This is a genomic window from Aestuariirhabdus sp. LZHN29 (assembly GCF_049985285.1).
Lineage (GTDB): Bacteria > Pseudomonadota > Gammaproteobacteria > Pseudomonadales > Aestuariirhabdaceae > Aestuariirhabdus.
The window spans coordinates 790,241-903,044 of the sequence record NZ_JBNIEU010000002.1; the positions used below are offsets into that span (position 1 = coordinate 790,241).

General features: G+C 55.5%; 102 protein-coding genes and 1 tRNA gene (1 of these 103 only partly in view). 66 read left to right on the plus strand and 37 right to left on the minus strand.

Annotated features, from left to right (window positions below):
• Positions 1-227: 227 nt before the first annotated feature.
• The 3 genes from ACP3PW_RS10470 to ACP3PW_RS10480 all read left to right on the plus strand — a co-directional run bounded on the left by ACP3PW_RS10470 (position 228) and on the right by ACP3PW_RS10480 (position 2,252).
• Complete coding sequence (locus ACP3PW_RS10470) at positions 228-896, plus strand: tellurite resistance TerB family protein (protein ID WP_426416636.1); 669 nt, start codon at positions 228-230, stop codon at positions 894-896.
• Positions 897-1,099: 203 nt separating this feature from the next.
• Positions 1,100-1,948, plus strand: coding sequence for a glutathione-dependent disulfide-bond oxidoreductase (gene yghU / locus ACP3PW_RS10475; protein WP_426416637.1), 849 nt, complete (start codon positions 1,100-1,102; stop codon positions 1,946-1,948).
• A gap of 112 nt (positions 1,949-2,060) precedes the next feature.
• Positions 2,061-2,252, plus strand: coding sequence for a hypothetical protein (locus ACP3PW_RS10480; RefSeq protein WP_426416638.1), 192 nt, complete (start codon positions 2,061-2,063; stop codon positions 2,250-2,252).
• Positions 2,253-2,288: 36 nt separating this feature from the next.
• Here the strand turns inward: ACP3PW_RS10480 and ACP3PW_RS10485 are convergent, their stop codons facing one another.
• The 3 genes from ACP3PW_RS10485 to ACP3PW_RS10495 all read right to left on the minus strand — a co-directional run bounded on the left by ACP3PW_RS10485 (position 2,289) and on the right by ACP3PW_RS10495 (position 3,490).
• Positions 2,289-2,777, minus strand: coding sequence for a DUF1456 family protein (locus tag ACP3PW_RS10485; RefSeq protein ID WP_426416639.1), 489 nt, complete (start codon positions 2,775-2,777; stop codon positions 2,289-2,291).
• A 77-nt stretch (positions 2,778-2,854) separates the two neighbouring features.
• Entirely contained in the window at positions 2,855-3,049 is a 195-nt protein-coding gene (locus ACP3PW_RS10490) for a DUF1289 domain-containing protein (protein ID WP_426416640.1), read from the minus strand.
• Positions 3,050-3,175: 126 nt separating this feature from the next.
• Complete coding sequence (locus ACP3PW_RS10495; RefSeq protein WP_426416641.1) at positions 3,176-3,490, minus strand: hypothetical protein; 315 nt, start codon at positions 3,488-3,490, stop codon at positions 3,176-3,178.
• Between the two features lie 187 nt (positions 3,491-3,677).
• Between ACP3PW_RS10495 and ACP3PW_RS10500 the strand changes: the two genes are divergently transcribed.
• The gene (locus tag ACP3PW_RS10500) at positions 3,678-3,893 is read left to right on the plus strand and encodes a hypothetical protein (protein ID WP_426416642.1); all 216 of its coding nucleotides are present in this window, start codon (positions 3,678-3,680) and stop codon (positions 3,891-3,893) included.
• Positions 3,894-4,044: 151 nt separating this feature from the next.
• On the opposite strand, the gene ACP3PW_RS10505 is transcribed toward ACP3PW_RS10500, so the two are convergent.
• On the minus strand, positions 4,045-4,911 hold the full coding sequence (locus ACP3PW_RS10505; protein ID WP_426416643.1) for a helix-turn-helix transcriptional regulator: 867 nt from the start codon (positions 4,909-4,911) through the stop codon (positions 4,045-4,047).
• A gap of 208 nt (positions 4,912-5,119) precedes the next feature.
• Between ACP3PW_RS10505 and ACP3PW_RS10510 the strand changes: the two genes are divergently transcribed.
• The 3 genes from ACP3PW_RS10510 (at position 5,120) to ACP3PW_RS10520 (ending at position 11,157) form a co-directional block, all read left to right on the plus strand.
• Positions 5,120-6,268 carry an ABC transporter substrate-binding protein gene (locus ACP3PW_RS10510; RefSeq protein ID WP_426416644.1) on the plus strand — a complete coding sequence of 383 codons (1,149 nt, stop codon included), beginning with the start codon at positions 5,120-5,122 and terminating at the stop codon, positions 6,266-6,268.
• Positions 6,269-6,391: 123 nt separating this feature from the next.
• Entirely contained in the window at positions 6,392-10,222 is a 3,831-nt protein-coding gene (locus ACP3PW_RS10515; RefSeq protein WP_426416645.1) for a response regulator, read from the plus strand.
• On the plus strand, positions 10,201-11,157 hold the full coding sequence (locus ACP3PW_RS10520) for a diguanylate cyclase (RefSeq protein WP_426416646.1): 957 nt from the start codon (positions 10,201-10,203) through the stop codon (positions 11,155-11,157). Before ACP3PW_RS10515 ends, ACP3PW_RS10520 begins: the two co-directional genes overlap by 22 nt.
• A gap of 78 nt (positions 11,158-11,235) precedes the next feature.
• Here the strand turns inward: ACP3PW_RS10520 and ACP3PW_RS10525 are convergent, their stop codons facing one another.
• Both ACP3PW_RS10525 and ACP3PW_RS10530 read right to left on the minus strand, forming a co-directional pair.
• Positions 11,236-12,072, minus strand: a complete 837-nt coding sequence (locus tag ACP3PW_RS10525) for a class I SAM-dependent methyltransferase (protein WP_426416647.1) — start codon at positions 12,070-12,072, stop codon at positions 11,236-11,238.
• Positions 12,073-12,150: 78 nt separating this feature from the next.
• A complete protein-coding gene (locus tag ACP3PW_RS10530) occupies positions 12,151-16,641 on the minus strand; it encodes a two-component regulator propeller domain-containing protein (protein WP_426416648.1) in 4,491 nt (1,496 codons plus the stop codon).
• A gap of 324 nt (positions 16,642-16,965) precedes the next feature.
• On the opposite strand from ACP3PW_RS10530, the gene ACP3PW_RS10535 reads away from it, so the two are divergent.
• From ACP3PW_RS10535 to ACP3PW_RS10550, 4 genes are all read left to right on the plus strand, one after another.
• Positions 16,966-17,289: a hypothetical protein gene (locus ACP3PW_RS10535; RefSeq protein ID WP_426416649.1), complete on the plus strand. Its 324-nt coding sequence runs from the start codon at positions 16,966-16,968 to the stop codon at positions 17,287-17,289.
• A gap of 350 nt (positions 17,290-17,639) precedes the next feature.
• A complete protein-coding gene (locus ACP3PW_RS10540) occupies positions 17,640-18,482 on the plus strand; it encodes an HAD-IIB family hydrolase (RefSeq protein ID WP_426416650.1) in 843 nt (280 codons plus the stop codon).
• Positions 18,482-19,708 (plus strand): glycosyl transferase, encoded by a 1,227-nt coding sequence (locus tag ACP3PW_RS10545; protein WP_426416651.1) that lies wholly within the window; start codon positions 18,482-18,484, stop codon positions 19,706-19,708. Before ACP3PW_RS10540 ends, ACP3PW_RS10545 begins: the two co-directional genes overlap by 1 nt.
• Positions 19,705-21,441 carry a sugar phosphorylase gene (locus tag ACP3PW_RS10550; RefSeq protein WP_426416652.1) on the plus strand — a complete coding sequence of 579 codons (1,737 nt, stop codon included), beginning with the start codon at positions 19,705-19,707 and terminating at the stop codon, positions 21,439-21,441. Before ACP3PW_RS10545 ends, ACP3PW_RS10550 begins: the two co-directional genes overlap by 4 nt.
• A gap of 26 nt (positions 21,442-21,467) precedes the next feature.
• Here ACP3PW_RS10550 and ACP3PW_RS10555 read toward each other — a convergent pair whose 3' ends face one another.
• The 7 genes from ACP3PW_RS10555 to ACP3PW_RS10585 form a co-directional block, all read right to left on the minus strand.
• Positions 21,468-22,427, minus strand: a complete 960-nt coding sequence (locus ACP3PW_RS10555) for an AgmX/PglI C-terminal domain-containing protein (RefSeq protein WP_426416653.1) — start codon at positions 22,425-22,427, stop codon at positions 21,468-21,470.
• Complete coding sequence (locus tag ACP3PW_RS10560; protein WP_426416654.1) at positions 22,417-22,923, minus strand: ExbD/TolR family protein; 507 nt, start codon at positions 22,921-22,923, stop codon at positions 22,417-22,419. Before ACP3PW_RS10560 ends, ACP3PW_RS10555 begins: the two co-directional genes overlap by 11 nt.
• A gap of 4 nt (positions 22,924-22,927) precedes the next feature.
• Positions 22,928-23,434, minus strand: a complete 507-nt coding sequence (locus ACP3PW_RS10565) for an ExbD/TolR family protein (protein WP_426416655.1) — start codon at positions 23,432-23,434, stop codon at positions 22,928-22,930.
• Positions 23,431-24,408, minus strand: a complete 978-nt coding sequence (locus ACP3PW_RS10570; RefSeq protein WP_426416656.1) for a MotA/TolQ/ExbB proton channel family protein — start codon at positions 24,406-24,408, stop codon at positions 23,431-23,433. Before ACP3PW_RS10570 ends, ACP3PW_RS10565 begins: the two co-directional genes overlap by 4 nt.
• 429 nt (positions 24,409-24,837) lie before the next feature.
• Positions 24,838-25,452, minus strand: a complete 615-nt coding sequence (locus ACP3PW_RS10575; protein WP_426416657.1) for a tetratricopeptide repeat protein — start codon at positions 25,450-25,452, stop codon at positions 24,838-24,840.
• A complete protein-coding gene (locus ACP3PW_RS10580) occupies positions 25,433-29,758 on the minus strand; it encodes a tetratricopeptide repeat protein (RefSeq protein WP_426416658.1) in 4,326 nt (1,441 codons plus the stop codon). Before ACP3PW_RS10580 ends, ACP3PW_RS10575 begins: the two co-directional genes overlap by 20 nt.
• Positions 29,758-30,315 (minus strand): hypothetical protein, encoded by a 558-nt coding sequence (locus tag ACP3PW_RS10585; RefSeq protein ID WP_426416659.1) that lies wholly within the window; start codon positions 30,313-30,315, stop codon positions 29,758-29,760. Before ACP3PW_RS10585 ends, ACP3PW_RS10580 begins: the two co-directional genes overlap by 1 nt.
• A gap of 266 nt (positions 30,316-30,581) precedes the next feature.
• Here ACP3PW_RS10585 and ACP3PW_RS10590 point away from each other — a divergent pair, with 266 nt between their 5' ends.
• The gene (locus ACP3PW_RS10590; RefSeq protein WP_426416660.1) at positions 30,582-31,505 is read left to right on the plus strand and encodes a hypothetical protein; all 924 of its coding nucleotides are present in this window, start codon (positions 30,582-30,584) and stop codon (positions 31,503-31,505) included.
• Positions 31,506-31,578: 73 nt separating this feature from the next.
• Here ACP3PW_RS10590 and ACP3PW_RS10595 read toward each other — a convergent pair whose 3' ends face one another.
• Positions 31,579-32,088: an Lrp/AsnC family transcriptional regulator gene (locus tag ACP3PW_RS10595; RefSeq protein WP_426416661.1), complete on the minus strand. Its 510-nt coding sequence runs from the start codon at positions 32,086-32,088 to the stop codon at positions 31,579-31,581.
• A 121-nt stretch (positions 32,089-32,209) separates the two neighbouring features.
• Here ACP3PW_RS10595 and ACP3PW_RS10600 point away from each other — a divergent pair, with 121 nt between their 5' ends.
• The 9 genes from ACP3PW_RS10600 (at position 32,210) to ACP3PW_RS10640 (ending at position 42,052) form a co-directional block, all read left to right on the plus strand.
• Positions 32,210-32,833, plus strand: a complete 624-nt coding sequence (locus ACP3PW_RS10600) for a LysE family translocator (protein ID WP_426416662.1) — start codon at positions 32,210-32,212, stop codon at positions 32,831-32,833.
• A gap of 264 nt (positions 32,834-33,097) precedes the next feature.
• The gene (locus ACP3PW_RS10605; protein ID WP_426416663.1) at positions 33,098-33,535 is read left to right on the plus strand and encodes a bacteriohemerythrin; all 438 of its coding nucleotides are present in this window, start codon (positions 33,098-33,100) and stop codon (positions 33,533-33,535) included.
• A 431-nt stretch (positions 33,536-33,966) separates the two neighbouring features.
• The gene (locus tag ACP3PW_RS10610; RefSeq protein WP_426416664.1) at positions 33,967-36,153 is read left to right on the plus strand and encodes a malate synthase G; all 2,187 of its coding nucleotides are present in this window, start codon (positions 33,967-33,969) and stop codon (positions 36,151-36,153) included.
• 32 nt (positions 36,154-36,185) lie between these two features.
• Positions 36,186-36,617, plus strand: coding sequence for a GlcG/HbpS family heme-binding protein (locus ACP3PW_RS10615; RefSeq protein WP_426416665.1), 432 nt, complete (start codon positions 36,186-36,188; stop codon positions 36,615-36,617).
• 56 nt (positions 36,618-36,673) lie between these two features.
• Entirely contained in the window at positions 36,674-38,140 is a 1,467-nt protein-coding gene (locus ACP3PW_RS10620; protein WP_426416666.1) for an FAD-linked oxidase C-terminal domain-containing protein, read from the plus strand.
• Positions 38,140-39,195, plus strand: coding sequence for a glycolate oxidase subunit GlcE (gene glcE, locus ACP3PW_RS10625; RefSeq protein WP_426416667.1), 1,056 nt, complete (start codon positions 38,140-38,142; stop codon positions 39,193-39,195). Before ACP3PW_RS10620 ends, glcE begins: the two co-directional genes overlap by 1 nt.
• Positions 39,196-39,212: 17 nt before the next feature.
• Complete coding sequence (glcF, locus tag ACP3PW_RS10630) at positions 39,213-40,436, plus strand: glycolate oxidase subunit GlcF (RefSeq protein WP_426416668.1); 1,224 nt, start codon at positions 39,213-39,215, stop codon at positions 40,434-40,436.
• A complete protein-coding gene (locus ACP3PW_RS10635) occupies positions 40,433-41,245 on the plus strand; it encodes an IclR family transcriptional regulator (protein ID WP_426416669.1) in 813 nt (270 codons plus the stop codon). The genes glcF and ACP3PW_RS10635 overlap by 4 nt, the downstream gene beginning before the upstream one ends.
• Positions 41,246-41,362: 117 nt before the next feature.
• Positions 41,363-42,052: a crotonase/enoyl-CoA hydratase family protein gene (locus ACP3PW_RS10640; RefSeq protein ID WP_426416670.1), complete on the plus strand. Its 690-nt coding sequence runs from the start codon at positions 41,363-41,365 to the stop codon at positions 42,050-42,052.
• Between the two features lie 37 nt (positions 42,053-42,089).
• On the opposite strand, the gene ACP3PW_RS10645 is transcribed toward ACP3PW_RS10640, so the two are convergent.
• From ACP3PW_RS10645 to ACP3PW_RS10655, 3 genes are all read right to left on the minus strand, one after another.
• Positions 42,090-44,174 (minus strand): PAS domain S-box protein, encoded by a 2,085-nt coding sequence (locus ACP3PW_RS10645; protein WP_426416671.1) that lies wholly within the window; start codon positions 44,172-44,174, stop codon positions 42,090-42,092.
• 37 nt (positions 44,175-44,211) lie between these two features.
• Positions 44,212-44,451: a CDGSH iron-sulfur domain-containing protein gene (locus tag ACP3PW_RS10650; protein WP_426416672.1), complete on the minus strand. Its 240-nt coding sequence runs from the start codon at positions 44,449-44,451 to the stop codon at positions 44,212-44,214.
• A gap of 268 nt (positions 44,452-44,719) precedes the next feature.
• Positions 44,720-45,097: a cupin domain-containing protein gene (locus ACP3PW_RS10655; RefSeq protein WP_426416673.1), complete on the minus strand. Its 378-nt coding sequence runs from the start codon at positions 45,095-45,097 to the stop codon at positions 44,720-44,722.
• A gap of 194 nt (positions 45,098-45,291) precedes the next feature.
• Here ACP3PW_RS10655 and ACP3PW_RS10660 point away from each other — a divergent pair, with 194 nt between their 5' ends.
• Positions 45,292-45,870 carry an NADPH-dependent FMN reductase gene (locus tag ACP3PW_RS10660; protein ID WP_426416674.1) on the plus strand — a complete coding sequence of 193 codons (579 nt, stop codon included), beginning with the start codon at positions 45,292-45,294 and terminating at the stop codon, positions 45,868-45,870.
• Between the two features lie 132 nt (positions 45,871-46,002).
• Here the strand turns inward: ACP3PW_RS10660 and ACP3PW_RS10665 are convergent, their stop codons facing one another.
• Both ACP3PW_RS10665 and gcvA read right to left on the minus strand, forming a co-directional pair.
• Positions 46,003-46,821 carry a TatD family hydrolase gene (locus ACP3PW_RS10665; protein WP_426416675.1) on the minus strand — a complete coding sequence of 273 codons (819 nt, stop codon included), beginning with the start codon at positions 46,819-46,821 and terminating at the stop codon, positions 46,003-46,005.
• A 52-nt stretch (positions 46,822-46,873) separates the two neighbouring features.
• Positions 46,874-47,785, minus strand: coding sequence for a transcriptional regulator GcvA (gene gcvA / locus ACP3PW_RS10670; RefSeq protein ID WP_426416676.1), 912 nt, complete (start codon positions 47,783-47,785; stop codon positions 46,874-46,876).
• A gap of 127 nt (positions 47,786-47,912) precedes the next feature.
• On the opposite strand from gcvA, the gene ACP3PW_RS10675 reads away from it, so the two are divergent.
• Complete coding sequence (locus ACP3PW_RS10675; protein WP_426416677.1) at positions 47,913-48,134, plus strand: DUF1127 domain-containing protein; 222 nt, start codon at positions 47,913-47,915, stop codon at positions 48,132-48,134.
• Between the two features lie 10 nt (positions 48,135-48,144).
• Here the strand turns inward: ACP3PW_RS10675 and ACP3PW_RS10680 are convergent, their stop codons facing one another.
• Positions 48,145-49,011, minus strand: a complete 867-nt coding sequence (locus tag ACP3PW_RS10680) for a LysR family transcriptional regulator (RefSeq protein ID WP_426416678.1) — start codon at positions 49,009-49,011, stop codon at positions 48,145-48,147.
• Positions 49,012-49,121: 110 nt separating this feature from the next.
• Between ACP3PW_RS10680 and ACP3PW_RS10685 the strand changes: the two genes are divergently transcribed.
• The 4 genes from ACP3PW_RS10685 (at position 49,122) to ACP3PW_RS10700 (ending at position 54,125) form a co-directional block, all read left to right on the plus strand.
• Entirely contained in the window at positions 49,122-50,381 is a 1,260-nt protein-coding gene (locus ACP3PW_RS10685; RefSeq protein ID WP_426416679.1) for an MFS transporter, read from the plus strand.
• 202 nt (positions 50,382-50,583) lie between these two features.
• Entirely contained in the window at positions 50,584-51,627 is a 1,044-nt protein-coding gene (gene selD / locus ACP3PW_RS10690; protein ID WP_426416680.1) for a selenide, water dikinase SelD, read from the plus strand.
• Positions 51,624-52,715: a tRNA 2-selenouridine(34) synthase MnmH gene (gene mnmH, locus ACP3PW_RS10695; protein WP_426416681.1), complete on the plus strand. Its 1,092-nt coding sequence runs from the start codon at positions 51,624-51,626 to the stop codon at positions 52,713-52,715. Before selD ends, mnmH begins: the two co-directional genes overlap by 4 nt.
• A gap of 48 nt (positions 52,716-52,763) precedes the next feature.
• Positions 52,764-54,125: a class II 3-deoxy-7-phosphoheptulonate synthase gene (locus ACP3PW_RS10700; RefSeq protein ID WP_426416682.1), complete on the plus strand. Its 1,362-nt coding sequence runs from the start codon at positions 52,764-52,766 to the stop codon at positions 54,123-54,125.
• On the opposite strand, the gene ACP3PW_RS10705 is transcribed toward ACP3PW_RS10700, so the two are convergent.
• Positions 54,126-54,917: a hypothetical protein gene (locus ACP3PW_RS10705; RefSeq protein ID WP_426416683.1), complete on the minus strand. Its 792-nt coding sequence runs from the start codon at positions 54,915-54,917 to the stop codon at positions 54,126-54,128.
• A 106-nt stretch (positions 54,918-55,023) separates the two neighbouring features.
• On the opposite strand from ACP3PW_RS10705, the gene ACP3PW_RS10710 reads away from it, so the two are divergent.
• Entirely contained in the window at positions 55,024-56,133 is a 1,110-nt protein-coding gene (locus ACP3PW_RS10710) for a hypothetical protein (RefSeq protein WP_426416684.1), read from the plus strand.
• Positions 56,117-56,602 carry a GAF domain-containing protein gene (locus ACP3PW_RS10715; RefSeq protein ID WP_426416685.1) on the plus strand — a complete coding sequence of 162 codons (486 nt, stop codon included), beginning with the start codon at positions 56,117-56,119 and terminating at the stop codon, positions 56,600-56,602. The genes ACP3PW_RS10710 and ACP3PW_RS10715 overlap by 17 nt, the downstream gene beginning before the upstream one ends.
• An 11-nt stretch (positions 56,603-56,613) precedes the next feature.
• Here ACP3PW_RS10715 and ACP3PW_RS10720 read toward each other — a convergent pair whose 3' ends face one another.
• Positions 56,614-58,653 (minus strand): ATP-binding protein, encoded by a 2,040-nt coding sequence (locus ACP3PW_RS10720; RefSeq protein ID WP_426416686.1) that lies wholly within the window; start codon positions 58,651-58,653, stop codon positions 56,614-56,616.
• 124 nt (positions 58,654-58,777) lie between these two features.
• On the opposite strand from ACP3PW_RS10720, the gene ACP3PW_RS10725 reads away from it, so the two are divergent.
• Together ACP3PW_RS10725 and ACP3PW_RS10730 are read left to right on the plus strand one after the other, a co-directional pair.
• Entirely contained in the window at positions 58,778-59,038 is a 261-nt protein-coding gene (locus ACP3PW_RS10725) for a PilZ domain-containing protein (protein ID WP_426416687.1), read from the plus strand.
• A gap of 692 nt (positions 59,039-59,730) precedes the next feature.
• Complete coding sequence (locus tag ACP3PW_RS10730; protein ID WP_426416688.1) at positions 59,731-60,687, plus strand: AEC family transporter; 957 nt, start codon at positions 59,731-59,733, stop codon at positions 60,685-60,687.
• Positions 60,688-60,717: 30 nt separating this feature from the next.
• Here the strand turns inward: ACP3PW_RS10730 and ACP3PW_RS10735 are convergent, their stop codons facing one another.
• From ACP3PW_RS10735 to ACP3PW_RS10750, 4 genes are all read right to left on the minus strand, one after another.
• Positions 60,718-61,266, minus strand: coding sequence for a hypothetical protein (locus ACP3PW_RS10735; protein ID WP_426416689.1), 549 nt, complete (start codon positions 61,264-61,266; stop codon positions 60,718-60,720).
• A gap of 135 nt (positions 61,267-61,401) precedes the next feature.
• Positions 61,402-62,793, minus strand: coding sequence for an MATE family efflux transporter (locus tag ACP3PW_RS10740; RefSeq protein WP_426416690.1), 1,392 nt, complete (start codon positions 62,791-62,793; stop codon positions 61,402-61,404).
• A 158-nt stretch (positions 62,794-62,951) separates the two neighbouring features.
• On the minus strand, positions 62,952-63,593 hold the full coding sequence (locus tag ACP3PW_RS10745) for a hypothetical protein (RefSeq protein WP_426416691.1): 642 nt from the start codon (positions 63,591-63,593) through the stop codon (positions 62,952-62,954).
• Between the two features lie 20 nt (positions 63,594-63,613).
• Positions 63,614-64,144 carry a sigma-70 family RNA polymerase sigma factor gene (locus ACP3PW_RS10750; protein WP_426416692.1) on the minus strand — a complete coding sequence of 177 codons (531 nt, stop codon included), beginning with the start codon at positions 64,142-64,144 and terminating at the stop codon, positions 63,614-63,616.
• A 204-nt stretch (positions 64,145-64,348) separates the two neighbouring features.
• On the opposite strand from ACP3PW_RS10750, the gene ACP3PW_RS10755 reads away from it, so the two are divergent.
• The 3 genes from ACP3PW_RS10755 (at position 64,349) to ACP3PW_RS10765 (ending at position 69,477) form a co-directional block, all read left to right on the plus strand.
• Positions 64,349-65,860: a Hint domain-containing homing endonuclease gene (locus ACP3PW_RS10755; protein WP_426416693.1), complete on the plus strand. Its 1,512-nt coding sequence runs from the start codon at positions 64,349-64,351 to the stop codon at positions 65,858-65,860.
• A 105-nt stretch (positions 65,861-65,965) separates the two neighbouring features.
• Positions 65,966-66,355: an RT0821/Lpp0805 family surface protein gene (locus ACP3PW_RS10760; RefSeq protein WP_426416694.1), complete on the plus strand. Its 390-nt coding sequence runs from the start codon at positions 65,966-65,968 to the stop codon at positions 66,353-66,355.
• A 116-nt stretch (positions 66,356-66,471) separates the two neighbouring features.
• Positions 66,472-69,477, plus strand: coding sequence for a DUF748 domain-containing protein (locus ACP3PW_RS10765; protein WP_426416695.1), 3,006 nt, complete (start codon positions 66,472-66,474; stop codon positions 69,475-69,477).
• A 14-nt stretch (positions 69,478-69,491) separates the two neighbouring features.
• Here the strand turns inward: ACP3PW_RS10765 and ACP3PW_RS10770 are convergent, their stop codons facing one another.
• Positions 69,492-69,839, minus strand: coding sequence for a hypothetical protein (locus tag ACP3PW_RS10770; protein ID WP_426416696.1), 348 nt, complete (start codon positions 69,837-69,839; stop codon positions 69,492-69,494).
• A 40-nt stretch (positions 69,840-69,879) separates the two neighbouring features.
• Here ACP3PW_RS10770 and thpR point away from each other — a divergent pair, with 40 nt between their 5' ends.
• The 5 genes from thpR (at position 69,880) to ACP3PW_RS10795 (ending at position 76,119) form a co-directional block, all read left to right on the plus strand.
• Positions 69,880-70,437 carry an RNA 2',3'-cyclic phosphodiesterase gene (gene thpR / locus ACP3PW_RS10775; RefSeq protein WP_426416697.1) on the plus strand — a complete coding sequence of 186 codons (558 nt, stop codon included), beginning with the start codon at positions 69,880-69,882 and terminating at the stop codon, positions 70,435-70,437.
• Positions 70,438-70,741: 304 nt separating this feature from the next.
• The gene (locus ACP3PW_RS10780; RefSeq protein WP_426416698.1) at positions 70,742-72,475 is read left to right on the plus strand and encodes an ABC transporter ATP-binding protein; all 1,734 of its coding nucleotides are present in this window, start codon (positions 70,742-70,744) and stop codon (positions 72,473-72,475) included.
• 100 nt (positions 72,476-72,575) lie between these two features.
• A complete protein-coding gene (locus ACP3PW_RS10785) occupies positions 72,576-74,129 on the plus strand; it encodes an ABC transporter substrate-binding protein (protein ID WP_426416699.1) in 1,554 nt (517 codons plus the stop codon).
• Positions 74,130-74,209: 80 nt separating this feature from the next.
• Complete coding sequence (locus ACP3PW_RS10790; RefSeq protein WP_426416700.1) at positions 74,210-75,190, plus strand: ABC transporter permease; 981 nt, start codon at positions 74,210-74,212, stop codon at positions 75,188-75,190.
• Positions 75,187-76,119, plus strand: coding sequence for an ABC transporter permease (locus ACP3PW_RS10795; RefSeq protein WP_426416701.1), 933 nt, complete (start codon positions 75,187-75,189; stop codon positions 76,117-76,119). The genes ACP3PW_RS10790 and ACP3PW_RS10795 overlap by 4 nt, the downstream gene beginning before the upstream one ends.
• A 74-nt stretch (positions 76,120-76,193) precedes the next feature.
• On the opposite strand, the gene ACP3PW_RS10800 is transcribed toward ACP3PW_RS10795, so the two are convergent.
• Entirely contained in the window at positions 76,194-76,436 is a 243-nt protein-coding gene (locus tag ACP3PW_RS10800; RefSeq protein ID WP_426416702.1) for a hypothetical protein, read from the minus strand.
• Positions 76,437-76,592: 156 nt separating this feature from the next.
• Here ACP3PW_RS10800 and hemG point away from each other — a divergent pair, with 156 nt between their 5' ends.
• Positions 76,593-77,135 carry a menaquinone-dependent protoporphyrinogen IX dehydrogenase gene (hemG, locus tag ACP3PW_RS10805; protein ID WP_426416703.1) on the plus strand — a complete coding sequence of 181 codons (543 nt, stop codon included), beginning with the start codon at positions 76,593-76,595 and terminating at the stop codon, positions 77,133-77,135.
• A gap of 1 nt (position 77,136) precedes the next feature.
• Here hemG and ppnN read toward each other — a convergent pair whose 3' ends face one another.
• Complete coding sequence (ppnN, locus tag ACP3PW_RS10810; protein WP_426416704.1) at positions 77,137-78,519, minus strand: nucleotide 5'-monophosphate nucleosidase PpnN; 1,383 nt, start codon at positions 78,517-78,519, stop codon at positions 77,137-77,139.
• A gap of 517 nt (positions 78,520-79,036) precedes the next feature.
• Here ppnN and ACP3PW_RS10815 point away from each other — a divergent pair.
• The 4 genes from ACP3PW_RS10815 to ACP3PW_RS10830 all read left to right on the plus strand — a co-directional run bounded on the left by ACP3PW_RS10815 (position 79,037) and on the right by ACP3PW_RS10830 (position 84,476).
• Positions 79,037-79,324: a DUF4212 domain-containing protein gene (locus ACP3PW_RS10815; RefSeq protein ID WP_426416705.1), complete on the plus strand. Its 288-nt coding sequence runs from the start codon at positions 79,037-79,039 to the stop codon at positions 79,322-79,324.
• A gap of 24 nt (positions 79,325-79,348) precedes the next feature.
• Positions 79,349-81,163 (plus strand): sodium:solute symporter family protein, encoded by a 1,815-nt coding sequence (locus tag ACP3PW_RS10820; RefSeq protein WP_426416706.1) that lies wholly within the window; start codon positions 79,349-79,351, stop codon positions 81,161-81,163.
• Positions 81,164-81,270: 107 nt separating this feature from the next.
• A protein-coding gene (locus tag ACP3PW_RS10825) for an IS3 family transposase (protein ID WP_426416707.1) occupies positions 81,271-82,496 on the plus strand; the annotation gives its coding sequence in 2 pieces (ribosomal slippage) (positions 81,271-81,628 and positions 81,628-82,496; 1,227 coding nt in all).
• A gap of 144 nt (positions 82,497-82,640) precedes the next feature.
• Complete coding sequence (locus ACP3PW_RS10830; RefSeq protein ID WP_426416708.1) at positions 82,641-84,476, plus strand: putative nucleotidyltransferase substrate binding domain-containing protein; 1,836 nt, start codon at positions 82,641-82,643, stop codon at positions 84,474-84,476.
• On the opposite strand, the gene ACP3PW_RS10835 is transcribed toward ACP3PW_RS10830, so the two are convergent.
• Positions 84,439-85,161 (minus strand): tRNA/rRNA methyltransferase, encoded by a 723-nt coding sequence (locus ACP3PW_RS10835; RefSeq protein WP_426416709.1) that lies wholly within the window; start codon positions 85,159-85,161, stop codon positions 84,439-84,441. The genes ACP3PW_RS10830 and ACP3PW_RS10835 overlap by 38 nt on opposite strands.
• 71 nt (positions 85,162-85,232) lie before the next feature.
• Entirely contained in the window at positions 85,233-85,643 is a 411-nt protein-coding gene (locus ACP3PW_RS10840) for a cereblon family protein (RefSeq protein ID WP_426416710.1), read from the minus strand.
• Between the two features lie 116 nt (positions 85,644-85,759).
• On the opposite strand from ACP3PW_RS10840, the gene ACP3PW_RS10845 reads away from it, so the two are divergent.
• The 3 genes from ACP3PW_RS10845 to ACP3PW_RS10855 are packed head-to-tail and all read left to right on the plus strand — an operon-like array spanning position 85,760 to position 88,712.
• Positions 85,760-86,176: a hypothetical protein gene (locus ACP3PW_RS10845; protein WP_426416711.1), complete on the plus strand. Its 417-nt coding sequence runs from the start codon at positions 85,760-85,762 to the stop codon at positions 86,174-86,176.
• A 14-nt stretch (positions 86,177-86,190) separates the two neighbouring features.
• Complete coding sequence (locus tag ACP3PW_RS10850) at positions 86,191-86,784, plus strand: LemA family protein (RefSeq protein WP_426416712.1); 594 nt, start codon at positions 86,191-86,193, stop codon at positions 86,782-86,784.
• A gap of 26 nt (positions 86,785-86,810) precedes the next feature.
• Positions 86,811-88,712, plus strand: a complete 1,902-nt coding sequence (locus tag ACP3PW_RS10855; protein WP_426416713.1) for a M48 family metallopeptidase — start codon at positions 86,811-86,813, stop codon at positions 88,710-88,712.
• Here the strand turns inward: ACP3PW_RS10855 and ACP3PW_RS10860 are convergent.
• Positions 88,677-89,561, minus strand: a complete 885-nt coding sequence (locus ACP3PW_RS10860) for an alpha/beta fold hydrolase (RefSeq protein ID WP_426416714.1) — start codon at positions 89,559-89,561, stop codon at positions 88,677-88,679. The genes ACP3PW_RS10855 and ACP3PW_RS10860 overlap by 36 nt on opposite strands.
• A 173-nt stretch (positions 89,562-89,734) precedes the next feature.
• Between ACP3PW_RS10860 and ACP3PW_RS10865 the strand changes: the two genes are divergently transcribed.
• The 6 genes from ACP3PW_RS10865 (at position 89,735) to ACP3PW_RS10890 (ending at position 95,014) form a co-directional block, all read left to right on the plus strand.
• Positions 89,735-90,589 (plus strand): sulfurtransferase, encoded by an 855-nt coding sequence (locus ACP3PW_RS10865; protein WP_426416715.1) that lies wholly within the window; start codon positions 89,735-89,737, stop codon positions 90,587-90,589.
• Between the two features lie 227 nt (positions 90,590-90,816).
• Positions 90,817-91,440 carry a hypothetical protein gene (locus ACP3PW_RS10870; protein WP_426416716.1) on the plus strand — a complete coding sequence of 208 codons (624 nt, stop codon included), beginning with the start codon at positions 90,817-90,819 and terminating at the stop codon, positions 91,438-91,440.
• Positions 91,437-91,706: an HPr-rel-A system PqqD family peptide chaperone gene (locus tag ACP3PW_RS10875; RefSeq protein ID WP_426416717.1), complete on the plus strand. Its 270-nt coding sequence runs from the start codon at positions 91,437-91,439 to the stop codon at positions 91,704-91,706. Before ACP3PW_RS10870 ends, ACP3PW_RS10875 begins: the two co-directional genes overlap by 4 nt.
• On the plus strand, positions 91,697-92,635 hold the full coding sequence (locus tag ACP3PW_RS10880) for an HprK-related kinase A (protein ID WP_426416718.1): 939 nt from the start codon (positions 91,697-91,699) through the stop codon (positions 92,633-92,635). Before ACP3PW_RS10875 ends, ACP3PW_RS10880 begins: the two co-directional genes overlap by 10 nt.
• Entirely contained in the window at positions 92,628-93,698 is a 1,071-nt protein-coding gene (locus tag ACP3PW_RS10885) for a nucleotidyltransferase domain-containing protein (protein WP_426416719.1), read from the plus strand. Before ACP3PW_RS10880 ends, ACP3PW_RS10885 begins: the two co-directional genes overlap by 8 nt.
• A gap of 62 nt (positions 93,699-93,760) precedes the next feature.
• On the plus strand, positions 93,761-95,014 hold the full coding sequence (locus tag ACP3PW_RS10890) for a GGDEF domain-containing response regulator (protein WP_426416720.1): 1,254 nt from the start codon (positions 93,761-93,763) through the stop codon (positions 95,012-95,014).
• Here the strand turns inward: ACP3PW_RS10890 and ACP3PW_RS10895 are convergent.
• Positions 94,992-95,867, minus strand: a complete 876-nt coding sequence (locus ACP3PW_RS10895) for a DMT family transporter (protein WP_426416721.1) — start codon at positions 95,865-95,867, stop codon at positions 94,992-94,994. The two genes, ACP3PW_RS10890 and ACP3PW_RS10895, sit on opposite strands and share 23 nt — an antisense overlap.
• 122 nt (positions 95,868-95,989) lie before the next feature.
• Here ACP3PW_RS10895 and ACP3PW_RS10900 point away from each other — a divergent pair, with 122 nt between their 5' ends.
• Entirely contained in the window at positions 95,990-96,814 is an 825-nt protein-coding gene (locus tag ACP3PW_RS10900; RefSeq protein WP_426416722.1) for a substrate-binding periplasmic protein, read from the plus strand.
• A 51-nt stretch (positions 96,815-96,865) separates the two neighbouring features.
• Here the strand turns inward: ACP3PW_RS10900 and ACP3PW_RS10905 are convergent, their stop codons facing one another.
• From ACP3PW_RS10905 to ACP3PW_RS10915, 3 genes are all read right to left on the minus strand, one after another.
• A complete protein-coding gene (locus tag ACP3PW_RS10905; RefSeq protein ID WP_426416723.1) occupies positions 96,866-97,111 on the minus strand; it encodes an ACT domain-containing protein in 246 nt (81 codons plus the stop codon).
• Positions 97,098-98,753, minus strand: a complete 1,656-nt coding sequence (gene ilvG, locus ACP3PW_RS10910; RefSeq protein ID WP_426416724.1) for an acetolactate synthase 2 catalytic subunit — start codon at positions 98,751-98,753, stop codon at positions 97,098-97,100. The genes ACP3PW_RS10905 and ilvG overlap by 14 nt, the downstream gene beginning before the upstream one ends.
• Before the next feature lie 304 nt (positions 98,754-99,057).
• The gene (locus ACP3PW_RS10915) at positions 99,058-100,239 is read right to left on the minus strand and encodes a pyridoxal phosphate-dependent aminotransferase (protein WP_426416725.1); all 1,182 of its coding nucleotides are present in this window, start codon (positions 100,237-100,239) and stop codon (positions 99,058-99,060) included.
• A 149-nt stretch (positions 100,240-100,388) separates the two neighbouring features.
• Between ACP3PW_RS10915 and uvrB the strand changes: the two genes are divergently transcribed.
• From uvrB to ACP3PW_RS10935, 4 genes are all read left to right on the plus strand, one after another.
• Positions 100,389-102,398 carry an excinuclease ABC subunit UvrB gene (gene uvrB / locus ACP3PW_RS10920; protein WP_426416726.1) on the plus strand — a complete coding sequence of 670 codons (2,010 nt, stop codon included), beginning with the start codon at positions 100,389-100,391 and terminating at the stop codon, positions 102,396-102,398.
• Positions 102,399-102,521: 123 nt separating this feature from the next.
• Entirely contained in the window at positions 102,522-103,802 is a 1,281-nt protein-coding gene (tviB, locus tag ACP3PW_RS10925) for a Vi polysaccharide biosynthesis UDP-N-acetylglucosamine C-6 dehydrogenase TviB (RefSeq protein WP_426416727.1), read from the plus strand.
• A gap of 72 nt (positions 103,803-103,874) precedes the next feature.
• Complete coding sequence (locus tag ACP3PW_RS10930; protein WP_426416728.1) at positions 103,875-105,236, plus strand: UDP-glucose dehydrogenase family protein; 1,362 nt, start codon at positions 103,875-103,877, stop codon at positions 105,234-105,236.
• The gene (locus ACP3PW_RS10935; protein WP_426416729.1) at positions 105,233-106,249 is read left to right on the plus strand and encodes an NAD-dependent epimerase; all 1,017 of its coding nucleotides are present in this window, start codon (positions 105,233-105,235) and stop codon (positions 106,247-106,249) included. The genes ACP3PW_RS10930 and ACP3PW_RS10935 overlap by 4 nt, the downstream gene beginning before the upstream one ends.
• 83 nt (positions 106,250-106,332) lie before the next feature.
• Here ACP3PW_RS10935 and ACP3PW_RS10940 read toward each other — a convergent pair whose 3' ends face one another.
• Entirely contained in the window at positions 106,333-107,037 is a 705-nt protein-coding gene (locus ACP3PW_RS10940) for a DUF3581 family protein (protein WP_426416730.1), read from the minus strand.
• Positions 107,038-107,199: 162 nt separating this feature from the next.
• Here ACP3PW_RS10940 and ACP3PW_RS10945 point away from each other — a divergent pair, with 162 nt between their 5' ends.
• From ACP3PW_RS10945 to pheT, 8 genes are all read left to right on the plus strand, one after another.
• Entirely contained in the window at positions 107,200-107,829 is a 630-nt protein-coding gene (locus ACP3PW_RS10945; RefSeq protein ID WP_426416731.1) for a MarC family protein, read from the plus strand.
• Between the two features lie 83 nt (positions 107,830-107,912).
• Positions 107,913-107,989, plus strand: a tRNA-Val gene (locus ACP3PW_RS10950).
• Positions 107,990-108,080: 91 nt separating this feature from the next.
• A complete protein-coding gene (thrS, locus tag ACP3PW_RS10955) occupies positions 108,081-110,009 on the plus strand; it encodes a threonine--tRNA ligase (RefSeq protein ID WP_426416732.1) in 1,929 nt (642 codons plus the stop codon).
• Positions 110,010-110,029: 20 nt separating this feature from the next.
• A complete protein-coding gene (infC, locus tag ACP3PW_RS10960) occupies positions 110,030-110,578 on the plus strand; it encodes a translation initiation factor IF-3 (RefSeq protein WP_426416733.1) in 549 nt (182 codons plus the stop codon).
• 120 nt (positions 110,579-110,698) lie between these two features.
• Positions 110,699-110,893, plus strand: a complete 195-nt coding sequence (rpmI, locus tag ACP3PW_RS10965; protein ID WP_426416734.1) for a 50S ribosomal protein L35 — start codon at positions 110,699-110,701, stop codon at positions 110,891-110,893.
• A 47-nt stretch (positions 110,894-110,940) separates the two neighbouring features.
• A complete protein-coding gene (rplT, locus tag ACP3PW_RS10970; RefSeq protein WP_426416735.1) occupies positions 110,941-111,297 on the plus strand; it encodes a 50S ribosomal protein L20 in 357 nt (118 codons plus the stop codon).
• Between the two features lie 199 nt (positions 111,298-111,496).
• On the plus strand, positions 111,497-112,495 hold the full coding sequence (pheS, locus tag ACP3PW_RS10975) for a phenylalanine--tRNA ligase subunit alpha (protein ID WP_426416736.1): 999 nt from the start codon (positions 111,497-111,499) through the stop codon (positions 112,493-112,495).
• Between the two features lie 91 nt (positions 112,496-112,586).
• A protein-coding gene (pheT, locus tag ACP3PW_RS10980) for a phenylalanine--tRNA ligase subunit beta (RefSeq protein WP_426416737.1) crosses the window boundary here: on the plus strand, positions 112,587-112,804 show its 5' portion. The gene runs 2,155 nt beyond the window's last position; 218 of the gene's 2,373 nt are visible here — the first part of the coding sequence; it begins with the start codon at positions 112,587-112,589; its stop codon lies off the right edge, out of view.

Genomic DNA, 112,804 nt, shown 5'->3' on the forward strand with positions numbered 1-112,804 from the left:
GAGCCCTCCACCTAATCTCGTTCGGGGCATCGATTCGCCCGCTTGACGCTGTAACAAGCGGGCACGTGTGGGTGAACTTTGGATGGCCGGCGGTGGTCATAGTTTGTTGATATATCGGTAGATAGTGACCGACTTCAGCCGCTATTAGGCGGGCTCAATCCCTGCAAGGGGGCGTAGCCTCTAATTAGCCCAATGGCGTTTCGATTTTTAACAAGGGGGAGACCTGCATGACGGATATGAACAAACTTCTCGGGCAATTACTCGGCAGCGGAGCCGCCGGTGGCTTTGCCGGCGGATTGGCGGGTGGGCTCGCCAGTAGCGTGTTGACCAGTAAGTCCGGCAGGAAATTGGGAAAAAGCGCCCTCAAGCTCGGCGGTGTGGCCGCGGTGGGAGCGCTCGCCTATACGGCCTACAAACGCTACAGCGACCCTCAGCAAGGCCCATCGGCTACTCCACCTGCCAACGCCCCGGCTGAAGTTACTCCCGCTCCTGCGGGCTCTGCGTTTATGCCCGCGAGTGACAATCATGCGGCCAATGAAGCGCTGGGGTTGATTCTGGTGCGGGCGATGATCGCCGCCGCCCGCTCGGATGGACGCCTCGATGCTCAGGAGAGCCAGGCCATTTTCCAGAGAATCGAGGCGCTGGGACTAGGCGCTGAGGAGCAGAATATTCTGGTTCGGGAGATGGGGCACCCTGTAGATGTCGACGCGATCGTCAATAGCGCTACGTGCCCTGAGGTCGCAGCTGAGATCTATGTGGCGTCACTGCTGGCTATCGAAGTGGACTCTGCCGCCGAACGTGCCTATCTGTCGATGTTGGCAGCACGTTTACAGCTTCCCCCGGGGCTGGTGGCTGAGCTTGAGGCCCAGGTTGAGTCACAAAGACACCGGGTCTAGGGAGCGACTATCATAACGATCAATTTCGGGGGAGGGGGGTTACCCTCCCCGCGCTAGAACGGCGCGGGAAAGGGCGGGTTTGCCAACGCCTGGTCCCTTTTCAATTCTGGCGATGGCTCTACCGCGGGGGCTCGCCTGCAGGCTTGCGGCCAGGCTCAGGACGTGCAAACTAGGGTAGCCTACAAGGGTTAATGGAGACCTACATGAGTACAGACGTATATACCCCTCCCCAGGTGTGGATCTGGGATCAGGACAACGGTGGCAAGTTCGCCAGCATCAATCGGCCGATCGCGGGCCCGACCCACGACAAAACCCTACCCCAGGGTACACATGACCTCCAACTCTATTCTCTTGCGACGCCCAACGGGGTGAAGGTGACGGTCATGCTGGAAGAGCTGCTGGCAGCCGGGCATAGCGGGGCCGAATATGATGCCTGGCTGATCAATATCGGCGAGGGGGACCAGTTTGGTAGCGGTTTTGTTGGCATTAATCCCAACAGCAAAATTCCCGCTTTGTACGACCGTCAGGCTGACCTGTGTCTGTTTGAATCGGGCTCCATGCTCCTTTACTTGGCAGAGAAATTTACAGCATTTTTGCCCGAGGATATAAAGGGTCGCGCCCAGGTCATGAACTGGCTCTTTTGGCAGATGGGAAGCGCTCCCTATCTGGGGGGCGGTTTCGGTCACTTTTACGCCTATGCGCCGGAAAAGTTCCAATACCCCATCGATCGCTTCGCGATGGAAACCAAGCGTCAGCTGGATGTGCTTAACCGCCAGCTGGCCGACAACGAATTTGTCGCCGGCGAGCAATACAGTATCGCTGACATTGCGATATGGCCCTGGTATGGGGCACTGGTTCTGGGGAGTCTCTACAGTGCGGCGGAGTTTTTGGACGTAGAAAGCTATGAACACGTGCAGCGTTGGGCCAGGCAGATTAGCGCCAGGCCGGCGGTCGGGCGCGGTGTGCTGGTCAATCGCACCTGGGGGGACAATGGTCAGTTGCCAGAGCGCCACAGCGCCGCCGATATCGATGCGGTATTGAGCGCGTTGTAAATCATGGCCAATCGGGTTCGGCTGCAGGCAGGTAACGGCGGCTTGGGTGGTTTTTCGGGAGGCTGCATGACCCTGCTGTGCAGTGCTCCTCACTTATGAGTTCTCCTGAGATATGACCGCTCCCATCGACACCTTTGTCGCACCGCCCTGCCTCGAACAGGTGGAGATCCTGTTTCAGGATAAACACCTGCTGCTGGTAAACAAACCCAGTGGGTTGCTGAGCCTGTCCATTCTAGGTGCCCTGCCTGTGTCAGCTGAGAGCGTGCAAACAAAAGCAGGACAGGCAGCCTCTGCTATCTACTGATAGCTATGCGGGTATCTCGCGATCGGTACTCAAACCCTACCACTGAAACTGCACCGTCATCTCTGTTTTTCCACGGTATCTCAGTTGTAGACCCTTGAGGAAATTTCGAAGAACCTGATCTTTACACAGGCGGTAGTGTTTGTGGTCCTGTTTTCTAAAAAATGCACTAAGCTCATGTTTGCTGAGGGGGAAGTTATTCAATGCAAGGATGGCTAGAATGTCTTCGGTTTTGAGGTTTAATGCGATTTTCAGTTTCATGAAAATCATATTGTTGGATAGCCGCTTTTCGGGTTTGGGGCGTTCCCCCTCTCTCTGCCCCCGTTTATCGACAATAAGACCATTGAGGAAAGACGCCAGCATTTGATCCTTCAGGGGTTGGTAATCGGCGTCCTCTTCGGTTTTTAGCCAGTTACAAATCTGTGCCCGAGTGACGGGCTGGTTGGCCAGGCCAAAAATGGCAATAACGTTAGAATCACTAAGATCAAGGATGTAGCGAATGCGGCGCAATAGGTCGTTATGGGTCATCGATCTTTCCTTCGCCACCGGTGGTTTACCAGGGGTCAATGAGCTTCTATAAAGGGGAGGGCATGAATGTAGCGGCGCTAACGGCCTGTCGAACCGAGCGCAGATTTGGGGTCAAGCCGGCGCTGCGCCGCCCGCTCCAGTATGCGCCGTTTCTCACTATCAGATGCCAGGCTCCACTGGGTTATTTCGTCGATACTGCGCGAGCATCCCAGACAGATATCATTCTGGTCCAGGCAGCAGTTTCTAACGCAGGGGGAGGGAACGTTCGGCATGCCCACTATTCTACCCGATTAGCGGACAGAACACTGTAGTGTCAGCGCTTGTCCAGGGTCGCCTACCTATTCACCGTAGGGATACAGGGGCGATGCTTGACTAAACAGGGTGTTGGCCGTGGGTGGCTACTCCATGGTGACACTGCGAGCAATACACAGCTTCCGGTTAGGATCGTAGTCCGCGGTAACGCTGACGAACCGGGCCATCAGGCTGGAGGCGATTACGATCATCGCAGGGATATTATCCCGTTCGATGAGCATCTCCTGGCTGCCTCCCTGAGCACAGACCGCTGGTACACCTGCATTCATTTCAAAGCGAACGCCTTGTTCGCTGCCGGTGATATTAATAACGCTGCCCACCAGGGAGCGCTTATCACTCAATGCTTCAGCGCTAACGCAAAACGCTAATAGGGTTAACAGGGCGGTGACTTTTCTGTTCATGGGAGGCTTCTCAAATGTTGATTCAGCTGGGGCAGGGTTGAGTATAGGCCCGGGGGCCGCTCTGCGGAGAAGTAGGGTGGGGAGGGACAAAAAATGGGCCCCGTTGGGTCCTATAGGGCAAGGATAATCCCCCTTTCAGGGGTCTTTTCGTGTACAATGGTTGATCAATTTAGCAAGGAGCACATTCATGGCCGTACGACTCAGAACTGCCGCGACTCGTAAAAATCAGCCAGACGCGCAGGAAACATCCCAATCAATTGCGGATCAAACCCGTGCTTTTCTTGAGCAGGGCGGGGCAATAGAAGAGATCAAGCAGGGTGTCAGTGGCATGCAGAGCATGGTGGGCAACAGGCATATCACCCTGGGTAATAACCGCCCTTCGGAAAAACCCAAAGATAAATAGAAACGGGACTGTCGGCAACGCCGCACCCCTGATTAAACCATCTTCACCCTCAACCTCACTTGCCTTGTTAACCGGGCTTCAGCGGTAGTCGGTAGCGCCGCTAGCGGGGTGAGGTGGGTGGCCTGACCGGAATGGACTTCCTCCCTCATAGTTAGCCAAAAAGATAGGGCTTTAGCTCCGCCAGGTTGCTGATGATAATCTGCTGCGCGCGAGGATCACTGTCGATGCTCGCCGGATCCAGTTGCATCAGCTTTAACGCGTACTGAACCAAAGCGGCCCGGGTTTCCAGCGTCAGCAAATTCCGTTGCATGCCGTAGTCGCGGGCGACCACCTTGCGCTGTTCGGGAGACAGCCGCGTGTCGGGGCGTATCTTGATGGTGACTCGCCGGTTCCAGTCAGAGTCCGACTCGACGCCATGTTTCGAGGCGGAGAGGGTTTCGGGGGTGCCACGAAACCGGCTCAAAACGAAGTCCCGATAGTCGCCATGTTTTTCGCACCAAGCTCGTACGTGCCAGCGCATACCGTTATAGACCAGGGTGTGCGGGGTGATGATGCGCCCCTCCCGGTTGGGGTCAGAAACCGACACATAGTCCACTTCCAAACGTTGCTGTTTTCGCGCCGCATAGATAATGGTGCGCAATACCTCGGGTTCGATTGCCCGCGAGGGAACCGATAGCACCTCCATGTGTGCGGTATTGATGTTGAGCGTTTCAAAGGTGCTATTGAGATCGCGATTGCGGTTGAGAAGGTGCAGGTATTCGTCGGCGGTGCCACTGGTGAGCTGCGGATGGAAGTCTGCGGTGGGTTTGTAGCCCTTGAGTTGCTGGTCGTATTCGAGGTTGAGGGGGGCAATTTCCCGCGCATAGAAATTGATATCTTTAGAGGCCTGCTGGCGACCGATACCAAACGCTGTGATTAGGTGGTTGGTGGTCAGGCGTCCCTCCCATAACGCCACGATCTCGATCAATCGGTAGCGTAGCAGAAGGTCCCATCGATAGGGCCAGGAGGTCGTTGTCATGGTGTGGGGGCTCTGGTTAGGTTGCACAGAGTATTCAATGGATCTCTCCTCGTGTCCATAGTTGCCGCTGGGCATGAAGGTTAGGGGCATCTTAAGCGGCGGGGGTAGTGGTTTCTTTGCCAGATAGTGCCGATCAGCGATGGTGAAACGTCGGCAGTAACACTAGAATCAATGCAGTGAAGATGGAGATAAAAATAGGGAGTCAGGTATGACAAATAGAGTGACAGGGCTGGCTAAAGGGGTGGCGCTGCTGGGAGCAGGCCTGTTAATCGGTTGCTCGGACCCGGTTCCCCTTAAATTAGGCGTTTCGGTGGGGCTGACCGGGCCGGCGGCAGATCTTGGGCGCGAGGCGCGGGATGGGGTGATGCTGGGGGTCGAGCAGGTCAATGCGGATGGTGGTGTTCATGGCCGGCAGCTGGAGTTGCTGGTGCGAGACGATGGTAATACCCCCGAGCTGGCGCTCAAGGCGGATCGTGAGTTGATTGATGCCGGTGTGGTTGCGATTGTTGGACATGTCACCAGCGCGATGTCGGTGGCGGCCATTGAACAGATCAATGACAGCAAACTATTGATGGTGAGCCCAACGACCAGCACCAGCCAGCTTACGGGCAAAAACGATTATTTCTTGCGGGTGTATGAGGTGACCCGGGATGAGTCGATCGCCATGGCGAACTATGCGTTTGATATCCTGGGCACCCGGGATGTGGCGATCGTTTACGATTTCAGCAATCGGGCGTTTACCGAGGATTGGGGAGATCACTTCAAAGCCCAGTTTACTGAGCGAGGCGGGGAGGTCTCCTTCGAAGCACAATATACAACAAGCAATAGCCCTGAGTTTAAGGAGCTCGGGGCCGGGGTACAGGCGAAAAAGCATGATCTGGTGTTGATTCTTGCCCCGGCCCTTGACGCTGCCCGGCTATGCCAGCAGTTGCGCAAGCAGGGTTATATGGGCAACATTATGACCAGCGCCTGGTCCACTACCAGCGACCTGATAAGCCATGGTGGCAATGCAGTTGAAGGGGTGATCTCCCCCTCCGCGTTTGATCGCGGTAGCGACCACTCTCGGTTCACTGCCTTTCGTGAGGCCTTTGTATCACGCTTTGGGTATGAACCCGGGTTTGCGGGCACCATGGCCCATGAAGCGGGGGATGTGGTGATTAGAACGCTACAGACTATGGATAAATCGACGTTGGATAGCCCGTATCTTTCTGAGAAGCTGCGGGATGAAATCCTGAAACAGAGTCGATTCGAGGGCTTGCAGGGACCGATTGTTTTTGACGCATTTGGCGAAGTTGACCGGACCAATTTCCTGATTCAAGTTCGTAACGGACAGTTTGTCACTGTGGATGATCAGTAGCGCAATGGCATTCAGCGTCAGGAGTATTACAGGGAGCGCCACAGGAACGGTTCAATGGGGCAGGCACGCCGGATCGAAACTCGGTGTGTCTTTTGTTCGGCGTGGCCGTTGCTGGAGGTGGCAATGAATTTTCGGTTGGGGCATGCCGTCGCCTTTACCGCAGCGTTGGTTGCCTTTGCGTCGGTATTGTTTCTTGGTGCGGTACTCTATAACTATTTTGCAGGCCAGCTGCGTGTAGAGATCCAAAGTAGAAACGAGTTGGTGGCGCGTGCCAGTAGCGGCGAGGTGGCGGCCGCCTTGCGGCTTCCTGCTGAAGTATTGCGGCATGTTGCAGCGCAGGTCGACAGGCGTGACCCTATCATCTACACCGAGGCTCAGCTGGATCTTCAGGTGCAGCGCAATAACTTTTTCGAGGCGATCTTGCTACTCGACCGTGACGGCAATAGCATCGGCGTTGGCACCCCCCCGGCATTGTCTACCCACAAAGCTGAACTGCGAAATCTCTCCATGGCGTTTCAGGACTTTTATACCCAGGTCCTCAACCAGGAGGTTACCTACTGGTCACGAATTATCTCCTCCCCCATCACCGGCCAACCAACGCTGACTGTCAGTTACGACAGTGGAGATGACATCCTCGTTGGCTATCTTAATCTGGGTTGGTTGGAGCAGATTGCCCAGCGCCTGGAGCTGGGTGGAACCGTTGATATTCGGTTTATAGACAGCGATGGCGTTCTGTTTCGTGCCCCCGATGCCCAGCGTGCACTGCAGCGACTCAATGTGAATAATATATCGTTAATTTCCGCTGCGTTAGGGGGGAGTGAGGGTACCGGGCAGATTGATTACTTTGGTACCTCGTTGCTCGCGACCGTTGTGAGTGTACCCTCAACTCGCTGGGTGCTAATGGTTTCCCAGCGTCAGGACGAAGCGTTTGCCCCCCTTAAAGAACTGCTCAGGATTACGGTAATGGCGGCGTTGATCGCTATGTTGGGCGGTGCACTTATGGCGTTTTGGTTATCGCGTAAAGGTACAAACTCTATAGTGAAGTTGTCCGAGGAGGTGCGGCGTATTGCTCTTGGGGATTATCTCTTTAGGCCCTCCGGGGGGGGCTTTAAAGAGGCGCAGGCGTTGCGTCAGGATGTCCAGAGTATGGCGGCGAGTATCTCGTTGCGTGAAAAGGAGCTTACCGATACCCGGGATGAACTGAGGCGTATGAATGAAGAGCTTGAGGAGCGAGTCAGGGCTCGAACCGATGAGTTGTTGGCCAGCCAGGCAGCCTTAAGGCAAAGCGAGCAGCTGCAGGATCTATTGGAAAGCAGCCCCGTTGCGGTGGGCATATCACGCCGCAGCGATGGGAAAATCCTGTTTGCAAACCGACGCAGCGCCGAGATATTCGGCTATACCCCCGAAGAGATGTATGAGCGCCAGATTGCCAATAACTGGGTAGTGGAGTCCCAGCGGGATGCACTGCTGGCGGTGTTCGATGCGGGCGGCACCGTATCGGATCAAGAGGTCCGTTTTAAAACCAGCAGCGGCGAGTTTTTTTGGGGGCTGCTGACCTGGTATCACCTCAGGATGGATAATCAGGACTGTATTCTCTACTGGATCTACGATATTTCTGAAATGAAACAGGTGGAATCCCAGCTAAGCAAAGCCAGGGAAGATGCGGAGATGGCGGTACGCGCCAAGGCTGATTTCCTCGCGAATATGAGTCATGAGATCCGTACGCCCATGAATGCGGTGATCGGATTAAGCCACCTACTGGAAACGACTCGACTGGAGACGCGCCAGAAAGACTACCTGTCCAAGATGCAAAGTGCGTCGGCCCACCTGCTCAATGTCATCAACGACATACTGGATTATTCCAAGCTCGACAGTGGGCGCATGCAGATGGAGTCGATCCCTTTCAGTATTGAGGATGTGCTGGGGAAAGCCTGTGATATCGTGCGCCTGCAGGCAGAAAATAAGGGCCTGGAACTGCTCATCGCCCATGACTGGGAGATGCCGCTGGAAGCTTCGGGAGATCCGCTGCGGTTGGGCCAGATATTGATTAACCTGATGACCAACGCGGTAAAGTTCACGGATCGAGGGCAGATCGTTGTTTCTGTTGCCCTGGTGCAGAGCCAGGCGGATGTAGCCGAGTATCGCTTTACCGTGGCCGATAGTGGCATCGGTATGACGCGGGAGCAGATCGGTACCGTGTTTAGTTCCTTCTCCCAAGCCGACAGCTCGATGACGCGTCGATTTGGCGGTACGGGTCTGGGGTTGGCGATATGCACCCAGCTGGTGGAGCGGATGGGGGGCTCAATAAGCGTCACCAGTGAGCTGGGTAAGGGCAGCGAGTTCAGTTTTACGGTGCAACTCGAGCATCTCCAAGCCGATAGTGTTGACCCCGGGATAACGGACGACAGCTCCCCTTCCTTATCACAGTTAGAGCCTCCACCGCGTTTACTGTTACTCGACGATAGCCCGGTTTCCTCGGCGATTTACAGATCGATTTTGAGCCAATTCGGAGCAGAGGTTATCGCTCTGCGGGATCATACCAAGGTCAGCTCTGAAGTACGGCGTGCCCAAAGCGGAGCCAAGCCCTACGACCTGTTGCTGGTAAATTGCCAACGTATTGAAAGCGAGGGCATCGAGTGCTTACGAGACCTTTGTCGGGAGCTGGATGAAAATCAACTGGCCGTGGTTTTAATGGTCGGCAGTAAAACCCAGACGGAGGTTTTGGAGGATCGGGCGTTCGATCGTATTCGGCGGGTACTGCTCAACCCGGTCTCTCCCTCGGCGCTTTTTGTGGCGCTGAGTGAGGCGCTTGAGAGTAACGACTTTGGCGGGGCCGCGCAGGCGATGCCATTGGCAGGCTTTAGTGAGGCCCTGGAGGGGCTGGCGGGGGCCCGTGCCCTGGTGGTCGAGGATACCCATGTTAACCAGCAGGTTGTGCGTGAACTGTTGCAGATCAATGGATTGGTCGTGAAAGTGTGTGGGAATGGCCGGGAAGCCCTGGACGCGTTGCACAAGGAGCCTTTTGATATTGTGCTGATGGATATTCAGATGCCGGTGATGGATGGCTATGAGGCGACCCGGGAGATCAGAAAAAATACCGATTGGGATGACATTCCTGTGGTGGCGATGACCGCCCATACCCTGGCCGGTGACCGCGAGCGCTGTATCGAGGTGGGAATGAACGATCACATCGGTAAGCCTCTGGATCCGGATATTCTTTATCAAACCTTGAAGCGCTGGATTAAACCCACTGGATGCGTGGCCAGCACCTTGCCTTTAACGCCTACTGCCGATGCTGGACAACAACGAACCTCATTGTCATCGTCATTGCCCGACTATCTACCAGGTATTGATCTGTCCCAGGCCCTGAACCGGGTTGCGGGTAACCGTGAGTTGCTGCTGCGACTTTTGAGCGATTTTTATCTGGATTATCGTGATACGGTGCGTGACCTGATGGCAATGTTGTCACAGGGGGACAGTCAGCAGGCAGCGCGTTTGGTTCATACCATCAAGGGGGCGGCCGGCAATCTGGGTGGGGAGCGGGTGGTTCAATGTGCCCAGCGACTGTTGCAGCGCTGGGGAGATAAAGCCGCAGGTGAAGGGGATAGCAGTGAAGATGTGACGGCGTTGGTAAATGCCCTTAACGAGATGTTTCGCGGCCTCTCTGTCCTGTCGTCCACTTCAAAGGATGAGTCCGGTGGCGAGCAAGCGCCGATGGAGCTTGACGCTGAGCAAGCGCTCGTCGTTATGGAAAAACTGCAACCATTGCTGCGCCAGAGCAGCAGTCGATCGAATAAAGTCCTTAACGAATTGAGGACGGCTCTGGCAGGAAATTTTGCTGATCAGTTCGCTGTATTGCATCAGCAGGTGAGTAATTATGAGTATGAGTTGGCTGCTCAGACTCTGGCGGATATGATGCTGCAGGTACAAGCGTGGGAGTTACACAACGGATGAGTGCCGGGGCTGAAATGGAAGAGGCGCGAGCCAGTATCCTGATCGTGGATGATCAAAAACTGAACCTCGATATTCTGGTTAACTTACTGGAAGAGTGTTACGAAATATCCGTTGCCAAGAGTGGCGAAGGTGCCTTGCGGGCCGTTGAAAACGAGTTGCCCGACTTGATTCTACTCGATGTGGTGATGCCCGGTCTTGATGGCCATGAAGTATGCCGTCGTTTGCAGAGCGACCCGCGCACGCAACAGGTCCCGATTATTTTTATTACCGCCAAAAGTTCTGTTGAGTCGGAAGCCCAGGGGCTTGAACTGGGTGCCGTGGATTATATTGCCAAGCCCTTTAATCCGTCGGTGGTCAAAGCTCGTGTCGCCAACCATGTTCGCCTCAAACTTTACCAGGACCGTCTTGAAGAACTCAATGTGCGTGATCCCCTGACGGGCATCGCTAACCGGCGGCGCTTCGATAGCTACCTGGATCATGAGTGGCGCTCGGCGATACGTTCCGGAGCCCCGCTTTCATTGCTGATGATGGATCTCGATTATTTTAAACCCTATAACGATAATTACGGTCATCCAGAAGGGGACGAATGCCTGAAGCGAGTGGCCAAGGCCCTCGTTGCATCGGTGGACCGATCGATCGATTTGGTGGCGCGTTATGGCGGTGAGGAGTTTGCAGCCGTACTTCCCGGTACCAGCGAGGAAGGGGCATTGCAGGTAGCCGAGAATATGCGCCTGGCGATTCGCAACCTGGGAATTGCTCATGGCCATTCCCCCGTAGCCGATTGTGTGACGCTGAGCATCGGCGTCGGCACGACGATTGTGACCCGGCAAGGGCAGCAGATGGGGATGATGGAGCGCGTTGATGCCGCGCTCTATCGGGCCAAGGGCGAAGGAAGGGATTGTGTCGTCAGCTGCGTGTCAGAGGCGGGTGACTAGGGTTGCCCGATAAGGATTGTGTGTGCAAATAAAGAGGGCCCCATAACATCAGGGGCCCTCTTTATTTTTACGTTCTGCTCAAGCTTCAGGTTTGCGAAACTTCAATACATAGCGATCACTTTCACCGATCGCCTGATACTTTTCCTTATCGGTGTCTTTCAAAGCGTTCGTGGGCGGGAGGGTCCAGACCCCCTTTGGGTGGTCCTTGGTGTCGGCAGGGTTGGCGTTAACCTCGGAGCTGCCTTCAAACACAAACCCGGCTTTTTGGGCTAGTTGCTTGGTGTACTCAACGGTGACATAGCCGGTTTTATCCATCTGTTCGACCGTGATTCCCGGCTTTGCCCGGTGCTCAACCACCCCCAGTACACCGCCCGGTTTAAGGGCAGTATAAAACTGGTTGAACGCCTGCTGTTCAAACTGAAAACGAATCCAGTTGTGGACATTGCGGAACGTGAGCACGGCATCGACACTGCCTGCTGGCGCTATCTCATCCTGTCCTGGCGGGAAAAATGTGGTGAGTTCGACTTCGCTGTAGAGCTCGGGACTACCTTCTAGCTTTTTACTAAAGCGCTTGCGCGCGGGTTTGTAAAAGGGCAGGAAATCGTTGTCAGGAAAATACGCTGCATAGTACTTTCCGTCTTTTGCCAGATAAGGGGCCAGAATCTCGGTCCACCAACCACTGGCGGGCCAGATCTCCACCACGCGCATATCCGCTGTAATACCAAAGAAGCTAAGGACTTCATAGGGGTGTCGATACTTATCCCGGGCGGCATTTTTTTCGGTACGTTGCTCGCTTGCGATCGCCTCCTTAAGAGGATCTGCCGATGCGGCTGATGGGGTAATGGCAGCAATGGCCAGACCGAGGGCCGCTATCAGTGCTGCACGATGCGCTGGCTGTGTTCGCTTGGGTCTCATGGGCAACTCCTGAGGTTGGGTTCTATTTAATATGCTACTAGCTACTAGCTACTAGCTACTAGATGGGCAGTAGACAACCTACTTCCATTGGAAGTGCTGGTTATCGGTAATAGAGGTGTGTATCTCGATCTGCTTATTGTTGCTGGCTTCATCTGGCGCAGCGCTTAGCTGTTCAAAAAACGCATTGTCGGGGTCGGGTTTGAGACAATTGATGCCGACCCAGGCGTTACGGGTGCTGCGCTTGGCGGCGTACAGCGCCATATCTGCTATATCAACCACTTGAGCCCAGTTTATCCCTGTTGGATTTTGTTGTCCAAAGGGGTAAGCGGCGTAGCCGATGGAGCAGGTGCGTTGAATTGTTTTGCCCTCATCGTTGATCTGGAACTTCGTATTTTCTATTCGTGTTCGTATGCGCTCGGCCAGTTCCGGAGCGTGGCGGCGGTTGGTTCGGCGGGTGACCACCAGAAACTCTTCGCCCCCCCAGCGTACAATGTAGTCGCTCTCACGGAGCACGTGGTGCAGGATCTCGCTGATGCGGGTAAGTACAGCATCACCGGCTGCGTGCCCATATGTATCGTTCACCGCTTTAAAGTGGTCCAGATCGATCATATAGAACACCATGTCCGCGTTATGGGGTTCATCTGTTGATCGTTTGTTGAGTTCTGCGTAGTTTTGGTTGATCAGTTGCACGTCGTTATCGATTCGTGCAGTAAAGTAGCGGCGGTTAAACAGGCCAGTGAGGGGATCGGTTTGGGCGACATTTTCCAGGCTGCTGTAGGCGTTTTGCAGCGAGTTGTTGAGCTCCTGAAGCTCCTCGGTGCGTTGGCTTACTTTTTCCTCCAGGTCGCGGTTGATATCCAGTAGTTGCAGGTGGGTCTGTACTCGTGACTGTAGCTCATATTTTGCGACGGGTTTGGTGAGGTAGTCGTTACCGCCGACCGCAAAACCTTCCACGATATCCTTAACCTGGGCTTTTGCTGTGAGAAATAAGATGGGTAGGTCGTTCACCGGATTCAGCTTGCGTAACTCCTTGCAAACTTCGTAGCCGGATACCATCGGCATCATGATGTCGAGTAACACCAGGTCGATGGGGTGGTGCTCTTTGGCAAGACGCAGGGCTTCTTCTCCACCACTGGCTTCAATCAGTTTAAAGTTGTAATCGCTCAGGTAGTTTTTTAGTACCTGTCGATTCACCGGTTCGTCGTCGACGATCAGGATGCTGAAACGCTTGTTGGGATCAAGGGTCTCGATATTGCCGCTGGCCGACAGTATCTTACGCTGGAGAGAATCCACGGCCAGTGCAACGGGTTGGGTGCTTTGGAGCGGCTCGACACCCGTGTCCTGTTGGGGCGATATCTGCTGTTGGGCAATGGTTTGGTCGGTCGCTGGAAGCTCAAAGCTGAAGCAGCAGCCTTCGCCCTCGCGAGACTCCAACCGAATGTCTGCACCCATCTGTTGTGCCAGTTTGCGGGTGAGTGCCAGCCCCAGGCCGGTGCCGCCGTACTCTCTTGAGGTCGAGCCGTCAGCCTGACGGAAAGGTTCGAACACCAGCTCCTGTTTGTCGTCAGCAATGCCGATACCCGTGTCCCGGACCTCGATACGAACCCGTTCATGCTCACATTTAATGTCAATGGTGATCTTGCCCTGGTGAGTAAACTTGGTCGCGTTGTGGACCAGGTTATGCATAATCTGGAGCAGGTTTTTTTCGTTGCCCATTACCAGTGGCAGACTGTCAGGGAAACTCGCATCCAGAGTCACCGGTTTGCTGTTGAGCAGGGGCCGGGAGAGGGTAACGACCTCATGAATGATGGGGCCAATGTCGACCGCCTCAAGGGCTGTCGCCTGCTCTGTATCCTCGCCTTCGGCCTTTGCCTTGGCAAAAGTGAGTATGTTGTCGACCAGCTCGCTTAATCGGTGGCCGCTACTGACGATCATCTTGAGATTGCCCTGCATCGCCTCGGTCAGGTTGTCGTCGAGCATTGAGTCGGCCAGGCCGATAATACCGTTGAGGGGCGTACGCAATTCGTGAGAGGTATTGGCGAGAAACTCATCCTTTAACTTATCAAGCTCCCGCAATCGCCGGCTGATTGCGCGCTCTCTTTCCAGCTTTCTTTGCTGGTAGATCATATATCCGGCAATGGCTGAAACGCAGAGTAAACTGTAGATCAGGTAGGCCCACCAGGTGCGCCAGGGAGGGGGAAGCACGATCAGCGTGAGTGGCAACGACAGTTCAGCGGCAGCGCCATCTTTGTTGGCGGCGCGCAGCCTGAACTGATAGCTTCCATCGTTGAGGTTGGTGTAGGAGGCGAAAGGGCGCGAGGCGTCGGTGTCGATCCACTGCGAGTCGAAGCCCTCCAGCATGTACTGGTAACTGTTGTTCTTTGGGTCGACATAGTGCAGTGCGGCGAACTCGAAGGAGATCATCGATTGGCGATAGTTGAGTGTAATCTGGCGGGTACTGTTGATGCCTTGCTGCAGCAGTTTGCTGTCGTCGCCAACGCCGACACTGCGGTTAAAAAGACGGAAATCGTTGATGACCAGCTGGGGCGCAACTCTATTGGGTTCCAGCGCGGAAGGGTCAAAAATGTTAAAGCCCGTGATGCCCCCAAACACAAGCTCACCGCTGGCCAAACGGGTTGAAGCCCGGGTGTTAAACTCATTCGCCTGCAGTCCATCGGCTTCGGTGTATTGGTTGAAACGCTCGGCGCCCTGGTCGAAGCGGAACAGGCCTTTGTTGGTACTGACCCAAACGGCAGCGTTTTGGTCTATTTCTAGGGCGTAGATAACCTCATTGACCAAGCCCCGTTCGGCCCCAAACTGCATAACCTCTCCGTTGCTCGGGTCGTATCGGTTGAGGCCCTTACGAGTTCCTATCCAGAGTCGCTGTCTATCATCCATGCGCAGGCTGGCGATGCGCCCGTCGGACAGTTGCTGCTCACCGCTAGCCGCAACCCGTTTGCTGGTTCCTGTTGCAGGATCGAAAAGATTGAGGCCTTCCATAGTGGCGACCCATAGCTTTCCGTCTGCAGCCTGTTCAATGGCCGTGGCGCGGTTATCGCTGAGGCTGCTTTTGTCTCCCTCCTGATGGGAGTAACGCAGGAAGCTTCCATCAGCTTGCAGCAGGTTGAGGCCACCGCCCCAGGTGCCAACCCAGAGGCGACCCTGGTTGTCGCGGTAGAGACTGCGAACCTTATTGCTGGACAAACTGGCCGGGTTGGCAGGGTCATGAACAAAACGGGTGACGACGCCTGTTGTCAGATCCAGTCGATTTAAACCGCCGGAAGCGGTGCCCGCCCAAACGGAGGATTGCCCTGGGTCCATCCACAGAGCCCAGATGCGGTTGTTGCTCAGGCTGTTGCTGTCGGCGTTGTCCTGTTGCCACACCCGGGTGAGTGTGCGCTCGGCATCGAGGAGGTGAAGCCCGTTGTCGGTGCCGACCAGTAACTCTCCTTCCGGCAAAGCAAAAAAGGAGCGCATGGAATTTGATTTCAAAGCGAGAGAATTGGTGCTGTAGTTCTCGAAACTCTGCTGCGCGAGAACGTGCTTGTTGACGCCACCGAGCAGTGTGCCTACCCAGATCACGCCACTGCGGTCACCGTTTATGGCGGTAACGTGGTCGTTGGACAGGGCGTAGGGGTCTCCGGCGTCAGCATGGTAGAGACTGAAGCGGGATTGATCGTATTGCCAGATAGCCAGCCCCTTGTCGGTGCCGATCCAGAGGGTGCGCGAGGGAGCCTCATAGAGCGATTTTACTTCCAGTCCTTTGAGATGTTGATCGATCAGCGGTAGACGCGATAGCTCGGGCTTTTCTGGCCATAACTGTAAAACACCCTGTTTGCCAGCGGCGACCAGGATGAAATCCTCCACCGCCAGGAGCTGGTAGACCTTCATCGCCCTGTTGGCGTCGTTGCTACCCCCGAGGTGCAGCTGGCGAATCGACCCTGTTGTACTATCGGTGAGTGTAAACAGCCCTCGGTCGCCACCAAACCACAGAGTGCCCTGCTGGTCCTCGGTTATCGCTTGAATACCGGGTTGTTTAGAGTCTTCGGTATCAAGGCTAATGGCGGTAAACCGATCGTCCTCTGGCTGGTAGCGATTCAGCCCCTCGCGGGTACCTACCCAGAGGGTGCCATCACTGCCGCTGTGCAGGCTCTCAATCTGGGCGTTGCCTAAGCCGCTGGTGGTGTCATAGCGGTAAAAACGGTCGTTGACAGGATCAAAACGGTTGAGTCCCCTGCGGGTTCCCACCCAGATCTGGCCATGATCATCTTCGATCAGTGCGGTTATAAAACTGTCAGAGAGCGAAGAGGGATCGTTCTGGAGCGGTTGGTAGGGAGTAAATCTGAGGCCGTCGTAGCGGTTAAGGCCATCCTGGGTGCCCAGCCAAAGGTAGCCACGGGAGTCCTGTAAAATCGCAGAAACCGTATTTTGGGATAGGCCTTGCATCGCATCGAATGCGCGAAAACGGATGTTGTCGGTTGCCCATGCCGACAGGCCGGCAAAAAGCGCACAAAAAAACAACAGTGCCAAGCGCGCCATAATGCTGCCGTTCACTCGGTTTTCGAGCATAAATCGAAGCCTTTGTTCCCGAAGGTGTTGAAGCGTAAATTGACGGTTCCAAGGGTGGCCCGCACTATCCCCGAAGTGGCCTTCTTAGTACTACTATATCAATCTTGCGCTGTCTCACAAGCCTTAACTATAGGCATTTTCTGGTGTCAGGCAATATTGAATGATCTTTCAGCATTAGAGTGACACGGGCAGCTTTTTTCGCCATGAGGGACGTTGATCCTGATGCCGATGCCAGCATCTTTTTGGATTGCGCGCTTGGGGGAGGGGGCAAGGTCATATAGAATCTATAGGTATTAAGGATCCAGATTACCGAGAGAGGGAATTATGCACACATCCGAGAGTAACCGTTTACTAATGGAGTTGGAAAAACGTCGGCGGGATATCAATCGGGATATCATCAACCCCCGGGTAGCAGAGCTCTGCCTGGATGATCTGGCGCCCATGCTGACTATGGTAGCCAACGCACGGGCCGAATATCTGGGCGCGCTGTTCGATATGAGCACCGACGAGGGGAGCCTGCCAAGCCATACCCAGGTCGCTGAACTGCGCCAGCGTCGCGAAACCTTTGATGAACTGGTGAGTGCGGTAAATGCACTGGAAGCGGTGATTCAGCGCGGCTACCTGGACGTTAAATCCGGCCGCGGGTAACCCCTCTCTCCGATAAACTGCATAACGCTTACGATTTGCACCTATCCTGTTTGCACCTAATTGGAGCGGCTATATTTCGCTGCCCTAATTAGGTGCGTATTTGTGGGCGCTTTTGAAGGGGCGGCCATGACCCGAGGCAGGGAGGCGCGCCGAACGCTGCCGATGGCGAGCGCGAAACGGCCTTTGTATAGGGGTTTTCTGGCCAGGGTCCGCAAGTGTCTATTTAAATTATCAAGTTGGCAAACATGCTGCATTGCTCTGCCCATTGGCGTCGTTGGGGGCGCGGGCCATTATCCGGAATCCTACCCCCTTCGGCATAGACAGGTTTGAAAGGAGGGTAGCACCGTCGGATGGATATATGCGGCCAGCAAGCAACACTGATATTTACCGACCTCGATGGCTGCCTCATCGACCATGATGGCTATAGCTACGCCGCCAGCGCGCAAACCCTGGCCGAGCTGAAAACCCGCGTAGCGATCATTATCAATTCGAGCAAAACCTTTTCCGAGATCGAGCAGTGGCAGCGAGAGTTTGGGCTGGACACCCCGTTTATCTTTGAAAATGGCTCCGCGATCGCCTTTCCCCAGCAATGGAGTCCATCGCTACCCGCTAGTGCGTACCCCTACCACAACCGCTTGATTATACCGCTGGCGGGATCGAGGGAGCTGTTACTGCATCGTCTGAGCGCACTGGCCACAGACTATCGTTTCAAAGGGTTCTACAGCATGGCGCCAGAGGAGGTGGTCGCCCTCACCGGCTTGAGTGAGGCGGCCGCACAGCAGGCGCAGGACCGACTCTTTACCGAACCGCTGCACTGGCAGGATACCGAGGTAAAGCTGGCCCGTTTTGCACAGGCGCTGGATGCCAGTGGACTCTGCGTGCAACGCGGGGGCCGTTTCGTTCACGTCATGGATCGGGTGGATAAAGCGATTGCCATGAGAACCCTGCAGATCATGCTCGAACAGCGCGATAACACGAGCTATCAAACCCTGGCCCTGGGGGATAGCGATAATGATCGACGCATGTTGGAGAGTGCTGACATCTCCTGCGTTGTTCGCAAGCCCTCAGGAGAGCACCTTAAACTCAAACGCAAGCAACGGGTGCTCTATAGCGAGCAGGTCGGATCCAGCGGTTGGAACGAGTGCGTTGCGGGTCTGATGGACCGGGGTTTCATTTATAATGGAGATAACTAATGGGTGACTTTTACCAGAACGGCATTATTACCACGCTGCACAATCTGTGTGACCGACCCCTTGAGCAACTGGAGGAGGAGCTATTGGGGTTTTCCCGCACCCGTCCTATGGCCCTGGTGCTGCCCTCGTTGTTCTCCGAGCTGGAGGGGCCTGCCCTCAAAAATATTGTTTCCCATGTTCGCAATGCTTCCTATCTGAGCCAGATCGTGGTGGGGTTGGATCGCGCCAACGAAGGGCAGTACCGGTTTGCGCAGGAGTATTTTTCCCTGTTCCCCCAACATTTCCGTATTCTGTGGAACGACGGACCCCGCCTGCGGGCGATCGATGCCCAGCTTCAGGAGCAGGGGCTCGCACCTCGTGAGATGGGGAAGGGGAGAAATGTGTGGTATTGCTTTGGCTATATTCTCGCGTCGGGCAGGGCGCGAGCGGTTGCCCTGCATGATTGCGACGTACTGACCTATACACCAGAGATGTTGGCACGCCTCATCTACCCGGTGGCCAACCCTAACTTTAGCTACGAGTTTTGCAAGGGATACTACGCGCGCGTAGGCGCTAACAAGATTAACGGACGGGTTAGTCGGCTGCTGGTGACACCGCTGATTCGCGCCCTTAAGTGTGTGTGTGGTCACTCGGATTACCTCGAGTACCTCGATAGTTATCGCTATCCCCTGGCGGGTGAGTTTTCGTTTCAGGTGGATGTGTTAAATGATCTTCGTATTCCCTCGGACTGGGGCCTTGAGATCGGCGTGTTGTCGGAGATGAAGCGTAACTATGCCACCAATCGCATTTGCCAGGTGGACATTGCCGATGTCTACGATCACAAACACCAGCCGCTATCCAAAGAGGACGCCAGTAAGGGGCTTAGCAAGATGAGTCATGATATTGCTAAAGCCATTTTCCGTAAACTCGCCACTAACGGCGAGGTGTTCTCCAATGAACGTTTTAGAACGATCAAAGCGACCTACTACCGTATTGCCCTGGACTTTATAGAAACCTATCACAATGATGCGCGCATTAATGGGCTAGTGTTTGATCGTCACGACGAGGAGGAAGCGGTTGAGCTTTTCGCTCGCAACATTATGGAAGCGGGTAATTACTTTCTGGATAACCCGATGGAAAAGCCCTTTATACCCAGCTGGAACCGGGTGATCTCCGCCCAGCCGGATATTCTGGAACGGCTCTATGAAGCGGTGGAGGAGGATCACCGGGAAATGGCTGCACTGTGAGCAGTTTTTCGCTACGTGCTCGAATCGGCGAGCAGCTGCGACAGATCTATCGAAATGAGATAGATCTTGAGTCTGTTGTGGATCGTCTGCTCCATGAGATGAGGTTGCGGGGTGAAGCGCCTTGTCTCGGCCAAGGAGTGGAGCAGCCCAGTCACTGGAGCGCCGCTGATGCTTACCTGATCACCTATGGCGACACCATCTACCGGGATGGAGAGAAGCCCCTCCATAGCTTACAGCGATTCTTGCTGAACGAGTTATCGGGGACAATAAGTGGGGTCCATATATTGCCATTCTTTCCTTACACCTCGGACGATGGCTTCTCCGTCATGGACTTTACCAGTGTTAACGAAACCCTGGGTGAGTGGAGTGATATTCAGGCGATAGCGGATGACTTCGTGCTGATGTCGGATCTGGTGATCAATCATATCTCTTCGCGCAGCGCCTGGTTTGATAATTTTCAGGCGGGAATCGATCCAGGCCGCAATTACTTTATCTGCTGTGATCCCGCTGAAGACCTGTCGCGGGTCGTGCGGCCCAGAGCCAGCGAGTTGTTGCGAGAGGTGCAGACGGTCGACGGCAAACGGCACGTCTGGTGTACCTTTAGCCATGATCAGGTAGACCTTGATTTTTCCAACCCCGAGTTGCTGGTTGAGTTTGCCCGAATCATTCGGCTTTACCTGGATCGAGGGGTGAGGGTGTTTCGCCTCGATGCCATCGCATTTCTTTGGAAGGAGGTGGGTACCGATTGCCTGCACCGCCCCGAAACTCATGAGATCGTGCGCCTGCTGCGCACTCTGGTACTGCACGCCGAGTCCGGTGCCCTGTTACTCACTGAAACCAATGTCCCTAACCGGGAAAATCTCTCCTATTTTGGTAACGGCAACGAAGCGCACATGGTCTATAACTTCCCGTTACCTCCCCTGTTGCTGCATACTCTCTATGGCGGCGATTGCTGCGGTTTGACCGAATGGTTAATGAGCATGCCAGCGCCACCGCTTGGTTCAACCTATCTTAATTTTATCGCCTCCCACGATGGTATTGGCCTGAGACCGGTAGAGGGAGTTCTCAGTGCCCTCGAACGGGATCGTATGGTGGCGATGGTGGAGCAGCTGGGTGGGCGAGTCAGCGTACGTACGCTGGAGGGAGAGGTGACTCCCTATGAGCTCAATATTTCCCTGTTTGATGCCCTGGCGGCCAGTTATCAGGGCGTTGATCCTTGGCAGCAGGCGCGGTTCCTATGCGCCCACACGCTGATGTTGGCACTGCAGGGGGTGCCTGCATTTTATATTCATAGTCTGTTGGCGACCTCTAATGATTACGACAGGGTGCAGCATACAGGCAATGCCCGCGCGATCAATCGGCACCGTTGGCAAGAGGATCTGTTGGACGCGGCATTGGCCAATCCCAAGAGCCCTCAACGGCAGGTGCTGGAGTCGATCAAATCGTTGCTGGCGATTCGTCGCGAGCAACCGGCACTGCACCCTAACGCCAACCAGTACGTACTGCAGTTAGGGAGCAAGGTGTTTGGTGTATGGCGTCAGAGTCTGGGGCAACACCAGACTCTGTTCGCACTGAGCAATATCACCGACAGCCCGCAGCGGGTGAGCCTGCACAGCGTGAACCTCGATGCCGCCGTCCAGTGGACAGAGCTGCTCAGTGGGGAACAACTAGTTCAGGATCAGGCAAGCATTGACCTGCAGCCTTATCAGTCGGTGTGGCTAAGCTCCGTCTAGCCACAGCAATCGGTCACGCAAAGGGATCAGCCTGCGGGCGAGAAATCGACGTGGTAGTTCCCTGTCCAGCTTTCGACCGGTTTTTCGCCGAAGTCCATCAATAGAATCCGCGCGACCAGCTTGCGCTCCAATGCGGCATTTCCGAGCTCGCTGGAGACCAGTTCACATCGTTCCACCTGGCCCGACGGCAGGATCGTCAGGTTAAATACGACGCGCCCCTTGAGCCCGAGCTGTTTGCGCAGCGCGCTGCGATAGAGGGCGTAGAACGAGGTTTTGTGTCGGTCGAAGGTTAGCTGGATCTCCTCGGTGGTGCGTTGGCTGGGACCGCTGCCACTGCCACTACCGCCCCCGGCACCAATGCCCACCAGATCCACCGGGGTGTCGACCTGGGTCGTACTGCGGCCTGCCAGCTGGGCGCTGCCCGTTGCCTTAAGGGTGCTGACCTCGATCCCCCCGCTGCCGCTCATGGCATTGCTCGCCAGTTTATCCTGTTTGCTGCTGCGGGATTGACCGGCCACGGATGACTTGAGCTTGGTTGCACCGATCTTGTTGAGGTCGGTGAGGTTGCGCAGCGCAGCCAGTTGGCTGGTGGCCTTCATCAAGCCGCTTTGTGACGCCACCTTGCGAGCCTGTTTCACCTCCTCGACGGTTGCCTTTTCGGTAGCCGGTCGAGGCTTGGGTTTAACCACTGCGGCTGGTGCGGGCGCGCTGGTGTTGGCCTGGGGTTTTTCGACCTTGACCTGAACCGGTGGCGGAGGAGGGGGAGGTGGTTTTTTCTTCAAAATCATGCGGGCGACCCGCTGTGGAACCTTTTCCAGCTCCTCTCGCTCAATGTCGGGTAGGACAACAAACAGGTTGACCCAAACGAACAGGGTAATGAACGCGCCGAGTGAGAGTAGCAGCAGGCTGCGAAAAAACAGCCGCTGGGAGAGGGGTTCGGCCCAGGAAAGTAGCGGAACTTGCATTGGCAAGGCGTTACGGCTCACTGGAGCTGTCCTGTGGTAAGCCAATAACGGCCAGTGAAACCTGTCCATAGCCAGCCTCGCTGCTACTGACCATCAGTTTCTTCAACAGCGAAAAAGGGATCTCGCGATCGGCCATAAGGGTCACCGCCTGCAGTGCCGGTTCACCATCTTCGAGCAGCGGACGCCGGCTGGCCTGATAGCGTAACTCATCAACGAGTGCAGCAATTTGGGGCGATGACTGCCCCTTGATCATCGCTACGTCGGCTATTTTGCGGCCCTGTACGATAATGCTTTGATCATCAATCTGGATTACCAGGCTGTCTTCAATCGGTTTCTCGATGCGGGCTTCGGGCAGCTTCAGGCTTGCGCTCTGGGGTTGCTGGGCGGTCGAGGAGTTAACCAGCAGGAAAAACACCAGGATGGTGAAAATATCCATCAAGGAGACCAGGTTCAGGCCTGGGGAGCTTTTGCGGTTGGCCCGTTGCAGGCGCCGGGCGCGAGGAGATTGGGTCTTCATCGCATCAGGCTCCGGTCTCCGGTGCGTCGCCAAGGGCAACATCGGGAAAGAGTTCTATCTGGTAGCGAGCCCCTGACTCCTCTATCGACATGGCGCGCACGGCGTCCATCACCTCAATGATGGTTTCGTAACGGGTGTCGGGCTCAGACAGCAGGGTGATCTGGGTTATCTGGGGGTACTGGGATTTCAAGGCGTGCAGTTGTTGCTGCAAACCCGTGATATCCAGGGCGTCATTCTCGCCGTGGGGGAGGTCCGCCATGACGCCGCGGGGATGAACGTTCAGCACCAGCTTTGTCTTGCGCAGTAGTATCGCCAGTTCAGGCTTTTCCACCTCGTTGGTCTGCGGCGCCTGTGTGCTGCTGTCAGTAGGCAGGAACAGGTCAAACGCGGTCAGCTGGTTAAAGGCGGCCGACAGCAGCAGAAAAGGGATAAGTACCACCATCAGGTTCAGGAACGCGGTGATGTTAATCTCCGGTTCCCCATGCTGGCGGCGTTGACGCCTTTTTCTCATTTAGAGGGCTTACCTGCTTCGGTTGCTGCGGCCTGTGCCGCCGCCAATGCCTCGTCGGCGGCTTTGGCGGCGGCTTCCGCTTCTGCAACCGCCTTGGCCGCAGCCTCAGCCTTGGCTTTGGCTGCCTCTGCGGCTTTCTGTTTGGCTTCCTCTGCCTTGCGCTGAGCCTCCTCCGCTTTGCGTCGGGCTTCCTTCTCTTTTCGAAGTGCTTCGGCCTTGGCTTTCTCCTCGGCCTTTTTCCTCGCCTCTGCTTCGGCCTTCTCCCGGGCCGAGACTTCGGCTTGGGGTGGGGTCTGCAGGTCCGCTCGCGAAGCGGCTTGCAGGGCTTCGGTATTGCTACTGCGGTGGCGAACCTGGATCAGGTTGGAGAGCTTAACGGTCGCCATGTCCATACTGTCGACGATCTCGTTGGTTTTGGTGCTAAGCAGGGCGTGCAGCAACAATAGCGGGATCGCAGCGACCAGCCCGAAAGCCGTTGTGTTCATCGCGACCGAGATGCTGCTCGAGAGTAGATTGGCTTTTTCTGCCGGGTCGGCGTTGGCAACGGCGGAGAATGCCGCGATCAAACCTAAAATGGTACCCAGCAGCCCCAGCAGGGTCGCAATATTGGCGAAGGTGGCGAGGTAACCGGTGCGCTTTTCCAGCCTGGGAATCACCTCCATCAAGCCCTCTTCGAGCATGCGCTCCACGTCGTCTGCCCGACGACCTGCGACCAGGTGACTGAGGGCATACTCGAGCATATTGGAGAGCTGAGCCTTGGACTGGGTGACGTACTCTATGGTCTCGTCAATCTTGCCTTCGGACATCAACGGAAAAATCGTGTTCCAGGCGCTGAGATTGAGCATTTTTGTGCGGGTGAGGTAAAGATAGCGTTCTACGGCGATGGCTATACCGATGGCCAGGGTTAGCATGATGGGGTACATGAAGGCCCCTCCATCCTGGATAAAGCGAACAATGGTGTCGAACATTTCCATGGCGCGTACTCAAAGCTGATTGTGGCGATAAATAGGGGAAGCGGATCGGGATAAACCCGATGGCCCTTCGCGAAATTAAGACCCTATTGGGTCCTGTAGCGAAAGGATTCCGGTGGCCGATTATAGGAGAGTGGTAGAGCTTCTCCTAGGTGCTGGCGTCAACGTTTAGCCTGTTTTTTGGGTGTTATGCACTCCCAATGCGGACTAGTGAGACCCAAATCACAAGGAGTGACAGGAACCTCCAGGGGTGACGGTAGCGATGGGTAGCTTATCGGTGTCGGTTGCGCGGTTTTCCAGGGCACGATATAGAGGACCTGGGGCAGTTCCTGATCACCGGTGATTTCCATGCCCTGGGTTTGTGGGCTGTTGGCCATTGTCCCGGGGCTGACCAGAATCAGTAGTAAGAGGCTGAGTACCGATCTCATTGCGCTAACCTCGCTGCTCATTGATACGGTGATTAAGGTCTTGCAACCAGTGCTCGACTCTGGGGTCGGGGTTTGTGCTGAGCTGCTGGTAACGTTGGTAAAACTGGCGCGCGTCATCCCAAAATTGTAGGTAGATATCGAACAGTATGGCCATGTTCAGGTAGGCCGGAGCGTAGTTGGGGTCGGCGGCCATTGCATTGGCATAGGCGAGGGCGGCACCATCAAAGTTTCCGCCGCGGCGCATCAGGGTGCCCTGCAGGTTGTACGCCGCGGCGTTACGGGGGGAGAGCTGTAGGGTGCGTTCAACCGACCTCTTCGCTTGGTCGTATTCCCCGTTACGATAGAGGATCAGGGCCAGGTTAAGGTGGGCTCCGGCGATTTGATCGTCTTTTTTCAGCAGGTTATTGAGTGCGTCTTGGGCGGGGTCCGTTTCACCTTCGCGCAACATGGCGATCGCATTTTCGTATTCGGCTTTCAGCTCGGGTGTTACTTCATGAGCCTGCACAGCGGTCGTTGGCAAGTTCGGAACCAAGGCAGGTTTTTGTCGCTTCAGGGAGCTACCGGCGCATCCCGACAGCAGCACACACAGCAGAAGCACACTAGTTGATCTGTTCAACATAAGTCTCCACCTGTTCGGGTTTGTCGAAGCGGCTCGGCATCAGTTCCCGTAACCGGTCAAGGCTGGCGGCTACCCAGCTGGTGTAGACGCCGTCGCGAATGCGATCAACGTTCAATTGGTGCAGGGCGATGGCCTTGTCCTCGAAAGGAATCGCCTGCTCTTCCAGTAATATGTCGTACTGTTCCAGTTGCAGGTCACTCAGCTCGGCGGGGCGCTCAGAGTTCATGAGGGCCGCTGCAAAGTCGCTGTAGAGGTTGCCGATCAGAACGGTTGCCTCGGTGGCGTGATCATCCATTTGATAGTCGATGGTCTTGGTTAGCCAGTGAATACTGCTTTCCATGCGTTTTTGTTTGCGCGCAAGGCTTTTTTCAAGAGGCAGTGATAGCGAGAGCTTGTTGTATTGGGTTAACTCGGTGTGGGCCAGCTCAAGGGAAGCTGCGGAGGCGAGGTAACGGGTCCGGTCGGTTGTGCCTGTGGTGGCTTTGTCCTGATGGGTGATAATCTCGCTGAGCCAGTGCCTGCGCTGGCTACCGACTTTATGGTCGCGGGCGAGATCGGCCAGTTGTAAACGTGCTTCCATTGCGCGCTCAAGAGGGGCGGGGAAGGCGTTGATAAACCTCTGGTAGGTCTTGGCAGCCTGACGAGGGTTGCCCGCTTTCTCCTGCAGTGCCGCCGAGCGCCAGAGCGCGTCCTGGCCTAGCTCGGACTTACCTTCACGCTGGTAGATGGCGGCAAGCGCAGTGGCGGCCTTATCCCAGTTTTCGGTGTTCTCGTAACACAGCACCAACTTTTCCAGCAGGGTTTCGCGCAGAGGGTGCTTGGGGTAGCGTTTGTCGAACGCCTCCAGGGTGGCCAGCGCATCGGGCCAGCGTTTGAGCTGCATCTGCAAGGTGGCGGCGTCAAATTCGGCCTGGGGCCGTATGGATGAGTTGGGCTCTACCTTGCCGAGGCGAAGATAGTGTTCAACGGCAGCGGCCAGATCCCCCTCTCTTTGCCGGGCTTCCGCCTGTTTGTAAATCGATTCGGCGATGCGCAGATGAAACTGCTGTTGATCTTCCGGCGTGGGTGCTTGCTTGAGAGCGTTCTGGTAGGCAACTTCTGCCTGTTGGTAGGATGCGGTGTCAAAGCTGGAATGGGCAACCACTTTCCAGAGGCGTAATGCGACCTCCCTGTCCGGCTTTTGTTGTTGCAATAGTTGCTGTGCAGCGGAAACGGCCTGCTCGTGCTGGCCCAGTATGCGGTAGTCCTCGGCGATCTTGGTACGGATTTTCAGGTCGGCATCTGCGTCGGGGTAGTGCTCGACAAAACGAAGGCTTTGGGTGATCTCCTGCTGTAGCCAAAGAGCGCGTCTCTCTGCGCTGCTTTGACGGTACAGGTGCTGGTATGAGAGCAGAGCCGCGTAGCCCGCTTTTTGCCGTTGCTCGTAGTCCGGGAATTCGTACGCAGCCTGCTCGTAAGCGGCCGCCGCCCGTTCGTGCTCGCCCATCTCTGTGAGCGCTTCGGCCTTCATAAACCAGGTGTTGGCCAGATGCTCGCTATTGGGTAGTGCTGCGATGAAGTGGTCGTATCGGGCGATAGTGGTTTTGTGCAGCGAAGGGTCGTCCCCTTGCTGGGCCAGGGCGTGATCCCGTTGTGCAAGGTCGAGCAGGTAAGGTTCGAGGTAGGTGCGGATCAGGGAGCGCCGCTCCTCATCCCCGTTGCGCCAGTAATCGCTATAGATGCCAAAGAGTTCGGTGTAGCGCTCCCTGGCGGGCCATGATTGGCTGGGGAAACCACCGTCGACATAGGCTTGGACGACGCGGGACTGGTAGTAGGGCGCGCGTGGTGACGTGGGGTAGTGGGCCAGCAATCTGGTAAAGGTGTCGGCCGCATCGTTGTAGCGCGATTTCTGCACATAGTAGTCGCCCAGATCGATATAGATCTGTTCACTGTAATCACCCCTGCCGTGGGTGATGAAATACTGGTCGATGCTCTTAACACCATTCATATTGGAAAAACTCAGTGCAATAACGCGGCGCAGATCCTTGATCAGTGCTTCCTGTTCGCCAGGTTGTGGCCAATAAATCTTTAGCAGGGAGAAGAAGTTGTCGAGGCTGTTGGCGTACTGTGCCTCTTTGAACTGAGCCCATCCCAGCTTGAACTGAGCGCGTTCGTTGAAGGGGTTGTCGTTATTGACCAGCTCCTGATAGTAGGCGATGGATCGGTCGTAACTGCCCATGGCAAATTGCAGCTCGCCAAGCCGGAAGAGCACCTCGCTGCGGCGTGGGGTCGTCGGGTACCGACTCGCCAGCGTTTGTAAGGTGGTAAGGGATTGCTCCAGCTGGCCCAGCTGGTCCTGGGCGTGGGCTAACTGATACAACACCTCATCAAGGCCTACCGCTGGATCATCCGCCTTAAGGAGTTGCTGGTAAAGGCTAATGGCTTCTTCGAAGCGACCGTCCAGGCCTGCGGGGTCTTGGCCGTCAAAGAGGTCCTTGCGGATTGCACTGGCGAGACTAAGGTCGGCTCGGTATCGGGTAGCCAGCAGGCGGATGTCCCCATTGAGAGCGCTATCCGAGAGCAGTTTAAGGGCTCTGTAGGCTTGGGATATGTCTGGCATCGGAGGCTGGGCGACGGTAGTTTGTCGCAGCTGCCCTTGTTGCAACTGGAAGTGGAGTTGCGCGGGTCGATCTTCGAACAGCCAGGGGCTAGGGAGCGTGCTGGTCGCCATCCATAGTAGCTGCTCCTCAGCGTCACGAATCCAGCTCGCCGCCTCTTTTTGCAGTGCTCGCTGTAGGTGGGGCTTGAGCCCGTCGATCAGCTTGGTGAGCTTCTTCGGCTGCGTGCTGGCTTGCCGGGTGAGCCGTTTCATGTTTTTGGTGCTGGCTCGAACCTGCTCGGCGCTGAGCGAGTCGATACGGATCAGGCGCTCCTCCAGAAACTGGTCGAGTTCAAAGTCGGCACCGTTTTTATCCAGCTGACCATTCTTAAGCCATGGGTTTTCACCATGTTTCCAGATCAACAGTTGGTTGAGGAGGTTGTACCGTCGCCCCCAGGGTTCGGGTGCGCCGACCAGTTCGCTCAGGCGCTGCTCGAAAAACTGCATCTCCGGGGTGCTGCCCCGTGCTTCTGCGGGGACAGGGTAGAGTGGGTAGGGCATTAGCTCGGAGTACTGGTACAGGCGTTTGGTCAGGTGTTCGGGCCCTTTATCGAACAGGCTTTGGTAAAGGCCCTGCATCTTGAGGGTGCTGTCCATCAACTGCTTAAGCGTATTCAAACGCTCGATTTCGTTGACCAGTACACCGGTTTCAGTACTCAACTGTTGCAACAGTTCGGAGCGCGGGTCGTCACTGGCTCTTTCGAGCAGCTGTTGATAGAACTGCTTTGAGGCCAGCTCCTGCGCCAGTTGGTGTCGGCTGGAGAACGCGTTAATCATCGCCGGCAGCGCCTGTTCGCCTACTGCAACCGCTTGATTATATGCGCCGAGCTGGTTCAGCATCGACTGTAAACCCGCCTGATAGGCCGGCATGGGAAGTTGCTTGTTATTGGCGAGTTCGAGTAGTGCCTTGAGCGCCGCCTGTTTATCATCCCGCGCTAACTCGGCGTCGGCTCGGGTGGCGAGCGCCAAAGGGTAGAGCTGGTGCTGGGAGGGGATATCCTCTGCCAGGCCAATGGCCCGGTCCACCTTACCGGCGGAGATGTAAAGCCGTGCCAGCAGCAGTCGTGCGTACCCCTGATAGGACACCGCAGCGGGAGACTCGTCGTCCAGCAACTCTTCCAGTAGCTCTTTCGCGGCGGGCGCTTGATCATCGAGCAGCCGGGCCAGTGCCAGATTGTAGCGCAGGGTAGCGTTTAGCTGAGGACCCTCCAGCTCCGTCTCCATCTGCTGTGCCGCCGCCGAGAACTGTTTTTCGCGGATCAGCAGCAGGCCTCCGAGCAGCGCCGCCTGGGTTTTAATCTCCGTTTTGATCGGGCTGTTCAGTTGCTTCAGCGCATAACGGCTTTCGGGCCAACGCTTCGCGCCATAGGCTTCGGTCGCCCTTCGTAACCATTCTGCGTTGAGTTGGTCCAGGGTGAACAGTGCAGAGGGCGGGTGTAATAGCGCCCGACCCCGTTCGGTGCGTTGGGTGTGTCCTTTGAGGAGGCCGGCGACCGGGCGCGCTTTCAGATCCCCCTGTTTTTGCTTGATCCAGTGCTGCAAAAAGTTGTGGGTTCGTTCCCACTTGAGTTGCAGGTGGGCCTGTTGGTTATTGAGCTGCAGCGCTGCGGCGGGAGCGGTGACAAGCGCGCCGAGCAGTAGCAGGTGTTTAAAAAGCTGGGGGCGCATCAGTCCCACTGCCTCAGACGCATTTCGCTGCCGGTAATGACGACCTCGACAAACAGGGGACGCGAGCGCTTTCGGAACTGCAACTCATCGGCGATGCTCGGGCCGCCGGAAAAACCGGTGCCATGGAGTCGAGCCCCGACCGAGTGGGATCCTGGAGGGATCAGTGTGGTGTAGATTGTTTGCACCCCTCGGCGCATCAAGCGCTCCATGTCACGCTCGGTGTATCGGTGCACGGCGACCTGTTCCCCATCCAGGCTGAGTTCCAGTTTTTCCAGTAGCAGGGTTGCACCGTAGTCCTGGCTCAGGATAACGACCAGCAGGTTGGTTTGGGGGAAGAGGATGGATGACTCTGTGAGGTAAATATCTTCGAGCAATCCGATGGATTCGTGCTGTAATTGCTGACTTTGTTGCAGTAACTGCAATAACGCCTCGGATTCTTGCGGCGACTCTTGTGGTGTTTGTGCGTAGCCAAACGGTGCCAGTAGCATGAGCAGAAACCCCACTGCTGTGGCCAGTACGGTTGGATGGTGGTCGAAAGGGTACTGCATAGGGCTCAACAATCGATTACCTGGCGAACTTGTCGGCAAGACATGAGGGAAAACAAGCGCGAATACTACCATGGGTAAAGGATTTGGATGTGTGACTCCAGAGGCATAAATTTCTGCAGGGCAGCGCGTAAAAGCTGTAATGTTGTCTTTGTTTGATTTCGATCAATAGTTACTGGGGGCAGGCTTTTGTCTGGTGAGGTAGTGGGATCTCCGGTCCTGTTCAGATTCACCCCTTCGCCCCTTACGGCATCAGGATACAAGGAGGAGTTCGGCCTATGGATCATATTGAGGCCCGGCACATGGACGGGTTAAATCTTTCCGCGGCAGAGGTGGTGGCGGCGCTGGAAACCATGTTGCATCAGAAGATCCGGGGAGGGGCCTGGAGTGCTCCGAAATCGACCCTTTTGCCGGGTGACGGGCGCTACCTGATGTCGACGTTGGCGGCCTGCGATGATCCCGCTTTGATGGCGGTTAAATCGCTGGTGGTTAATCCGCATAATCCGGCCCAGGGGCTAGCCGGAATTAATGCCATTGTTACCCTCCAGCATGGGCAAACCGGGGTACCTTTGGCCACGCTGGATGGGAACTGGATCACCGCTGTGCGAACCGCCGGCCTTAGTGCACTGGTTGCGCGCTATTTGGCACCGGCTACGGCCTCCGAGATCGGATTTATAGGCTGTGGGGTGCAGGCGAGGAGTCACCTGCAGGTGCTGGCCCAGCTATATCCCCTGCGACGGGTACGGGCCTTTGGGCGTGGAGCGCGGAATCTGTCGTTGTTGAGCGAACACTGCGCAGAACTTGGGCTTGGGTTTGAAGCCTGCCCGGAGCCCGAAGCTGTCGTTAGAAGTGCTGACCTGTTGGTGAGTTCGGTAACGCTTGATGTGGGTATGAAGCCCTTCCTGGATGCTCGTTGGTTAAAACCGGGCAGCTATGCCGCGATTACCGACCTCGGCCTGCCCTGGTATGGAGACAGCCTGCAATCACTGTCAACGCTTGTTATCGACGATCTGGAGCAGGAGGCAGCGATGGAGCGGCCGTTGGCTAATCCTGCCTGGGTGAGTGGGGATCTCGCCGCGCTGGTGACCGGAGGCGTGTCGGCGGCTCCCGCTGCGGGGGCGTCGGCGTTTGTGTTCAGGGGGTTGGCGCTGGCCGATCTGGCCCTGAGCGCGCTGGTGTGGAAGCGGGTGAGTGGGACATAAGCGGGGTGCCGGTGCTTCGGACTGTGGGGGGGATTTAGTCTCTAGCGGCGATGGCGAGAGCAGGCCGCCCGTTTTATGCGCGGCTCGCCGGTACGGACTGGTTAGGGTGCTGTGGTGGTAATACCGTGTCGCGCTTCACTTCCCGCAGGGAGATGCTTGACTGGATGGCGTTGACGCCGGCTTGTCCCCTCAGCAGGGTCGTGAATTCGGCATACTGGTCCAGGTCTCGGGCCACCACTTGCACGATATAGTCCTCGTTCCCGGTGACGTTATGACAGCTGATAACCTGTGGGTGTTCCCGCATCGTTTGCTCGAAACCTCCCGCTTCAGTAAGGCCGTGGCTACCAAAGCGCACCTGCACGAAGGCGGTCACGCCATACCCTAGACGCCGCTGGTCGACTCGCGCGCTATAGCGTTCAATGTAGCCCTCCTCTTCCAACCGTTTCCAGCGGCGCCAGCATGCGGTTTCGCTCAGGTGCAGCTGTTGTGATGCCCGCGCGTTGCTGATTCGTCCGTCCGCCTGTAACAGCTCCAGCAGGTGGCGGTCGGTGGAATCCAGTTTTTCTGAACCAATCTTTTTCATAATGGCCTTTAATTGAAATAATCACCCATTCTTAACGCTTTATAGTGTCTAAAAAGGAAGCTAATTGCACTAAATAGTAGAGATAATTTCAATTCTATTTTTTGGTGGGTGAGCTACTGTTATGGATGCAACGATTCTCTGGTTTTACCTGTTGGGGTTAGTGGTGGTGTACCTGTTACCGGGGCCTGACATGCTCTTGCTGCTGGCAACCAGCGCGGCCAATGGGCGCGCCCCGGCCAGGGCCATGGCGCTTGGATTCGCCCTGTCGCGGGGCTTGCATGCATTATTTGCCGCGTTGGGGATATCGGCACTGTTGGCAACCAGCCCGCTGGCGTTTGAGTTACTGCGTTATTTCGGGGTGGGATACCTGCTGTTTCTGGCCTGGCAGTCCCTGCGCTCGAAACAGCGCAGTCCAGCGCCAACCGGAGGGTGTGGCGCCGAGGTGGCGGGGTTTCGCAAGGGCTTGCTAACCAATTTATTGAACCCCAAAGCGTTGCTGTTTTGTGGTGTTTTCCTGCCACAGTTTATTGTTCCCGGGGGCTCGTCCCTGGGGCAACAGTTTCTCCTACTCGGGGCACTTTTGGTGATCGTGGGATTGGCCTTTGACCTGCTCTATATCGCCCTGGCGCGGCGGGTGGCAGAGCGTTGGCGTGGCAGCGAGGGGCAGGGGACGCTGCTGCGCTGGTTGTTCTCCTCACTGTTTGTTGGTTTGGCACTGCGCTTGCTGTTGATCGAAGGGAGTTGAGGGGCCCGTCACACTGTTGTGAGACCGTTTTGTTGTTGGTGATCGCCGTTACGGTGGTGCTCTTTAGAGCGGCTATAGTGGGAGGGAGGCAGTGTTTTAAACAAAGACATTAGATGCGGTTTTTTAGTAAGGCCTCAGGCCTAAAGCAGGTTTGCAGCAACCCTTTACTCTTAGGGGAGGGAGATCCAGCGAGATCGGTTGCCGCAACCTGTCACTGCTAGTTAGCGGTCAGCGGTGGTTCAATCCAGGAAGGAGATGAACTGCATGGATTCAAGGCATTCTCAAGTCGAGTCGTCGCTACTCTGGAGCAAGCGGCTGGAGCTGGGCGTTAAGGTGCTGGATAAGGAGCACCGGGATCTGCTGGCGGGTTTTGCGGGGCTGGGCCTAATGGTAGGGCGGCAATGTTCTGCAGCATCCCTACAGAAGCGTTTCCAGCACTGCTTTGAACTGCTGTTGGTGCATCTTCGCCATGAAGAGGAGCTCATGATTCGCTATCATTACCCGCTTTATAATGAGCACCTGATGTCCAATAGCCGGCTGGTAAAGTCGATCTTTGGCCTGGGTGCACAGCTTGCAAGCAGGAACCCTCCCGACGATCTTGATGGGCAGGTCTATGCCCTGGTGCACGACATTCTTCCGCACCATATTGATCGTGTTGACCGTCCACTGGCTGAGTATCTGCGTATGCGCGGCGTCCGCTAGTTTTACCTCCTTCGCGCACCTGTTGGACGGCGTTGCTTTGATGGTGCCTGCAGCACTCGTTAAGGACCTGCCGGACAAGCTTCTGCGCCACACCACACCCGCTCTCTCTACTGCTCTGTTCGCCGTGCCGGCTCCTGCGGGGCGGTTGACGGTTGTCGGGTCTGCTGTTTAAGAATCAAATTCCGCATTGTGGAATATGTGGGTCTGGTTTAATGTAAGGGGTAATGGTCTTACCAAATATTTAAAACTTAAAAAACAATAGGTTATTATCGGTAGCCGAAGATAGTCAGCGATACTATTTGACCATTGTGTTGAGGCTTTCACCATACAGAACGGGCCTGCCGGTCTGCTCTTGAGTGAATAAAATGGAACCCCTATCGTGGGGTCATTAAGGATGGTCACAGGGACCATTGCTGCGCAGGAGATAGACTATGACTTCACGAAATTTCAGTGCCGGCCTCAATATAGCAACACCGCTCTATGAGCTGGTGCGGGATGAAATTTTGCCCGGTACCGGAATCGAGACCGACCAGTTTTGGCAGCAGTTTTCCGCGTTGGTGGCCGATCTCGCACCGGTCAATCGCCAGCTGTTGCAGCGACGGGATCAGTTACAGCAACAGATAGACCAGTGGCATCGTGAGCATCCGGGTGCAGATTTCGATGCCACGGCTTACCAGACTTTCTTGCGCGAGATTGGTTATCTGGTGGATGAGGGGGACGCGGTTGATGTAACAACCCGCGGGGTTGATGAGGAGATCGCTACTATCGCGGGCCCGCAGCTGGTGGTGCCGGTAATGAACGCCCGCTTTGCCCTTAATGCCGCCAATGCCCGCTGGGGCAGCCTCTACGACGCACTCTACGGCACCGATATGATCGAGGGGTCCGGCGGGCTCGAGAGGGGCGGGGCGTATAATCCCGCGCGAGGGCAGCAGGTGATCGCAATGGCCTGCGCCTTTCTCGATCAGGCCGCGCCGCTTACCGAAGGCTCCCACGGTGATGTCAGCGCCTACCGGCTATCGACCCATGCCAACAGGCAATTGACCGCCACTCTGGCGGACGGTCGTGAGGTGGGGCTGCAGGATGCCTCACTGCTGGTCGGGTATCGCATGGAGGGTGATCGCCTCGCCTCGATTCTTTTGCGCCATCATGGACTGCATATTGATATCCAGATTGATCCTCAACATCCGGTGGGTAAAGGCTCGCTGGCGGGGGTCAAGGATGTGGTGCTGGAGTCGGCGTTGACCACGATTCAGGATTGTGAAGACTCGGTTGCCGCCGTGGATGCCGAGGATAAAACGGTGGTCTACCGCAACTGGCTCGGGTTGATGAAAGGTACCCTGGAGGAGCGCTTCCAGAAAGGGGATAAAACCCTGACCCGGCGCCTGAACCCGGACCGCGAATATACGGCCGTTGATGGACAGCCTCTTTTGCTGCATGGGCGCAGCCTGATGCTGGTGCGCAATGTTGGCCACCTGATGACCACCGACGCGGTGCTCGACAGCGAGGGCGAGGAGATTCCTGAAGGGCTTCTCGATGGAATGATAACGACCCTGTGCGCCCTGCATGATATTAACCGCAGCGGTGAGTTGGGTAATAGCCGCTGTGGCAGCCTCTATATCGTGAAACCCAAGATGCACGGCCCGGAAGAGGTTGCCTTTGCCAACCAGCTGTTTTCCCGTGTGGAAGATGCCCTGGGCCTCGCCCGTAATACGGTAAAGATCGGGGTGATGGATGAGGAGCGCCGCACAACCGTTAACCTCAAGGCCTGTATTCGCGAGGTTCGTGAGCGACTGGTGTTTATTAACACCGGTTTTCTTGATCGTACTGGCGACGAAATTCACACCAGCATGGAAGCGGGCCCGGTATTGCCCAAGGAGCAGATCAAGGCCCAGCCCTGGATCTCTGCCTACGAAAACTGGAACGTTGATATCGGGCTGGAATGCGGACTCAGGGGGCACGCCCAGATTGGTAAGGGGATGTGGCCCAAGCCGGATGAGATGCGGGAGATGATGGCGAGTAAAATAGTGCACCCGCAAGCCGGTGCCAACTGTGCCTGGGTTCCGTCACCAACGGCGGCTACCCTGCACGCGATACATTACCATCAGGTCAACGTCTCCTCGGTGCAGGAGCAGCTCGGCCAGCGTCAGCGTGCCAGCCTGGATGCGATCCTGTCACCGCCACTGATGGTGGGAAAAAGCTTGCCGCAAGAGCAGGTGCAGGCAGAGCTGGATAACAACGCCCAGGGGATTCTTGGCTATGTGGTGCGCTGGATAGAAGAGGGCGTGGGATGCTCCAAGGTCCCCGATATCAATGACGTGGGCCTAATGGAAGACCGGGCCACCTTGCGCATTTCAAGCCAGCATATCGCTAACTGGTTACGCCATGGGGTGTGTACGGTGGAACAGGTCGAGGAGACGCTGCAACGAATGGCGGCCGTGGTGGATGGCCAGAATAGTGGCGATCCCGAATACCGGCCCATGGCCCCGAACTTTCAGCACAGCATTGCGTTTCAGGCCGCCTGCGACCTGGTATTCGAAGGCTGCAAGCAACCCAGTGGCTATACTGAGCCGGTATTGCATGGGCGTCGTAAACAGGCCAAGGCGTTACAGCGCCCCTGATTGAGGCGACCATTCCCAAAGGAGAGAGTAATATGCTAACTATTCATCGACTGGATCAGAGCGATGCACGGGTGTTGATTGAGGGTGCGCGAGCACGTTCCGAGCAGATCGGAGTGCCTATGTGCATCGCGATAACGGATGAATCGGGTACCCTGCTGGCATTTGAGCGCATGGATGGCGGTAAGGTAAGCAGTGCGGTTATTGCCCAGGACAAAGCCTATACGGCGGCGGCTGCGCGTAAGGCAACCCATGAATACAATCAGGTCAATGTGCCGGGGAGTTTGGTCTTCGGTATTCATACCGAGGTCGGTGGGCGTATCTCCTCCGTGGGGGGAGGTCTTCCGGTGCTGGTTAATGGTGAAGTGGTTGGGGGGATTGGTCTCAGCTCGGGAACACCGCAGCAGGATATGGAGTGTGCCCAGGCCGGTATCGATTACTTTACCCAGCAACAAGGGATAGAGTAGGAACGAAAACAGGGTGGCGTCGTAAAACACGACGCTTTATCCGCTTGAGGAGAGCTATGAAACAGCAACCCCTGATCAGCAAGTCAGAGCTTGCCCAGCGTTTTCGGGACCTGATCGACCCCGCGTTTGTGATTGAGGATAGCGAAACCCAGCGCCCTTACGAATGTGATGGGTTATCGGTTTATACCGAGATGCCATTGCTGGTGGTGTTGCCGGAAACGGTGGCACAGGTGCAGGAGGTGATGCGGATCTGTCATCATTATCAGGTCCCGGTTATTGCGCGGGGGGCCGGTACCGGGCTCTGCGCCGGAGCGATGCCAAGCCCCGATGCGGTAGTGCTCTCTCTCGCGCGGTTTAATCGTATCTTGCAGATTGACCCTGCGACGCGCACGGCGCGGGTTCAACCCGGTGTACGAAACCTGGCGATCTCGGAAGCGGCGGGTGAATTGGGACTCTATTACGGGCCGGACCCCTCCTCCCAGATCGCCTGCACCATCGGTGGCAATGTCGCTGAAAATGCCGGCGGTGTGCACTGCCTTAAGTATGGCTTAACCGTTCACAATATCCTCGAGCTGGAGGTGATTACGGTAGAGGGTGAGCGCGTGGTTATCGGCTCCCAGGGGCTTGATAGCGCCGGTTATGACTTGATGGCGCTGATGACCGGATCTGAAGGGCTACTGGGGGTGGTAACCGAGGTGCGGGTGCGGTTGCTGCCAACACCCGAGGTGGCCCAGGTGGTAATGGTGGCCTTCGATTCCGTGCAGAAAGCCGGCGATGCCGTAGGAGGCATTATCGCCGCCGGAATTGTCCCGGCAGGTCTGGAGATGATGGATGGCTACGCCATTCAGGCGGCGGAGGCTTTTGCCAAGGCGGGTTATCCGCTGGAAGCCAAGGCGCTGTTGTTGTGCGAGGTCGATGGCACTCGTGAAGAGGTCGAGGAGCACTTGGCGCGGGTAGAATCGCTGTTTGTGGAGTTGGGGGCAATCGCCACCCGGGTCTCCCACAATGAGGAGGAGCGTGCGTTGCTCTGGAAAGGCCGCAAGTCGGCGTTTCCGGCGGTGGGGCGACTCTCTCCCGATTATTACTGTATGGATGGCACTATTCCCCGTGGCCAGTTGACCTATGTGCTGACCGAAATGCAAAAGCTCTCCGAGCATTATGGGCTGCGGGTGGCCAATGTATTTCATGCCGGTGACGGCAATCTGCATCCCCTGATTCTGTTTGATGCCAACGTTCCGGGTGAACTGCAAAAAACCGAAGAGTTCGGCGCGCGTATCCTGGAGATCTGCGTAGAGGTTGGTGGCTGTATTACCGGCGAACACGGTGTGGGGCTGGAGAAAATTCGACAGATGCACGCCCAGTTCAATGATCAGGAGTTGAGTCTTTTTCACGGCATCAAGCACGCGTTTGATCCTCGTGGCAGTTTGAACCCCGGTAAAGGGATACCGGTCCTGAAACGGTGTCAGGAGTACCGATCCCTTGATCATATCGATGAACCGTCCACGGCAGGGGGAGCGCACTGATGGCGGATCAAATAGCACAGATCGTTGAGCAGGTTAAAAACGCGCGTCATACCTCACAATCCTTGTCGATCGTCGGCGGGGGAAGTAAATCCTTTATGGGAAGAGTGAGCGAAGGGCAGACCCTGTCGGTCTCCGGTCATAGTGGAATCGTGACCTACGAGGCCGTTGAGCTGGTGTTGACGGCGCGCGGGGGAACTCGAATCAGTGAGATTCAGGCCGCACTGGACGAGCAGGGCCAGCGACTTAGCTTTGAGCCGCCGCTATTTGGCGGTAATGCCACCATCGGCGGCACATTGGCGGCTAACCAGTCGGGTCCGGGCAGGCCCTGGTTAGGCTCTGTAAGGGATATGGTGCTGGGTGTTCGCCTTGTTAACGGTGAAGGCGAAGAGCTGCGTTTTGGTGGTCAGGTGATGAAAAATGTCGCCGGTTACGACCTTTCCCGCTTTCAGTCTGGTGCCATGGGGACCCTCGGAGTGATCACCGAGGTTAGTCTTAAAGTGTTACCCAAGCCGGCGTGCTGCCGCACGGTCAAGATCTCCTGTGGCGCCGCCGAAGCGGTCGCAACAATGAATCGCCTTGCCGGTACACCGAAACCCCTGACGGCAGCCTGCTGGGTTAACGAAGCGCTCTACTTGCGCCTGGAGGGTGCCGAAAGTGCGGTCGAGGGAACCATCGCCCAGTGGCCGGGCGAGGCGTTTGACGACGGTGAAAGCTTTTGGGCGGACCTGCGCGAACAGCAGCATTCGTTCTTTGCCGGTGACCAACCCCTGTGGCGATTTTCCACCAACTCGGCGGCGCCCGTGATGGCGGGTGAGTCACCATTGATCGACTGGGGCGGGTCCCAGCGCTGGGTGCGGGGCGAGCAGGATGAAGCGCGGCTGCAACAGTGGGCTCGGGATCAGGGGGGTTCGGTTTCGCGCTACCGGGGAGGAGACCGCAGCGCCGAGATCAATCCTCCTCTGGCCGAACCGATAAAGCGCTTGCACCAGCGCGTTAAACACGCTGTGGATCCCCACGGTTTATTTAACCCCGGACGGCTCTATAGCTGGCTGTAAATGGGCGGATTAAAACGATGAAAACCCAAATCAGTAAAGAGTACCGGGATAGCGCGGATGGCCAGGAGGCGGATGCAATTCTACGCAGCTGCGTGCACTGTGGCTTCTGTACCGCTACCTGCCCAACCTATCAGGAGTTGTGCGATGAGCGCGACGGCCCCCGGGGGCGTATCTACCTGATCAAGCAGCTGCTCGAAGGGGGTGAGGTAAGCGAAAAGACCCAAACCCACCTCGACCGCTGCCTGACCTGCCGCAGCTGCGAAACCACCTGCCCCTCGGGCGTTAAATACGGTCGTTTGCTGGACATCGGTCGTGGCATATTGGAGCAGAAGCTTCCTCGAAGTGCCTCCCAAAGAGCATTACGTTGGGGTATTCGGCAGATATTGCCCTACCGCAACCGTTTTGGGGGGTTACTGAAGCTCGGACAGGCAGTACGGCCATTGTTACCCGCTTCATTGAAAGCGAAAGTACCGCCGCCGCAGGTATCCTCACCCTGGCCATCGAGCAGTCACCCGCGGCGTATGGTGGCGCTGCAGGGCTGTGCCCAGCCGGCGGCAACCCCCAATACGCTGGCGGCGACCGCGAGGGTATTGGACCGATTGGGGATTACCCTGGTTACGGTTCCTGAGGCGGGGTGTTGCGGGGCGGTCAGCTATCATCTGGCGGCACAGCAAGAGGGGCTGGACTCTATGCGTCGAAATATCGACGCCTGGTGGCCCGCAGTAGAGGCGGGAGCGGAGGCGATAGTGATCACCGCCAGCGGCTGTGGGGCGATGGTTGAAGAGTATGGCTATCTGCTACGTGACGACCCTCGTTACGCCGCCAAAGCTCAGCGTATCAGCGAAATTTGCCGGGATATTAGCCAGGTGCTGGCGCAGGAGGATCTCTCGGTGCTGGCGCTGCCCACAGGGTCGGGGCGTATCGCGTTTCATTGCCCGTGCACATTGCAACATGCGCTCAAGCAGACCAATACCGTACAGCAGATATTACGCAACGCCGGTTTTGACCTCACCCACACCCGGGACAATCACCTGTGTTGCGGGTCGGCCGGCACCTACTCGATACTGCAACCAGAGATGAGCCAGAAGCTCCTGTCGAATAAGCTTAAAGCCCTAACGGTCGATAATCCTGACCGTATCGTTACCGCAAATATCGGTTGCCAGCTGCACCTGCAGAGCCGCGCCACGCAGCCGGTGTCCCACTGGATCGAGTTGCTTGACCCGAGGGGTTCCCACGAATGAGTCCAGCGGGAAAAGAGCGTGCTGTTAAGCGCGCAAAGAGCGGGCAGGTGCAGTCCCTGTCCCGCGCATTCCAGTTGCTGATGCGCCTGTCGCAAGATGAAGCGGGGTATACCCTGTCGGAGCTTGCCAGCCTTGAGCACCTGCCACCCTCGACCGTACATCGCTTGCTCAACAGTATGCGCCAGCTGGGATTCACCGAGTTCGATGAGCCACGGGGGGTGTGGGGTGTCGGCATCAATGCGTTTCGCTGTGGCAACACCTACCTTAAAAAAAGGGATTTTATCGCCCAATCCCGGGCCGTTATGAAGCGTTTGGTTGCGCAAACCGGGGAGACCTCAAATTTGGGGGTATTGCGGGACGGAGAAGTTGTCTTTGTCGGCCAGGTGGAGTGCCAGGCGGTGATGCGCATGGTGGTTTCGGTGGGTAGTTGCGGCCCCATCCATGCCAGTGGCGTTGGTAAGGCGATGCTGTCTGCGTTGCCAATGGCCGAAGCCCTGCAGCTGCTCGGGCAAAAGGGGATGCAGCCTCTAACGCCTCGTACCCTGACCCGCAAAGCACAATTTAGCGACGAGTTGCGAACCATTCGCCTGCGCGGATATGCCGTCGATGATGAGGAGCAGACCGAGGGGTTGCGGTGCATCGCCGCGAATATCTACGACGAGTTTGGTATGGCCCTGGCGGCGCTGTCTATTTCAGGCCCCACCGTTCGTGTGCAGCAACAGCGGGTAGAGGCGCTAGGCGCACAAGTTGTCGCCGCCGCCGATGAGATCACTCGCCTGATTGGAGGGTGCAGACCTGAGGGGCAATAATCTGCTAGCATTCGCGTTTTGTTACGGTATGTAAGTGCAAAATGGAGTGAGCCCCCACAGTGGGGACTGTAATTTAGAAGGGGTGCGTGAGTCGCCCCAGACAGCGGAGCAGAAAAGATGAGCGAACTCGTTAACTATCAACTCGATGGCAAGATTGCCACCGTCACCCTCAGTAATGGAAAGGTCAACGCCCTATCCCCGGAGCTTATTGAGCAGTTAAATAGCGTGCTGGATCAAGTGGAGGCCGCCGAGGCAACCTTGGTATTGACCGGGTCACCCGGCATTCTTTCCGGTGGCTATGATCTGCGGGTAATGGGAGCGGGGGTTGAAGCGGCGGTGGCGTTGGTGAGCGCGGGCTCGGCACTATCCCGGCGCTTGTTGGCGTTCCCAACCCCGGTAGTGGTGGCCTGTGCAGGGCACGCTATTGCCAAGGGGGCCTTCCTGCTGCTGTCGGCTGATCTGCGCATTGCCGCTGAGGGCGATTTCAAGATAGGCCTTAACGAAGTCGCTATCGGCATGACCATGCACCATGCGGGCATTGCCCTGGCACGAGGACGCCTTACCCCGGCGGCTTTTGAACGCGCGGTTGTGCTGGCAGAGATGATGAGTCCGCAGCAGGCCCAGATCGCCGGCTTCGTTGATCAACTGGTGCCCGCCGACAAGGTGCTCGAGGTTGCGCAGCAAGCCGCTGCCGCCCTCACTCAGTTGAGCATGAAGGCTCACCACCAAACCAAACTCAAAGCCCGGGTGGCGCTGCTGGAAGAGCTGGATCGTGCGATCGAACTTGATAAACAGCATCTACAGTGACAGGTGCTTTTAGCCCCGGAGCTTTCTGCGAGGCATTCTATGTAATGCGAGGACTGTTTCCGCTGGGGTCAGGCGGAAGCAGGCTGCAGGGCAGCTCAATTTTGAAGCGTATACCCCGCCCGGGTAGGCTGAATACGTTGATGGAGCCTTTGAGGGTATCGGTCACCAGGTTGTACACCAGATTCATACCCAATCCAGTGTTGCCCTGGGCGCGTTTGGTGGTAAAAAAGGGCTCGAAAATATGCGGTAGCTGGTCGTCATCCATACCGCAGCCATTGTCGTGGTAGCTCAGTTCTACCCGGTCCTCAATCAGACGGCACTGCAGGCTGATCTCACCCTGGGGTTGATGGGCAAAAGCGTGTTGCAGGGAGTTGATGATCAGGTTGCTGATCACCTGGTAGAGCGCGCCAGCGTTGGTGGTAATCGACAGCTGCTCGGCGCAGTCGATATTGATTTTATGTGCTGTTTTTTTCAATAGAGGCCGCAGGCTAACCAGCATATCATCAAGGTAACGTTTCAGCCCGATAGTACGGATTTTGCTGCTGCTTTGATCTACCGAGACCTGCTTGAAGCTGGCGGTGAGTTCCGCCGCCCGGGTGAGGTTTTTGAGCAAGATATGGGTGCCCTCCAGTGCGGTCTGCAGGTATTCATTAAGCTCGGATTTGGACAGTGTTTGTTGCTCAAGGCTGTGGGCGAGGCGTTGGGTGCGTTCGTGCAGATGGGATGCGGCGGTTACCCCAATACCCACGGGCGTATTAATTTCGTGGGCGATCCCCGCGACCATGCCCCCCAGTGCCGATAGTTTTTCTGCGCTAAGCAATTGCTGTTGCACCCGTTTGAACGCTGTGTAGTCGGTGCCTATGCCCTGGTATCCGGCAAAACTGCCGTCGTTATGATAGAAGGGGGTGCCGCTGATCTTTATACAAAAGGGATCGCCATTGGGCTTGATGCCGTTGTACTCGAACTCCTTAAACGCACGCTGGTTTTCGATATCCTGTTGATGGGACTGCCAGTCAGGGTTGTTGGAATAACCCTCGACATGGTCGGCGAACTCCTGCCGGGTTTTGCCCAAAATATCCTCGGGTTTATACCCCATCACTTCAAAGAATCGCGTAGAGAGGTAGGTGAAACGGTTCTGGGCATCCATCTCCCAGATCCAGTCGGAGGTCGACTCGGCAATGTTGCGAAAGCGCTCTACGCTGCGCTTGAGCTCATGTTCCAGCTCGACCTGGGCAGTGACGTCGCGCCCTGCACCACGATAACCCACAAAACGGCCCTCCGCGTCGAACAGCGCCTTACCACTCACACGATAATAGAAGACCTCTTCATCCCTGCGCAGGGCGTACTGGAACTCATGAAAATCCTGATGGGCTTCCATCGTGCGCCGATGCTCCTGCCAGGCGTCTGTATCGCCATCGAACAGTAGCGGAGCAAAGAAATCCCAGCGTGTTTTACCCAGTATATCTTCCTGGTTGAGCCGCATTTTTTGTAGAACATGCTCCGAGACGTAGGTGAAACGGAGGTCTGCATCGGTCTCCCAAATGGAATCGAGCATAAACTCCGCAATATCCAGCAGCCGCTCCTTGTTGGTTCGCAACCTGTTTTCGGCCTCTTCGTGTTTGCTCTTGACGTCGTGCAAGTGCACGCTTTGGAGCGAGTAGGCACGCTGCAGTTGCTGTTGCTCTTTCCAGATGGAGTACTGCTCTTTGAGCATCACCTCGACACAGGTTCGAACAATGGCGGCATAGTTCCTAGCTTCGGCTAGCGGGGCGGCAATGCCTATATTGAGTACCGGCTTGCCCTCCAGGTGTGCCGGCAGGTTGTACCCTTCGAGCATTGATGGGGAGCGAGCGGCGGCTTCGGCGCTCACCTCGAGTTCCGGGAGTTCTCCCCGCAGTATTCGCGCAGCACCCTCATGCCGCGTGCCGATCCGGCCCTCGATTGACGAGGCTACAATAGTCCCGGCCGCTGCCATAAAGGTGATTTCGCAGGGGATCTGCGCCGCAATTTTAAGGCAGATAGATTCGAGGGTGTCTGCGGCAATGCGAAAGCCTTCACCACACACTACAGCGGCGCCGGCTTCGGCAAGGGGGCGGGCGGTGGTGGGTGTTTTGATGACCATGAGAAGGTTTGACCTGTTGCGCTGTTGCCCTGTTGACCTAGGTGGACTTGTGGCTACCATCACACAGCGGCGCGTTTGCTGTTTGTTTGCAGGCGCAAAAAAACAGTTTTTTATCCTCGGTGGCGTCATAGGGTAGGGGTGTTATCCCCGTTCCCGAGTGGGAACCGTCGCAAAAGGGTTGCTTGCTGCTGCGACCGCAGGCGCACCAAAAATAGCGCTTCCCCTGGGTTACTTCTACGGCAACGGGGGCGTCACCGGCACGAACAGTGTCACTCATTTAGGCCTCCAAGTAGGTGCTTGCGCCCCTCAAGGATAGCTCAAGGGCCGGGAAACTCTAGGCACGGCAAGCGCGGGATTGGGGGCCACGCCTACTACCTCGTTGGCCACACCCGCCGAGGCGCCATGGCCAGCTATTCAAGAGGAAGCAGCAATACAAGAGCGCAGGCCCGCTCTAAAAAATCGCCGCCATTGGAGTGGGCCGCAGTGCGCCACCGACACCGGTACTAAAGCGGAAATCGGCTCTCATCTTTCGGGGAGGCCGGGCTTCACGCCTGGTTGGTGTTCGGCTCGTAGATTACATAGATCTTTTTCGTGGTCTCTATGACCTCCCACTCACCGCTAAACCCTGCGGGTATCACAAAATTATCGCCGCTGCGCAAATGTACCTCGTTGCCCTCGGTATCGCGCACGATGGAATGCCCCTGCAGGATTTGGCAAAATTCATGCTCGCTGTAGTCGATACGCCAGCATCCCGGTTCGGATTGCCATACACCGCTAAAAAACTGCTCGCTGGGGTCGCTGTAGTGATTCCAGAGGCTTTGTTCGGGGTTGCCGGTGATCAATTTAGCCCCATCGACTTTGTAGGTTTCAGCATCCACATTGCTCTTGTTGAATAGAACAATATTTTTTACATTCAAAGGCATAAAAGGCTCCAGTAAAAGCTTTTTTGAGGGTTTTTAAGGGTATATCGGGAAAAGTCTACTCTCGGATAAGTTTTTGTGCAATAAAATGAACAGCTGTAGATTTGTCAACGTGCAGGCGGGCCGAGAAACCAAGTGTTATAGTAGGATAAAGGCGGGCGGTGAACGGCTGTGCTGGGGATTAAGGAGGGTTTGTTGTGGTGCGCATCATTGCATTTGCTGGCAGTGCCCGCAGGCACTCCTGGAATAAAAAGCTGGCCGCGATCGCGGCGGAGGGAGCCCGTGGGGCAGGAGCCGAAGTGACCCTGCTGGATCTTGCTGATTATCCCATGCAGATCTATTGTGAGGATCTGGAAGCCGAGCAGGGATTTCCTGATAGTGCCCGCCGTTTTAAGCAGTTACTGGCGGAGCATGACGGGTTCCTGATTGCGTCTCCAGAGCACAACAGCGCGTACAGTTCATTGTTGAAAAATGCCATCGACTGGGCCACCCGTCGCGAGGGAGAGGATGAGCCTCCTCTGATGGCATTTAGCGGTAAGGTGGCTGCCTTGATGTCGACCTCTCCCGGTGCTTTGGGCGGTCTGCGTGGCCTGGTGAGCCTGCGGATGCTGTTGGGTAATCTTGGCGTTATTCTGCTGCCCCAGCAGCAAGCTATTGGGCTGGCGGCCACGGCTTTCGATGACGATGGACAGCTCCTCGATAGCGGCCAGCAAGCCAGGGTTCATAGCCTGGGTGAGGAGCTGGTCCGTGTAGCGCACGCCCTAAAACGCCCCTAGCGTACCGGGCGCTTTGGTGTGCAGCCTGCTCTCTAAGGATTCATCAGCCTGCGAAAAGCAGGGGCTATTGATGGGTGCGCGGGAGGTGTTATTGCCTCTGTGGCGCAATGAGCGCCGGGTGAAAGGCGAGCTCTAGCTGTCCAGCTCCCGGGGAAAGAACAGCGCCTGGCTGTTTCGATACGTCTGCTTGAGCAGCTCTTCAACGTTGATCTCCAGTTCGTCGGCGATACGTTGCGCGATAAAGGGCAGGTAGCAGGGGCTGTTGGGCCTGCCTCGATAGGGGACGGGGGCAAGATAGGGGGAATCGGTTTCCAGTACGATCTGTTCGAGGGGGGTCGAACGCACGACGTCACGCACATTCTCTGCCCGGTTAAAGGTGGTGATGCCGTTGAAACCGAGTTTAAAACCCTGCTCGATACAGTATTGCGCCAGCTCCATTCCAGACGTAAAGCTGTGAATTACCCCCTTGTGGGTTAGGGATTGTTCGAAATTGGCAAGGATAGCCCGGGTATCCTCATCCGCCTCGCGAGTGTGGATCACCACGGGCATCTGTTTATCAACGGCGATCTGTAACTGGCGCTCGAATACCTCGCGCTGTACCTTGCGATCGGCGTGGTCGTAGTGGTAATCAAGTCCAATCTCTCCCACTGCCAGCATCCGGGGGTCATCCAGTTGCTCAATGATCTGGGCTTCCACGTCGATGTTGTACTGTTCGGCATCGTGGGGGTGGATGCCCTGGGTGCCCCAGATACGGTCATCCACCCGGCTCAGGTTCAGAACCTTGTCCAGGTTATCCGCCGAAACCGCAATGGTCACCATGCGCTCGATGCCGATCTCACGGGATTGTTCCAGCAGCTGCGCCAGTTGCTCCTCATCGAGGTAGTCGAGGTGGCAGTGGGTCTCGATAATCGGGTGGTCGAAACGGGGGATGTCAGGTCGTTTTTTACTCATGGGAACTCCAGTCAAGATCGCGTTATTTTATCACAGCGCGATCGGTGGCTGGCTAGTTACCGGTTTGTAAAAGTGGTTTCGCGACCGCCGAGTGCAGCCATTGGCAAAAAAGCCTGACCCGTTCTAGTTCCCGTTTTTCCCTGGGCATCACAAGGTAGTAGGCGTAGTCAGAGGAGAGGCTAACGTCGAAGGGCTTAATCAGGCGACCGCTTGCCAGCTCCTGTTCGACCAGGGTTGAGCGGGCGAGGGCGATGCCCTGACCTGAGAGCGCCGCTTCAATGGCGAGGCTGGAGTCACCGATGGTATAACCGGGGTTGCGTGGTTGGTAGTCAACCCCTGCGGCCCGAAACCAGTTTGCCCAGTCCAGGTCGCCGGGTCCCATATCATGCAGCAAGCGCTGGTTGAGCAGGTCTGCGGGTTGGGAGAGGCCCGGCGCACCCTCAAGCAGGTTGGGCGTGCAGACAGGAAAGGCTTCATCTTCCATCAGCAGCTCGCTGCAGAGACCGGGGTAATCGCCACTACCGAAGCGGATGGCCATGTCGATGTCGCTGTTGCCGAAGTCGACCAGTGCTAGCGACGCCGAGATGCGCACCTCCTGTTCGGGGTGGAGGGTGGAAAATTTCAGTAGCCTGGGAATCAGCCAACGATAGGCGAGCGATGGCAGTACTGACAGGTTGAGGGGGCGCTGTTGCTGCTCCAGGAAGACGGCCTCTATCCCCTGCTGCAATGAGTGCATCGCTGCGCTTACATAAGGCAGTAGCCGTTGTCCCTCATCGGTTAGCAGGAGGTGGCGGTTAAGGCGGCGAAAAAGGGGATAACCCAGCTGCTCCTCCAGCTGACGGATCTGCTGGCTGACCGCAGCCTGGCTGACGAAGAGTTCGGCGGCGGCGCGGGTAAAGCTCAGCTGGCGCGCGGCAGTTTCAAACACCCGTAAGCTGTTGAGTGAGGGGAGGCGTGGGTTCATCTTGTATTCGGATAAGTAAAACTTATTTATACGTTAGATTTAACCGTTTGTCGAAAAGATCCTTGATTGCTAATTTGACGGCTCAAGCTTGCTGAATGACAGCATTTTACGAACGAGGAGGTTCTCCATGAATCAGGGATTATGCATAAACGATAGTTGTGGTTGTGTGGCGCCGCGCGAAACATCAGGGGCAACGCTGTCGGGGTCATTGATCGGTACCTTGACCCTGTGGCGAGAGCGTGCGCGTACGCGTCGTTATCTCCGTGAAATGCCTGCATATCTGCTAAAGGACATTGGGGTCGATGAGTCCCAGCGCCAGCAGGAGGTAGAGAAACCATTCTGGCGCTGAGTTGTTTGGCTTACTGAGCCAGCATGAAGTCAAGAAATGCACGGTTGGCACGGCTCAGGTAGCCGCCGCGCTTGCAGGCGATGGCCAGCTTGAGCCGAACGGGGTCGGCGAAGGGAACGGCGATGAGCTTAGAGTCATCGGCGATTACCATCTTAAGAAAGGTGGTAATCGCAAATCCGTTTTCAACGATCGACTTGGTCAGGGGAATCAGGTTGGTTTCGAATGCGATACGCGGGCTCAGGTCATGTTCTGTGCAGATGCGGTCGATAAATTCACGGTGGAAGTAGCCTGGTTTGAAGAGCACCAGCTCCTCGGCAAAAAAGTCCTCAAAACTGATCGCGGGCTGACCTGCAAAGGGGTGATCCTGATGTACGCACACGATCATCTCCTCCTCATGGAATCCATGGGTTTCCAGTGTTGGCGGGAGGTTGTGGTCAACCACTATGCCCAGGTCCAGCTCGCCGCTGAAGAGCATCTGTTGAATGGCCCGGGTGCCCGCCTCCACCACACTGAGCTTGAGGTTGGGGTAGCGATGCTTGAAGGCCATCAGGAGAGGGGGGAAGTAGTAGGACCCCAGCATACTGGGAATCCCGATGGATACCTCGCCTCGTTCTAATCCGCCGAGTTCGGCCATCTCTCGTTCCGCATCCCGCAGTTGCGCCAATATGATGTCGGCGTGGTGAAGCAGCCGCTCGCCATCGGCGGTGAGGGCAATGCGTTTGTCCTGTCGGTTGAACAGGGTGAGCTGCAGGGAGTGCTCCAGTTTCTGGATGGCGATGCTTACGGCGGGCTGCGCCATCTTCAGCTCTTCGGCAGCTCGGGTGAAGTTGAGGTGTCGCGCTACGGCTTGCAGGCATTGCAGTTGACGTAAATTCATGGGGTGAGGGTTCCGTAGCGATGCAGGATCTTTATTATATTAAATTGGTATCGATGCGATATGAATAATATATTTTAATTATGGTTTGTGGCGCTGCTAAAGTCCCCGCCATGATTGAGATACGCACCCCGCAATTCTGGCGCTCCACCCTGGCCCTGAGCCTGGGCTCCTTTATGGTATTCGCCAATATCTATACTACTCAGCCGATGCTCCCCCAGCTCAGTGAACAGTTTGCTGTGTCACCGCTGGTGGCCAGCTGGAGCCTGTCGTTGACCACCTTGATGTTGGCGTGCTCGCTGCTCATTTACGGACCCCTGTCGGACGCCATTGGCCGACGCGGGCTGATGCTGGGGTCGCTGGCGGGGGTACTACTGCTTACCCTGGGGTTGGGTTTTGTGGAGGAGTTTCAAACGCTGTTGTGGCTGCGGGTGGCACAGGGGTTTCTGTTGGGCGGATTGCCTGCGATCGCTATCGCCTACATGGGAGATGAATACAGTAAACCTGCGCTGGGCATTGCGGTGGGTATCTATATCAGTGGTAATACCCTCGGGGGAATCGGGGGGCGCCTGATAGGCGGTTTTATGACTGACCTGGCCGGTTGGCAGAGCGCCTTCTGGGTGATGTCCGGGATCAGCCTGCTGTGCCTGCTGCTGTTGATCTGGTTGCTTCCCCCTTCCCGTCACTTTACCCCCAAGCCCTTTCGTCTGGGAGCAGTACTGGGCGATATGGCCAGCCACCTGCGCAATCCGGTACTGCTGCTGGCGTATTTAATTGGTGGGCTCAACTTCTTTATTTTTATCAACCAGTACAGTTACGTTACCTTCTTGTTAAGCGCCGACCCCTACCTGTTGTCGGCGAGTTTTCTGGGTATGTTGTTTCTTTGCTATCTCAGCGGTACCTTTGCGTCGGCCCTTTCGGGAAGGGTGGCCCAGCGTCTTGCGCAGCCGCTGTGTATGTTGCTTGGAATCGGGATGTTTATCAGCGGCACACTGGTGACCTTGATCCCCAGTTTGTGGGCGATTCTGGCCGGTTTATTGATCAACAGCTTCGGTTTCTTCTTTTGTCACTCCATGGCCAGCTCCTGGGTGAGCCATAATGCCCGGTTCGCCCGCGGCAGTGCATCCTCGCTCTATCTGGTATTTTATTATGTTGGCGCCAGCTGCGGCGGGTTCTATCTCGAACCTTTCTGGCAAAGTGCTGGTTGGCAGGGAGTGGTGTTGGGCTCGTTGTTGGTGTTGGCGTTGACCGCCGCAATGGCGCTCAAACTTTGGCTGATGTGGCGCACAGGAGAGGGAGCTGCTGTGGAGGGAGCCGCGCTCCGTGGTAGCAAAACAGAGGTGGGGCAGCAGCGGTGCTCCATTGCCCGTTAGTTACACCCTGAAAGGTCGTCACTGAGCCCTATGGCGGTATTTGAGTGGGAGCCGCCTTTACGCTATTTAAGGAGGGTGAAGGGGAGCCGGTGGTCGCTGCGATGACGACACCTGTCCCGGGGGCTGGCTTCATTGCCGTGGGAAATTGCATCTTCTGTCAAAGCTGCTAACGTATGCCCGATTTTCTTCTCGGGACCCGACCATGAGCGACAGCATCAAACTTACCGAATACAGCCACGGCGCCGGTTGTGGTTGCAAGATTGCGCCGGGGGTTCTGGACCGCATTCTGCAGAGCGATCTTGTGTTGCCCGACGACAAGCGGCTGCTGGTAGGCAACAGTTCCAAGGACGATGCCGCCGTGTACGATCTGGGCAACGGCACTGGCGTTATAAGTACGACCGATTTCTTTATGCCGATCGTCGATGATCCTTTCGATTTTGGACGCATCGCCGCGACCAATGCAATTAGTGATGTTTATGCCATGGGGGGAACCCCTCTCATGGCCATCGCTATTTTGGGGTGGCCGATCAGCGTACTCGACGCCGAGGTGGCGAGCAAGGTGGTTGAGGGCGGTCGTCAGGCCTGCCTGGATGCGGGTATCCTGCTGGCGGGTGGTCACAGCATAGACGCCCCCGAGCCTATTTTCGGACTCGCCGTCACCGGTCAGGTTGCCCTCGATCGGCTGAAACAGAACGATACCGCCACCGCCGGAAACCGACTGTACCTGACCAAACCACTGGGCGTCGGCATCCTCTCCACCGCGCAAAAAAAGAAAGTGTTGAAACCCGAGCATGGGCACATCGCTCGTGACAGCATGTGCGCACTCAATACCATCGGTGCCGAGCTCGCGGCGCTGCCCGGGGTTAGGGCAATGACCGATGTGACCGGGTTTGGTCTGTTGGGCCATCTGCTGGAGATGTGTGAAGGCAGCGATCTGGATGCCCGCATCGACATGGCGGGAGTGCCGGTGATTCCCGAGGCCGAGCAGTATCGCTTGCAAGGATGCGTACCTGGAGGAACCTTACGTAATTACCAGAGCTACGGCCATAAGGCGCAGGCACTGGATGAAGCACTTCAGCATATCCTCTGCGACCCGCAAACCAGCGGAGGTTTGCTGGTGGCCGTAGAGCCCGAAGCCGAGTCCGAGTTTCTGGCGCTTGCCGAGTCTAGGGGGTTCTCCCTGAGCTGCCTGGGTGAGCTGACCGCACCGCAGGGCGGGTTGCGTGTTGAGGTGATCGCCCCATGAGCCATCAACCCGATACCGACCACTACCTGGCGCTGTTTCTTAATGACACTCCGTTGATGGATGTGCGCGCGCCGGTGGAGTTCGACAAGGGGGCCTTTCCTTGCAGCGAAAATCTGCCGCTGCTTGATGATCTTCAACGTGAGGTGATTGGAACCCGCTATAAGGATGCCGGGCAGGATGCCGCAATCGCGCTGGGTAACGAGCTGGCCACCGCGGAGATTCGCGATGCACGGCTGGCGAGTTGGAGAACCTTTGTTGATGCCCACCCCGATGGGGTCCTTTACTGCTTTCGTGGCGGTTTGCGCTCAAAAGTCACCCAGCAGTGGTTGGCCGAGGCCGGGTTTACTATGCCCTTCGTCGAGGGCGGCTATAAGGCGATGCGTCGATTCTTGATCGATAGCATTGATCAGATCGCAGCCACGACCAAATTTCAGGTCGTCGGCGGTTTTACCGGTACGGGTAAGACTCCGCTGCTGGCGGAGTTGGAAAACAGCATCGACCTGGAGGGAATTGCTAATCACAAAGGCTCCAGTTTTGGTAAGCAGATTGGTGGTCAGCCAACCCAGATCAATTTTGAAAACAGCCTTGGGGTTCGCATGCTCAAACTGCGGGAGGTAGCGCATCCTTATATGGTGGTGGAGGATGAAAGTCGCGCGGTGGGGCGTTGTGGGTTGCCCTTATCCCTACTGGAAGCGATGGCTATTGCGCCGGTGGTGGTCATTGAAGCGGGTCTGGAGGAGCGGATTGAGCGCCTGCAGCGCGAGTACGTTGATGAGATGCTGGTGGCCTACCAGTGTCATTGGGGTGACGACGAGGGCTACCTGAAATTTTGTGCCTACCTGCTGGATGCGATTGAGGGCATTCGACGCCGACTCGGTGGGGAGCGCTATCAGAAGTTGCGCGGGTCGCTGGAGACCGCTTTACAAAGTCGGCAATTGGAGTCGGTTGCGGGTGTTTATCGCGATGCGATCGCCCAGGTGTTGGATCAGTACTACGATCCAATGTACCGCTACCAGCTGGATCAGAAAAAAGAGCGTATCTGCTTTCGTGGTCGTTATGCCGAGGTTGTGGATTACTTGCGCGGCTAGCCCCGGGGTGCCGACACGTCACTTCCAACTTAATACAAGGGATATTTCATGAGTCATATTTGGACGCCCTCCAGCTGGAGGGAGTGCCCCATCCAGCAACAGCCGGAGTACCCGGATACCGCCGCGCTGCATAGTGCGGAAGCGCAGTTGGCCAGCTTTCCTCCCCTGGTGTTCGCCGGTGAGGCTCGCGATCTCAAGCAACAGTTGGCGGAGGTGGCCGAAGGCCGCGCTTTTTTGCTACAGGGTGGGGACTGCGCAGAGAGCTTTGCCGAGTTTGGTGCTGACACGATTCGAGATACCTTTAAGGTCTTGCTGCAGATGGCGGTGGTACTCACCTTTGGTGCCAGTTGCCCGGTGGTTAAAGTGGGGCGCATGGCAGGGCAGTTTGCCAAGCCGCGTAGTGCTGGTATGGAAGCGGTCGGTGGTGTGGAGCTACCCAGCTATCGCGGTGATATCGTAAACGGTATCGAGTTCGACGCAGGGTCCCGAGTGCCGGACCCCCAGCGTATGCTGCAGGCCACCAACCAAGCCGCCGCGACCCTGAACCTGTTGCGGGCGTTTTCCAAGGGCGGTATGGCCGACCTTCATCAGGTGCACCGCTGGAATCTGGATTTTATTAAAAATCGCGCCCTCAGCGAACGTTATCAGCACCTCGCCGATCGCATCGATGAAACCCTGGGGTTTATGGCAGCCTGCGGCATGACCGCTGAAAATACCAAGGCGATTCGGGAAACCACTCTCTACACCTCCCACGAGGCGCTGTTACTGAATTACGAGCAGGCATTTACTCGGCGAGACAGCCTCAGTGGCGACTGGTATGACTGCTCGGCGCATATGTTGTGGATCGGTGATCGCACACGCCAACTGGATTCGGCCCATGTCGAATACCTCAGTGGCGTATGCAACCCCATTGGAGTCAAGGTCGGGCCCTCCATCAGCGAAGATGAGTTGTTGCGTTTGATTGCACGTCTTAATCCGAATAATGAAGCGGGCCGCCTGAACCTGATTGTACGTATGGGAGCCGAATCCGTCACCGAGCTGTTCCCTCCTTTGTTGCGGGCGGTTCAGCGGGAGGGTGCCAAGGTGGTCTGGAGCTGTGATCCGATGCATGGCAACACGATCAAGGCGAGCAACGGCTACAAGACTCGACCCTTCGACCAGATTTTGCGGGAGGTCCGTGGCTTCTTCGAAGTGCACCGTGCCGAGGGTAGTTATGCCGGCGGCGTTCACTTTGAGATGACCGGGCAGAATGTAACCGAGTGCACCGGGGGTAGCGGCTCGATCACCGAGGATGCCCTGGCCGACCGCTACCACACTCACTGTGACCCGAGGTTGAATGCCGACCAGGCGCTGGAACTGGCATTTTTGATTGCCGAGATGCTCAAGGAGAGTCGCCCGGGCGTTCGCTGATCAGGGTTTGCTGCTCAGGCCGTAGCCCATCCACTTATAGAGGTTGTCGTTCATGACATGGGCCGAATGCCCGCTTTCGATTGAGTGGGAAATCCAACTGGCCATCGCCTCGAGTGGAAGGTCGCAGGTACTGGCTTTGGAGATACCGACATAGAGTTCAAAGGTAGCGATATCCACCGGCATCTTCTCGAACACCCCCTCCATATTGAGTAGGGAGACGAAGAGGTCATCCTGGATCTGGGGGTAGATGGCGTAATCGATACGCCCGACATGGAGCATCTTGAGCCCCTGTTGGGCGTTCTGGATGCGTATCAGGTCGAGTTCTGCGTCGGCAAAGGTTTCGAAGCGATTGCCCAAATAGGTATCTTTGGACGCGACGCCCTTGAGGCCTCGAAGTTGGTTCCAGTCGCTAATATTCAGGTTGCTGCGGCGGTTGGTGATCACGATATAGCTTTGGGTGTAGATCGGAGGTTCGATAAAAATCGTATACGCTTCGGTTTCGGGTGAGCGCGCCATGGCAGGGTTGATATCAAATTTTCCCAGCCTGAAATCCCGCATTACCCGATTGTTGCCACCTTTAAAGTCGGATGCGACAGCGATGCCCTGTTCGGCGAGCATCTCCTCTACCAGGTCAGGAGCCGAGCCCAGGGTCGACAAGTAATCTCCCCAGACGACGGGGGGTAAGTTGGGATGGCCGGCGAGTTTAACCTGTTCGCAGGTGTTACTGTATACAGCGGCGGACGCAGTTGTCAGCCAGATTAACAGCAGGGATTTAAGTGACCAGTCGCGCATGGTTTTTGTATGTTTTTGTTAGGGAGCTTGCGAGCAACCCCCTTGAGCGAAATGTTGATCGATTTACTCAAGCTTATCACGGCTTGGCGCTAAGAGAGAATATTCAATGTCAATGACTTCGCAGCGCGTTCAGCCAAGGCGTTTGGTCGATGGGATCAAGGTAGCGTTCGGTGAGCAGGCGATACGCCTGAGTGGGCGCGGTCTGTGTTGCAGCTTCAGGCAGGGAGAACACTTTTACCGGCGCACCCTCAATGGCCAGTGGTGGCGTGTCGATGGCGTACGCCAGCGACTTGATGAACCGCAGGTCGATTCGCTGCTGGGAGCGTTGCGGGAATACTGCCAGGCTTTACTGAGGCAGCGCCTTGATCCCGAGGTTGCCGAGTTGATCCGGCATTCGCTGCACGTTGACTACGACGCCGATGGGGCTCGATATCGGCAGATCTATCGCGAGGATGTCCCGATTTTGCCGCCGGATCGGTATCGTGACCTGGTGGTACAGCCCGCTACCGGCTGTCCCAACAGTCGTTGTAATTTTTGTGCCTTTTATCGACAGCACCCCTTCGCCGTGCTGTCGGAGCCCGACTTCCAGCAGCAGCTGATTGATATCAAAGACTGGCTGGGAGATGGTTTCAGGCACCGCAATGGGGTCTTTTTGGGGTCGGCTAATGCGCTGGCGCTTTCCCAGCGGCGCCTGTTAGTAGTATTGGCTCATATTTACCAACAGTTCGGCGCCCTTTCGCGGGGCGTTGCCAGCTTCTGGGATCCCGATTTTTCGCCTGCGCGCACGCTTTCTGAGTGGCGTGCATTGCGCCGTGCCGGTGTTCGGCGTCTGGTAGTGGGGGTCGAAACCGGGGCGGGGTCGCTGCGTCAACAGCTGGGGAAATCCGGTGATATGCAACAGCTTGCCCAGATGCTGACGGGGGCTAGAGGCGGCGGCATGGAGTTAGGTCTGTGCATTCTGGTGGGAGCGGGCGGTCAATCAGGTAGTCAGTATCACCTGCAACAGACACTGCAATGGGTCTCTGCTCTTCAGTTGCAGCCACAGGATTTGATCTACCTGTCCCAGCTGCGTACAGACAGCGAACACTTATCAGGAGCACCGGAACAGGAGCCGTGGATGAAGGCAGAGTTAAGACAGTTTTCCCATCATCTGGCCAGCGCTACCCAAGCAAAAGTTACAGAATATCGGATGGAGCATTATGGCTATTACAGTTGAGCAACAATCATTTTATAAACGTCTCCAGCAGCAGGCCCGGGCCCTTTTAGGGCAAGAGCAGGACGCCATTGCCAATATGGCCAATCTCTCCAGCCTTCTGTTTATGGAGATGCCGCGTGTGAACTGGGTAGGTTTCTATCTGGCGCAAGACGAGCAGTTAGTGCTGGGGCCGTTTCAGGGCCGACCGGCCTGTATTCGCATCGATATTGGAAAGGGGGTTTGCGGTGCAGCAGCCCAGAGCGGGCAACCACAGCTGGTTGAGGATGTGCATGCCTTTCCAGGCCATATAGCTTGCGATGCGGCGAGTATGAGTGAGTTGGTCATACCCTTCCATGATGAACGGGGTTTGCTAGGAGTTTTGGATATTGACAGTCCGGATGCGGGGCGCTTCAACGCCGCCGACCTGCAGGGATTGCTCCCGTTGGTTGGGCTGCTCAACGGCAGTCACTTTGAATTCCTGCGCCGTTAATCCAGCGGCCTCTAGTGGCCACTGTTGAGCCGCAGCGGTACTTCGATCTCGAAACAGATGCCGTGTCCGGGCTCGCTGGAACAGTGGATCTGTCCCTGTAGCATTTGGGTTACGGTGTTATAGACGATATTTAACCCCAACCCTTTGCTGCGAGTGGCGCTCGCGCTAAAGAAAGGTTCGAATATCCTTTTTCTAACCTCGTCGTTAACACCGATGCCATTATCGCTATAAACCAGACGTACTAGCTTGTCGCTGCTCTCGACATCAATTGTGATCTGGCCGTTGGGGGTGTGGGCAAAACCGTGCTCGATGGAGTTGTTTACCAGGTTCGTAATGATCTGATAGAACGCGCCAGGGTAACTGTGCAACATAAGGTTGTCCGGACAGCGCAGATCCACGCGGTGTCCATCGGTTTGCAGTCGTGGCGTGACACCCTTGATCATCTCACCCAGGTATTCGTGGAGATAGAAGTCTCTCATCTCCTCATTGTTTTTGTCGGCCGCCATCAGTTTAAAGCTACTGATCAGGTCGGAGGTGATGCGGATATTGTTTTGGATCAGCTGCAAGCCTTCGTTCAGAATGCTCATAAAATGAACCAATTCGCTGCGTTTGAGCTCCTGGTCCTCGATTTTGGACAATAGTTCGGCGGTGGACCGCTCCAGGTGCGACGCTGCCGTGATGCAGATACCTATGGGTGTATTGATCTCGTGGGCTACGCCAGCAACCAGGTTTCCAAGCGATGCCTGTTTCTCCGATTCGATCAACTGGCTCTGTAGTTCGGTGAGCCGCTGTACACTTTGTTGCAGGTCCTGGGTGCGCTCCTCCACTCGATCCTCAAGTTGGGCGTTGAGCCGCTGCACCTCCTCCTCTGCCTGTTTGCGCTCGGTGATATCGATAACCAGGCCTTCCAGGGTAACCTCGCTGGTTTCATCGTTGTAGACCTCCATGCCGCGCTCAAGTACCCAGCGGATATCCTTTTCGAGGGTAACGATCCGGTAGGTGAGTTGATAGGCACGCTGATGGGTGGTCGCATCCTCTATCTGGTCCAACACTCGAGGCAGGTCGTCACGATGGATGATGGAGCCGAAGCTCACCAGCTTGCTGTCGGTCAATTGTTCGGGGCGGTACCCGGTGAGGTCGATGCAACCTGCGCTCGCCATTAAAAGGTTTCGGGTGTTGCTCTTTTCGCAGCGATAGGCCATGCCCGGAATGGTTGATAGTAGGCGTTCCAGTTCGAGGCTACGATGGTTCAACTCCTGTTGCGAATCCCGAAAGTTGATCAGGGTGCTGCGAAAAGTGCCCACCGCGGAAAATATCTCGGAAAACTCATTATTCGATGAGGTCGCCGGTATCCGCACATCGGTGTTTCCGCGCGATAGCTCCGCGAGGGATGATACCAACTGGCCGATGCTTCCCTCCAATTGACGCGATAGTATCCAGCTGCTCAGCAGGATAAAGGAGATGGTAATCAGTAGTAGCATCCCCAGGCGAAACAGCTCTTGATCGGTTTGCTCCTGTATCCGCAGCAGCTGGCCAACACCCTGTTGCCGGTGACCTTCGAGAAACTGCCCCAGATCCTCAATTGCCGCCTTGAACGCAGTATTTGCGCGGCTTAGTGGATCGGGTTCTGCACTGGTGGGGTTCGAATCGGCTAGCCCCTGTGCGACAGTTCCCAGACTGTTGAGGTACTGTTCGAGACGTTCACCGATTCGATCCAGTCTGGCCAGCGCTGAATCGTCGAAGGCAATGCGTTGGCGGAGGTGGGAGATCAGGTCGACCAGCGTCTCGATCTCTCCGATTCCGATGCGCAATTGAGTATCGCGCTGTTGGTCGGTGGCGGCCTCGCTGAGGTTTGCCATCAACGCCAGGTGCTGCTCGATTAATTGGTCACGATAACTGCTCAGGGTATCAGAGGTATCGCTATAGCTTTCATAGAGGTTGGTGATTTTGACCGACTGGGTTCCCTGGGTGGCAAAAAAACTGAACGCCACATAGCCGACCAGGATTGCCGTAAACAGGGGGATAAGCAGGTACTGCGTCTTAACTTTCATAGCACTCAGAATGGACCAAAGAAGTGAACTTGGCTAGCAATCCCCGTACAAGATTGGCCGCGATGGTTGCAAAATATACTGCTTGGTTTATAAAGTCTGCTAACTGTAAAACAATATAAGAGCCATGAGCGACAAAAGACGACATTTACGCACCGATATGAATCTGCTGATCAGGGTCTGGGGGGACGAGACGCCTGAAACACTTTTGCATACCCGCGATCTATCCGATGGAGGGTTATTCCTACTGACCGAGGAACACGAAAATCCTCCAGTAGGCACGATTGTTAATGTGCAGGTTCAGGGCTTACCCATCGATGCACCTGTTAAAACGATGAAGGTGGTGCGCATGGAGCCCTCGGGAGTTGGGTTGATGCATATCGACTAGGCTGCCCGAGCGCTGGTGAGATCGGGGTAGTATTGAGTCCGGTTGTTTCTGCCGCCTGTATACAGCTCACCACAACATGACCATCAGTCTATTGCCAGTAACTGCGGTTAGGGTGCTTATAGCTCGCTTGTGCTTGCTTGAAAGCGTTGTATCTGCGGCCAGTCAACGGCGGTGGCAGAGCTCGGGCGATTGTCGCACCGGTTCACGGACTCACAGGCGCTCGATGGGCTGTATCCTGTGGCAAGGCGATAGTTTCTCAACTCGATAATTGTTCAAGCTGGTAATTGTTCAAGCTGATATGGGGCCGTGAGCGGGCGCTAGAGCGAGGCTGGCTCGATGGAGTATTTGCTTTGAATGGGGCGCACGGACAATAGACGAGCAGACCTGATCTGCCCGGAATGCCTCAATAGCGCGGGTCTTGTGATCAGTCCACCAGAGCAAGCACGGTGATAAGGGCGGCAAGGGCGAGAATTACCCACAACGCAACATCTCCGATTCGGTGCTCCAGCGCGTCCAGTTCTTTAAGGGTCATCTTTGCGTTCTCTCATGTACTGTTTTAACAGTAGCCTGTTTTTTATGGACTCGGCCGCGTCATAAAAAATCAGTCTAACTCGACATCGCCTTTAGCTCAGATAGCTCTATTTAGGTCGCAGGCGTTACAATAGCCGTCTTCACCGCCTTTGGAACTGTTCGTGAATCTTTATCTGGAAACCCTCCTGTTTACCGTAGAAGTTACGGTGCCGATCTTTGTTATTGTCTTTCTCGGCGCGTTCCTGCGCCGGATCGGGTTTATCAACGAAAATTTTATCGAGGTCTCCTCGAAGCTGGTGTTTAACGTGACGCTGCCGGCGCTGCTGTTTATCAGTATCATTAAGCTGGACCTTTCCCTGGTATTCGATCCTCGCCAGCTGGTTTTTTCGTTACTGGGGACCCTGGCGGTTTTTTCTGCACTGTGGTGGATGTCAGGCACGCTAATAGCCCGCGGTGACCAGCGCGGTGTGTTCGTGCAGGGCTGTTTTCGCAGTAACCTGGGGATCACGGGGTTAGCACTGTCGGCCAACATGTACGGTGAACCCGGCCTGGCGATGGCGTCGCTGTTGATGGCGGCGTTAACCCCCCTCTACAACGTGTTGTCGGTGTTTGCCCTGATGGCCGCCAATCGGCAGGGAGAACGTATCGATTGGAAGGGGATTGGTCTGGGGATCGTGCGCAACCCGCTTATCCTGTCAATCGGCGCAGCGGTATTGTTGGCGCGATTCAGTGTGGAGTTACCTGCAGTATTGCTGAAAACCGGTAGCTACTTCTCCGCGATGACGCTGCCCCTGGCGCTGTTGGGTATTGGAGGCACCCTCAGCCTTAAGGCTCTGGGCAAGGCGTCCTCGCTTTCGCTATGGGCGACATTACTGAAGCTGGCGCTGGTGCCGGTTGCACTTACTCTGGGGGCGTTGATGCTGGGGTTTCGGGGGGAAGCGCTGGGCATCATGTTTCTGATGTTTGCCAGTCCTACGGCAGCGGTTAGTTTCGTGATGAGCCGGGCGATGGGGGGAGACGCTGAACTGGCGGCCAGTATCATTCTAATGACCACCCTGGGGTCCCTGATCAGTATCAGTGCCGGAATATTCGTGCTGCGCTTATTGCAGTTGGCCTAGAGAGGGGAACGGCTTGCCTGAACCTGCCCGCTAATTGGGGGGCGAGAGTGGCTGCGATCCATTGGCGAAGGGGTTGGTCAATGAAGAGTCGATACCGGCCAGCAATACATCTGCGTGATAACGTTGCATCAATCCTCGCACGGCATGCTCTTCGTGGCGCCTGATATCAACGATTATCAAGAGTTTTCCATCGTTAATTGCACGTTGGAAACGGGAAATTTTATAGTGTTTTTGGTGGCGGCCACTGAGGGCGCCTATCCACCCTCCACCAAGTATGCATAGCGCGGTTATCAGAATGACGGCGGTACTCGAAATCTGTTCTCCAACGGGTTGGGTGCCAATCAACAGTAGTGATATCAGAAGCCCACTCAGGCCTCCCATGATCGCTCCGCGCTCCCCGCTGTAGACAATATTACTGCTTTGCAGGGGGGTTGCAGAATGCAACCGGTGGTGCAGAAGACCCGCCTGGTCCTTGCTGAAGACATGGAAACGCCAGTCCGAAATGCCTTCCCGGTGTAGATCTTCCGAGATGCGCTCTGCACTCTCAATGCTGTCGGTAAGGTAGTAGAGTCGCTTCATGGCACGATCCTCACGGGGCAGGTGGACCAGGAGGGTCCATCCGAGGTGTGATCGCTGATTATAAAATAGACAAAAAAATACTACAGGCCGCTATTAGACCGATTACGGGGCAGGAGAGGCCCCTTTATAATCGTTTTAGTTAATGACCGCCTCTCGCGGGCGGTCAAAATAGCGTTCGCAGTGCTGTGACAGTCGATGGAAGCGCCAACTGGACAGGAGTGCCATCAACCCCAGCCCAGCGGCCAGCCCAGCCCAGATGCCGACCCCCTGCCAATCGAGGACGAACCCGAGGGTGACTGCCAGGCCAACGCCGACAACCCAGAAACTGAGAGCCCCCATTAACATCGGGATGCGGGTGTCAGGGAAGCCATGCAACGCACCAACGGCGGTCAATTGAATGCCATCCATCACCTGGAAGATTGCCAATATTGCGAGAAACCCTGCAGCCAGTTCAATGACGCGGGCGTTTTCGGGGTCGAGGGTGTCGATAAAAATGCTGACAATCAACTGCGGGAAACTCCAGATAAATAGCGCTAATAACAGCATCATCGACGCGCCAAGACCCACGGCGATCCAGCCGCTGCGTATTACGGCCAGAGGGTCGCGTCGTCCCATCGCGTCGCCAACCCTCACCGTGGCGGCATTCCCTATACCCAGGATGAACATATAGGTTACCGAGCCCACCTGAATGGCGATCTGGTGTGCGGCCACGGATTCACTATTGATAAAGCCCATCAACAAAATCGACGCTGAAAACAGGCCCTCTTCCAGTAGGAATGCCAGGCTGATGGGGGCACCGATCCGCACCAGTCTCGCGACTAGTTCAGGATCAAAGCGAAAGCCGCTACTAAATAGCTTGTAGGGGCGGAATTCCGGGCGTAGCGCGGCGATCGCCAACAGGCTTACAACCATAAACAGGTTGACCAGTACGCTGGCGGTGCCAGCTCCTTGAACGCCCATGGCGGGCAGTCCCCAGTGGCCAAAAATCAACAGGTAATTGAGGAGGACGTTCAGCAACACCGCGATGCCCATGATCACTAGAGCCGGCAGGGGTTGCTGCAGGGAGGAGAAAAGGTTGCGCAGGGCGATCATCAGCATTGCAGGGATCAGGCTCCAGCGCATGATATCCATGTATTCAACGCCGATGTCGACCAGGTGCGGCTGTTGTCCGAGCAATAGCAGGATCGGGCCGACAAAATAGAGCCCCAAACAGAGTAGGGAACTCACCACCACTGCGAGCAACCAGCTATGGTGGATGCAATGGCGGAATTGGTCGGTATCCCTGGCGCTGGCTGCTCGGGCCAGCAGGGGGGTAGAGGCGACGATCAGGCCAATTGCGATCATCGATGCCAGCAGGTAAATGTTGAGGGACAAAGCCGCACCGGCGAGGGTTTCGTAGCCCAGCCTGCCGATCATAATGGTATCGGTCGCCCCTATCGCGACCTGACCAAGAAATATCAGCGAGAGGGGTGCGGCGAGGCCCAGCATACTGCGGATCTCGGGAAATAGTAGGGGTTGGTGCGGCATAGTGCGCTTATCGTTACCGGCGGATGGCAGCCGCCATTGTAATGAGCTGTTCGTTAATTTGAAATACTTGTTCTTTTTTTTGAACAAAAAGCCCGCAACTAATCGCGGGCTCCCTGAGTCTGAGGCCGGTCACTCCGGAGGGAGCCCGGTACGGCTGGCTAGATCTTTATATTGGGGATACCTTCCAGCTGGTTGTACTGCATATTGACGATCTGCCAGCTTCCCTCGGGAGTGCGGCATACGACACCGTTCACCTGTTCGTGGGAGTCTTCAAGCAGGAATTCGCGACAGTAGGTACCGCTTCCGGTTTTATACGTACGCACCGGCAGCAGTCTGCTGGGGGATTGATCGGGATTGCTCCATTGCACCGCAACGCCACTGATGTTGCTTTCCATCGTGCTCTGGAATTGAGGCTGGCTTTCGAGACTGCGGCTGAGGGTTTGTTGGGCTGACCACTGGGTTGCCATCTCGCCCTCTATGGCGTTGTTGAACGGCACATTAATGCCAATGGCAATACCCACGACGGAGGCAGCCAGAAGCCCGCCCGCCTGCTTGAAAAAATTTCGGTGGGGTAGCGGGGTGACGGGGGCAGGAATACCCGTTGAGCCGCTGTGCAGTGGCGCTCGCTGGGTGAATGCCTGACGCACCAGCGTATCGGCTTCAACCAGTGCTTGCAGGCGATCCTGTAAGGCTTCGCTTTCGGCCAACTGCTGCTCCAGTTGTTGTCGAGCGGGCAGCTCCAGCTCGTTATCCATGTAGGCGCACAGTAGCTCGTCACTGATGGATTCGTTAGTGGTCATCTTTATCTCTCCCGCCGGCGTCAGCCGCGCTTTTTCTCGTTGAGTGCGCTAGCGTCACCGCACTGTTCAACAATGATTTTTCTGGCCCGCGCCAAACGACTGGTCACTGTACCTATTGGTAGGTCCAGGGCAACCGAGACCTCTTTATAGGAGAGGCCTTCGATGCTGATGAGCAGTAGCACCAGGCGAAAGCTCTCCGGCATGGAGGCCATCGTCTCGAGTACCCGTTCCAGGCTTTTACGGACTTCGAGCTGTTCGCTACTGTCTGGCTGTTCATTTTCGATGACCAGATAGGGGCGTTTGCGCGCCACCACCGCCTGTGCATTGCGCTGGTTAAAATAGAGGTTTTGCACAATTCGGTACATCCAGCTATCGAGGCGTGTACCCTCCTGAAACTGATTCAGGCGCTCAAGTGCACGACTGTAGGCTTGTTGCACCAGATCTTCCGCATCGTGATGATCATTGCACAAGCGCATGGCGAAGCGCTGCATCTGGGGATACAGTTCCGTCAGTGTCCGTTTGAGCTTTCGCTCCTTGAGCTGTTTGATCATTCGCGGGCTTTTCACTCGTTAGTAATAGTGGGCTTACTATAGCTATAACAGCTATCGAGGTAATTTATTCCCGAAATAGACCAAATAATATGAAATTAGTGTTTTTTAAAAAAAATCACATTGAATGGGATTAAATTCGGTACTGGCCTGTTGTCCTCTTTGAGAACCGCAGAAAATCTGCCTGCTTTCCACGAGGAGAACACAATGAAAACAATTCCATCCCTTGAACTCGGGCCCGCACAGGGCAGTATATCACTGCGTAAAGCGCGTTTTAGCCCCTTGCGGCTGTTGAGTTGTACGGCATTGGCCACCATTCTGATGGCCGCCCCAATAAGCTACGATACCGAAAGTGGCGAGATCACCTACCAGAGCGCCTGGGCTAAGTCCTGCTTCATTGGCAGCACCCGCGTCCTGATGGCCGATGGCAGCTACAGGGCGATCAAGGATGTTCGCGTTGGCGAACGAGTCATCGGTGAACAGGGTCAAGTCAACCGGGTTGTGCAGGTTGAGCGTGTGCCACTCGCGGGACGCTCCCTTTATAGCCTGAACGGCAGCGCGGCTTTTGTTACGGCTGAACACCCGTTTCGCAGCCCCGACGGCTGGCGCTCTATTTCACCCCGAGCCACCTATCAGGAAAACCCGCTGCTGAGTGTCGACCCACTTGAAGTCGGCCATGCTGTTATGCGGTTCAGCCATTTTGAGCAGGGGGTTGCCCAGGGTAACGATGGACTGGCGCGGGAATTGATGCTGGTACCTGAGTTTATGGAGGAGACTCTCACCTCCATAGAAGCCAGCGAAGGCAATCCGCTGGAGATCGTCTACAACCTGCTGCTTGATGGCAACAATACCTATATCGCGGATGATTACCTGGTCCATAACAAGGGTGGTGACGGCGGTGACGGTGGCGGCGGTGGCGGTGGCGGCGGTGGCGGCGGTGGTGATTCCGACTCCGATTCCGATTCCGATTCCGATTCCGATTCCGACTCCGACTCCGACTCCGACTCCGACTCCGACTCCGACTCTAGTGGCCGTGGCGGTGGTGACGATGACTCGGATGATGATTCCAGCGGCCGTGGCGGGAGTGACGATGATTCGGATGACGATGACTCAGATGACGACTCCAGCGGTCGCGGTCGAGATGGCGGTGATTCCGACGATGATGATGACGATGATGATGACGGGCGCCGCGGACGCGGACTGGGGGACGATGATATCAATGAGCAAGGTTTAAAAACCCGTGGTGATGGCTCCATCGACGACTCCCAACCTGGGCAATCTCGTAGCAGCAGTGACGATGATTTCAACGCTGCCGGTCAGAAGACCCGTGGCGATGGCTCCATCGACGACTCCCAGCCTGGGCAATCTCGTAGCAGCAGTGACGATGATTTCAATGCTGCCGGTCAGAAGACCCGAGGTGATGGCTCCATCGACGACTCCCAGCCGGGGCAATCTCGCAGCAGCAGTGACGATGATTTCAACGCGGCGGGCCAGAAAACCCGAGGTGATGGCTCCATCGACGATTCCCAGCCGGGACAGGCAGATAGCCGCAGTCGAGATCGAAATAGAAGCGAGGAGCGTAGCCGGGTTGATGATTCGGTCGCGCGAACTGAAACTCGCACCGAATCCCGTAGTGAAACCCGTGGTGGTGGTTTCGATGATCGAGAGGCGCTCAGCGCCGAACAGGAGTCTGAAGCGATAGAGAACGGCTGGCAGTAGCCTGGTAAAAATACGGGGAGTCTTGGTATTAAGCTGAGATTTCCTCGTTTTTATGCAGCCGAATAAAACTGCCGTCAATATGAAAGGCAGACCCAAGGAGCAATTATGATTACAAAAGAAACCTTCGGTCCAACAGTTGCTGTGGTGTTGGTCTCTATGGCCTTAACCGCCTGCAGTAGTAATCCCTACAGCAGTAAAAACTCTCAACGGTTATACACCCAGCTTGATTCGCAGGATAGCCAGCTTGCCGATGATGCGGCACGTTATGCGCTGGAAAAGCTGGCGACAGGTAAGCGCCTGCAGTGGAACAACCCGGATAGCGGCAACTCCGGCGAAGTCACTCCCACTGCGACCTGGTATGTCGCGGAACGTGGACAGTATTGTCGCGCCTACGAAGAGGTCATACGAGTCGGTGATCAAGCGCAACGCTACCGCGACATCGCCTGCCGGAACGAACGGGGTGTATGGGTGAGTAAGACCTCCGCATCAACCTGATTGTTCAGCAATGAAAAGGGCACCCTCGGGTGCCTTTTTTTTTGGTAGCTCATCTTGGAACCTTGCTACACTCCCTGATACTGAAGGATTCGTTTTAACTGTATCAGGGATTTTTTATGGCGCTCCGTACCCCCTCTATTGGACGTTGGAATCAAATGACAGGGTGGCAGCGACGCGGGATAGTTTCACTCCTGGCGCTGGCGCTCTATACCCTGGTGGGTTTTTTGGTGTTACCGGAACCGGTACGTTCACTGATCGAGGATAAAGCGGGAAACGCCACCGGGCGTGATGTACGGCTTGGGCGGCTGGAGATCAATCCGTTCGATTTTAGTGTCACCCTCCGGGATGGCGAGCTATCCGGGCTCGAAGGTGACCGGCTATTGGCCTTCAAACGCCTCTATTTAAACCTGTCGGTTCGGCATCTTTTTATTGGTCAATTGGTGGTGGAGGAGTTTGCGCTGGAAAAGCCAGCGGTCCAAGTGCGGGTCAATGCAGCGGGTCAGGTGAACTGGCAACAGTTGATTACTCAGCTAGCACCGCCAAACGAGCAGGCGCAGTCCTCCCCTGACGAGGAGAGCGCAGCGCCTTTGCCGCTCCAGGTGCGGCATCTTAATATCTCTCAGGGGTGGGTGTTGTTCGAAGATTTTTCACGCACGGACCCCTATCGCTCCGAACTCACCCCACTCAACCTGGAGCTGTTTAACTTCAGCACTCGTCCCCAGGATGGTGAAGCTCCCTACGCATTTGCAGCAAACCTGGACCAGGAAACCTCGCTGAGCTGGCAGGGGGACCTGAGTGTGGTCCCGCTTCGGTCCAGTGGCGAATTCAAGCTGCAGGGCGTACAGGTGCGCAGGGTTTGGGAGTATCTGCAGGAGCAGCTGGGTTTTGAAGTGTTTCAGGGCAAGGTCTCTGTAGAGGCCCGCTACGCCTTTGATGGATCGGGGGAGGAGGCGGTCGTCAATGTCTACGATGGCCTGTTTGAACTGCGTGAATTGAGCCTGGGCTATAAGCGTGCAGCCGACAATCTTATGGCCATCCCTCACCTCAGTTTTAGTGGTATCGCGGTTGACTCGTTTCAACGTACGGTGGTTATTGAGCAATTGCTGAGTGATGGTGCCGAGCTTTCAAGCCAGCTCAAGCGCACGGGAGAGATTGATCTGGTGGGGCTGTTCGCCCAAGCCAAAACCATCGATGATCAGGCCGCAGGAACAGGTCGTGCCGAGGCTGTTGCAGCGGATGTGGCCGAAACGCCCGACTCCTCCTCACAACCTCCGTGGCGCGTTAGTCTGGCTCGCTTCGGGCTGAGTAACTATCGCTTGGATTTCAGTGACCAGTCTGTCGATCCACCGCCCTCATGGACGTTTAGCTCGCTAAACCTTCAGGGTGGCCCGGTCGAGTTCCCTCAGGAGCAGCCAATAGACTTTAAAATGGATTTTTCAGTGGATGACGGTGCACAAGCCAGGTTGGCCGGCGCCATCTGGTTAACCCCAAGGGTCGAGATGGAGCTGGCTCTGGATAACCTTGATCTCTCGCGCCTGCAGTCCTATATCGATCCGCTGTTGCAGATGCAGTTGGAGCAAGGCAAGGCGGGAATCGAAGGCAAGCTATTGTGGCAAGCCGGAGAAGATAGCGAGTTGCGCTTTAATGGGCAGCTAGGCATCCATGAGCTGATTACCCGCGATACGATAGACCATCAGGAGTTTGTGACCTGGCAATCGCTGCTGGTAGAGGGGATCGCCTTCGATCAGCGGCTTAACTCGTTGGCTATCTCGCGGGTTGCGACCCAAAAACCCTATGCGCGGGTTATTATTTACCCGGACCTCAGTGTCAACATTGGAGAGATTTTGAGTCCGCCACCGGCCACTGGAGTCACGGCACCGGATGCCGAATCAACGTCGGCTGTCGAAGCGGCAGAAGCCGACACAAGCGCTCCTCCGATGAAGGTATCGATTGGTCGTATCGACGTGGTAGAGGGAGAGGCAAATTTTTCCGATCTAAGTTTAACTCCGCAGTTTGCCACCGGTATTGCACAGCTCAACGGTAGCATCGAGGGGATGAGTTCGGATCCCAGCGCGAGAGCTTCGGTGGATCTTGCGGGCAAGGTCGATCGCTATGCCCCGGTAACGATCAAGGGGGCGATCAATCCGCTTAGTGCAGAGGCGTTTACCGATCTGGGGCTCAGTTTCTCCAATGTCGAGCTGACCACCCTGACCCCCTATTCGGGGAAATTTGCCGGTTACACCATCAACAAGGGAAAACTATCCCTGGATCTGCACTATCTGCTTGAAAATCGGCAGTTGAAGGGGGAGAACCGTATGGTGCTTGACCAGCTAACGCTGGGAAGCCGCACCGACAGCCCCGACGCAACCAGCTTACCGGTGACCCTGGCCATCGCCTTGATGAAAGACAGCAAGGGGCGTATCGATATCGATCTACCGGTGAGTGGCGATCTTGATAATCCCGATTTTAGTTACGGGGGATTGGTCGCCAAGGCGTTATTTAACCTCATCACCAACATCATCAGCTCTCCGTTTCGCGCACTGGGAGCACTGTTGGGTGATGATGCGGAAAGCTATGGCCAGATCGGTTTTACAGCCGCCAGTAGTGAGTTGTCAGAGGAGGTTAGGAAACGGCTGCAGACCCTGGTGATCGCCCTTGATGAACGCCCGACCATAAAACTGGAGCTCACCGGGGGGGCCCAGACCGCGTTTGATTGGGCCGCCTATGCCCGGCAACAGTGGCAGCAAAGGCTGCAGCTGCTGGGTTGGCAGCGCCTTAAGGCCGAGGGTAAAACGGTTCCCGCAGGTCCTGAAGAGTTCATACTTCCTGCTGATTTAAGAGCCGTGCTGGTGGCCGAGTTCTATAGGCAACAAATGGCTGACAGCCTCCCTGTCGAGGCTCCATTGCCATCCGCTGCAGATATGGAAGCGACCCTGGTCGCCGCGATTGAGCCGCAACCCTCCGTACTCCGCCAGCTGGCCCAGGAGCGTGCGTCGGTGGTGCGCGGCTACCTGATTGAGGAGCTTGGTTACGACTCGGAAAGACTGTACCTGATGGAGGTTAATATGGACGCGCCCGTCGAGGAGGGTCAGTTACAGGTAGCTCTGACGTTGACCGACTAGGCGTTGCGGGGGTATCAGGTGGTTCGGTTTCGAGCCAGTAGATCGCGAAAACGCGCCTGTTTTTCGGCCGCGCTCAAGGGCTCTTCAGGGGCAAGATCGGGGATAAGGGGAGATGTGTCGAGGGCGGGCAAGGCCGTCGCTACCGGACTCCCTGATGCTGATGTTTGGGGGGCAGTATCACGGGCGAGGTGCTGATCCAGCACTTCCAGAGCCTCTAGCAGACCCGGCGCGAGGGGAGCTTCCTCGCTTAGCCTGTCTAACTTGGTTTGTATATTGTCGCGTACCTGCTCAACGCGTTGCCGAGACAGCTGGTTAGCATTTTGTTCGAGCCAGTGAGCTGCTGATTCGCCATTTGTGGCCATGGATAGGGGCTCAGGTTAGATTCGGGGAGCTGATTTTAACATGAAGGAGGGCCAGGGGTTGCAAACAGCTCAAATGGATGGATTGGTGCGAGTTTTTTTTAGCGCGGACCTGCCCGTATCAGCGTCCGTGGCGATCTCTGCCTGGGTGAATAAAAATCTGTTGACGCAATTCTCTCGCGCACGCTGGGTGCCGCCGGAAAATTATCACATAACCCTCCATTTTGTGGGTCAGGTTGCCGGCGCTGCGATTGATGATCTTGCCAATACCCTGCAACGCCTGGAAAGCACCGAGTCCATCACTGCCCGCTGTGGCGGGTTGATCTGGCTGCCCGATACTCAGCGCCCCAAGGTGCTGGCGCTGGCGGTGGAATCCTCCGGAGCGCTGGAGAGGTTGGCGGAGTGTTTGAATAACCCTCGACCACTGCGGGCCCATATTACACTGGCTCGACGCGTCGCCAGCACGGATAGGGGCAAACTGACCCAAACGGCGATACCATCGTTCGAGTTTTCCCTGCCCAGCCTCTCCTTGCGCCAGAGCCTGAGCACAGCCGACGGAGTAGGGTATCCGTCCCTGTCGATCTTGCCACTAGGGGGCTAAAACCTGTGAGTCGCTTGGGCGGGGCCAAAAAAAGAGATGCGGATTCCCTCGCGCCTATAGGGATTTATACCTATAAGTAGATGTACCTATAGCTATTGAAATGCACTGGGGCGCGTGTCAGGGTAACCGACTGTTCGGCTCTCGCTTTTCATTTCGCCGAACGCCTCGAGGCGTATCATCGATACCCTTGGTCCAGTCGCCAGGGGGGGGCTCTCTTTTACGGGTGGCCCCGCGACGGATGCTGAAGGGATGACTCGGATAATTTGAATAGTCGCCATACAGGCGTCGTATTTCAGGGGAAACTATGCCGCTGTTAGATGTAAAAAATCTGCGAATCGAATTTCCATCCCGGCACGGGGTGGCCGTTGCCGTAGAGGATATCGGGTTTGAAGTTGAGGCCGGTGAAATTGTTGGCCTCGTAGGTGAAAGCGGTGCCGGAAAATCGACCATTGGTAATGGCATTATTGACCTGTTGAGCGCGCCCGGGCGCGTTGCCCAAGGCGATATTCTCCTCAATGGCGAGCGTATCTCCGGGCTGGATCCCGAATCCATGCGTCGCATTCGAGGCAGTCGCATCGGATTTATTTTTCAGGACCCTATGACCTCGTTGAACCCCCTGTTCACGGTCGAGGAACAGCTGGTCGAGACCATGGTGGTTAATCTTGGTGTTAGCCCGGAGGAAGCCTCCAGGCGTGCGCTGAGTATGCTGGAGCAGGTGGGTATTCCTGAGCCCGAACTGCGCATCAAACAGTATCCCCATCAGTTCTCCGGCGGTATGCGCCAGCGGGTAGTGATCGCGATCGCCCTGTGCAGCGAGCCCGAGTTGATAATCGCTGATGAACCCACGACCGCGTTGGATGTTTCGATTCAGGATCAGATCCTTGAACTGATTCGAGGCCTCTGTAAGGAGAAAAAGGTCGGTTGTATCCTGGTGACTCACGATATGGGGGTTATTGCTAATATTACCGACCGTGTTTGTGTGATGTACCGTGGCCGTATTGTGGAGACGGGTACTACCGAGCAGATTCTTGGCAATCCAGCGCATGATTACACCAAGAGCCTGATTAGCGCGGTGCCACGCTCCGACATCAAGTTGGTGCGGTTTCCCTTGGTGGACTACATCGAGGGAGCCGATGTGGAGCCCAGCAAAATTGACCTGGCGACCCACTGGCTCGGTAAGGATATGGATTTCAGCCTGGAGGGCGGTGATATCCTCCGGGTCGAACATGTAAATCTGCGTTTTGAAACCCAGCACGCCTTTTTGCAGAAGAACCGTAAGTACGTGCAGGCTTCCAATGATGTCTCTTTTACCATCAAGGAGGGAGAAACCTTTGGTCTGGTGGGGGAGAGCGGCAGTGGCAAGTCTACGATCGCGCGGATCATCGCCGGTTTGTACAAGGAGGATTCAGGCACGATCACCTTCGCGGGGCAGGAGATCAGTGCAATGAGCGAGCGCGAGCGTCGCCCGTTCCGCCGTCAGATGCAGATGGTGTTCCAGAACCCCTACTCGTCAATGAACCCGCGAATGAATATCAACGATATTATCTCCGAACCGATTCGTTTCCATGGCCTGGCCGACAACGAGCAGCAGATCGGCAGCATTGTCGGCGACCTGCTCGATCACGTCGGCCTTGGTAGTGCCGCAGGGGTCAAGTTCCCCCACGAGTTTTCCGGTGGTCAGCGCCAGCGCATCTCCATTGCCCGGGCATTGGCGACCCGTCCCCGTTTCTTGATCTGTGATGAGCCTACCTCTGCGCTGGACGTATCGGTGCAGGCACAAATTCTTAACCTGCTCAAAGACCTGCAGGATGAGTTGGGTCTGACGATGCTGTTTATCAGTCACGACCTGCCGGTTATTCGCCAGATGTGCGACCGTATCGGAGTGATGCGGTACGGCGCGCTGGTTGAGGTGGCGGAAACGGAAACCCTGTTCAATACGCCACAGCATGAATATACCCAGAGCTTACTGTCGCTGATTCCCCGTCTTGAAGGACTCTCTCGCGAGGGTTTGGAAATTGTCGGTGGAGCCAGCGCGTAATAATCCGTCAACCAATGACGGGCAGGAGAGAGTCTATACTCGAACCTGACAATAAAGGCCACTTCGGTGGCTACTATCCATACTACTTAGGGGTAATAAAATGAAAAGAGGAGTTGCCATTCTGGCAGGCGCCGTATTGGCTGCCGGCATGAGCCTTGGGGCTCAGGCCAAAACCCTGAAAATGGCTTATGATGCTGATCCGGTCTCGATGGATCCCCATGAGCAGCTGTCGGGCGGAACCCTGCAATACTCGCACATGGTCTTCGATCCACTGGTTCGCTGGACCAAGGATCTGGGCATGGAGCCGCGCCTGGCGGAGAAGTGGGAGCGGATCGATGATCGTACCGTTCGTTTCTTCCTGCGCAAGGGCGTCAAGTTTCATTCCGGTAACACCATGACCGCCGCCGATGTGAAATGGACCTGGGATCGTCTGCTTTCCAGCCCGGACTTCAAGGCTATTTTTGGGCCTTTCGAAGCACTGAACGTCATCGATGACCATACCGTAGATCTGGTGACCAAGGAGCCTTTCCCGCTGGTGCTGAACTCGGCCACCTACATCTTTCCCATGGACAGCAAGTTCTATAGTGGAAACGATGATAAGGGACAGCCCAAGGGTCTGCTGAAGAAACACGGCGATACCTTCGCCTCACGCAACGAATCCGGTACCGGTCCGTTCATGGTGACGGCACGGGAGCAGGGTGTAAAGGTTGATTTCGAGCGTTTTGCTGACTATTGGGACAAAAAGTCTCCCGGCAACGTCGACAAAATCGTATTGACGCCTATCAAAGAGGGCCCAACCCGTGTTGCGGCTCTGTTGTCTGGTGATGTGGACTTCATCGCGCCGGTACCACCGACCGATCACGGCCGTATCAGCAAGAACGGCGGCACCGAGCTGGTGACTATGCCCGGTACCCGTATCATCACTTTGCAGATGAACCAGGAGCGGGTCGAAGCGTTCAAGGATGCTCGTGTTCGTCAGGCGGTCGTCTACGCGATCAACAACGAAGCGATTGCCCAGAAGATTATGCGTGGTTTTGCGACAGCAGGCGCCCAGCAAGGTCCTAAGGGATATGCAGGCTATGATGCGTCGCTAAAGCCTCGTTATGACCTCAAAAAAGCCAAGCAGCTAATGAAGGATGCCGGCTACGAGGACGGGTTTAGCATCACCATGATGGCGCCCAATAACCGCTACGTGAATGATGCCAAGATCGCCGAGGCTGCGGCTAATATGCTCTCCAAGATCAACATCAAGGTTGACCTCAAGACCATGCCCAAGGCGCAGTACTGGCCTGAGTTCGATGCCCGCGCGGCGGATATGATGATGATCGGTTGGCACTCGGATACCGAAGACTCCGCCAACTTCACCGAGTTCCTGGCCGCTTGTGCCAATAAGGAAACCGGATGGGGACAGTACAACAGCGGTAACTACTGTAATCCTGAGGTCGACAAGCTGGTGCAGGACTCTGCCAGCGAAACCGATCCGGCCAAGCGTGCCGCGATGCTGCAGCAGGTTGAGCGTACGCTTTACGAAGAAGCAGCGTTTGTGCCCCTGCACTGGCAGAATCTGGCTTGGGGCGCCCGTAAGAACGTCAAGCTGGACGCGGTTGTCAACGTAATGAACTTCCCCTACCTCGGGGACCTGGTTGTCGAGTAAGTGCCTACGCACTAGCTCGCTACCGAACGCTACCGGCAGCGCTGCTGTCGGTAGCCGTTTTTCGCTAAACGGTTATTTTCATGGCTCTATTTTTATTTAAACGGTTACTACAGGCTGTTGTTGTGATGTTTGTCATCAGCATCATCAGTTTCTCTATTCAGGATAATCTGGGTGACCCCCTGCGTGAAATGCTGGGGCAATCTGTATCCGAGTCAGAGCGCCAGGAGATGCGCCAGGAGATGGGCCTGAATGACCCCTTCTTTATTCAGTACGGGCGTTTTATTGGTAAGGCCCTGCAGGGTGATCTGGGTACCTCCTATTTCTTTAAAGAGCCCGCCCTCGATGTTATTTTGAATAAGCTGCCGGCGACCCTTGAACTGGTGATCGGGGCATCATTTATTATCATTGTACTGTCAGTACCGCTGGGTGTTTACAGTGCAATAAAACCCCATAGCACGCTGACGAAAGCGATTATGGGGTTCAGTATCATAGGGATATCAATCCCGGTCTTTTTGACCGCTATCTTGCTGATCTATCTGTTTGCGATTGAGTTAGGTGTTTTGCCCTCCTACGGTCGTGGTGAGTTGGTGCATGTGTGGGGGTCCTGGAGCACGGGTTTCCTGACCAAAGATGGTTTGCTGCACCTGTTGCTGCCTTGCGTCTCCCTGGCCAGCATTATGCTGCCTTTGTTTATCCGCCTGATACGGGCTGAAATGGTGGAGGCCTTACACACCGAATACGTTAAGTTTGCATGGGCCAAGGGGCTTGGAAAATACCGTATCTGGTTCTCTCACGCATTGAAAAATACTATGCTGCCGGTGGTTACCGTGGGCGGGGTGCAGATCGGAACGATGGTTGCGTACACCATCCTCACCGAGTCGGTGTTTCAGTGGCCCGGGATGGGTTTTATGTTTCTGGAAGCAGTTAACCGGGTTGATACGCCATTGATCGTAGCTTACCTGATCGTGGTGGGCGCCATATTTGTGGTGACCAATACCATCGTGGATCTGATTTACGGCTTGATAGATCCTACTGTCAACCTTATTGGGGGTAAGCAATGAGTCAACAAGCCCTGAGTAAGTGGGAGCGTTTCAAGCTGTCCAACCTCTATTACAGCTTTACCCGTGACAAGGTAGCGATCGTTAGTTTTACGCTGTTTATGCTATTTGTTATGGCCGCGTTTTTGGCCCCGGTACTGGCTCCTTTCGATCCCTATGATATGACAACTATCGATATCATGGACTCGGAGATTCCCCCTGTCTGGGAAGATGAGGCCGATGAGCGATTCCTTCTGGGCACCGACGCCCAGGGTCGGGATATGCTCAGTACTATTCTATATGGAACACGAGTATCTATCACAATTGGTTTGTGTGCCGTTATGCTACAAGCATTTCTTGGCGTGGTGATTGGTCTCAGTGCGGGGTATCTGGGGGGGCGCATCGACAACTTCCTGATGCGGATGGCAGATATACAGTTGTCATTTTCTACTATGATGGTCGCCATTATTGTACTGGCAGTATTTCAGGCATCCTTTGGTACCGAGCTGTACAGCAAGCTTGCGATGATTATGCTGATCCTCGTGATCGGTATTGCGGAGTGGCCCCAGTATGCTCGTACTATTCGTGCGTCGGTCTTGGCGGAGAAAGAAAAGGAGTACGTTCAATCTGCACGGGTGATGGGCTTTGGCACCGGGCGAATTATGTTTCGTCATATTTTGCCCAACTGTCTGTCACCAATTCTGGTAATTTCCACGGTGCAGATAGCAAACGCGATCATCAGTGAGGCGGCGCTGTCGTTTCTGGGGTTGGGGATGCCGGTTTCGGAGCCGTCGTTGGGTGCGCTGATCAGTAGCGGTTTCGAGTATATTTTCAGTGGCGCCTGGTGGATTACCATTATTCCCGGCATTGTTTTGGTGGTGCTGGTGTTGGTGGTAAACCTGCTTGGTGACTGGCTGCGGGATGTTATGAACCCCAAGCTCTATAAGCACTAACGGCTCACAAAAAAAACGGCGCCCAAGAGCGCCGTTTTTTTATCTCCCTGTTCCTGCGATGGCAGTTTGTTTTCCTAGACTTGACTGACCCCGTTGTCGGTAATCAGGTTGACCTCACCGGCGTGGGTATCGCCGAGCCTGGATTTAATATCGTGGATTGATGCGAACACCAGCGGTTGGCCGGAATCCTGCCGATTGAGAGTGTGGGGGACGTTATCGATAATGATCTCGGCGATATAGCCCTGATGATGAGTGCGAATGTTAATCGCATCGATCGAGTAGCGTGTTGTTCCATTACGCAATTGTTGAATAGTCATTCCATGAACCCCGCGATTATTTGTTATTTTTAACGCAGTCCTTTACAAGTTAACGAAATAGCAAAGGAATGCTATGAATAACGCGCTAACTTCTATATTTTTCGAGACTCAATAACGCTAATTGATATGCCGATTTGTAGGGAAGGGGAGAATGCTATGGAAAGTATTGCACTACTTTACGCCACCCAGGACGGTCAAACCCGGCGCATCATTGAGCGTATCCATGGCTGCCTTAAAGAGGCTGGGGTTGAGGTTCGTGTGTTGGAATTAAGCGGCGTTAAGTCTTGGCCGCTGAAACCAGGCGAGCTTCCTGTTGTGTGCTCGCCCATTCGTTATGGCCAACATCTGCACCAGGCCCGAGAGTTTGTGCGGCGCTATGCTCCTCAACTCAGGTCACAACCCTCGGCCATGGTGTCGGTAAATCTTACGGCCCGTAAAGCCAGTCGTTCCGGCCCGGAGAATAATCCCTACCTCAAGCGTTTCTTACAACGTAATGATTGGCAGCCCCGATATCAGGCGGTGTTTGCTGGAGCACTCGAATACGAGCGCTATCCCTGGTGGGATCGCCTGTTAATTCGGATGATTATGCGCATGACCGGAGGCCCTCTCGAGGGTGGCCAACGCTATGAGTTTACCAACTGGCCTGCGGTGGACTATTTTGCCGGCCAGCTGGTCGAAGCGCTCGGGGAGGGGAGCTAGCTTATTCGCTCTTGCGTATGATCTCGTAACAGGGTTCGTAGGTGCTGCCCGGTAACTTCATCCGCTGCTGTTTAACGAAGGATCCGAGCAAGCGGTCCATATCCTCCATAATGGAAGGGTCTCCACTGAGCTGGAAGGGGCCATGGGCCCTGATGGTGTCGATTCCGCTGCGTTTTACGTTTCCTGCGACGATGCCAGACATCGCTCGCCGCAGGTTGGCCGCCAGCTGATGGGTAGGTTGGTTGCGATCCAGCTGCAACGCCCTCATCGTTTCATGGCTAGGCTCGAACGGGACCTGAAAGCTCTTTTCTATGTGCAACAACCAGTTATAGTAATAGGCGTCGCCGGTGCTGCGACGGAAGCGGGTGACCTCGTCCAGCCCTAAGCGCATCTGCTGTGCGACCTCTCTGGGGTTATCGATAATAATCTTGTAACGATGCTGGGCGTCGGGGCCGAGGGTATCGCCGATAAACCGGTCGATCTGCTCAAAGTAGGTTTCCGCTTCGGCGGGCCCGGTGAGGATTAAGGGGAAGGGGATGTGGGCGTTATCCGGGTGCAGCAAGATTCCGAGTATATAGAGAATCTCTTCGCAGGTTCCTGGTCCCCCCGGGAAAACCACAATGCCGTGTCCAAAGCGGACAAAGGCCTCCAGGCGTTTTTCTATATCCGGTAAAATGATCAGTTGATTGACGATGGGGTTGGGAGACTCGGCCGCGATGATGCCGGGCTCGGTAATGCCAATAAACCGGCTGTTGTTGATACGCTGTTTGGCGTGGCCAAGATTGGCACCTTTCATTGGACCCTTCATGGCCCCGGGACCACAGCCGGTGCAGATATCGAGGCCGCGCAGGCCCAGTTGATAACCCACTTTTTTGGTGTATTTGTACTCACCCTGCCCGATAGAGTGTCCTCCCCAGCATACCACCACATTGGGTAGTTGTTTGGGGATGAGGGCCTTGGCATTGCGTAAGATATGGAAGACCAGATCCGTCAGGGTTGAGGAATCCCCATTTTCAAAGCGCGGGCTACCCCTTAGCTCACTGGAGACGTAGAGAATATCGCGGACAACACAGAACAGACTCTGGCGGATACCCTTGATGATGTTGCCATCGACGAAAGCACTGCCAGGGGCATTGATCAGTTCCAGTTTGAGACCGCGGTGCTCCTGCACGATGCGGATATCAAAGCTATCGAACTCCTCGATCAGGTTATAAGGGTTGTCAGAGGTCTCGTCACAGTTGAGTACTGCCAGTGCGCATTGCCTGAATAAGTGATACAGGCCACCGTGATTGGTATCTTGCAGCATGCTGACTTCGGCATTGGATAGCACGTTCATAGTGCCTAGCGGGCTAACGATAGTGGAAACCAGTTCCTTCTTTACCACTGTGATACTCCTGTTGGGATAGTTCACGATTACTGGTGGCGATACGCCGGGATAGCACCCGTTATCTCGGGGCCGGATAGTGCAAGCTCAGGTATATCACAAATTGAAAACGGTTTGGCGGTGAAATCAATGAGGGGCACTGGCTTTGTCGGGGTGTTGGAGGGAGTACGCATCTCCATTGCGGGTATAAGGCACCCAATTGCGCGCGCCTATCGGTCACTCATTGGCGGCCTTCGGAATATTTGATGGGGAAATCGGCGTTGAATGTCGCGCCATAATTTGTCTTTGTGCGCCATCGCCATTATTTCATTACTGCTAACCCTTAGTCTAACAGACTATTGTCACAAGCCCGGCTTGGCGATGTTAACTTATTGATAAATATGAATTAATGTTCTTTTTTTGTTGGTGCGTTTCGACATTTAGACCAAGGTCGAATGTTCCCTCTAGGTGCGGTTGTTACATTAGGAGCCGTGTAAAAACAAAACCCTAAAACAATAAGTAGAGAAGGACTGTCATCATGAGTGCAGAAAACGCCGTCTCCTCCAAAGGAGGAGCTGAAACAAGGGCGCAGGAGTACTGGAAGGCTAATATCAAAATAATTATGAGCTTTCTGGTCGTCTGGTTCGTCGTGTCCTATGGATGTGGAATTCTGTTTATCGACGCTTTAAACGCCATTCCATTTTTTGGCTTTAAACTCGGTTTCTGGTTCGCCCAGCAGGGTTCAATCTTTGTGTTCGTCGGGCTGATCGTCGCCTACGCAATACGCATGAATAAACTGGATGAAGAGTTCGACGTCCACGAATAAAAACAACTAAGGGGCACCATTACAATGGATCTTCAAATGCTAACCTACCTATTCGTAGGTGGTTCTTTTGCTCTCTACATCGGTATCGCGATCTATACACGCGCCGGATCGACTAAAGAGTTTTACGTAGCTGGCGGTGGCGTACCTCCACTGGCTAACGGTATGGCTACTGCGGCTGACTGGATGTCAGCAGCGTCCTTCATCTCCCTGGCAGGTATTATCTCCTTCATGGGATCAGACGGTACAGGCTACCTGATGGGCTGGACCGGCGGTTATGTACTGCTGGCTATGCTGTTGGCGCCGTACCTGCGTAAGTTTGGTAAGTTTACTGTGCCGGACTTCGTTGGTGATCGTTACTACTCGAGTGCGGCTCGACTGGTTGCGGTTATCTGCGTAATCTTCATCTCCTTCACCTACGTAGCGGGTCAAATGCGTGGAGTTGGTATCGTATTCTCTCGCTTCCTCGAAGTAGACGTAAACACAGGTGTCGTTATTGGTATGGCGGTTGTGTTCTTCTACGCGGTATTGGGCGGAATGAAGGGTATCACCTACACACAGGTTGCTCAGTACTGCGTACTGATCTTCGCCTTCACCGTACCTGCGGTCTTCCTGACCTACCAGATCACCGGTCACGTACTGCCACAGACAGGCCTCGGGGCTACCCTGGATGGCGGTCAATCCGTATTGGCTACCCTTGACGGATTGGTTACCGATCTTGGCTTCAAGGAGTACACCGAAGGTAAGAAGTCGACCATCGACATGTTCTTCATCACCGCTGCACTGATGTGTGGTACTGCGGGACTGCCTCACGTTATCGTGCGTTTCTTCACTGTACCTAAGGTGAAGGATGCTCGTACTTCTGCTGGCTGGGCTTTGCTGTTCATCGCTATCCTTTACACTGCCGTTCCTGCGGTAGCTGCAATGGGTCGTGTAAACCTGATCAACACCGTTAACGGTGCAGATGGTTCCGGTACTGCTTACGCTGAAATGCCTGCCTGGTTCAAGAACTGGGAGAGCTCTGGCCTGATCGGTTGGAACGACGTCAATGGCGACGGCAAGGTACAGTATGCTAACGGTAAGGCCTTCACCGGCAACGGTAAGCCTGCATTCGATGGCGACAAGCGTGGACCTAACGGTGAGCGTGCGGTAACCAACGCGAATACTGAAGCCAAGCCGGTAGGCAAAGCTCCACACGCGAACGAAGTGTACGTCGACCGTGACATCATGGTACTGGCTAACCCTGAGATCGCTAACCTGCCTAACTGGGTTATTGCCCTGGTAGCTGCCGGTGGTGTAGCTGCGGCGCTGTCTACTGCTGCCGGTCTGCTGTTGGTAATCTCTACCGCGGTATCTCATGACCTGTTGAAGAAGACCTTCGCTCCAAACATCAGCGAGAAGCAGGAGTTGCTGGCAGCTCGTGCTGCAGCAGTCATAGCGATTACTATCGCCGGACTGTTTGGTATATACCCTCCAGGGTTCGTGGCGCAGGTGGTGGCATTCGCCTTTGGATTGGCGGCGGCTTCCTTCTTCCCCGTTATTCTGATGGGTATCTTCTACAAGCGCATGAACAAGGAAGGCGCGATCGCTGGTATGTCTGTTGGCCTGGCCTTCACCTTCAGCTACATCGTTTACTTCAAGTTCGTATCGCCTGGTGATAACAACGCAGCGCACTGGTTGTTGGGTGTTTCTCCCGAGGGTATCGGTACCCTGGGTATGATTCTCAACTTCATCGTGTCCTTTGCGGTGTCTAGCATGACTCCTCCTCCTCCCAAGGAGATCCAGGAGCTGGTTGAAAGTATCCGTGTACCTCGCGGTGCTGGAACTGCCAGTGCTCACTAAGTGATGCAATGAGTAGTAGGAAAAGGGGAGCCTAGGCTCCCCTTTTTTGTGGACGTGACCCGTCCTGAATACGGTTGACACTTTTTCAGTAAAAATGGAGAAGTGGCATGAAATCAGTAACTAAGCGTACCCAGAAAGATTATTCCCTTGCCTTTAAGCTAGCGGTCGTTGCTCAAGTGGAGCGCGGTGAGATGACTTATCATCAAGCTCAAGATCGTTATGGCATCCAGGGCCGTTCGACAGTTTTAGTTTGGCTTAGAAAACATGGTCAATTAGATTGGAGGGAAGGGAAAACACCGTTTCATCCAGCGGGTGCGCCTATGTCTGAGAAAGAACTAACGCCTGAGCAGCGTATCAAAGCACTTGAGCGAGAGCTTGAGTTAACAAAGGAGAAAGCTGATTTCTTCGAAGCCGTGATCGATGTCCTCAAACGCGATTACGGGGTAAGCGTTGTAAAAAAGCCTCGGGGCAAGTCATCGAAGAAAAAGTCATAAAAACTCTCACGGTGACCAGAGCGGCGCTTTTACTCGGTGTAAGCCGGCAAGCTATTTATAAGCGTCGTATAACAGAAAAGCTCAAGTTGGCTCGTAATATTCATATTGTTGATAGTGTTCAGCGTATTCGTGCGAGCCATCCCCGTATGGGTGGGCGCAAGCTTCATTATCTGCTCACTAATGACGGGAGTCTCGGCATGAGTATTGGGCGTGACAGCCTATTTAAACTCCTGGGTGAAAACGGTTTATTGGTTCCCAATCGGCGCGCATACCATAAAACTACGCATAGCCATCACCGGTTTTATAAACACCCCAACCTGCTGAAGCCTGGTAAGTCTAGGGTGACTGCTGTATCACCAAATCAGGTATGGGTTGCAGACATCACGTACCTTCCTGTACATCAAGGAGAGGCTTATTTAAGTCTTGTGACGGACGCATATTCACGGCGAATTGTTGGGTACCACGTGCATGGTGATCTAAAAACCAGGTCAGTTATACAGGCTTACAGGAACGCGCTATCAACAAATAAGCACCCCTGCGGCTTGATACATCATTCAGATCGAGGTGTTCAGTACTGTTCTGATCTGTATCAGAAAGCTCATGAGAAGTACGGTGTGACCTGTTCTATGACCGATGGTTATGACTGTTACCAGAATGCTTTGGCAGAGCGTATTAACGGCATTCTGAAAAACGAATACCTTGTAGCCAAACCGCAGGATCTGAAGCAGGCTGCTGAAATGGTCCATCAATCGGTTGAACTTTACAATAGCTCGCGGCCGCATATGGCTCTAGAATACAAAACGCCCGATGCAGTACATCGGGCGTTTTTATCAAAATAAGTGTCAACTTATTTCAGGACAAGACAACGTAATTATTGCCTGACAATGGTTTCGGCTACTCAATTTAGCGGCATGGGTCATAAAATTTGTACGGTTGATGAACTATGCTGACTCGGAAGTAAATAAAACCAAGGAGTCGGACCGATGTCAGAGACCCTAAGCAGTGGGCACACGCTGGATATTCAACACCCGCCATTCAAATACCTTTCCCGGGAAGAGCTCGATTTTCTGATGACCCACTTGAAGGTTCGCGAGTATGAGCCTGATAGCGTCATTTTTGACGCAGACCAGATCGTGGATGATTTTTTTGTGGTGCAACAGGGGGTAGTGGGAGAGACGGATCCCAACGCCGAAGATGGCGAGGGGATGATCACCCACTATATCGCCGATGACTGCTTCGGCGCCCTGGCCATAATGAACGGGATCAGCCAGCACCGCTTCACAGCCCTTGAAAAAACCCGTTGCTTAACCCTGGATAAGCCCAGCTTTGTAACCCTGATCTCCGATAATAAAAACTTCGGCAATTTTTTTCGCGAGCGCCTGGCGGCTAAAGCCAAGCTGTGGAACCGATCCGCTCGATCTCGCGATGCCAATAGTTTTATGATCTCCCAGATCGATGCTGACTGTATGCGCCAGCCACTGGTGTTGCCGGCAGATACCAGTATTGATGAGGCCGTGCGTGAGATGCGCGCTCAGAAGCAGGATTGCGTGTTGGTCGTTCGTGATCGTAAATACGGCATGATTACCGGCACCGACCTCCTTAAGGCCTTGATAATCGAGGATGCCGATCGCAACGAGGCGGTGGGTAACTATGCGTGCTACAAACTGGTGTGTGTCGAGAAAGGGGACTTTCTGTTCAATGCGCTGGTAATGATGACTCGCCACCACATCGAGCGGGTGGTGGTGATGGAGCAGGATAAGTTGGCCGGTATTGTAGAGCTAACCGACATCCTTTCATTCTTCTCCAGCCACTCCCATGTGATCGGGCTGCAGATTGAAAAGGCCTCCTCAATTTCGCAATTGAGGCGCGCAGCGAAGGATTTGAACGGGTTGGTGGAGTCACTCATCGAACTGGGCGTCCGTATCCCCTTTGCGATGGACCTACTGGCGGCGCTCAATGCTCGTATCATGTCCAAGCTATTCCGCTATGTAATGCCCCAGGAGGTGCTCAACAATACCTGTCTGATCGTATTGGGTAGTGAGGGCCGGGGCGAACAGATCCTTAAAACCGATCAGGATAATGCGCTCATCGTTCGTAATGGTTTTGTCCACGAGGAGTTACCGGCGCTACTCGACAAATTTAGTGAAGAGCTGGTCTCCTTTGGTTTTCCTCCCTGCCCAGGCAAGGTGATGGTGAATAACCCCAAGTGGGTGATGGAAGAGGACCGCTGGCAGGAGCAGATCGGCCAATGGTTTGCTACCCCCACCCCTGATGCCATGATCGATTTGGCGATTGTGCTGGACGCCCATCCAATTGGCGGTGATAAAAAGCTGTTTAAAAAGTGGCAGAAACGCTTGATTGAGCAGCCACGCCAGGATCTGGTCACCCTCGGTCATATGGCCAGAGGATCCCTGGAATTCAGTACGCCACTGACCTTTTTCGGCAATCTTAAAACCTCCAATGAGGGCATCGACATTAAGAAAGGAGGCATCTTTCCGCTGGTTAATGGGCTGCGCACCCTGTCGTTGGAAAACAAAATAAAGGAGACCAACTCCTATAAGCGCCTGGCGGCGTTGGTGAAGGCTCAGGTGATTGAAGCGGCGACCGCGGATAATATCAGCGAAGCCCTAAGCCTGTTTGTGGAGATCCGCCTCAAGCAGCAGATCGCGAGACTCAATGACCCTGCTGCTGGGGCCCTCGGCTCCAACGATATTGAGATTAAAAAACTCAATCGGTTGGAACGAGATCTGTTGCGAGAAGCGCTACAGGTTGTGAAGGAGTTTAAGGCGCTTCTGTCTCGTCACTATCAGATTCAGTAGCCTCAGGGAGAGCACGTTTTACGCTGTTTACCAGAGTGTGCATAAAATGGATGTCGCGCTCGGCCAGCACGCCGAGCCGTTCTGTCACCCACTGGCTCTCCTTGGAGCTCCGCGCAATCCCAACAGAATCCAGTAATGTATTGAGTTTTGAACGCAGGGCGTGCAGTTGCGGTCTGAGGTCGGTGGGAGCCAGATCCTGTTTGTGTCGGGGCTCCAGTTGGTTCAGCTCCCAAGCGTATAGCATCACAGCCTGACCCAAATTGAGGGAAGGATAGCTGGCCGCAAGGGGAATGCTGGTCAGTAGATCGCAGCGGGCGATCTCGTCGTTGGCCAAACCCTGGTCCTCCCTCCCAAACAGGATGCCGACCTTGCAGCTATCGGATTTATTCGCAATCAGCGGCTTTAGCTCCTGTGGGGTATAGATGTAATTTCGTTGGTGCCTTTTTTTGGCCGTGGTGCCAATGACCAGATCGAGGTCGGCAGTCGCACTGGCCAGCTCGGGATAACTCAGGGCCTGGTCGAGGATGTCACGAGAGCCGTGGGCCAACCAGCGGGCTTTCTCTTCCCGGTGGTGCTGGCTGTTGACGAGGCGCAATTGGGAAAACCCCATGGTGTTAAGGGCGCGTGCTGCGGCCCCAACGTTTTCCGGGAGTACGGGTTCGACCAGGATAAAGACAATCTGCATAAGGATTTCAATGAGTGAAAAGGAGGGCGCGCAGTATAGCAGCTTGGGTGGGTAGCGCCGAACGCGTGCAGCTAGCCCGCCAGTTCGACGAGTAGCTTGTTTTTGATCAATCCGAAAAATGCGGGCTCACATCCGCTGAAGTACCACCCTAACTGGGTATGGCAGCCAGTGCAGTGGGCACATTGCCACAAGTGGCTTGAAAACCAGCTGGCTTCCCGGGTTGGCGCTCCCTCTATACGGCACCCTTCGGCCTGGCGCAAGCAAATGAAGCGAAATTCGACACCTGCGGGATTGATACGGTAGTGCTCGTGCGCGCCCTTGACCGCCAGCAGTTGCTGTTGGTCGCTAAGAACCTGCCGACAGTGGATGCAGAGATACAGGCGCTGCGGTTCCGGTTGCAGCAATCGGTGAGTTTTGGGCAGCAGTTTGCCTAACAGTTGCTGCTCGCCCTCCTCCTGGAAGAGATAGGCGGTGGCCAGCATGGAGCACCTCGAATCTGTTGATGCTATCCCATATTAGCAGTATTTCTTGGGTCGGGACTGGCGTCGATACCTGCTTTCACTTTTAATGGTAGATCAATAAACCAATGGGGATGATGATGGGGCGAGAGACACGTGTGGCGATTGCGGTGGTCGCCGGGGTTATCATCCTGATCGTACTGGCGATGAGCTGGTTTTCGGGGCGCGAAACGATTGTTGTGGACACTCCGGCGGAGCGGGTTGAACCCCTCGACCCGATATCCGCACCGGTTCCGGCCGATAAGTCCGGGGGGGCGGCACCGGTAGTTCCCGCACAGCTTGCAGCAGACGCTGACCCCGCGCTAACGGCAGCGGATGGGGTATCCCAGCAGAACGCGGGTTCATCCTCGGCGCCTGCTACCGGAGAGTCCCCGGAGACGATTCGAATTATTGTCCGTGAGCCGCTAACCGTTGATGGTGTTGACGTCGAGAAGGCGCTAAAGGACAAGGTAATTATTAACGAAGACCAGGTAGTTGATACCCCGGCTACCCAATAACAGGAGTTTGGCAGATGGAACTAAGCACTATTGTTACCCTGGCCGTTGCAGGAGCCGTGGTGCTCTACGTGGTCAGTATTTTTAATGGCCTTGTGAGTCGTAAAAATCGTTATGAGAATGCGTTTGGGCAGATCTCAGTGCAGCTCAAGCGGCGCCATGATCTTATCCCCAATCTGGTTAACACCGCCAAGGGCTATCTCAAGCACGAAAGCGAGACGCTGGAAAGGGTGATTCAGGCGCGAAATACGGCCGCTTCATTGCTACAGGCGATGGGGGGCAAACTCGATGGTAACGCGGTCAAGCAGCTGGCGGGTGCCGAAAGCGCACTGCTGGGAGCACTCCAGGGCTTGAGTGTGACCGTAGAGCAGTACCCGGACCTGAAGGCCGACGAAACCATGCACCGCCTGATGGAGGAGCTGCAAAGCACCGAGAATCGAGTTGCCAAGTCGCGCCAGTTTTATAACGACTCAGTGACTGTCTACAACATCTATCGCGCCAGTTTTCCGCAGCTGATGTTTGCCGGGAGCTTTGGCCACCCGCAAGATGCGACCCTGTTGGAGTTCGATGACGCCGAACAGATTCAGCAGGCTCCCAACGTCTCATTCTGATACGTTTAAAGGGGAACGATCGCAACGTGGACTTTTTTCAGGCGCAGGAGGACGCCAGGCGCAAAAGCGTCTGGCTAGTGATGTTAATGGGGACATCGGTGCTGAGTCTGGTGCTGCTTGCGTTTGTGATGATGGGGACAGTGTTGTGGTACGCGCAACAGGGCGTTCACCTCGCCCACTCCCTGAGTTTCTATCTAACCCCTGAGCTATTTTTAGCCTGTTTGGTGACGATCGGAGGCATCGTTTTGACAGGCTCCCTGATTAAACTGGTTCGCCTTGGGAAGGGCTCCGGTACCCTGATGCGTGCAATGGGCGGGCGCCAGCTAACAGGGGGTCCCGATGACCTGCGTGAGTTAGTGTTACGGAATCTGGTGGAGGAGATATCCATCGCCAGCGGCGCACCGGTCCCCCAGCTCTATATTCTGGATGACGAACCCGCCATTAACGCCTTTGCGGCAGGTTTCTCCCTCGACGACGCAGCACTGGGTTTCACCCGGGGGTGTATCGAACGCCTCAGTCGGGATGAGCTGGAGGGGGTCGTGGCCCATGAGTTCAGCCACCTGGTGCACGGTGATAGCCGCCTGAATCTCAAACTCATGGGCGTGCTCCACGGTATTACCATGATCTCCAGCCTGGGGTACCAGATGCTGCGTAGCCAACGCTACCGTTCGAGCCGCAGCCGCAACGGTGCATCGCTATCCCTGGTGGGGGTAGGGTTGCTGGTTATTGGTTACAGTGGGGTGTTTTTTGCGGGCCTGATTCGCTCAGCGGTGTCACGCCAGCGGGAGTTTCTGGCCGATGCCAGCGCCGTGCAATATACCCGCAATACCGGGGGCTTGGCCGATGCCCTAAAGCGAATTGGCGGCTACCCCCTCTCATCCACCCTTAATACCCCCTTAGCTGCCGACGCGGCCCATATGATGTTTTCCAAAGCCGTAAGCAGTTGGGTGGGCGGGTTGTTCGCAACTCACCCACCGTTGCCCCAGCGTATCACTCGCCTGGAGCCGCAGTGGCGTGGAGATTTTCTGGAAGGGGTTGGAGAGGTGCAGGGAATTGATGCGGCGACATCCGGTCTGGAAGCCGTTGCAGGTGTGACCGGGTTGGTTGCGGATAAAGCCCAGCTTGTCTCGCGGCGGGTAGGGCGTGCCGGTCCAGCGCAACGGGCCAGCGCGAGACGGTTGCTGGATGAACTGCCCCAGCAGTTGCAGCAGTTGGCCCATCAGACGGATGGAGCGTTGGTTATCATTTGTGGGTTGCTGCTTGGGCGGGAGGGCGCGGTGCGTGAAAAACAGCTGCGTCTTCTGCGCAACGACTGGGGCTCGCAGCGTTTTGGAATCTTCTGCGATCATGTAAAGCTACTCGATGGTTTGCCTCGGCTACAGCGACTGCCGGTAGTGAACCTGGCACTGCCAGCTTTAAAACAACTGCCTGCCGATCAGAGGTCAACGGCGGCCCGAACGATTCAGCAGCTGATTGCTGCCGATGGCAAAATATCGTTGTTTGAATGGGCCTTGCAGGCCTTGGTGGTACAGCAGTTGCGCCCTGACTTGAAGGCGAATGCTCCGGTAAAGTTGGTTACGCAGCTACGACATCTGCGCCAGCTTTTCTCCTGGCTGGCACTTGCGGGGCGCTTGTCTTTGTCGCAAGCCTCGGAGCATTGTGCTGTGGCGTACGCGTCGCTGGAGGTAAAGGATGTCGGGGTTATTCCGGCTCAGCGCCTTAATCCCGCTGAGGTCACTCGTGCCCTGTTGGCTCTGGAGGCGCTCAGGCCGAGGGACAAAAAACGCCTGCTGGACGCGTGCCAGGGGTTGGTGATGGCGGATGAAAAAGTGCTTGTCGAGGAGTTGGAGCTGCTGCGTACGATCGCCGAAATTCTCGGGTGTCCGCTACCGCTACTCGCTTTGATTGACCCGGCGAGGGGGGAGTGAGACAGATCGTATCCAGTTGTCGATACGGGCCACCAAAACGGAGGGATCCCGGGCCCAGTTAAAGTGGTTGAGATGTGCAATACCCAGAGCGTCTCCGGAGAGGTGTTGATGGGTAATCTCTGCTGCTGCCAGCTTGTCGTAGAGTTTCACCACCGCTTGCCGGGGAGCCATCCAATCCTCTTCGAATGAGATCGCGAGCACCGGCAGTGTCACGGCTGTCAGTTTCTCCTCCAGTGAGGTTCCCCGTCGTTTGAGTTTGTAGTTACCGGTACGCGCGCAGTGCGCCCACTCCTTGATCAGTTGCCGGGCTTCTCGGCCCCCAAACCCAAGTTTCTTGCCGGGAAGGTAGCCCAGCAGCTGACTCAGGAAGCTGAGGAACTGGGTGGCTAAAAGAAGGCGCAATGGCCGCGCATAGCCTTTGTAATGGATACTGCAGGCTGCAATCAAGATCATGCCGGCAACCTGCTCAGAGTTTTCGGCCAGGAAGAGGGTGTTGAGTTGCCCACCAAGGCTGTGGCCCATCAGATAGATGGGGCTGTCGGGGCACTGTTGGCGCAGGCAGTTGATCAGCTCGGGCCACTCCTGCTCCAGCATCTCCTCATAGCCGAAATTGACTTTGCGCGAGGCGCGAACCGAACTTGCACCAATGCCGCGCAGGTCTGCGGTAGCGGCGTGAAGGCCCGCGGCGCACAAGGCTTCGGCGAGGGGCTGGTAGTAGTCGGCCGCCACCCCCATTGCGGGCATGCACAGCACGACGGGTGCCTGTGCCTCGCCATCGCTGCGATACAGCGTGAGGGTATTCTCACTTCCATCGGCCGTTATAATTGGAATCGCAGTGGCATTGCTCATGGCTTATTTCGCGCTGTGTGGGGTTTTTTTATGCTGTTTTACTATAACAGCGAAAGAGGGTAAGTCGAGCCCTCCTACTTGAGGCTAGCGAAAGGGAGTGTCATATTCCGATAGCTGGGTCACAACCATATTAGTTGTCGATAGGATCGACTTTAAAAGGGAGCGCTGGGACGATGTCGAATGGCGGGCAGGGGTTAATTGAAGTTACGAAGTTGCAGCAACAGATCGGGAACCCCGACTGGGTTATTTTTGATTGCCGGTTTTCGTTGGCCGATAAAGACTATGGCTCCCGGGCCTTTCAGCAGGGGCATATTCCCGGGGCCCACTACGCTGATCTCGAGCAGCACCTTTCTGCCCCGCTTGGTTCAGGCCAGAAAGGGCGCCACCCGCTGCCCGATGTGGATGCGCTGACGCAGTTTTTGCAAGGGTGCGGCCTCGGCAATGATTCCAGAGTAGTGGTTTACGATGATGGAAACGGTGCCATGGCGGCCAGGCTATGGTGGCTGCTGCGGTATCTGGGTATAGAGTCCGTATTCCTCCTGAACGGTGGCTATGGGGCTTGGCAAGCAGCGGGGGCAGAGGTTACCCAGGCGCAAACAGATGCGGCACAACCGGCTAGCCCCCTGATGGTTAAGGCCAATTTACAGATGGTGGTCACGGCCGAGGATATTCTGGAGCAGCTCGATAGTGGGCGCTTTACTTTGTTGGATGCTCGGGCAGGGGTTCGTTTTCGGGGCGAGCAGGAGCCCATCGACCCTGTTGCGGGGCATATCCCCGGCGCGCACTGTTACCCCTTCGAAGAGAACCTGGGGCGCGATGGCCGCTTCAAGTCAGCAGCCGAGCTTCGTCAGCGCTTTAGCTCGCTGCCAAGCGACTCCTCCGAGACGATATGCTACTGCGGCTCGGGGGTTACCGCCTGCCATAACCTGTTCGCGCTGGAACTCGCAGGGTTTCCGGTGGCCAGGCTGTACCCCGGTTCATGGAGTGAGTGGATTACGGATACCTCGCGGCCCCTTGCGACCGGTTGATCCCTGTACCACACTGTTGAGGTGGGAACTGTTGGCAGGTTTGTCGGAGTTTTTTACAGTGTTGATCCAGTCCCGGCATGATTGTTTTCTAACCTGCTGATCAGGTTGTAGATTTTTTTACTGGAGCATTTATTGCAGCGATATCTGCAGCCAGTGGCGTATCGCGTTTTGAGCGGCCAGTGGCGCGGTAGTTTGGTCGAAAGCGGCCATAACGGAAGAAAGTGATCATGGAATCGAGATCTAACAAAAATACGCAGCCTTCCAATACAGCCCCTGCGGGCGCTGCTGCTCCTCGCCGGGATTTTTTGCGTAAGTCGCTAATCGGGGCGACGCCGTTTATCCTAACGGCGGTCAGTCGCCCGGTATTGGGTAACCAGTGCACGGTGTCCGGTATGATGTCGGGCAATCTTTCTGCTCCGGGTGAACCCCAGGTGTGCGCCGGTTTGACCCCGGGCTTTTGGAAAAACCACCTGATGGACTGGCCGCAGCCCTACACACCGGGAGAGCTCCCGAGCGGCAGGTTACGCGTAAACAACGGAAGACAGGCACCGGCTCTGGAAGGGGGCACGTTGTTCAACGATGTGTTTAGTTATAGATCCGGCTATTTTGACGATGAGCCAGCGCCCTCCATGCTTGAGGTGATGCAAAAAGAGGGGCACGACGACCGCTATCGACTGGGTGCCCACGCCGTGGCCGCGCTGTTGAATTCGGTCTATTTTGCCGTCGAGAGGGGTGTCAGCTTTGGTTACACTGCTGATGATATCCTTAGTTACTGGAATCAGGGCGTAGGACCTGGAGGCAGCGACCTTAAAGAGTTTTACGAAATGCTGAATCAGCGGGGTTACGGTTGAGCCCCGTAGAGTTCAATTCGCTGGTGCTTGATCCCCGTATTCATCTCTGTTCCCTGGATGATCAGGTCGTCGCTTATAATCTTGGCAGTGGAAATACGCACCTGCTCGAGGGCGAGGCGGCAGATCTCATAACGCGGCTCGCAGAGGGGCCGATCTCTCTGGCTTCGCTGCAACAGCTAAACCTGTCTGGCTTGCAAATTCCCCTGTCCCGCTTGATTATGGAGTTGGAGTATTTGGGGATTGTCAGAGCCAGGGAATGCGAATAACAGACCTCCAGCAGCATCAGTTAGATTCAGCGCTACGAGACCAGGGGGTCTGGTTGCAGGCGCCCCCTTTCCTGTTCCACCTTCGCAGTACCGAACCCGCCCTTGCCGAGGGGGTTGCCCGGCTTTATGGGGATTACCCCGTCGCCCTGGAGGGGGATTGGGCCGATTTTCATATTAGCGTTCGAGCAGGCAACGGGTGGCGCAGATGGGTGCGACCCCAGGTGAATTTTTTTCTGGACCGTCTTCGTCCCTTTAAGCCACTGCCGGGAAACCAGGCTTTTCCTCTGCTGGAGTGGGGCCTGAACTGGTGTGTCGCCAACCATATGCACCGCTACCTGATATTACACTGCGCCGTGGTGGCCCGTGGGGATGAGGCATTGTTACTACCCGGCGCTTCCGGTAATGGCAAAAGCACCCTGTGCGCGGCGTTGGTGGCCCGAGGCTGGAGGCTGCTTTCTGATGAGCTGGCGCTGGTCGACCCCCGGACCCGGCGGGTGCAGCCTTTTGTGCGTCCCATCAGTTTAAAGAACCGCTCCATCGATGTGATCCGCGAATTTGCTCCGCAGATGGTGATGAGCGAGGTGGTCAACGACACCCAAAAGGGGAGTGTGGCCCATGTAAAAGCACCGCTTGATGCCGTGCTCAGGGGAGGTGAATCGGCGGCGGTCCGCTGGATACTGTTTCCCCGCTACGCCCGTGAAAGTGAAACGGTCATCACCCGGGTACGCCGGGGCACCGCGATGATGTACCTGCAACAGCAGGCGTTTAATTATCAGCTGCACGGGGTTGCCGGTTTCGATACCTTAACGGAGCTGGTCAGGCAGAGCACCTGCCACCAACTGACCTACTCGTCCCTTGAGGAGGTGGCGGCCCTGTTGGTTGAGGGCGTGCCCGCCGGGATTGATACTCTGGAGGCGACCCTTGGATAACCTGTTGCTGGATGTGCTGAGCCAGCGCCTGACCTTGGCTGAACTGACCACACAGCAGTGGGACCGTCTGCTCAGGAGCGCTCGCGAAGCAGAGGTTACGGGGCGGATACAGCGTCTGCGGACAGAGGAGAGTAGCGAAGAGGGATTGCCAGGGTTTGTCCGTCACCAGCTTGATAGCGCCGCGGTTCAGATGGCGGCCCAACACAGAGCAGTTTTGTATGAGGTGGAGCATCTCGAGAAAATTTTTAACGATGCCGGCATCCCGCACATTTACCTGAAAGGCGCTGCGTATCTATTGGCGGGCAGCGCCAACTCCCAGGGGCGCCTGTTTTCAGATATTGACCTGCTGGTGCCTGAGTCGGACCTGCACAAGGCGGAACAGGAGCTGCGCGATCAGGGTTGGGTCTCGACCCATGCAAACGCCTATGATCAGCAATATTATCGCCGCTTTATGCATGAGCTACCCCCGATGGTGCATGTAAAACGGGGTACCGTACTGGATCTGCACCACAATATCTTACCCCGTACGGCACGCCACCTACCGGATGCAGAGCAACTGTTTGCGACGGCCGTTACCCTTGCCGGGGGGGCCAAAGTGCCAGATGGGGTCGATCGATTGCTGCACTGTGCGTCCCATCTCTTTCACGAAGGCGAGGTCAAGCAGGGGGTTCGAGGATTGGTCGATATCGACCTGCTCTACCGGGAGCTGTCTCAGCAACAGCGGCAACAACTATTGGGCAGGGCAGAGCAGCTCCATCTGCAGCGATCCCTCTACTACGGGTTACGTTACAGCGAGCGTTACCTGTCGACCCCTATTGATGAAGCTATTCGTAGACAGCTCAGCCTGATTGCCCCCGGAGCGCCGGCCAGGATAGCGATGGATTGGTTTTACTACAGTGTGTTCAACATAGCCGCGGAGGAGCCGGTCTCTGCGCGTCACTTAGTCAGTGAGTTTATGGTTTATCTTCGAGGTCATTACTTGCGCATGCCACTGTATCGTTTATTACCTCACCTGCTGATCAAGGGAATAAAACCACTGCAAAAACAACAAGCCAGAGCCTGATCGCACTATACTGGAGTTGAGTTGCAATCAGGGAATGAATCGATGGCACAAAGGTGTAGTGAATGAAGCAGGTGTTGATTGTTGAAGATAGCCCGACCGTACTAAAGGTGATGGATTACCTTATGCGACAGCAGGTCGACTTTGAGCCGGTTTACGCGGCAACCCTGGCCGAAGTGGACATTATGATGGAGGAGGGGGCATCGCAATTTTTTGCCGCCATAGTAGACCTCAACCTTCCGGATGCGCCGAATGGCGAGGCGGTAGAGCGTATTCGCCAGCATCAGATACCCACCATTGTATTGACCGGAAGTTTTAACGAAGCCCAGCGGGAGCAGATGCTTGCCAGTGGTGTCGTTGACTACGTTGAAAAGGAGGGGCGGCTTTCCTATGAATACGCCGTTAGCCTGTTATCGAAGTTAGCTCGCAATCAACGCCTAACGTTGATGGTGGTCGATGATTCCAGTTCTGCCCGGTTGTTTGTTAAAGAGATTTTGCTAACGCATCTGTATGAAGTGATATTGGCGGAGTCGGGTGAGCAGGCGCTGGAGCTGCTAGGGCAAAACCCTGACCTGACCCTGATGATCGTCGATTATAATATGCCGGGCATGAATGGCTGCCAGCTGGTTAAAGAGATCCGCCAGCAAAAAAGCTACGATGATCTCCTTATCATTGGACTTTCGGCCGGCGAACGCTCGCTATCGGCACGCTTTATCAAGGCCGGAGCCAACGACTTCCTCAAAAAACCCTTTTACCACGAAGAGTTGCACTGTCGGGTCATGCACAATATCGAGCAGCGCGAACTGCTAGTGGCGGTGCGGAATATGGCAAACAGGGACTACCTTACGGGTCTCGATAACCGCCGTTATTTTTTCGAACAGGCACAGCCTATTTATGACACAGCGTGCAAGAAGGGTGGGGTGTTCGCCATCGCGATGATCGATATTGATCACTTCAAACAGGTTAACGATACCTACGGTCATGCCATCGGTGACGATGTGCTCAAATCAGTAGCAGGGGAGCTTAAACGGAGTTTTACTCGCTTTGTCGCCGCCCGTATGGGAGGAGAGGAGTTCTGCGTGCTGTTATCAGGTCTCGGGGAGGAGCAAGCGTACCGCCTGCTCGAACGTTTTAGGGAGCTGGTGTCACAGCTGCAGGTACCCACCGAGCAGGGCGAGTTGTCGGTGACGATCAGTGTCGGCTTGAGTGTCTCCCCCGGGAATTCGCTGGATGCCGTGATTCAGCAGGCCGACCAAAACCTCTATCGTGCCAAGGAGGCGGGGCGCAATCTGGTTGTTAGTGACGAGGCGGGGAGCTGAGTTGGCGGCTGGCTCGCAGGGACTCGTAGGTAGCTGCGCCTAACACCATAGCGCCACCCATCAGGGTGCGTAGTTCCGGGATTTCACCGAGTAACAATGTTGCCAATAGCACCGCGTAGAGCGGAACGGTACACATGATCAGGCTCGCAGTGGCAACGGGTAACAAGCGGAGACTGACCGAAAACAGGGTGTGCGGGGTTGCAGTAAATACTATGCCCAGTAGCACCAATAGAGCCCACTCCTGCATCCCCTGCGAGAAGTACGCCCCCCCTTCAAAGGGTAGCAATACCACCCCGACCACCAGGCACTGGTACATCATCGCAAGGGAGCTTTCGTAGTGGCTACAGTAGCGTTTATACGCGATATTGCGCAGGCTAAACAGCAACGCAGAGAATAGTCCCCAGCCTACGCCACTGGCTGTACTGCCTCCGCTCAGGCCGGGCAGCATGATCGCGATCCCGGCGATGACCCAGAATGCACAGATCAGGTCCCTTAGGGGAGGTTGGCGGCGATGAAACAGTGCCTCCAGCAATACCGTTATAACTGGGTGGGAAAAGAAAGCGATAATACCGATGGCAATTGTCGATACCTGCATCGCGTGGAAATAGGTCACCCAGTGAACCGAGAGTACCAGGCCCAATCCCAGAATGATGGCATAGTCGGTGGCTCGGGCCAGTCGCAAGGAGGAGCCTCGGGCAACAACAAAGAGGGCCAGGGCGAGGGCGGCGATCAGGCTGCGCCACAGGGTGATATCCAGTGCAGGCAGGTCCAATAGCTTGGAGAACAGCGCAGTTCCCCCAAGCAGCAGGCACCCTGTATGCAATGCGAAAAGGCCGGATCGTTGAGAGTGCATAATAGCCCTGGTGCAAAAGCGAGCGGTGCACGTTAGCAGCTCCTGCTGGGCCCTGGCAAGGATCTCGCGCCGCCTTGATCTGGCTGCTATGATTCCTCCTATCTGACTCGGATGACTAATGCATGGACTGGCTTGACCCAGTGAAACGGTATAAGGGAGGTAATACTCTGGTATTCCTGATACGGCAGAGGCTTTTTGGCGCACTGTTGGCGTTTGCGATGATGCCCGCGGTGCAGGCCGATACAATGCGTCTCGCAGCGGATATCTGGTACCCCTATAACGGGGAACCGAGCAGTGACTATCCGGGGTATATGGTGGAACTGGCTACTGAAATACTGCAGGATGCCGATCACGAGCTCGACTATCTGTTGATGCCCTGGTCGCGCAGTCTGCTGGAGGCGCGCAAGGGGAATATCGATTGCGTGGTGGGGGCTTTTCGCGGCGATGCCCCCGATTTTCTCTACCCCAAGGTGAGTATGGGGCGGGATGATGTGGCTTTCTTTGCGCTAGCCGAAAACAGGGGGTGGCAGTTTTCTTCGGTAGCGAGCCTTAACGGGGTGCGCGTGGCGGTGATCAGCGGCTACAGTTATGGCGATGAACTCAATGCCTACATCAAGCGCAATCGTCGCTCTCCCAATCTACAGATAACCACAGGTAATGCGCCACTGGAGCGCAATATCAGCCTCTTGCAGGCCAAGCGTGTCGAGCTGCTCGTCGCATCCCCCAACGTAATGAATGCAACGCTGAAACGATCAGGGCAGGAGGGAAAGGTAGTCGAGGTGGGGCGTATGCATACCCCCGATGACCTCTATATTGCCTGTTCCCCGAACCTGAAAAGCTCGGAGTATTATGTTCGTCTTCTTGGCGAAGGTGTCGAACGCTTGCGCGCAGATGGGCGCCTGCATAAGATTTTGGAGCGCTATGGTCTGGTTGACTGGCAACAATAGATAACTCCCTATTCACCCTTCTGCTGGGGCGCTGAATAGAGAGTATTGTGGCTAGCTCGCGTCCCGGCAGCGGCGATGTTCCAGTTCACGAATATCGAACTGTTTGGTCAGCTGCAGGATCAGTTGCTCGATATTACGCTCACCGGACACCGCCATCTCAATCGCATAGTTGTGCTGACTATCGAGTGCGGCCTTAAAATCATTGATGTTAAATCCCCGTACTCTGCTGGTATTGAGGATACGCTCAAGGCTGCCGGGGGTGTTGCGTGCCACCAGGCGAAGATTAAAACGATTCATAATTTTGCTCCATCATTTGCGTATTTGACACCCCTGGCGGTACCAGTGGCCAAACGTTTTCCTGTGGGTTGATGCTGACATGCAATAGGTAACTGCTGGGGCTGTTGAGCAGTTCGTCGAGCGCTTCGCTGACCTGATCGGCACGCTCGATATGGCGGGCCTCTATACCAAAGGCCCGGGCGATCGCTACAAAATCAGGGTTATCGCTGAGGTCGGTTTCGCTATAGCGTTCGGTAAAAAATAGCTCCTGCCATTGCCGCACCATGCCCAGTCGCTGGTTGTCGAGTATCAGCACCTTGACCGGTAGCTGGTACCGTTTCAGCGTGGCCAGTTCCTGAATGTTCATCATAAATGAGCCATCACCGCAGACATTGATCACACTGCACTCGGGGTTTGCCAGTTGCGCGCCAATGGCGGCGGGCAGCCCGTAGCCCATCGTTCCCAGGCCGCTGCTGCTGAGGTGACGGCTGGGGTGGCTGGCTGGATAGTGCTGGGCAATCCACATCTGGTGCTGGCCCACATCGCAACTGATTATCTGACTTTGATTGCTGCGGTCGGCCAGCTCCCTGATCAGTTTCGGTGCCCATATACCCGGTCCCGGATGATCATAGCGCCAGCGGTGCTTTTGCTTCAGGTCGCTGCACTGCTGACGCCACGGATCGATATCAGGCGTGCACAGCAAAGCGTGCAGGGAGTGTTTGAGATCTCCCCGTAGGGATAGATCGGGCTGGCGTAACTTGCCCATTTCTGCGAGGTCGATATCGAGATGAATAACCCTCGCGTTCGGGGCGAACTCGTCCAGTTTTCCGGTAACACGGTCGTCGAAACGGGCACCAACGGCGATCAGAAGGTCGCAGTCGTGAACCGCCAGATTGGCTGCACGGGTCCCGTGCATGCCGAGCATGCCGAGGTGGCAGCCGTCGTCGACATTGTGATTGCCTATTCCTTTGAGCGTTGTCACGCTGGGAATGTTACTTGTGAGCGCGAAATGACGCAGCTCATCCACCCCATTGGCTAGCACAACACCGCCCCCGCTGTAGAGAATGGGCTGCCGGCTTTGCAGAATCATTTCGCGAGCGCGTTGCAGGATCTCTTCATCGCATAGGGTCGGTATGGTCTCGGTCGGGGTAACCGGATCGGGCTCAAACTCGGCAAGCTGGATATCTTTAGGAATATCGATCAGGACCGGGCCGGGTCGCCCCGTAGTAGCGATCTCGATCCCCTGTTGCACAATGTGCGGTAGATCCTCAACCCTCTGTACCAGGAAGCTGTGTTTGACCACAGGCAGTGACATTCCAAGAATATCTACCTCCTGAAAAGCATCGGTTCCCATCACCGGTGAGGCGACCTGTCCGGTGATCGCCAGTAGCGGAATGGAGTCCAGGTGGGCGTTAGCAATTCCCGTGAGAAGATTGGTGGCACCGGGCCCCGATGTCGCGAGGCATACACCCAGGCGGCCACTGGAGCGGGCATAGCCATCAGCGGCGAGGGCGGCTCCCTGTTCGTGCCGACAAAGGACATGACGGATGCTGCTATCGTAGATCGCGTCATAGACCGGCATGATGGCGCCTCCCGGATAGCCAAAAATGGTGTCGGTACCAGCGTCTTGCAGCGCCTTGATTAAGTATTCTGCTCCCTTCATGCGATTACCTTTGCGTTGGGGTAAAAAAAAGCCCTCGTATCTTTCGATGCGAGGGCTTTGTGTGCGACTGTCGGTATTTTACCAGGCGCGCGATCCCCCTCGCAGGTGCATAATAATCACCACGAGTTTGATCACAATTTTCTTGGCCGGATTTGAACGTAACATCGCTAAGTTGTTTTCAATTTTGCAGATTGAATGGCCTGCAATAACACCACATTCGAACGCCCTGCGCAACCGCCATTGGGCAAATTGCGACCAAAGAACAGTGGTCGAGTCAGTCGGGGGCGGAGACCCTCCCGATTCACTATTGACCCAATGCTTGCTCAATGCGATCCAGTGCATCGCTCAGTTGCGCACGGCTGGTGGCATAGGAGAGTCGCATATAACCTTCGGCGCCGAAGGCCGAGCCGGGCACCAGGGCAACCCCCGCCTCATTAAGCAGTCGCTCGGCCAACTCCAGGTCCGTTTCCCCGCGAGCCTGAAGTACCTCGTGAAAGCTGGGGAAGCTGTAAAAGGTACCGTCGCTGGGGATCGCGTAGATGCCCTCAATACGGTTGAGGCGGGAGAGCACAAAATCGTGGCGCAGCTTAAATGCTTTTAACATCTCCTGTACGCATTGCTGGGGACCCGCCAATGCAGCGGTCGCTGCTGCCTGTGCAATGGAGCAAGGGTTGGAAGTGCTTTGGGATTGTACCTTCTTCATGGCCCCGATTAACCGCTCGGGACCCGCCGCATAGCCGATGCGCCAACCGGTCATCGAGTAGGCTTTGGAAACGCCGTTAAGCACGATAGTGCGTTCGTAAAGGGCGGGGCATACATTAAGAATGTTGCAGAAGGGCTCCTTCGCCCACAGGATGTGCTCGTACATATCGTCGGTCGCCACCAGGATCTGCGGGTGCTTGATCAGCACGTGGGCGAGCTGGGTTAACTCCTCACGGGTATAGGCGACGCCGGTCGGGTTGGAGGGACTATTGAGTACCAGCAAACGGGTGCGGGGAGTGATCGCAGACTCCAGTTGCTCGGCGCTCATTTTGAATCCCTGTTGCTGGCCAGCGTCGACAATAACGGGGGTGGCTTCGGCAATACGCACCATATCCGGATAGGAGACCCAGTAGGGGGCAGGGATGATCACTTCGTCCCCCGGGTTTAGCAGTGCCAGTGATAGATTGAAAAAGCTCTGCTTACCGCCGCAAGATACAAGAACCTGTTTCGGTTGATACCCCAGCTGGTTGTCTCGGCTGAATTTGTCGATGATCGCGCGTTTCAATTCAGGGGTACCATCGACGGCGGTGTACTTGGTCTTGCCGTCCCGAATTGCCTGGATAGCCGCCTCCTTTATGTGTTCTGGCGTGTCGAAGTCCGGCTCCCCGGCACCGAGCCCGATAATCTGCTTACCCGAGGCGCGCAATTCGGCGGCTCGGCTGGTGATGGCTAGGGTAGGGGAGGGTTTAATCTGTTGTACGCGCTGTGATTGGAGAAGATCCACGCCTGGCTGCCTCTTTGATAAACGGGGGGACTGGGTTAGCATTGCCGGTTCACTGTACCGCTTTTTATGTTGAGCCTATTCGCCGCTCCGCACCACGGGTTCGCAAACCGGTATAGTCTACTATAGAGCGTTTTAACGCAGGAACCCGAATGGACCGAGAATTCAAGGTCTCATCCCGCTTTGACCCCGCCGGGGATCAGCCGCAGGCCATTAGTAAGCTGATCGCCGGTATTGACGCCGGGCTGGCGACCCAGACCCTGCTCGGTGTCACCGGTTCGGGTAAGACGTTTACTATTGCCAATGTGATCGCGAGCATTCAGCGCCCTACGGTGGTGATGGCACCTAACAAAACCCTGGCCGCTCAACTCTACGGTGAGTTCAAGGAGTTTTTTCCCAATAACGCGGTTGAGTATTTCGTCTCCTATTACGACTATTACCAGCCGGAAGCCTATGTGCCGACCTCGGATACCTATATCGAGAAAGACGCCTCGATTAACGATCATATAGAGCAGATGCGCCTCTCCGCCACCAAGGCGCTGTTGGAGCGGCCGGATGCCATTATTGTGGCGACTGTGTCAGCGATCTACGGTCTGGGTGACCCGGAATCCTACCTCGGAATGATGATGCACCTTGATCGTGGCGATCGTATCGACCAGCGTGCGGTGTTGCGTCGACTCGCCGAGCTGCAATACACCCGCAATGATACGGAGTTGCACCGCGGTACGTATCGCGTTAGGGGTGATGTAATTGACGTGTTTCCAGCCGAATCGGACATGGAGGCGGTACGGGTTGAGTTATTCGATGATGAGGTGGAGAGCCTGAGCTATTTCGACCCCCTGACGGGCGAAGTGCTGCGCCGGGTGCCGCGGGTAACGGTCTACCCCAAGTCCCACTATGTGACGCCGAGGGAAACGCTACTCGATGCAATGGAACATATAAAAGTCGAACTGGATGAACGGCTGCAGCAGCTGCGGGAGGCCAACAAACTGGTCGAACTGCAACGCCTGGAGCAGCGGACTCGTTTTGACCTTGAGATGATTATGGAGCTGGGGTACTGCTCTGGAATCGAAAACTACTCCCGTTACCTGTCGGGGCGTGAGTCGGGCCAGCCACCCCCTACCCTGTTTGACTATATTCCTGATGACGCGCTGCTGGTGCTCGATGAGTCCCACGTCACCGTACCCCAGATCGGCGCAATGTATAAGGGGGACCGCTCTCGTAAGGAAACCCTGGTGGAGTTTGGCTTCCGCTTGCCGTCGGCGTTGGATAATCGGCCTATGCGGTTCGAGGAGTGGGAGCAAAAACGGCCCCAGACTATTTTTGTGTCGGCGACTCCCGGAGCCTATGAAGAGCTGCATCAGGGGCAGGTAGTCGAGCAGGTGGTGCGTCCCACCGGGCTGGTGGACCCCCAGATTGAGGTGCGGCCGGCATCAACCCAGGTTGATGATCTGCTATCCCAGATTAACCAGCGGGTGGGCAGTGGTGACCGGGTGTTGGTGACCGTACTGACCAAGCGCATGGCCGAAGATCTCACCGATTATCTGGCGGACCATGATGTGCGCGTCCGTTACCTGCACTCGGATATCGATACGGTTGAACGAGTGGAGATTATTCGTGACCTGCGGCTCGGGGCCTTTGATGTACTGGTTGGTATCAACCTGCTACGGGAGGGGCTCGATATGCCGGAGGTGTCATTGGTCGCCATTCTGGATGCAGATAAAGAGGGTTTCTTACGCTCGGAGCGCTCCCTGATCCAGACCATCGGGCGTGCGGCGCGAAATTTAAACGGCAAGGCCATTCTCTATGGGGATCGCGTTACCGGATCGATGGAGCGCGCGATCGGGGAAACGGAACGTCGCCGAAATAAACAGATCGAGTTTAATCGAGAGCACGGTATTGTTCCCAAAGGGGTTCATAAGGATATCGCCGATATTCTGGAGGGTGCAGTTGCTCCTGGCAGTAAAGGTCGCTCCCGTCGCAAGGTCGCGGAAAAAAGTGCTGATTATGATGCCTCTGCCATGACACTGGAGCAGTTGACCACTAAAATTGCGGAGCTTGAGGAGAAAATGTACCAGCACGCCAGGGATCTGGAGTTTGAGCAGGCCGGAGTAGTCCGGGACGAAATCGCCCGCTTGCGCACCCAGTTACTGAATCGTTAGGGGCAGTCAGTCGGAGAGGGCTCGCCCCCCCGGGTGAGCCGTTGGCAGTTGTGTTGTCGCTAGGCCGGTTTGGTAAAGAGTCAGCTGGATTAGGGATGAAATTTGCAGATTAAGGAGAGTGTCGTGTTCAGGGAGCTTGAAGAGGTTCGAATCGGGGTCGTTGGTCTCGGTTATGTCGGGTTGCCGCTTGCGGTGGAGTTCGGTAAATATTACGACACGGTTGGTTTTGATATTGATCAGGGCCGTGTACAGGAGCTTGGCTCAGGATGCGACCGTACCCTGGAGGTCGACGCCTCTGAATTGGCCCAGGCGCAACACCTCACGTACAGTTGTGAGCTGGAAGGTTTGCGTGATTGCAATGTCTATATCGTCACCGTACCTACCCCCATCGACCGTTTCCATAACCCGGACCTGACACCGCTCACCCGGGCCAGCGAAAGCCTGGCAACGGTGATCGCGGCAGGAGATGTGGTGATCTATGAGTCCACCGTTTATCCCGGTGCCACCGAAGAGCACTGTATACCGATTATCGAGCAAGGTTCAGGGTTGGTTTATAACCGGGATTTTTTCGCAGGCTACAGTCCCGAGCGAATCAATCCTGGTGATAAGGAGCACCGACTCGTCAATATCCTTAAAGTAACCTCGGGTTCCACCCCGCCAATAGCCGACTTTGTTGACGCGCTCTACGCCAGCATTATTACCGCTGGAACCCATAAAGCCAGCAGCCTGCGTGTAGCTGAAGCGGCAAAAGTGATCGAAAACACCCAGCGTGACCTGAATATCGCCCTCATCAACGAGCTGGCGTTGATCTTTGAGAAGCTGGATATCGACACTATCGAAGTGTTGGAGGCGGCAGGCACCAAATGGAACTTCCTGCCTTTTCGTCCCGGCCTTGTGGGAGGGCATTGCATCGGTGTTGATCCCTACTACCTCACCTATAAGGCTCAGGAGATAGGCTACCGCCCTGAGGTGATCATGGCCGGGCGGCGCATTAACGACCGCATGGGCGCATACGTGGCGGAGAAGCTGATAAAGGCGATGATCGCCCAAAAAATCGACGTGGCGCAGAGCCGTGTTGTCATATTGGGGCTAACCTTTAAGGAGAACTGCCCGGACCTGCGCAATACCCGCGTTATCGATATCGTTGAGGAGCTCAAGGGCTGGGGGGTAGCGGTGGATATTCACGACCCCTGGATCGATTGCGATGAGGCGCAGCACGAATACGGAGTCGAGGTCATGGCGGAGTGCCCGCAACGCAAGTATGACGCTGTTGTGCTGGCCGTGGGTCATGAGCAGTTTGCACGTATGTCTCGCGAGCAGTTTGATGCCCTGCGTAATGAAGCATCGGTGTTATTTGATGTGAAGTCAGTGCTCCCCAAAGGATGGGCGGATCTGCGTTTATAACCTGCCTGGCACGGGCAACCCTGATATCAGGGGCACTCCCGAAATAATGATTGTGAAAGGATTACAGAAATAATGCAGCTGACAATATTTGGAACCGGATACGTGGGTTTGGTTACCGGCGCTTGCCTGGCCGAGGTCGGTCACCATGTGCTCTGTGTCGATGTTGATCAAGCGAAGATCGACTGCCTGCTACGCGGTGAAATTCCTATCTATGAGCCGGGCCTTGATGTTCTGGTGCACCGCAATCGTGAACTGGGGCGGTTGCAGTTTTCCACCGACGTTCGCCGTGGCGTGGAGTACGCGGAAATTCAGTTCATCGCCGTCGGCACGCCTCCCGACGAAGATGGTTCTGCGGACCTGCAGTATCTGTTGGCAGTGGGGCGGGAAATTGGGCGTTATATGCCCGATAAAAGACTGGTCATCGACAAATCAACGGTGCCGGTAGGGACCGCCGACAAGGTGCGGGCCGCCATAGCCCAGCAGCTGTCCGAGCGTGGGCTGGATCTTTCATTCGATGTGGTGTCCAACCCTGAGTTTCTAAAAGAGGGGGCCGCGATTGACGATTTTATGAAACCTGATCGTATTATCGTCGGTACCGAGAATGAGCGAAGCCGCTCGTTAATGAAAGAGCTTTATGCACCGTTCAACCGCAGCAGTGACCGCATGATTTTTATGGATCTGCGTTCGGCAGAGCTAACGAAGTACGCAGCCAACGCCATGCTGGCGACTAAAATCAGTTTTATGAACGAGATGGCCAACCTGGCGGAGCATTTGGGGGCCGATATCGAACAGGTGCGGCGGGGGATCGGCTCCGATCCACGCATCGGTTACCACTTTATCTATCCCGGGTGCGGTTATGGCGGATCCTGTTTTCCCAAGGATGTGCAAGCGCTGGAGCGGACGGCCAATGAGGTCAGCTACGAAGCATCGTTGCTGCAAGCGGTCGAACAGGTTAATCGGCAGCAAAAGAAAAAACTCTATCAGCGTATTGATCAGTACTTCAGCGGCAACTTGCAAGGCAAAACCCTGGCTCTTTGGGGCTTGGCGTTTAAGCCTCGCACCGATGATATGCGAGAAGCACCGAGTCGAGCTTTGATGGAGGCTTTGTGGAGGGCTGGCGCCAGAGTGCGAGCTTACGATCCGCAAGCGATGGGAGAGGCGCGGCGCATCTATGGCGAACAGGATCAACTGCAGCTGTGCGCTAGCGCGCAGGAAGCCCTGGCCGGCGCTGATGGGTTGGTGATCTGTACCGAATGGAGTGAGTTTCGCGCACCCGATTTCGCCACTATTCGCGACAGTCTGTCGGCACCGGTAATTTTTGATGGTCGCAACCTGTATGACCCGGTTGCGCTTCGTGAACAGGGACTGGACTATATCGCGATCGGTCGTTCCAACTGGCCATCCGAGGCTATGTCCCCTGGTGGTGCGGTATGAATGTACTGGTAACGGGTGCTGCCGGGTTTATTGGATACCACCTGTGTCAGTATCTGCTGGCCCGCGGGGATAGCGTGGTTGGCATCGATAATCTTAATGACTATTACGATGTTAATTTAAAGCAGGCACGCTTGCGGGAGTTGAAGCGAGGCCTGGGATGCGACCGGTTTCGCTTTATCAAAATGGATATCGCCGATAAAACGGCGCTAGAGGCCCTGTTTCAGGAGGGCGGTTTTTCGCGGGTGGTAAACCTGGCTGCACAAGCCGGGGTGCGCTACTCCCTGGAAAACCCCGATGCCTACATCAGCTCCAATATCGTAGGTTTTATGAATGTGCTGGAGGGGTGTCGCCATCAGGGAATAGAACACCTGGTTTACGCCTCTTCCAGTTCGGTGTACGGGGCTAATGAATCCCTGCCTTTTAGCGAGCACGATAATGTGGACCATCCATTGTCGCTCTATGCCGCCACCAAAAAATCCAATGAGTTGATGGCCCACACCTACTCTTCACTCTACCAGTTACCTACAACGGGACTTCGATTCTTTACGGTCTATGGTCCCTGGGGTCGCCCCGATATGGCGCTATTTCTGTTTACCCGTAACATTCTGGCGGGTGAACCGATCGATGTTTTCAACCATGGCCATCATCGAAGGGATTTCACCTACATCGACGATATCGTTGAAGGGGTTGTGCGCTCACTGGATGATGTTGCTGTCGCGGATGCTGGTTGGAAGGGCCTCAGTCCCGATCCGGCCACCTCATTCGCGCCCTGGAGAGTGTTTAACATCGGCCATGGTGAGCCGGTAGAGCTGATGACCTACATCCGTACCATCGAGCAGGTCGTAGGGCGCAAGGCGCAGATCAACTTTCAGCCCATGCAGCCGGGGGATGTCCCCGAAACCGCGGCGAATGTGGACGCGCTGGAGGCAGCGGTGCGCTATCGGCCGGGTACTGATGTAGAGGAGGGGGTTGAGCGATTCGTACGCTGGTACCGAAATTTCTATTCTGTTTGAGTGGCAGCGATCTTCAAAAGCCCCTAAATGGATAAAAAAGAGCGAACAACCCGGGTTGTGCGCTCTTTTTGAGTAGCAAAAAATCAGGCGGCGAAGAGGGATTTGCGCTCATTGTAGGCGTTGATCAGCTGGTCGATAACCGGCTGTTCGTAGCTGCGCAGGCTGCTCATGATCATGCGTTTCTCGCCCTGCCCTACGACCTCACCATTTTCACTAAAGCTGAAGTTCATGGTGACGTTGCCACGCTTGCCTACCACGTCCAATGATGCGCCGGTAAATTCAACGGTGGGCGATGTCAGGTCAAGCCTGTCCAGCTCCAGGGCCATGCTCTCGTAGATCACCAGGGGGCGGTCGGGGTTAAACATAACGTTCTGCTCCGCCATAAGGGGGACCAGCAGGTGGGGGAAGTTCATGCCGGAGAAGGAAACATAGCTGCGGACCAGGGCTTCGATCATTGGCAGGTCGGTGCTGATGGCTCCGCTACGCTCTACGTCCAGGTACTCCTTCCCGTTATCGTCACAGACGCGCAGGTGACCGTCGCTTAGCTCCTGCAAGTCCAGCGCAACGCTCTCGCTGACCATGCCTGAGAAGGTAAATCGCATCTTTGTGCTAATCCCTGTTTTGCTCAACACCATTGCGAAAAGCAGGTCGCCGGGTACGCAAAAACGTTTTGCATCAACGTCGTGGATGACATTAAAGTCATTGGCGATTCGCTTGGCAAACTCGCTGGACTGCTCGCGGGTAAAGCAGAACTTGTCGTCGATGTTGCTATGAAAATGTTCTAACATGGCGTGAATCGTTACTCTTGAGCCTGTTGTAAGGTGTCCTTTGGCGCGCATACTATCATGTGCAAGAGCGGCAAAATGATACATTTTGTGAACGAATTGTGATCACTTGGTTGCGGGCGAAGAGTCTTTGCCCTGCTGTGAAAGTCCCGAATGGAGGTGGGTATGTTAACCAGTGCCGCGATGGCTAGCTTTATTGCGACCCTTTTTTCGATGATGAACCCGATAGGGAATATTGGGGTGTTTGCTGGTATGACGGGGGGGCTGCCTGACTCGGAGATACGTAAAATCGCCTGGAAAACGGGGTTCGCCATTGCGGTGACACTCCTGTTGGTAGTGTGGTTAGGCGACGTTTTGTTGAGGTTTTTTGGTATCAGCGTAGACGAGCTGAGGGCGGCCGGTGGCGTGGTGGTGTTAATCATCGGGCTGCATATGCTGTTTAATAAGTCTGAGCATAAGCATTCCACTGCCGAGCTGGAAGATGCCGAAACTAGGGATTCTATCGCTGTGGTACCCATGGCGATTCCTATAACTGCAGGTCCAGGGACCATGACCAGCGTATTACTGGTTTCCCAGCACCAACACCTGATTAGTCGTTTTGAAGTCTCCCTGATCGTGATTCTTATGGCTGTCCTGACCGCGCTGCTATACAGCTTTGCCGGTCCCCTCTCCCGTCGTCTGGGGGAGTCAGGGGTTGGTGTTGTGACCCGAATTATGGGGCTGGTGCTGTCAGCTATCGCCATGGGGATGTTGGCGGCGGGTCTGAAATCGCTGCTTCCCGGTTTGGCTGGATAGCCAAGCGCTTTTTTCATCGCTCTTGCTGCACGTGGGGTTTGACAGCTAAAGGGCGCAATGTATAATCGTCGCGTCCAAACGACAGGCGCGTAGCTCAGTTGGTTAGAGCGCCACCTTGACATGGTGGAGGTCGTTGGTTCGATTCCAATCGCGCCTACCAAATTTAAAGAAGCCGGCATCAGCCGGCTTTTTTTCGTTTTTAAACACGTGGCCTTTGGTAGGGGTCACCACTGATCAGAAGGATGTTAGCCATGCCCTCTATTACCCTTCCCGATGGCAGTATTCGTCAATTCGATAACCCGGTCACCATTATGCAGGTGGCCGAAGATATCGGTCCTGGCCTGGCCAAGGCCACCATCGCCGGCCGCGTTGATGGTGAGCTGCAAGATGCCTGCGAGCTGATTGCTGACGATGCTCAATTACAAATTATTACCGCCCGCGACGAGGAGGGGTTGGAGATTATTCGCCACTCTTGTGCGCACCTGATCGGGCATGCGATCAAGCAGCTGCAGCCCACGGCGAAAATGGCGATCGGTCCGGTTATCGAAGAGGGTTTTTACTACGACATCGATACCCCTGAAACGCTTACGATGGATGACCTTGCCGGGCTCGAAAAGCGCATGAAGGATCTGATCTCCAAGGGTTACGATGTTGTTAAAAAGTGGACGCCTGTGGCCGAAGCGCGTCGGATTTTTGAAGAGCGTGGAGAGCAGTACAAGGTTGAAATTATCGATGGTCTGGGTGAAGAGGTGGAGCAGGTTGGTCTCTATTACCACGAGGAGTACATCGATATGTGCCGTGGCCCCCACGTCCCTAATACCCGTTTTTTGAAAGCCTTTCAGTTAACCAAGTTGGCCGGTGCCTACTGGCGTGGGGATTCCAGCAATAAAATGCTGCAGCGAGTGTACGGTACTGCATGGGGTGACAAGAAAGCCTTGAAGGCCTACTTGCAGCGTATCGAAGAGGCCGAAAAGCGTGACCACCGCAAGCTGGGCAAGCGTCTGGACCTGTTCCATACCCAGGAGGAGGCGCCGGGGATGGTGTTCTGGCACCCGAATGGCTGGACCATCTATCAGGTGGTGGAGCAGTACATGCGTCAGGTGCAGCTCGATAACGGCTATCTTGAGATTAAAACTCCGCAGGTAGTTGATCGCACCCTATGGGAGCGATCCGGTCATTGGGATAAGTTTCAGGAGATGATGTTCACGACTCACTCCGAGAATCGCGATTACGCGGTCAAGCCCATGAACTGCCCTTGCCATATTCAGGTCTTCAACCAGGGGCTGCGCAGCTACCGTGACCTGCCCTTGCGGTTGGCTGAATTTGGCTCCTGCCATCGTAATGAGCCATCGGGAACCCTGCACGGCTTGATGCGGGTACGCAACTTCACCCAGGATGACGCCCATATCTTCTGTAGTGAAGAGGCGATTCAGGAGGAGGTGGCGACATTTATTGACCTGCTTTATGCCGTTTACAAGGATTTTGGCTTTGACCAGATTATTCTTAAGCTCTCCACGCGCCCCGAGCAGCGAGTCGGATCCGATGAGGTTTGGGATCAGTCGGAGGCAGCGCTTGAGGCTGCGCTGAACGCGACAGGGCTGGAGTGGGACCTGTTGCCGGGCGAAGGCGCCTTCTACGGTCCCAAGATTGAGTTTTCACTGAAAGATTGCATTGGCCGGGTTTGGCAGTGCGGTACCATACAGGTCGACTTCTCAATGCCCGGTCGTCTCGATGCGCAATTTGTAGCCGAGGATGGCTCGCGCCAAACGCCGGTTATGTTGCACCGGGCAATACTGGGCTCCTTTGAGCGTTTTATCGGTATTCTGGTAGAAAACTATGCCGGCGCGATGCCTGTTTGGTTGGCCCCTACCCAAGCCGTTGTCATGAATATTACGGACAATCAGGCCGAATATGCCCAAAAGGTTGAAAAAACCTTGAAAGAAGCGGGTTTCAGGGCCAATGCGGACTTGAGAAACGAGAAGATCGGCTTTAAAATCCGCGAGCACACAATTCAGAAAGTCCCTTATCAGCTTGTAGTGGGCGATAAGGAGATGGAAAATGGTAGCGTGGCGGTGCGAACACGGTCCGGAGAGGATCTTGGAAGTATGCCGCTGGATACTCTGGTTGAGCTAATAGCTACAGAAGTGGCCAAGCTCGGCAGAACCCAGGACGATGCCTGACGACAATCCGTATAGGAGAAGTGACAATTAAGCGAGATAATAAAAGGGAACGACGCGTACAGCTGCCCCCGATAAATGAAAATATCAAGGCTGTCGAAGTACGCCTCATTGGTCAGGATGGAGAGCAGATAGGCGTCGTACCTACCCAGGAAGCCCTGGGCATTGCTCGTGAAGCCGAATTAGACCTGGTAGAGATCAACGCAACATCGGAGCCTCCGGTGTGTAAGGTCATGGACTACGGGAAGCATCTGTTCGAGCTCAAGAAACAAAAAGCTGCTGCTAAGAAAAAGCAGAAGCAAATCCAGGTGAAAGAGATTAAATTTCGCCCGGGCACCGAAGAAGGGGATTATCGGGTAAAACTGCGCAACCTGATACGTTTCCTTGAAGAGGGCAACAAGGCTAAGGTTTCCTTGCGTTACCGCGGTCGGGAGATGGCTCACCAGGAGCTGGGAATGGAGCTGCTTAACCGGGTTGAAAAAGACCTGGAAGAGTACGGCACCGTTGAACAGCGTCCGAAAATGGAAGGCCGTCAACTGATCATGGTATTGGGCCCAAAAAAGAATAAGTGATCGTTTTCAGTGCATCCCTGGTTGGGCTCTCGGGCTTGGCCGGGTTGTGTTGTTTGATCGCTTTCATATTAACTGACCGGCTTTAACACAGGTTGAGCCGAGGAATGCGGAGTGCTTTAAATGCCAAAGATGAAAACCAAAAGCGGAGCAGCCAAACGCTTTAAGAAAACGGCCAATGGCTACAAGCGGAAGTGTGCTTTTAAAAGCCATATTCTGACCAAAATGACCACCAAGCGTAAGCGCCAGTTGCGCGGCACCAAGGGCATGGCCCCTGCCGACGTCGCTGCTGTTGATCGTATGTTGCGAGTGCGCTAAGCGTACCCGATTCTTATTGGTAGATTATGTTTTTTAGGAGATAGCTTATGCCTCGCGTAAAACGTGGTGTGGTGGCTCGCCGCCGTCACAAGAAAATTTTGAAGCAGGCTAAGGGTTACTACGGTGCCCGCAGTCGTGTATTTCGTGTAGCCAAACAGGCCGTAACCAAGGCTGGACAGTATGCTTACCGTGACCGTCGTCAACGTAAGCGCCAGTTCCGTGCCCTGTGGATTGCCCGTATCAATGCGGCTTCACGTTTGAACGGTCTGTCTTACAGCCGCTTCATCGCTGGTCTGAAGAAGGCCTCAATCGAGATTGACCGTAAGGTCCTGGCTGATATCGCCGTCCATGAGAAGTCAGCTTTTGCTGCGATCGTGAACAAAGCGAAAGAAGCGCTTGCTTGATCTCGTAAGAGAGCGTGAAAAAGGAGGCTTCGGCCTCCTTTTTTAATGCCTGGTGTTTATGACGGCAAGAGTTTGCACAAATGCTACGGGTAGGGGCTTCAGGCTGTGCAAGTTGCTGTTTTTTTAGGTCCTTTCCCGTTAATATACGGGGCTATTTTCTGTTGGGGCATCGGCCCTGCATGGTGTTCGGAGTTCAATAATGGAAAAACTGGAATCATTGGTTGCCGACGGCTTGCAAGCCGTCACCGCAGCGGCTGATGCGGCGGCACTGGATCAGGTGCGTGTGCAATACCTGGGCAAGAAGGGGGAGCTGACCTCGTTGCTTAAAAGCTTGGGTGCGTTGTCGGCAGAGGAGCGTCCAGCAGCCGGTGCAAAAATTAACGAAGCCAAGCAAAAGGTGCAAGACGCCATCAATGTTCGCAAAGAGGCGTTAGAGGGTGAAGTGCTGCAGCAGCGCCTGAGTGCTGAGACGATCGATGTGACGCTGCCGGGACGGGGGCAGGATCTGGGTGGTTTGCATCCGGTTACCCGCACGATGGAACGAATCGAAGCCTTTTTTTCCAATATCGGCTTTGAAGTCGCCGAAGGCCCGGAAATCGAAGACGATTACCATAACTTCGAAGCGCTCAATATACCGGGCCACCACCCGGCGCGGGCAATGCACGATACGTTCTACTTCGATGCCCATACACTGTTGCGCACCCATACATCGCCGGTTCAGGTGCGTGTTATGGAGGATCGCCAGCCACCGATTCGCATCGTGTGTCCCGGTAAGGTTTATCGTTGTGATTCCGATGTTACGCATACGCCTATGTTTCACCAGGTTGAAGGTTTGCTGGTCGATCGTAAGGTCAGCTTTGCCGATCTCAAGAGCACCGTTGAGGAGTTTTTGCGTGTATTCTTCGAGCGAGATCTTGCGGTACGCTTTCGCCCCTCCTATTTTCCCTTCACCGAGCCCTCTGCAGAGGTGGATATCGAGTGGGGACGTGACGCCGATGGCAATATTAAGTGGTTGGAAGTAATGGGGTGTGGCATGGTGCATCCCAAGGTGTTTACTGCGTCCGGCATCGATCCGGAGCAATACACCGGTTACGCCTTTGGTATGGGAGTGGAGCGCCTGGCGATGCTGCGCTACGGGGTGAACGACCTGCGATTGTTCTTTGACAATGATCTGCGGTTCCTCGAGCAGTTCCACTAAGTGGTTGCGGGGCGTAAATCAAGCGCTCCGCCGCCACAGATAAACAGAGTTCCGGGGCCGCGGCCCCTCGGTAAGCGAATCAGGAAAGCAGATGAAATTTAGCGAGCAATGGCTACGTCAGTGGGTAGATCCCAAAGCCACCATCGAAGAACTGACCCACCAGATCACCATGGCCGGACTCGAGGTCGATGGCGTAGAGCCGGTGGCCAGCGAGTTTTCCGGCGTAGTGGTCGCAGAGATTCTCTCGGCAGAACCGCACCCCGATGCCGATAAGTTGCAGGTGTGCCGGGTCAGCGATGGCAGCGAGGA

What these genes read in the sequence shown, in the direction of transcription:
- ACP3PW_RS10470 (WP_426416636.1), top strand. Translation starts at nt 228, where the DNA reads ATGACGGATATGAACAAACTTCTCGGGCAATTACTCGGCAGCGGAGCC.
- yghU (WP_426416637.1), top strand. Translation starts at nt 1,100, where the DNA reads ATGAGTACAGACGTATATACCCCTCCCCAGGTGTGGATCTGGGATCAG.
- ACP3PW_RS10480 (WP_426416638.1), top strand. Translation starts at nt 2,061, where the DNA reads ATGACCGCTCCCATCGACACCTTTGTCGCACCGCCCTGCCTCGAACAG.
- ACP3PW_RS10485 (WP_426416639.1), bottom strand. Translation starts at nt 2,777, where the DNA reads ATGACCCATAACGACCTATTGCGCCGCATTCGCTACATCCTTGATCTT.
- ACP3PW_RS10490 (WP_426416640.1), bottom strand. Translation starts at nt 3,049, where the DNA reads ATGCCGAACGTTCCCTCCCCCTGCGTTAGAAACTGCTGCCTGGACCAG.
- ACP3PW_RS10495 (WP_426416641.1), bottom strand. Translation starts at nt 3,490, where the DNA reads ATGAACAGAAAAGTCACCGCCCTGTTAACCCTATTAGCGTTTTGCGTT.
- ACP3PW_RS10500 (WP_426416642.1), top strand. Translation starts at nt 3,678, where the DNA reads ATGGCCGTACGACTCAGAACTGCCGCGACTCGTAAAAATCAGCCAGAC.
- ACP3PW_RS10505 (WP_426416643.1), bottom strand. Translation starts at nt 4,911, where the DNA reads ATGACAACGACCTCCTGGCCCTATCGATGGGACCTTCTGCTACGCTAC.
- ACP3PW_RS10510 (WP_426416644.1), top strand. Translation starts at nt 5,120, where the DNA reads ATGACAAATAGAGTGACAGGGCTGGCTAAAGGGGTGGCGCTGCTGGGA.
- ACP3PW_RS10515 (WP_426416645.1), top strand. Translation starts at nt 6,392, where the DNA reads ATGAATTTTCGGTTGGGGCATGCCGTCGCCTTTACCGCAGCGTTGGTT.
- ACP3PW_RS10525 (WP_426416647.1), bottom strand. Translation starts at nt 12,072, where the DNA reads ATGAGACCCAAGCGAACACAGCCAGCGCATCGTGCAGCACTGATAGCG.
- ACP3PW_RS10530 (WP_426416648.1), bottom strand. Translation starts at nt 16,641, where the DNA reads ATGCTCGAAAACCGAGTGAACGGCAGCATTATGGCGCGCTTGGCACTG.
- ACP3PW_RS10535 (WP_426416649.1), top strand. Translation starts at nt 16,966, where the DNA reads ATGCACACATCCGAGAGTAACCGTTTACTAATGGAGTTGGAAAAACGT.
- ACP3PW_RS10540 (WP_426416650.1), top strand. Translation starts at nt 17,640, where the DNA reads ATGGATATATGCGGCCAGCAAGCAACACTGATATTTACCGACCTCGAT.
- ACP3PW_RS10545 (WP_426416651.1), top strand. Translation starts at nt 18,482, where the DNA reads ATGGGTGACTTTTACCAGAACGGCATTATTACCACGCTGCACAATCTG.
- ACP3PW_RS10560 (WP_426416654.1), bottom strand. Translation starts at nt 22,923, where the DNA reads ATGAAGACCCAATCTCCTCGCGCCCGGCGCCTGCAACGGGCCAACCGC.
- ACP3PW_RS10565 (WP_426416655.1), bottom strand. Translation starts at nt 23,434, where the DNA reads ATGAGAAAAAGGCGTCAACGCCGCCAGCATGGGGAACCGGAGATTAAC.
- ACP3PW_RS10570 (WP_426416656.1), bottom strand. Translation starts at nt 24,408, where the DNA reads ATGGAAATGTTCGACACCATTGTTCGCTTTATCCAGGATGGAGGGGCC.
- ACP3PW_RS10575 (WP_426416657.1), bottom strand. Translation starts at nt 25,452, where the DNA reads ATGTTGAACAGATCAACTAGTGTGCTTCTGCTGTGTGTGCTGCTGTCG.
- ACP3PW_RS10580 (WP_426416658.1), bottom strand. Translation starts at nt 29,758, where the DNA reads ATGCGCCCCCAGCTTTTTAAACACCTGCTACTGCTCGGCGCGCTTGTC.
- ACP3PW_RS10590 (WP_426416660.1), top strand. Translation starts at nt 30,582, where the DNA reads ATGGATCATATTGAGGCCCGGCACATGGACGGGTTAAATCTTTCCGCG.
- ACP3PW_RS10595 (WP_426416661.1), bottom strand. Translation starts at nt 32,088, where the DNA reads ATGAAAAAGATTGGTTCAGAAAAACTGGATTCCACCGACCGCCACCTG.
- ACP3PW_RS10600 (WP_426416662.1), top strand. Translation starts at nt 32,210, where the DNA reads ATGGATGCAACGATTCTCTGGTTTTACCTGTTGGGGTTAGTGGTGGTG.
- ACP3PW_RS10605 (WP_426416663.1), top strand. Translation starts at nt 33,098, where the DNA reads ATGGATTCAAGGCATTCTCAAGTCGAGTCGTCGCTACTCTGGAGCAAG.
- ACP3PW_RS10610 (WP_426416664.1), top strand. Translation starts at nt 33,967, where the DNA reads ATGACTTCACGAAATTTCAGTGCCGGCCTCAATATAGCAACACCGCTC.
- ACP3PW_RS10615 (WP_426416665.1), top strand. Translation starts at nt 36,186, where the DNA reads ATGCTAACTATTCATCGACTGGATCAGAGCGATGCACGGGTGTTGATT.
- ACP3PW_RS10620 (WP_426416666.1), top strand. Translation starts at nt 36,674, where the DNA reads ATGAAACAGCAACCCCTGATCAGCAAGTCAGAGCTTGCCCAGCGTTTT.
- glcE (WP_426416667.1), top strand. Translation starts at nt 38,140, where the DNA reads ATGGCGGATCAAATAGCACAGATCGTTGAGCAGGTTAAAAACGCGCGT.
- glcF (WP_426416668.1), top strand. Translation starts at nt 39,213, where the DNA reads ATGAAAACCCAAATCAGTAAAGAGTACCGGGATAGCGCGGATGGCCAG.
- ACP3PW_RS10635 (WP_426416669.1), top strand. Translation starts at nt 40,433, where the DNA reads ATGAGTCCAGCGGGAAAAGAGCGTGCTGTTAAGCGCGCAAAGAGCGGG.
- ACP3PW_RS10640 (WP_426416670.1), top strand. Translation starts at nt 41,363, where the DNA reads ATGAGCGAACTCGTTAACTATCAACTCGATGGCAAGATTGCCACCGTC.
- ACP3PW_RS10645 (WP_426416671.1), bottom strand. Translation starts at nt 44,174, where the DNA reads ATGGTCATCAAAACACCCACCACCGCCCGCCCCCTTGCCGAAGCCGGC.
- ACP3PW_RS10650 (WP_426416672.1), bottom strand. Translation starts at nt 44,451, where the DNA reads ATGAGTGACACTGTTCGTGCCGGTGACGCCCCCGTTGCCGTAGAAGTA.
- ACP3PW_RS10655 (WP_426416673.1), bottom strand. Translation starts at nt 45,097, where the DNA reads ATGCCTTTGAATGTAAAAAATATTGTTCTATTCAACAAGAGCAATGTG.
- ACP3PW_RS10665 (WP_426416675.1), bottom strand. Translation starts at nt 46,821, where the DNA reads ATGAGTAAAAAACGACCTGACATCCCCCGTTTCGACCACCCGATTATC.
- gcvA (WP_426416676.1), bottom strand. Translation starts at nt 47,785, where the DNA reads ATGAACCCACGCCTCCCCTCACTCAACAGCTTACGGGTGTTTGAAACT.
- ACP3PW_RS10675 (WP_426416677.1), top strand. Translation starts at nt 47,913, where the DNA reads ATGAATCAGGGATTATGCATAAACGATAGTTGTGGTTGTGTGGCGCCG.
- ACP3PW_RS10680 (WP_426416678.1), bottom strand. Translation starts at nt 49,011, where the DNA reads ATGAATTTACGTCAACTGCAATGCCTGCAAGCCGTAGCGCGACACCTC.
- ACP3PW_RS10685 (WP_426416679.1), top strand. Translation starts at nt 49,122, where the DNA reads ATGATTGAGATACGCACCCCGCAATTCTGGCGCTCCACCCTGGCCCTG.
- selD (WP_426416680.1), top strand. Translation starts at nt 50,584, where the DNA reads ATGAGCGACAGCATCAAACTTACCGAATACAGCCACGGCGCCGGTTGT.
- mnmH (WP_426416681.1), top strand. Translation starts at nt 51,624, where the DNA reads ATGAGCCATCAACCCGATACCGACCACTACCTGGCGCTGTTTCTTAAT.
- ACP3PW_RS10700 (WP_426416682.1), top strand. Translation starts at nt 52,764, where the DNA reads ATGAGTCATATTTGGACGCCCTCCAGCTGGAGGGAGTGCCCCATCCAG.
- ACP3PW_RS10705 (WP_426416683.1), bottom strand. Translation starts at nt 54,917, where the DNA reads ATGCGCGACTGGTCACTTAAATCCCTGCTGTTAATCTGGCTGACAACT.
- ACP3PW_RS10710 (WP_426416684.1), top strand. Translation starts at nt 55,024, where the DNA reads ATGTCAATGACTTCGCAGCGCGTTCAGCCAAGGCGTTTGGTCGATGGG.
- ACP3PW_RS10715 (WP_426416685.1), top strand. Translation starts at nt 56,117, where the DNA reads ATGGCTATTACAGTTGAGCAACAATCATTTTATAAACGTCTCCAGCAG.
- ACP3PW_RS10720 (WP_426416686.1), bottom strand. Translation starts at nt 58,653, where the DNA reads ATGAAAGTTAAGACGCAGTACCTGCTTATCCCCCTGTTTACGGCAATC.
- ACP3PW_RS10725 (WP_426416687.1), top strand. Translation starts at nt 58,778, where the DNA reads ATGAGCGACAAAAGACGACATTTACGCACCGATATGAATCTGCTGATC.
- ACP3PW_RS10735 (WP_426416689.1), bottom strand. Translation starts at nt 61,266, where the DNA reads ATGAAGCGACTCTACTACCTTACCGACAGCATTGAGAGTGCAGAGCGC.
- ACP3PW_RS10740 (WP_426416690.1), bottom strand. Translation starts at nt 62,793, where the DNA reads ATGCCGCACCAACCCCTACTATTTCCCGAGATCCGCAGTATGCTGGGC.
- ACP3PW_RS10745 (WP_426416691.1), bottom strand. Translation starts at nt 63,593, where the DNA reads ATGACCACTAACGAATCCATCAGTGACGAGCTACTGTGCGCCTACATG.
- ACP3PW_RS10750 (WP_426416692.1), bottom strand. Translation starts at nt 64,144, where the DNA reads ATGATCAAACAGCTCAAGGAGCGAAAGCTCAAACGGACACTGACGGAA.
- ACP3PW_RS10755 (WP_426416693.1), top strand. Translation starts at nt 64,349, where the DNA reads ATGAAAACAATTCCATCCCTTGAACTCGGGCCCGCACAGGGCAGTATA.
- ACP3PW_RS10760 (WP_426416694.1), top strand. Translation starts at nt 65,966, where the DNA reads ATGATTACAAAAGAAACCTTCGGTCCAACAGTTGCTGTGGTGTTGGTC.
- ACP3PW_RS10765 (WP_426416695.1), top strand. Translation starts at nt 66,472, where the DNA reads ATGGCGCTCCGTACCCCCTCTATTGGACGTTGGAATCAAATGACAGGG.
- ACP3PW_RS10770 (WP_426416696.1), bottom strand. Translation starts at nt 69,839, where the DNA reads ATGGCCACAAATGGCGAATCAGCAGCTCACTGGCTCGAACAAAATGCT.
- thpR (WP_426416697.1), top strand. Translation starts at nt 69,880, where the DNA reads ATGAAGGAGGGCCAGGGGTTGCAAACAGCTCAAATGGATGGATTGGTG.
- ACP3PW_RS10780 (WP_426416698.1), top strand. Translation starts at nt 70,742, where the DNA reads ATGCCGCTGTTAGATGTAAAAAATCTGCGAATCGAATTTCCATCCCGG.
- ACP3PW_RS10785 (WP_426416699.1), top strand. Translation starts at nt 72,576, where the DNA reads ATGAAAAGAGGAGTTGCCATTCTGGCAGGCGCCGTATTGGCTGCCGGC.
- ACP3PW_RS10790 (WP_426416700.1), top strand. Translation starts at nt 74,210, where the DNA reads ATGGCTCTATTTTTATTTAAACGGTTACTACAGGCTGTTGTTGTGATG.
- ACP3PW_RS10795 (WP_426416701.1), top strand. Translation starts at nt 75,187, where the DNA reads ATGAGTCAACAAGCCCTGAGTAAGTGGGAGCGTTTCAAGCTGTCCAAC.
- ACP3PW_RS10800 (WP_426416702.1), bottom strand. Translation starts at nt 76,436, where the DNA reads ATGACTATTCAACAATTGCGTAATGGAACAACACGCTACTCGATCGAT.
- hemG (WP_426416703.1), top strand. Translation starts at nt 76,593, where the DNA reads ATGGAAAGTATTGCACTACTTTACGCCACCCAGGACGGTCAAACCCGG.
- ACP3PW_RS10815 (WP_426416705.1), top strand. Translation starts at nt 79,037, where the DNA reads ATGAGTGCAGAAAACGCCGTCTCCTCCAAAGGAGGAGCTGAAACAAGG.
- ACP3PW_RS10820 (WP_426416706.1), top strand. Translation starts at nt 79,349, where the DNA reads ATGGATCTTCAAATGCTAACCTACCTATTCGTAGGTGGTTCTTTTGCT.
- ACP3PW_RS10830 (WP_426416708.1), top strand. Translation starts at nt 82,641, where the DNA reads ATGTCAGAGACCCTAAGCAGTGGGCACACGCTGGATATTCAACACCCG.
- ACP3PW_RS10835 (WP_426416709.1), bottom strand. Translation starts at nt 85,161, where the DNA reads ATGCAGATTGTCTTTATCCTGGTCGAACCCGTACTCCCGGAAAACGTT.
- ACP3PW_RS10840 (WP_426416710.1), bottom strand. Translation starts at nt 85,643, where the DNA reads ATGCTGGCCACCGCCTATCTCTTCCAGGAGGAGGGCGAGCAGCAACTG.
- ACP3PW_RS10845 (WP_426416711.1), top strand. Translation starts at nt 85,760, where the DNA reads ATGGGGCGAGAGACACGTGTGGCGATTGCGGTGGTCGCCGGGGTTATC.
- ACP3PW_RS10850 (WP_426416712.1), top strand. Translation starts at nt 86,191, where the DNA reads ATGGAACTAAGCACTATTGTTACCCTGGCCGTTGCAGGAGCCGTGGTG.
- ACP3PW_RS10860 (WP_426416714.1), bottom strand. Translation starts at nt 89,561, where the DNA reads ATGAGCAATGCCACTGCGATTCCAATTATAACGGCCGATGGAAGTGAG.
- ACP3PW_RS10865 (WP_426416715.1), top strand. Translation starts at nt 89,735, where the DNA reads ATGTCGAATGGCGGGCAGGGGTTAATTGAAGTTACGAAGTTGCAGCAA.
- ACP3PW_RS10870 (WP_426416716.1), top strand. Translation starts at nt 90,817, where the DNA reads ATGGAATCGAGATCTAACAAAAATACGCAGCCTTCCAATACAGCCCCT.
- ACP3PW_RS10880 (WP_426416718.1), top strand. Translation starts at nt 91,697, where the DNA reads ATGCGAATAACAGACCTCCAGCAGCATCAGTTAGATTCAGCGCTACGA.
- ACP3PW_RS10890 (WP_426416720.1), top strand. Translation starts at nt 93,761, where the DNA reads ATGAAGCAGGTGTTGATTGTTGAAGATAGCCCGACCGTACTAAAGGTG.
- ACP3PW_RS10895 (WP_426416721.1), bottom strand. Translation starts at nt 95,867, where the DNA reads ATGCACTCTCAACGATCCGGCCTTTTCGCATTGCATACAGGGTGCCTG.
- ACP3PW_RS10900 (WP_426416722.1), top strand. Translation starts at nt 95,990, where the DNA reads ATGGACTGGCTTGACCCAGTGAAACGGTATAAGGGAGGTAATACTCTG.
- ACP3PW_RS10905 (WP_426416723.1), bottom strand. Translation starts at nt 97,111, where the DNA reads ATGAATCGTTTTAATCTTCGCCTGGTGGCACGCAACACCCCCGGCAGC.
- ilvG (WP_426416724.1), bottom strand. Translation starts at nt 98,753, where the DNA reads ATGAAGGGAGCAGAATACTTAATCAAGGCGCTGCAAGACGCTGGTACC.
- uvrB (WP_426416726.1), top strand. Translation starts at nt 100,389, where the DNA reads ATGGACCGAGAATTCAAGGTCTCATCCCGCTTTGACCCCGCCGGGGAT.
- ACP3PW_RS10930 (WP_426416728.1), top strand. Translation starts at nt 103,875, where the DNA reads ATGCAGCTGACAATATTTGGAACCGGATACGTGGGTTTGGTTACCGGC.
- ACP3PW_RS10935 (WP_426416729.1), top strand. Translation starts at nt 105,233, where the DNA reads ATGAATGTACTGGTAACGGGTGCTGCCGGGTTTATTGGATACCACCTG.
- ACP3PW_RS10940 (WP_426416730.1), bottom strand. Translation starts at nt 107,037, where the DNA reads ATGTTAGAACATTTTCATAGCAACATCGACGACAAGTTCTGCTTTACC.
- ACP3PW_RS10945 (WP_426416731.1), top strand. Translation starts at nt 107,200, where the DNA reads ATGTTAACCAGTGCCGCGATGGCTAGCTTTATTGCGACCCTTTTTTCG.
- thrS (WP_426416732.1), top strand. Translation starts at nt 108,081, where the DNA reads ATGCCCTCTATTACCCTTCCCGATGGCAGTATTCGTCAATTCGATAAC.
- rpmI (WP_426416734.1), top strand. Translation starts at nt 110,699, where the DNA reads ATGCCAAAGATGAAAACCAAAAGCGGAGCAGCCAAACGCTTTAAGAAA.
- rplT (WP_426416735.1), top strand. Translation starts at nt 110,941, where the DNA reads ATGCCTCGCGTAAAACGTGGTGTGGTGGCTCGCCGCCGTCACAAGAAA.
- pheS (WP_426416736.1), top strand. Translation starts at nt 111,497, where the DNA reads ATGGAAAAACTGGAATCATTGGTTGCCGACGGCTTGCAAGCCGTCACC.